The sequence below is a fragment of the Advenella sp. RU8 genome, from assembly GCF_048381675.1.
Taxonomy (GTDB): domain Bacteria; phylum Pseudomonadota; class Gammaproteobacteria; order Burkholderiales; family Burkholderiaceae_B; genus Advenella.
Window position 1 is genome coordinate 1 of record NZ_JBLWIS010000002.1, and the last position, 114,230, is coordinate 114,230.

Below are 114,230 nucleotides of genomic sequence, written 5' to 3' on the forward strand. Positions count from 1 at the left end.
CCGCAGCAACCAGCCAGCAAACACAAACTCGTTCCAGTAGCACGAGCAAACGAGTAAATCGTGTTGAGCAGGCAGATTAAGGCGCCATGGCAATGCTTGTTCCAAGTGTAGGGCAAGCTTGCACATCTTTGATGTATATCGATGCAAATGGTACCCCTTATACAGGACGCACCTTGGAGTTGTCCATGGAGCTACCCTACAAGGTTGCGTATTTCCCAACAGGTACTACTTTTGGATCTAAGGCTGATCAACATCATGTACTGGATTTCACTACCAAGCATGCATTCGTGTCGATTGGAATACCTAACCCTGCCAATGCTCATGAGGTGGTGATTCAGGGGCTTAATGATAAGGGTCTAACATTGGGTTTGCTGTCTTTTCCCAATGCCGATGGTCCGGCCGAAGCAGTAAGTAAAACAACTGCGATATTGGCGGCGATTGATTTGGGTGCCTGGGCCTTATCACAGTTTGATTCTGTTGCCGCAGTCAAGGAAGTATTAAAAAAGCAACCGGTTATGGTGACGGCGCTCTTGCCTAACGACCAATTGAAAACCCCTTTTCATTACACGGTACATGATGCATCCGGCAAGTCGATTGTGATTGAGCAACGGGTATAGTCAATGACTTATTTACGTTTGATATTTGTGAAACGCATTATAAAACTATGGCCGCTTAAGCGGCCATATCAATGTGGATCTTCAGTTTGTTTACTACTGTTTATGAATAGTAGCATTCAGTCGTTGAAGGCTATCCTCGGCATGCTTACGAAGCAAATCACTGGCTTTATCTTCATTACCAGAAGTTATCGCATTGAAAATGGCGATATGCTCTTCAAGTGAAAGTTTGATCGTTTCAGGGCTATGCCGAAAAGTATGGCTTCTGAATAATTTGAGTTGGACAACCAGTTTTCGATAAGTGTCATAAAGTGCAAAATTATTGGTATATTTTGCCAGCATATCGTGGAACTGCTGGTTCAGGGTGGCATAGGTCACAATGTTCTGTTCATTAACGGCAATTTGCATGTGTGCTATTAATCTTTCAATTTGATCTCGTCCTTCCGGTGGCAGGTTTACAGTCACTAATTGGCCTATCAATGCTTCCAATGGAATACGAACCTGATAAATTTGTGCTGCCTGTTCACTATCCAGTTTGCGTACAGAAACACCGCAGTTCTTTTCAAAAAGCACCAGGCCACGCTCTTCGAGTGTTCTGAATGCTTCGCGTACTGGGCCGCGTGAAATACCCATATTGGTAGCAATGGTTGCTTCGCGCAAGGCATCGCCTGGTTGAATCAGGCCTTGTAGAATTTGACGTTCCAGTTCCTCATGTACCAGGGTTGTTAATGATCGGGTGCGTAGCAGGGTGATTGCGTCAGGTGAGCTCATAAATTACAGTGACAGAGATAATCTTGTTTGCGGAAGAGTTTGGATTTTAACACTATCTTCAATATATTGCATATTGTCAACAATATGCAATATACAAAACATAGAATGTGTTTTTATTTAATTCTTCATAAAGGTAATTGGTTATGTTTCGTAAATTTTTCACTAAAGGATTGATTGCATTTTCTGCATTAGGGGCCTCTTTTTCTGTACAGGCTGAGAATATCAAATTGGCCATCACTGATTTAGTCGGACTTGAGGAGCTCCAGCGCGAGTTTGGCCCTTTCAAAAATGAATTGGAGAAGGTAACGGGCATGAGCATAGAGTTCTTGCCAGTGACTAACCGCACAGCAGGCCTTGAAGCATTGCGATTCAAAAAGGTGGATTTTGTACTGGCCGGTCCTGCTGAATATGTAGTGATGCAAAAACGGGCCAAGGCAACAGTAGTCGCCGGTCTTTATCGTCCTAATTATTATTCACAGATTGTAGTAAAGGCCGATAGCCCGTACTTTACGTTAAATGATTTGAAAGGCAAGCAGGTTGGCATGGGATCGGTTGGTTCAACGTCCCGTCACTTGGGGCCAGTCCAGTTGTTTGCGGCAGCATCGATTGATCCCTTGAAGGATTTTAAAGTGACGCATACTAATCTGCGCTTGGCATGGGAAGGACTGAAAAAAGGGGATTTGGATGCGATAGGAATGGGTCGCTCTGACTTGGAGAGCTTTTTGGAAAAAGAACCCGAGGATCAGAAAAATGCTTATCGTGTCCTGGCTCGTGGTGGTGATTTACCCAATGATTTGTTGATGGCTGGTGAGCATGTACCAGTAGAAGTGGTGGAAAAAATGAAAAAGGGCATTGGCGATAATTCTGCCTCTTTGATTGCCAGCATTGCTCAGGGTGCTGATCATGTTAAGCGTTATAACGGCATGCGCTTTCTGACTCAGATTACCGACAAGGACTATGATCCGGTTCGTGCCATGTATCGTACAGCAGGATATCCTGAATATTCCGATTTTATTGGTGAGTAATCATGTCAGCGCAATTAAGCGATCCATCGGCCAGTGTTGCAGTGCGGGTAAAGGGTTTGTCAAAGCGGTTCCAGGGTGGAGAAGCACCGGTGTGGTCCGATGTTTCGTTTGACATTCCTTACGGACAGAGGGTTGCCATTATTGGTGCTAATGGTGCCGGAAAAAGTACTTTGCTAAGAAGTTGCGTGCGTCTGGTTGAGCCTGATGCGGGTGAAATTTATTTGAATAATCGAAAGGTGACAGGTTTGCGCCGAGCCGAATTGTCAAAGGTTAGAGCAAAAGTTGGTTTTGTATTCCAGAAGCATAATCTGGTTAACCGGCTTTCTGTATTGACCAATGTACTGCACGGAGGCATGGCACGTGCTTCTACTCCTCGCATGTGGTTTCAGTCTATTGCGGCAAGCGAAGAACGCGATTACGCCATGCATTGCCTGGAGCGGGTCAGTTTGGGACATTTATGCAAACGCCGTGTAGATGAATTGTCCGGTGGGCAGTCTCAGCGGGTTGCAATTGCGCGGGCTTTAATGCAGAAACCGACTATGATTTTTGCTGATGAACCGGTTGCCAGCCTGGATCCCCATGCAGGTGAAGAGGTCATGCAGGTTTTTTCCGATTTGTCACAGCATGAAAACTTGACTTTGGTATTTGTGACACACCATCTTGATCACGCGCTCCAATACGCGGACCGAGTATTGGGTTTGCAGAATATGCGTCTGACACTTGATGCGAGTAGCCAAAGCCAAAGCCTTGAGCAGTTAAGGGGCATGTATGCGTGAAACCAGTAAACCTTTCCTGCCAGCCCGCTTTGTGGCTCCTGGCATTGGGTCTACCTTGTTATTTGTGCTGTTTATTGTGTTTTTTGCCTGGTCTGTTGCCGCTTCAGGGATTTCGGTTTCCGAATTGCTGACGGGGCTACCCAATATGTTGCAAATCACTTCTGAAATGATTCCGCCCTCAACTGACCGGGTTGAACCGATGATGAAGGCGGTATTGGTGACATTTCAAATGGCATTGGTGGGAACCGTGATCGGTATTTTGATCAGCCTTCCTTTGGCTGTGCTGGCATCAAAAAACCATACCCCACACCCATGGGTGCGCTCGGCGATTCGCAGCATGGTCAGTTTTATCCGTACCATACCAGATTTGGCCTGGGCCCTGTTTTTTGTGGCTTCAGTTGGATTGGGTCCTTTTGCAGGTACCCTGACTTTGATAATGGATACTATCGGCTTTTGTGCACGTTTCTTTGCCGAGACAATTGAAGAAGTTGATGAGGGTTCACCTGAAGCCTTATCGGCTTTGGGGGCCTCAAATACATCCGTGGTTGTTTGTGCTGTTTTGCCAATGGCAATGCCTAGCCTTATCAATACTAGCTTGTTCGCGCTGGAAAAAGCAGTGCGTTCATCGGTGGTACTTGGCCTGGTGGGAGCTGGCGGTATTGGCGCTGAACTGGCAACCTCAATGGAAATGTTTCGTTATGACCAGGCTGCTACGATTGTTTTGATGATTTTTGCGCTGGTGGTTGTTGTTGAAATGTTGTCCTCCCGGGCCCGCATGTCTTTAATACAAAAACGTAAATAACTTTAACTTTAGATTTATAACTGAAATGGAAAATGTAAATAATAAAACTGTCAACGTTAATGGAATTGATTATCGCTGGCCACAAAAACCGGTGGTGGTTGTTTGTATTGATGGTGGAGATCCCGAGTATCTGCAGCAGTTTCTTGTCGATAATCAACTTCCGAATATACAACGTTTCATACAGGAAGGGTTCGCAACAGTGGCGGATGGCTCCATGCCTTCGTTTACTTGCCCGAACAATATGTCGATTATTACTGGTACGCCTACCTCTCGTCACGGCATTTCGGGTAACTACTACCTGGATACCCAAACATGGGAGCCTGTAGTTATGACGGGGCCGGAACTGTTGCGTGGTGACACGATACTGGCCAGGTTTGCCGATGCTGGCGCTAAAGTGGTTTCCATTACTGCCAAGGATAAGTTGCGTCGTCAATTGGGTAAGGGATTGGACGTTAGCCAGGGGCATGTGTCGTTTTCCACCGAGTTTGCCGATCGTTGCACGATAGAGGAAAATGGCATTGAAAATGTGCTTGAGTATGTGGGTATGCACAAGCCTGACATGTATTCCATGGCTTTATCACTATTTGTGTTGGAAGCAGGCATTAAACTGTTGAAAGAGCGCAGGCCTCATTTAATGTATTTGTCCTTAACTGATTTTGTCCAGCACAAATGGGCACCTGATGAAGCTGAGGCCTTGCAGTTTTACCAGCAACTGGATGATGCTTTTGGACGCTTGGCTGAGCAAGATATTGTACTTGCGCTTACTGCAGATCATGGCATGAGTGATAAGAGCAATGATCACGGAGAGCCTAATGTGATTTGGCTGCAAGACGTTCTGGATGCTCAATTTGGTAAAGGTGAGACGACGGTTGTTTGCCCAATTACTGATGCATTTGTGGCACACCACGGTGCCTTGGGCGGTTTTGTGCGAGTCTGGAGTAAAGGCAAGGTTAGTGCACAGGATATTATTCGTCATATTTGTATCATTGAAGGTATCGATTTTGCGCTGGACAAGCAAACCGCATGCCGTATGTTTGATTTGCCTGAAGATCGTGAGGCTGATGTGGTGGTGGTTTCTAAAAAAGATGTATGTGTAGGCAGTTCTGCCCGTCTGCATGATCTGGCCGGTTTACAAGGACACCGCTTGCGTACCCATGGTGGTCTTACTGAGGCAAGGGTGCCGATGATTTTGAACCGTCCCCTGAATGCAGATTACAGGGCACGAGTGGCATGGGATGATATCAAGAGTTATCAGGTTTTTGATTTTGCTATCAATGGTACGCAATAAAAATCCTGGATAAGCCGGTACATTCAATGTATTGATTTGATCTTATACAGACTTGCATGACCTTGGTGTGATACAGGTCTGTATTTATTTGGTTTTCCTCCAATAGCTTGATTCTGGGGGAATAGGGAAATCAGAAAGTAAGGGCGTTTTTTTGTTTGTGAAAATAGTTGTTAAATTGCATTTATATTTAATTAAATTATTAGAAAAAGCTGTTAAATTTCGCTTATCTTTTTATTTTTTTGTGAATAAAAATTATTTATAAGAATATGGGCTATAGTGACCGATGTGTATATTGAATTGCAAAGGGCTATGCTTAAATCAATACCTTATAAAACCAAATTACGTACCATTCATATTCCAGGGCAAGCACCATTGGAAATTTTTACGCTCTTGGACAAACAACAATTCTATGATCCCAAGGGCGCAGCAGAGCGTTTGGGGATTTGCTCGGCCGCCTGGCCATTGTTTGGCATGTTGTGGCCTTCGGGGTTGCAAAGTCCAGATCATGTCGCACAGTATATTCATGCACATGCGCAAGCCTGCTCAGAGGTTTGGGTCATGGACCCAAACCGGGGCTACAGAAACCGTTTTACCCGAAAAATGTCAGAATATGGCTTCCGGCTTGCGGAAGATAAAAAAATTCATCGGCCTTATGCCTTTAATAACAATGACGTGCCCGAGTCCTATTCGGGCCGGTTCCTGCACTACCAGCGGGACATCAATCCTTCATTGCTATAAATTGCGTTGGCGGGCAGGCGTTTGGTCAAAATAATAAATTGAAAATTGCTATTCGCCACCGTTTTCGTTGGTGTCTTCATCAATGTTTATTTTCCCGATCTCTTGCCATAGCAGGCCCATATCTGAAAAGTGGTGTTCTACATCAAAGATTTCCAGATTGTTACTGTGGTATTCACCGCCCAGTACCGGTGGGGTCTTGAAACTGTAGACGGTATTGGGTGGTAATTGATGATGTAGCAATGGGGCAATCAGTTCGCAGGAAAAATAATCAATCACGAACGCTTCGTCTTGCAGTAACTGCTGGAAGGATTCAAGGGAGTCGGCCAGCACTTCCAGTTCGCCGTCCAGTGTATCCAGGAAAAGGATGGAGCCGTTATCTTTTTCTATCAGGAAGGCATCGCCAGTTTGGGTAATCATGACGATTTCGGTTTCAAAAGGAATAAGCCAGTCCCAGGCTTTGAGCAGTTTTTCACTGTCAATGGCGGAAGTGTCAATGACCAGGTCTTTGATATTTAATTGCATGGTGTAAAAAACCGGGCCTGAGCCCGGTTGTAATTATGGATTAAGGATAGATAAGATTATGCCTTAATATTTGCCTTGAATTCCTCATCATTCATGAAAATATACCTGACAGCATCAACAAGACCAAGGAATACAGATAGCGGGAGCCAAATAAAGCTGATAAACAGGTATAGTAAGCCCATGCCGATATGGCCGGCATAAAAGCGGTGGGCACCTAGCCAACCCAGGAAGATAGCCAGGAATATGCCTATCTTGCGTGAGTTAGCCTGATTGTTCATTTCTTCACCCTTGTTTTTGTAGATCCATATACAAACAATGGCGGTAATTACGATGGCAACCACTATTTTTACCGGATGCCTTGCGACGTAAAGAGAGATCGTCCAGTAAAGATCCTGGAAATTGTAAATAACGATACCGGTGATTTGGCTTATCCATTGCGCCAAGGCACTAAATACGCCTTCACCAAAGGTCAGGCCAATAAGGACGATGATAAAAACAATTACGGGTAGCAAAAGTTTTTGCAACATTAAAATTTTCTCCGTGTGGGCATGCCAGATGCAATAGGGCTTGACCTTCCCATAGTGTGAGGGTTGATAATAAACTGTTAAATATGGATTATCCTTTATTTTTTTGATTATCATGGCAAATTCAAAGTCGTTAGATGTTTCTCCCCATTACGAATTCGCGGTTCGAGGCATGACTTGCGCCTCCTGTGTGAGACGTGTTGAAAGATCTATTGCCAAAATCGAGGGTGTTGGTAAAGTGACGGTCAACCTGGCGTCAGAAACCGCTCATGTTGAATTAAGCAACCGTAACTTGCCGGCCGAACAGATTATTGCCGTTATCGACAAGGCGGGTTATGAAGCCGCACTTATCGAGCGGGCTGACAAGCAAACCCAAGCGCAAATAGAACACCGTAACCGGGAAATTGCCGGGCTAAAGCGTGATTTGCTGATTGCCGCCATCTTTACGGCTCCTGTTTTCATTCTGGAAATGGGGGGCCACCTGATACCCGGTTTTCATCACTGGTTGCATGCTTTCTTGCCTGTGCAAACCAGCTGGATTATCCAGTGGATTCTTACCACGATTGTGCTAGCTTTCCCTGGACGACGTTTTTTTACGCTTGGGGTAAAAAGCTTCATGCAAAAATCGCCTGACATGAATGCCCTGGTGGCCATTGGTGCGGGTAGCGCTTATATCTATTCGGCCATTGTGACGGCAATGCCCGCACTGATTCCTGAAAATTCCCGTTTCGTGTACTTTGAGGCGGCAGCAGTGGTTAGTACCCTGATATTGCTGGGTCGTTATCTGGAAGCCCGCAGCAAGGGCCAAACCGGACAGGCGATTGCCCGTCTGATCGGGTTGCAAGCCAAAACAGCGCACCTGATTGAAAACGGCCAGGTGCGCGATATCCCTCTGGATGAACTGAAGGTGAATGACCTGGTGCTGGTTAGGCCCGGTGAAACCGTTCCTGCCGATGGTGTCGTGATGAGTGGCCAGGCGCATATTAATGAATCCATGATGACCGGAGAACCCTTGCCTGTGAGCAAAGTACAGGGAGACAAGGTGGTGGGCAGTACTGTTAGTACGAATGGCAGCCTGACGGTTCAAGTAGAACAGGTGGGCGACAATACCGTTCTGGCCAACATCATCAAGATGGTGCAGCAGGCTCAGGCCGATAAACTGCCCATTCAAAACATCCTTGATGTGGTAACCAGCCGTTTTGTGCCGGCCGTACTGGTGGTTGCCGTATTAACGTTTATGGCCTGGATGATTTGGGGCCCGGAACCTTTGTTGCCGCATGCCTTAACCGCTACGGTAGCCGTGTTGATTATTGCCTGCCCATGTGCAATGGGGCTTGCCGTGCCGGTCTCTATTATGGTGGCAACAGGCAGGGCAGCGCAGCTTAATATCCTGTTTCGCAAGGCCAGTGCCTTGCAGGTCCTTAAAGATACCAAAGTGGTGGTTTTTGATAAAACAGGCACCCTGACTCATGGTCATCCTGAACTGACCGATTGGCATGCCACAGATGGTTTTGAACCAGCGCAGTTGTTGGCCAACGTCGCTGCCATTGAGCAGCATTCGGAGCACCCGATTGCCCAGGCAATCGTCAAGGCGGCACAGCAACAGAATATGGTTCTGCCTCATGTGGATACTTTCCGGAATATTTTGGGGGCTGGCATTGAGGCAGAAATTGGCAATGACAGCTATTTGATCGGTTCAGCACAATTTCTGGCAGGTAAAGGAGCGGACTTTGGCACTTTGACTGACAAAGGCATGGAATTTGCCCGAGAAGGGAAGACACCCATTTTTGTTGCGGTTAACGGCCGGCCTGCAGGCCTGTTCGTGATTGCAGATACCGTCAAGGAAGATGCGGCAAGCACCATAGCGCAATTACACGGGATGAATATCAAAACCGTGATGCTGACCGGTGATAATGAACAAACTGCGCAGGCGATTGCCCGTCAATTGAAAATTGACCTGGTATATGCCCAGGCATTGCCTGATGACAAGGTAAAGTATGTCAGACAGATCAAGCAGGAAATGGGGACACTGGTTTTTGTAGGCGACGGGATTAATGATGCACCGGCCCTGGCCAATGCCGATGTGGGTGTGGCCATTGGCACGGGTACGGATATTGCGATTGAGTCGGCTGATGTCGTGTTGATGGGCAAAAATATTCAAAACGTGGCGCATGCCGTTTCTTTGTCCAAGGCTACCTTCAGGAATATTTACCAGAACCTCTTCTGGGCCTTTGCTTATAATGTGGCGCTTATTCCGATTGCCGCCGGTGCGCTTTATCCGGTGTATGGCTTGGGACTCTCTCCGGTTTTTGCCGCTGGAGCCATGGCATTGTCCAGTGTGTTTGTGGTGACCAATGCGTTAAGGTTACGCAGGTTTTCAGTTAAAAAAACAGCGTTAGGGAAACCGTTATGAATATTGGTGAAGCAGCAAAGCAAACCGGCATATCTGCAAAGATGATCCGCTATTATGAAGATACCGGTCTGATCCAGCCGGTCCATCGCAGTGATTCGGGTTACCGGCAATATACTGAAAAGGATCTGCATGCCTTGCGTTTCATCCGGCGTTCACGGGATCTGGGGTTTTCGGTAGCGCAAATCCAAGAGCTGCTGGCCTTATGGAATGATAAGGGCAGGGCCAGTGCTGACGTCAAGCAAATAACCCGGCAGCATATTGAAGAATTACAGCACAAAATCGAGCAGTTGCAGGCGATGGTGGATACCCTGCAGCACCTGAACCGGCATTGTTCTGGTGATCAGCGCCCTGATTGTCCGATATTAGAGGATCTTGGCCAGGCTAGGCATTGCCCAGGCTAAAAAGACCGTCAGGAACAGAGGATTTTTTTCCGCTTATTTTTTCTGCCAGCAATTTGCCAGAGCCGGTAGCCAGCGTAAAGCCTAGCGCACCCTGGCCAATATTCAGCCAAAGATTTTTATATCGGGTGCCATCAATAATAGGCTTGCCCTTGGGGGTGGCGGGACGCAGTCCCGCCCATTGCTCTGCTTGGGCGTAATTACCGACATCAGGAAACACTGCTTTGGCTTCGTTAATCAGGGTTTTGAGGCGGTTGGGATCTATGCTTTTATTCATGCCTACCAGGTCGGCCATGCCGGCAATGCGCAGGCGCTTGCCAATACGGGCATAAACCACTTTGCGTTCAAAGTCGGTAATGCTGACATGTGGTGCCTGGCTATCGTTTTCGATTGGCAAGGTAAGACTGTATCCTTTAAGCGGGCGAACGGGCACATCTATATGTAACGGTTTTAGCAAGGCGGTACTTTCGCAGCCTAGCGCGACCACGATATGATCAGCTGAAAGCGACTGCCGGTCTTTAAGTATTACGCTAACTTGTGATGAACCATTGCTTTTTAGTAAACCGACTTCATGGTTGAATAGAAATTCTACTCCCCGGTCTAACAGAAGGGTTTTCAGGTTTTGGCAGAATTTGAAGCAATCGGCCGCTTCTTCACTGGGGGTATAAATACCGCCGGTTATCTGGTTTTTTAGCGGTGCCAGTGCTGGTTCTTTGGTAATGCATTCATCCGTGTTCAGGGCAAACTGTTCGCATCCGAGCTGGCGCTGGAAATCAAGCAGTTGAACGGCGCTGTTGAAAGAGGCTGTGCTACGGTGCAAAACCATTTTTCCGGAAGCCTGGAAGTCTATATCCAGTTTTTCGGTATCTAGTAAGTGATGGAGCAAGTCGCGGCTAAGGAAAGACAGTTGCAGCAGTTCACGGGTTGTTTTGTCGCTTTGGCTGGCATTGCAGGCTTTCATGAAACGAAGATTCCAGCAGATATCGGCCGGGTCAAGGCTGGGCCGAAAACGCAGGGGAGAATCGGGATCAAGTAGCCACTTGGGTACTTTTCCAATAACGCCAGGACCGGCTAGCGGGGCAACATAACTGTAAGAAAGCTGTGCTCCGTTGGCATAGCTGGTTTCAAGGCCAACATCAGGATTTTTGTCCAGAATACTTACTTTATGACCTTGCTCTGTAAGGTAGTATGCCGTTGTCAGGCCAATTACACCCGCACCTAAAATAAGTATTTCCATTATTGTTCCTGTTTTTATGAAACGATTAAACCGAACTGAGCCATGCCAGCTCTTCGTCAGTAAAGCCTGCCTGTTTTCTGGCCTTGATGTTAAGGGGACCTTTGGGTTTTGCCACACGGTAAGTGTGTACCATGTCGGCATAAGTAGCAATGGGGTCTTTATTCATTTGCTGGCACAAATAAAGATACCATTTGTTGCCTAATTCTACATGACCAACCTCATCATGCAAAATGATGCCGAGGATTCTGACGCCTTCGTGGTCATTAACGCTGGCCAGCTTGTTCTGAATGACCGGGGAAACGTCCAGGCCGCGTGCCTCGAGTGTTCTGGGAACCAGGGCAATCCGGGCAAGAAGGTCGTTGCCGGTTTTTTCACATATTTCCCACAAGCCATTATGGGCTGTGAAATCACCGTATTCATGACCCATACTGTGTAAATGTGCCCGTACCAGAGAGAAATGATAGGCTTCTTCTTTGGCAACACGTAGCCAGTCCCGATAAAAATCTTCAGGCAAATGGGCAAAGCGCCAGATAATGTCAAGGGCCAGATTAATGGCATTAAATTCTATATGCGCAATCGAGTGAATAAGCGCGGCTTTTCCCTGCTCACTGTTAATGGAACGGTAGGTGACTTTTTGTGGGGGGACCAGTTCGGGCAGCAAGGGCCGGCCAGGAATGGTTTGGCTAGGTGGTGTTATTTCCTGCGTATGGATAGGCGCCTCGAAATCGATTTGCTGTACAGCGGCAATCTTTTCATCGGGATCCGAAACGATAAGTGCCTGCAGCGCACTTTCACGAAGGGGAAGGGGGTTTGACATAAAAACAATGATAATTGATAACGGTTAGGGAGGGTAGAAACAGGCCATTACTGACCCATTCCCCCCTAAGAACCGTACGTGCGACTTTCACCGCATACGGCTCAAGCAAAACTAAATATAACACACTGTGTTATACCACTTTGCCCACAAATAAACCTTTGCTATGCACTTGTGCATGGCAATTAGGGTGTAATAACACCAGATTATCCATCGTGTCCGCACCGCCTGCGACCCGTTGAATAATATGGTGCATATGCCAGCCGGATTCCTCCGTCAGTGGCAATCGGCACAGGGCACATAACCCGTCCTGTTCATGCCATAGATTGACCTGCTTTCTGATGTGTTTGATGTTGTTCATCAAACGCATATTCCTGCGTTTCTCTCCATAGCTTTCCCATTCAGGATCAAAAGGGTTATATTCCCCCTTGATTTTTACATGCCTTTTAATGACCGTATCCGCTAATTTGTACAAGGACAAATAACTGGTTTTGCCGTCAGCTTGTTCGACTGGGGCTGAAAACATCTCCCGATCATTAAGTCTGTGCCAATACTTCGCACGAACCCATATTTTCGGTTTATTAGGATGTCTTCGTTTTGCCCACCGCCATAAACAATACCATAACAGGTTATCCAGCCGTGAATACGTCTGTTTGGCGACCACAGGACTATGATAATTAGCCCAGCCTTTCAAGATAGGGTTTAGCAGGTAAATTAAGACTTCCTGCTTGACCGCCATATTGGATTTGACCACTTCTTTGAGCTTTTTATAAAATGCCTGTGCATTTTTCTTACTTGGCTTGATGAACATTTTTCCGGCATATTTACGGAAATTCCATCCTAGAAAGTCAAATCCATCGTCAATGTGCGTGATGCGTGTCTTTTCCATGGATAGCTCAAGTCCTCTTTGTGAGAGAAATTGCACGATCCACGGCAAAACTGTGGTTTCCAGTAAGTCTTTCGATTCACTGGTGATCACAAAGTCATCCGCATATCTGACAATATTTACTTTTAGCTTTAACGATCTGGTTTTGCCGAACAATTCACCGAGGTGATTTTTCAGTCCGGTTTCCAGTCCGTCCAAAGTCAGATTGGCTAGGGTTGGGGATATGATCCCGCCCTGTGGTGTACCGGCTTCTGTGTTAGCAAACCGGCCGTTAAAAACAACACCTGATTTCAGCCATTTCTGAAGAATTGATTTGTTCATGGGAACATTATCAATTAACCAGTCATGCCTGATGTTGTCAAAACAACCTTTGATATCCGCATCCAGTACCCAATTAGCGCTATGCTTATTAGATAAGGAAACGAATAACTGCCCCATCGCATCGGCCGTACTACGGCCTTGCCTGAACCCGTACGAGTCAGGATCAGCCTTGGCTTCAGCGATAGGTTCCAATGCCATCAAGTGCAATGCCTGCATTGCGCGATCCAGCATGGTTGGTATGCCAAGCGGGCGTTTCTTCCCGTTTGACTTCGGAATATAGACCCTCCGCAAGGGTTTAGGTCTGTATCCATGTTGCTTTAACCTTGAAATGGCAAGCCATTTCAATTCAGGTGTTTTCCAAAGTTCGCCATCGACTCCCGCCGTGTTTTTACCCTGGTTCTCTGTGACTCGTCGAACAGCAAGACATCTGCCACTAAACGAGCGGGTTAGTGATCGTTGCATGGCTTTCACTGTGCGCCAATCACCTTCCCGACAAAATTTCACCAATTTGATCTGCATTTCCTTGACATTCCGGTTGACTCGAACCCAGTTGATGCTGTGCCAGTCCTCCGGTTTGCTGGAGAATGCAGATTCAAGATTACTGGAAGCTTGAATTAATTCCATGCTTTTCTCCTAAGTAAATAAATACCCAAAGAGAAAAACAGGTGTCCCATTGGGATTTGTTTTTCCCAGTGGGTGATTAATTAAAGATTAACAGAACGTTGGTGATGTTTCACCATCTCGAAGTAGGCCCCGTTTCCGGTGGGTTACGTGTTTCCCCTATGTATCTCATTACAAGATGCCGTTTGCTTTTTCGAGAATCCCATACCCGCAGTTTCAACAACTCAGCTTGCGCCTTGCCTGCCATCCTCAAACCGCAAGGATGGCGAAACTACGGGCTTACCACGTTCCTTTTTCACCATAATAATAGTGCTTTAGCGCTCACTTCTTCCCCGGTAGATTTCCGACAACGTGTTCTCATCAATAACGAGAACAACCGTCTACATACCATTTTGGTTATGGCCCATAGTGTCTTCAGCCATTCAATAGTAACGAGGTTTAACAGCGATTCACATGAGTTGCGCGTGGCACCTTGCCTAGCCCCTCATCCTCATTGACACTTGAAGACTCCATCAGAAGACGTCACCGTCTCTGATGCCAAAATTGGGGGTACATTGTCACCATGGCTTCACACACATTCGTTACCAAATGTGCATGCATGGATAGGCTGATTATCTGTTGTAAGATAAGTTTTACATTCTCTCACTTGGCTTTTGGCCATCGAGAACGTAAAACATTGATGAAAAAGGCTACTCGCCTTTATATGCTAAATAAGGATAACTCTTAGCCGTATGTTTGAGACGGTCGAGTTCATCGCTACCGTGTCAGATCTAAAAAGACTGACTGGTATACAAGAGTAAGCATCGATTAATATACTTAATCGAGACTAATTGACCGATAAATAAATATTATTTATCGACATTATCCCCAAGGGGATATTTTGTATCAAATAAACAACAAAAAACAGGTTTTTGGCCTGAAGTTGCCCATTATTTTGATCAAAATAGATCGCAATAACGTTATCAAAAATCGGCATACGCCTAATATTAAGTACTTCTTTAAATGCTTCTTGTTCTAGGCTAGCTACCTAAGTCTTTGATTTAAAAGGAGACAACCCTTTGCACGTAGCGAGTGACGTGTCGCACTATTGACCCTATTTTAGCCAATTAAGGTGGGTGATATAGTGAACGTTTTTACCGTTGCGGATTATTCTCATGAGCCATGTTCCTCATATTGTTTTTTTGGATCGCGCCACCATTCCGGCATTCATCCAGTTAAAGCCTTTTACCTTTGATTGCACGGTAGAGATGCATGACAATACGCCGGTGCATCTGGTGGCTGAACGCATTGAAACCGCCGATATCGTGATCACTAACAAGGTCCTTATTGATGATAAAAGCCTGGCTGGTGCAACCTCGCTTAAACTGATCGCCATTTCAGCAACCGGCACGAATGTGGTTGATCTGAAAGCTTGTGAAACCAAGGGGTGTGTGGTTAGCAATATCCGTAATTATGCGGTGAATAGCGTACCGGAACATGTGCTGGCCCTTATTTTTGCCCTGCGCAGAAGCATTATTCCTTATCATGCTTCCGTTAAGGCAGGGCGATGGCAGCAAAGCGGGCAGTTTTGCTATTTTGATTATCCGATCAAAGACTTGGCCAATAGCACCTTGGGTATTTTTGGTTCAGGGGCCTTGGGATCATCATTGGCCAATCTTGCCAGGGGCCTGGGCATGAAAACCATTTTTGCCTCGCGTAAAGGACAGGTTCCGCGCGATGAAAATTATCGCCCGTTTGATGAAGTACTTGAAACAGCAGACATTTTGAGCTTGCACCTGCCATTGACTGCAGAGACCCGGAATATGATATCCGACCCTGAGTTCAATAAAATGAAATCCTCGGCTTTGCTGGTGAATACGGCAAGAGGAGGTCTGGTAGATGAGGAGGCGTTGGTACGAGCCATTAAAGGCAAAAAAATTGGTGGTGCGGCATTTGATGTGGTAACGACAGAACCCATGCCGGATTCACATCCGTTTATGGCACTGATGGATTATCCCAATTTTATTTTGACGCCACATGTGGCATGGGCCAGTGAAGAGGCGATCCAGGCATTGGCTGACCAATTGATAAATAACATTAATTCGTTTGTACGGGGTGAAATCCGCAATCAGGTTTTTTCATCGTAAACTTTCTGCTCTGTCCTGATAGGTGTTTGCCCTGCTTGTGTCAAAAAATGCAAACTTCTATGCTGATTATGCTTCCTTGGAGGAACAAATTCAGTGTTTAAGAGGCGGATATGCAAGACCAGAAACCGGTTTTATTAGGAGAGTTCGATTACATCATTGTGGGCGCCGGATCGGCCGGCTGCCTGCTTGCGAACCGCTTGTCAGCAAATCCGGATAACAGGGTTTTGTTAATTGAAGCCGGTGGGCCTGATTCTTGGCATTGGCTGCATATTCCGGTGGGATATTTGTATTGTATCGGCAATCCACGGGCCGACTGGTGCTTTAGTACAAGGGCAGATGCCGGATTGCATGACCGTAGCATTGCCTACCCAAGGGGTAAGGTGCTGGGTGGCAGTTCCGCCATTAATGGCATGATTTACATGCGTGGACAAAAACAGGATTACGATCACTGGGCCAGTTTGGGTAACACTGGTTGGGCCTGGGATGATGTTCTACCCTTGTTCAGGAATTTTGAAAACCATCATTTAGGTAATAATGACTGGCATGGTGCCAATGGGGAATTGCGGGTGGAGAACCAGCGCCTGCGTTGGGATATTCTGGATGCATTCAGGGCTGCAGCGGCACAAGCCGGAATTCCACCCCTTGATGATTTCAACCGTGGTGATAATGAAGGAAGTGCTTATTTTGAGGTGACCCAAAAAAAGGGCTTGCGTTTCAGTGCGGCAAAGGCTTTTCTGCATCCGGTCAAGTCGCGGAAAAACCTGACGGTTCTTACGCATGCCATCTGTGATCGTATCGTCTTTGAGGGTAAGCGGGCACGGGGTATTCAGTATTATATTAATGGCAAACTGTATCAGGCCAACGCAGCGGCAGAACTGGTCTTGTCAGCCGGTGCCATTGGTTCAGTGCAAATATTGCAACGCTCGGGGGTTGGCCCTGCTTCTTACCTGAATAAACTGCAGATTCCGGTCGTGCATCATGCTCCGGGGGTTGGTAAAAACCTTCAGGACCATTTGCAATTGCGCATGATTTATAAAGTGTCTGGGGTAAAGACGCTGAATAAAATGATGCAATCCCCCCTGCAAAAGGCCTGGATGGGCCTGCAATATGCTTTGTTCCGCAAGGGGCCTTTAACCATGGCGCCTTCCCAATTGGGGGTTTTTGCCCGCTCCTCTGATGAGCTGGGCAGTGCCAATCTTGAATACCATGTGCAACCCCTGTCCCTGGAAAAGTTTGGCGAGCCTTTGCATACTTTTTCTGCCTTTACGGCTTCGGTGTGCAATTTAAGGCCTACCAGCCGGGGTGAGGTGAATATCGTTTCGCCTGCCTGTCACGACAAGCCCGATATCATATGCAACTACTTAAGTACCGATGAAGATATACGGATCGCCGTGCATAGTCTGAAACTGACCCGAAGAATAGTGTTTCAGGATGCTCTGGCAAAATATGATCCCATCGAATATAAACCGGGCACCATCTATCAAACAGAAGAAGATCTGGTCAGGGCTGCCAGTGAAATTGGCACCACCATTTTTCATCCGGTAGGAACATGTCGTATGGGGGTCGATGATAAAGCCGTGGTGGATCCGGAACTCAGGGTTAAGGGTCTGAGCGGATTGAGGGTGATTGATGCCTCTATCATGCCCCGGATTACATCGGGCAATACCAATGCACCTGTCATGATGATTGCCGAAAAAGGAGCCAGAATGATCCTGGCATCACGTTAGTCTATTCTTTTATTTGATTTTGGCCTGATTATTTCAGGCTTCATGAAAATGCCATGGATATAGCCTGTTTGAATATGCAAAGAAGTATTAGTTAGTTTGCGTTCGAGCGCTAACTCTATATTATAAAAACCTGATTTGTTATACCGAACCAGAATATAAATTGCAATATGCAAGAGGTTTGGTTTTTAAATTTAGGTTAACCATGTCTTTACAAACAGTCAGTGATTTTGCAGGAGGGTTTGAGCAGCCCCTGTTATGGTCACCCCCCAAAGGTCGTGTCAGCGCTACATTATTACAGGATAAAAGGGCGGTGCTGACAGAGCGGCTTCGTTTCATTGCCGGCAGTCATTCCCGCGTGAGGTTGGCTTCCAGTTTATCGGCAGAAGACCAAGTGTTGGCCGATATTATTTTGACAGACCTGAAAAATACCGTGAATCAGGGCATTGATATTTTTACGCTGGAAACCGGACGTCTGCACCAGGAAACCCTGGCTTTGCTTGAGCAGGTAAAACAGCGTTATGGCTATGAAATCAAACTGTACCGTCCTGAAACCGGGGCGCTGGCCGAATATGTGAATACTTATGGCCTTAACGGGTTTTACGATAGTCTTGAAGCCCGTAAAAAATGCTGTCAGATAAGAAAAATCGTTCCGCTTGACCAGGCACTGGCACAGGCTGATGCCTGGATTACGGGACAACGCCGTGAGCAATCGGTAACTCGCACTGAGCTTGCTTTGCAAGAGCAGGATACGGCCAGAAATATCCTTAAATATAACCCCTTGTTTGACTGGACAGAGGCAGAGCTTTGGGCTTATGTCGATTTTTACGATTTGCCGGTTAATGTGTTGCACGACAAGGGTTACCCGAGTATTGGCTGTGAACCCTGTACCAAGGCGGTTCGTGCCGGTGAAGACCCTCGTGCCGGACGCTGGTGGTGGGAATCGCGGGACAGCAAGGAATGTGGCCTGCACGTCAGCCCGGCCCCCACAGCGTAAGCAGTAACCATGGAAATTTTAAGAACACCAGGATGAGTAATGAATAGCATAACTGAGACCGTGCATTTTGAGAAAGCACAATTGCATACCGAACATCTGAAACGGCTGGAAACCGAATCGATTTATATTATTCGTGAGGTGGTGGCCGAGTGCCGTTCACCGGCTTTGCTGTTTTCGGGCGGTAAGGATTCCGTGGTCTTGTTGCATCTGGCCATGAAGGCATTCCGGCTGGGAAATCGCAAGCTGAACCTGCCATTCCCGCTGGTGCATATTGATACCGGACATAATTACCCTGAAGTGATCGCCTTTCGCGATGAGCTGGTTAAAAAATATGGTTTGAACCTGGTGGTGGGGCATGTGGAAGACTCCATTCGCAAGGGTACCGTACGCTTGCGCCGTGAGAATGATTCGCGTAATGCCGCACAGGCCGTGACCTTGCTGGAAACCGTGGAGGAAAACGGCTTTGATGCCTTGATGGGGGGTGCCCGCCGCGATGAAGAAAAAGCGCGTGCCAAAGAGCGTATTTTTTCTTTCCGTGACGAGTTTGGTCAGTGGGATCCGAAGAACCAGCGCCCTGAGTTGTGGGACTTGTATAACGCCCGGATTCATCCCGGTGAGCAAATCCGCGTTTTCCCGATTTCAAACTGGACCGAGCTGGATATCTGGCAATACATTGAACAGGAAAACTTGAGCCTGCCTTCCATTTACTATGCCCATGAGCGTGAAGTGGTGCGTCGTAATAATTTGCTGGTGCCGGTAACGTCCTTAACGCCTAAAAAAGACGATGAGCAAAGCGAAGTGCTGACCGTACGCTTCCGTACCGTGGGCGATATCAGTTGCACCTGCCCGGTCTTAAGTACAGCGGCTTCACCGCAAGCCATTATCGAGGAAACCGCGATTACGGAAATTACCGAGCGCGGTGCCACTCGCATGGATGACCAGACCAGTGAAGCGTCAATGGAAAAACGCAAAAAAGAAGGCTACTTCTGATAAAGATTGGATAGTGAGAAAGATATGACAGAAAGAACAAATACCCGGGGCTTGTTGCGTTTTATTACCGCTGGCTCGGTGGATGATGGTAAAAGCACACTGATTGGCCGTTTGTTATATGACAGCAAATCGGTACTGACAGACCAGTTGCAAGCGATCCAGAAAGCGCGGCATAAAAGAACCAGTGGTGAGCAGATTGATTTTTCTTTGCTGACTGACGGACTGGAAGCGGAGCGCGAGCAGGGCATTACGATTGACGTGGCTTACCGTTATTTTTCAACCGCTAATCGCAAGTTCATTATTGCGGATACCCCGGGGCATGAACAGTACACCCGCAATATGGTGACAGGGGCGTCTACCGCTGATGCCGCGATTGTGCTGGTTGATATTGTGCGTGCCATTAAAGAAAATGGTGAGTTTGAATTGCTGGCGCAAACCAAACGGCATACGGCCTTGATCAAATTGCTGGGTATCCGTCATGTATTGGTGGCGGTCAATAAAATGGATTTGGTGGGTTTTGATGAGGTGCGCTTCAATCAGGTAAAAACCGCTTACCTGGCACTGGTCCGGCAGCTTGGGTTGGATGCAAGCCAGACTCACTTTATTCCCGTATCGGCCTTGGGGGGCGATAATATCGTTTACAAGAGCGAACAAACCCCCTGGTATGATGGCAAGCCATTGTTATCAATTTTGGAATCACTGGATAATGGGGAGGAAGACGAGCTGAGTACGCCTGAGGCCCTGCGCCTGCCGGTGCAGCTGGTGATTCGCCAGGATGGTTCACAGGCGGATGATTTCAGGGGGTATATGGGCAAGGTCGCCCAGGGCAGCGTGTATGTCGGCCAGCAAATCAGGGTACTGCCCGCCAACCAGACGGCAACCGTCATGGAAATTATCACTCCTGATGGTAACGTGCAACAGGCGCTCAAAGACGGTACGGTTACCATCCGTCTTGATGCGGATATTGATATTTCCCGTGGCGATATGCTGGTGGATGCACAGGCTGTCGTTGAATCAAGCAAGACGCTGTCTGCCAATATCTGCTGGTTTGATGAATTTCCCTTGAACCTGAAAAGAAAGTATCTGTTGAAACATACCTCAGCCACCGTGCCGGTGCGTGTCAACCAGATCCATCATGTGCTGGATGTACAAACCCTGCTGGACACGGCAGATAAAGACCAGCTGGCATTGAATGATATTGGCAAGGTGGGTTTGTCTTTGCAAAAACCGCTGGTGGTGGATGCTTACGCACAAAACCAGATAACGGGTTCGTTCATTTTGATTGATGAAGCCAGCAATAATACGGTGGCGGCGGGTATTATTAATTGATTGAGGGTGTTCCCGGGTTAGTAGCCTGGGAATGCATATGTCTACCTGGTTTTTTCTATAGAAGCGGAATCATTATTCAGCTTTGCTCCGACGCCCCTGCGGGCCGAAGTCGCTGCACCTGAATAATGATTCCGCATTTTTTCTGCTCGTTTACTGGTTCCCATGCTCTAGCGTGGGAACCGGAATCGTTCAAACTCTTCGCTCCGGTGAAGTGGCTCCAAAATGTTGGACAGTTAAAAATTAGGCAGCTAAAACCTGAACCACTCAAACACTGGCAGGATCAAACACGGCCACTTTTCTGGCTTTCACATACACATTATCGCCTGGCATGAGGCCCAGTGTGCGGAAGCGTTCTTTGGTTAGCACCACTTCAATATTCTCATCCTGGCCGTCGCGGGCGATTTCAACCCGGACAATCGGTCCAATGGAATGGATATGTTCTATTTGGCCGTGGCCCAGGGCATTGGCAGCATCAAGGCTGATTTCAATGTCATGAGGGCGGATGTAGGCAATGGCTTCGGTACCGGTAAAGTGTGCGCTGTGCTGGCTGATTTCATGGCGGAAGTCTCCGCTGGTGAAATGCTTGTCGTGGATTCTGCCATGGAAAAGGTTGACATCGCCCAGGAACTGGGTCACAAACGGGCTGGCCGGGGTGTCATAGATTTCATCGGGGCTGCCAACCTGTTCAATTTTGCCGTGGTTCATCACCACCACACGGTCAGATACCTCCAGGGCTTCTTCCTGGTCATGGGTCACGAAAATACTGGTTAGGTTGATATCATCATGAAGCTGGCGCAGCCAGCGGCGCAGGTCTTTGCGTACCTTGGCATCCAGGGCACCAAAGGGCTCATCCAGCAATAGTACCTGTGGTTCCACCGCCAAAGAACGGGCCAGGGCAATCCGCTGGCGCTGGCCGCCAGACAATTGTGACGGGTAGGCATTGGCCAGCCAGTCCAGTTGTACCATTTTCAGTAAAGCCATGACTTTTTCCCGGATGGCTTCCTGGGAAGGACGATCTTTGCGTGGTTTGACATTCAGGCCAAAGGCGATGTTGTCGAACACGGTCATGTGCCGGAACAGGGCATAATGCTGGAAAACAAAACCGATCTGGCGTTTGGATACATGGGTATCGGTGCTGTCTTGCCCGTTAAAAATGATTTTGCCCGAATCGGCCTTTTCAAGACCGGCAATAATACGCAGCAAGGTGGTTTTGCCGCAGCCTGAAGGGCCCAGCAGGGCAAGCAATTCTCCGCTGTGGATGTCCAGGTTGATGTTGTCAAGCGCCGTAAACCCGGCAAACTTCTTTGAGATGTTTTGAACTTCTATACTCACGATAATTCCTGTTTATGATGCGGTTGCAACCTGCCGGGCAGGCATGGCAAATGCGGTTTTGGCAGACTTTGTGCGTGCCAGGGAGCGCGCGACCAGTGTGTTTTGTCGCCACTCGATAATTGTTTTGGTGACCAAGGTGGCAATAGCCAGCAATGCCAGCACGGAAGCACATACAAATGCCCCGGCAATATTGAACTCATTATAAAGAATCTCGACATGAAGTGGGATGGTATTGGTGGCACCGCGAATATGACCGGAAATAACACTGACGGCACCAAATTCACCCATGGCACGGGCATTGGTCAAAATAACGCCATACAGCAGTCCCCACTTGATCTTGGGAAGGGTGACTTTCAGAAAAGCCTGTAAACCGTTGGCGCCCAATACCATGGCCGCATGTTCCTCGTCCGAGCCCTGTGCCTGCATTAAGGGAATCAGTTCACGGGCCACAAAGGGAAAGGTCACAAATGTGGTGGCAATCACAATACCGGGGACGGCAAAAATTATTTTAAAATCATGCTCAATCAGCCAGGTACCCAGGGTGGATTGGCTGCCAAACAGTAACAGGTACATGAGACCGGCCACGACCGGTGAGACCGAGAAAGGCAAGTCGATGAGGGTAATTAAAAAGCTTTTGCCACGGAAGTTGAAGTGGGCAATCGCCCATGCCGCACAGGCCCCAAAAACCACATTCAGGGGGACGGCAATGGCGGCAGTGAGCAATGTTAATGAGATGGCGGCCATCGCATCACTATGCTGGATCGTCGTCAGGTAAAATTCAAATCCTTTGGAAATGGCTTCGCTGAAAATCAGGAAAAGGGGCAGTGCAATAAATATGAAGACAAAAGCCAGCGCGATGGTGGTTAATATCCATCGCGTCAAGGGCTGTTCTGTCCGGAAATCGGGCGTAGAGGAGTGGCTCATGGTTTTCTTTAATTCATGCCATAACGGCGGTTGCTCCAGCGCTGGATGAGGTTAATCAGAAGCAGGACAAGAAAGGAAATAAGAAGCATGGTAACGGCAATCGCGGTTGCCCCGTTGTAGTCAAACTGTTCAAGTTTGGCGGTAATCAGTAAAGGGGCAATTTCAGATACCATGGGAATATTGCCGGCAATAAAAATCACCGAACCGTATTCACCTGCTGCTCGGGCAAATGCCATGGCAGCCCCGGTCAGCAGGGCAGGTGTAATGGCCGGAAAAATTACTTTGCTGAAAATCTGCCAGCGGCTGGCCCCCAGGCAGGTCGCGGCATCCTCCAGTTCAACCTCAAGGTCTTCCAGCACGGGTTGTACGGTACGCACAATAAAAGGCAGGCTGATAAAAATAAGCGCTACCGTAATACCAGCGGGCGTAAAGGCTACTTTGATATCCAATTTTTGCAAAACCTGGCCAATCAGACCATTGGGGGCGTAAAGGGTGGTAAGCGCAATACCGGCAACCGCCGTGGGCAGGGCAAATGGCAGGTCAATAAAGGCATCCACAATTTTTTTGCCCGGGAATGTGTAACGAACCAGTACCCAGGCGGTAATCAGTCCAAATACCAGATTAACCAGTACGGCGGCCAGTGAGGTGCCAAAAGTGATTTTCAGGGCATGAAGCACCCGTTCGGAACCCACGACTTCCAGAAAATTGCCCAAGCCAAGTTGCCCGGCCTGCCCGAAAAGAACCGCGAAGGGAATCAGAACAATCAGGCATAACCATAATAAAGAAATGCCAAACGTCAGACCAAAACCGGGCAGGACCGAATATTGTTTTTGTAAAATATTCATCTAAACTCAATATAAGCGGTGCTTATTTTTTGATGTAAATCTGGTCAAATATGGCGTTATCGGCAAAATGCTTGTTATTGACCGCATCCCAGCCACCCAGCTCCTTGATGGATACGGTTTCCAGTTTTGGAAACTGTTTGGCGGCTTCTTCTTCCAGGGATTTATCGGTTGGACGATAAAAATGTTTAATTCCCACTTTTTGAGCCTCTGGGGTATAAAGGAAGTTCAGGTAAGCGGTTGCCACTTCACGGGTGCCCCGTTTGTCCACCACGGAATCCACCAGGGCTACGGGTGGTTCAGCCAAAATGGACAGGCTGGGCACCACAATATCAAACTGGCCGGTGCCCAGTTCTTTCTGGGCCAGAAACGCTTCGTTTTCCCAGGCCAGTAAAACATCTCCAATCTGGCGCTGTACAAATGTCAGGGTTGAACCCCGTGCACCGGAATCAAGAACGGGTACATTTGAATACAGTTTGTTCAGATAGTCTTTGGCGGTTTCTTCTGTGGCACCAGGCTGGCGCAAAGCCCATGACCAGGCTGCCAGGTAGTTCCAGCGTGCACCTCCTGATGTTTTGGGATTGGGCGTAATGACCTGCACGCCGGGCTGGGCCAGATCACCCCAGTCCTTAATGTTTTTCGGGTTGCCTTTGCGAACCAGGAAAACAATGGTAGAGGTAAAGGGGGTGCTGTTATGGGCAAAGTTCTTTTCCCAGTTGGGATTAAGACGATTGCCGGTTTTGGCAATCGCATCGATATCAATTGCCAGGGCAAGGGTCACCACGTCTGCGTCCAGTCCGTTGGCAACAGAACGGGCCTGTGAACCTGAACCGCCATGGGATTGCTTGATCGTCAGGGTATCACCGGTTTTTTCTGTCCATTGTTTGGCAAAAATATTATCCAGTTCCTGATATAACTCACGGGTTGGGTCATAAGAGACATTAAGCAGCGTTATATCTTTCGCGCACGCATAAGCAGAACTTAGTCCCAACATAATGGCAAGGGCGGTCAATTTCGTTTTTTTTAATCCGTAGGTCATATCAATCCTTCTGTTTTATGCAGTGTGAGGCATGGCTTAATGTCGTGTTAATGCAAGTGTAGAGACAGCGGCATAAAATCAGAACGAAAAAAAAATTGATATTTATATGCTTAACGGCTATAAGCGAAACAGAAGCTGGCGCCGATTAAAATAGTTGGCGTTTGAATAGGCGTTATTTTTTTAACTACTATTTAATGCCTACTTCAGGTAAAGTGATGAACTTTATTGCCGATGGCAGACTCTATTTGCCCATGATAAAAAATGATAAGGAGTATCAATGAATTGGGGCCAAGAATTACAAGACAGCGCGCTTTGGATCTTGCAGGCTTTGGTAATTTCATCAGTCATGCTGGGACTGGTGGGTTTTATTCTGGTTAAAACAACCAAATGGGCGGGACAGTTCTGGCTGTTGGCCGGTGATTACTTCAATCCCAGAAACAGCCTGCGTCCTTTACTGACATTTGGGGTGATCCTGTTTTTAAGCCTGTTCGGCGTGCGGGTCAGCGTGCTGTTCTCGAACTGGTACAACACGATGTATACCGCGTTGCAAGAACTGAATGAAGACGGATTCTGGATCCAGATGGGGGTGTTTGCCATACTGGCTGCGATCCATATCTCCCGGGTGCTGGTGTCTTATTATTTGCAACAGAGCTTCACTATCAGGTGGCGTGAGTCCCTGAATGAATCCCTGCTTTCGCAATGGCTGGAAAAAAGCAGCTATTATCGCTCTCACTATCTTGAAACTCCAGCCGATAACCCCGATCAGCGTATCCAGCAGGACGTGTCCAGTTTTGTGACGACGTCCCTGACGCTTCTGCTGGGTCTGGTCAGCTCCCTGGTTTCAGCCGTTGCCTTTACCATTATTCTTTGGGGGCTGTCCGGCGATTTAACCGTTTTGGGATTCACCCTGTCAAAAGGGATGGTCTTTGCCCTGTTTATTTATATCCTGATTGCCACGGTCTTTGCCTTCAAGATCGGGCGTCCGCTTATTCGCCTGAGCTTTCTTGATGAGCGTTTTAATGCGGATTACCGGTATTCACTGGTGCGTGTGCGTGAATATGCCGAAAGCATTGCTTTTTATAAGGGTGAAGCGATTGAAGGGCAGAAACTGCGCAACCGTTTTGCCCGGGTGATTGGTAATGTATGGGCCATTGTTTTTCGTTCAGTCAAACTCCAGGGGTTCAACTTGCTGGTTTCTCAAACCGCGGTTATTTTCCCTTTCATTATTCAGGCAAAAAGGTTCTTTTCCCAGCAAATTACGCTGGGTGCGATGATCCAAACGGCGCAAGCCTTCGGTACTTTGCACGACAACCTGTCATTCTTCCGGGACGCCTATGATACGTTTGCCGGTTACCGGGCGGTTCTAGATCGTTTAAGCGGTTTTGTGCAAAATTCTCGTGCCGCTGATAAATTACCGGTCCCTGAAGTCAAGTCAGAGCAGGATACGGTTGCGCTGCGTAATGTCAGCATTACCACACCGGCGGGCAAATGCCTGGTAAAGGATTTGTCTTTTGCGGTGGAGCCTGGTCACTCTTTGTTGCTGCAAGGTCCCTCGGGGTCGGGTAAAACCACCATTCTGCGAACGATTGCCGGTTTGTGGCCTTATTCAAAAGGGCAGGTGGTGCGGCCAGATAATAAGGTATTGTTTTTGTCGCAAAAACCTTATTTGCCAGAAGGTTCATTGCTGGATGTGCTGTATTATCCCAACGAAGTACCTGAGGATGGCCATGAGCAGGCCCGCAAAGTCTTGCAGGATGTGAATCTGGGGCATCTGCTCAATCGTTTGGATGAAGTGGTGAGCTGGACCAATATTCTTTCCTTGGGCGAGCAGCAAAGAATTGCGTTTGGCCGTTTGCTGCTGGCCAAACCGGTTGCCGCATTCATAGACGAAGCCACCTCGGCGATGGATGAGGGCCTTGAAGATGCCATGTACCGGCTGATTGCCGAACGACTGCCTGAATTGCGTCTGATTAGTGTGGGGCATCGCAGCACCCTGTACGCACATCATACGCATTTGCTGTATTTGCGTGGAGAGGGCATTTGGGACTTCAAGCCTTTGCAGGTTGAGGCAACGGCTTAAGGCCCAATGCGCTGTTTTCCGGGTTGGGCAGTCTCTTTTAGCGTTCTTGTGCCTGCTCTGGAAAAAAAACTGAAAAATAAACCGTTTTCGCCGCAAACTGGATAATATCCAAATGCGGCGAAGACGGTTTTGTTGTAATGGTGGCAGACCTTCCGTTTAAACGAACCAGGACAGGGCGCTTTTGTTAATCGCGGCACCAATGATATACAGGAAAATCAGGCCGGCAATAACGGTGGCGATTATTTTTTGCGCAGGTGTCTTTCCTCGCTTGATGGCTATCGTACCCACACCAATATAAGCAATCAGGGCCACAATTTTTGCAAGAATGAAGGGTTGGTTAGGCCCGATCATGGCTGCCAGGATAAAACCGCATATGAGCAAGACGGAATCAATCACATGCGGGGTGACCTTGACAAAACCTATTTGCAGCATGCGTGAACCCGTAATCGACCAAAATGCACGAATCAGGAAAAAAGTGATGCTCAGGTAGGCACAGGTCATGTGCAGGTGCTTGATGGGTAGATAATAATCAGCCATAATCTCGATTTCAAAAAGTCAAATACTGGAAGTTGAATATTTTAACTGATGGATATTGTTTTTGATTTTTTACCCTACGGTTTATCGGCTTAATGCGTTCGGATCGGCGTTTTTCTGATATTCAAGTCTTTTTTATCCGGATGCGGCATGGATTTTGTTGTTGGGCCTGATGTTTTACTGATTCTTTTCCTGGTTGCCATGCTGGCCGGTTTTGTTGATACCATCGCCGGTGGCGGTGGCTTGATTACCATTCCGGTGCTATTGCTGGCTCAGGTTCCCCCGATTAATGCCCTGGCAACCAATAAGTTGCAAGGCAGTTTCGGTACCCTGACTTCTTCCTTAACCATGCTCAGAAAAAGAATTGTGCGTTTTGAAGAAGTATGGAAACCTGCTTTGATGGCTTTTGCGGGGGCGGCACTGGGTACCATTTTGATTCAGTTGATTGATGTTTCGGTGCTGGATATCGTGATTCCCGTGGTCTTGATCATGATTGGGCTGTATTTTTTATTTACCCCATCTGCAGGCAAGGTAGAGCGCGTTCCGCGGGTGAGTGCCAAGGTTTTTAATTGCACCGTCGTGCCGGTCATTGCGTTTTACGATGGCGTTTTTGGTCCGGGCACCGGATCTTTCTTTTCACTGGCTAACGTGGCGTTGCGAGGGCAGCAAATCATCAAGGCAACCGCTAATGCCAAGGTATTTAATTTTGCCAGTAATGTTGCTTCAGTACTGCTTTTTGTATTGGGTGGCAAAGTCTTGTGGCTGATCGGTGGTATTATGATTGTTGGGCAAATAATTGGTGCTTATGCCGGTTCTTTAATGGTAATCAGCCATGGCAGCAAGTTTATTCGTCCGCTTATCGTGCTGGTCTGTTTTGTTATGGTTACCCGTTATCTGCTCGCAAAATTCTAGAAAATGGCAGGTATTGGCAAGCGTTTCTTTAAATGAACAGCTCAGTCATAGAAGTCTCATAAAGCCAGAATAATATAGTATGGCTTTATAAGCAAAAATTGCATCATAAATTGAAATAATCAGGAAGTATTGTATTGGCAAATCGCACCACCACTAAAAACCCGGCAAACAGGCCTGCCCAGGCAAATAGTTCCCTTACGGATAGCACGCCTGATTTTGATCCCGATGTTCCAAGCCGTGAAGATATTCTTCAGGTGTTCCGGGATTCCAGGCCTCCCCTGGACGTGAATGCCCTGATCAGTGCATTCGGGTTGAGCCGGGACGCCAGTATAGTGGGTCTTGAACGACGGATGGGGGCCATGCAAAGGGATGGCCAGCTTGAGCATACCCCAGGCGGTTGGCAACTGTCCCAGCAGAAAAATTTTGTGATTGGCAAAGTCCAGGGCCATCGTGACGGGTTCGGTTTTTTAATTCCTGAAGATGGATCCCAGGATTTATTCCTCTCGCCTCGGGAAATGCTCAAGGTACTGCATGGCGACCGGGTCCAGGTCAAACCCACTGGGGAATATAAGGGCAAGCTCGAAGGCACGATTGTAGAGGTCCTTGAACGCGGTACCGCCCGTCTGGTTGGACGCTTGTTGCATGAGCAAGGCCTTTATGTCGTGGTCCCCGAAGACCAACGAATCAAGCACGATATCATCGTACAGAATGCTGATCTCGGAGGCGCCAGGCACGGGCAAGTGGTGACGGTTGAAATTATCCAGCAGCCCACCCGTCATACCCAGCCGCTAGGCAAAATCATAGAAGTGCTAGGAGAAATTGATGATCCCGGCATGGAAATCGAGATTGCCGTGCGCAAATTTGATGTCCCGGTTGGGTTTTCCGATGCAACCCATATACAGTCGGAAAGTATGCCCGATGAAGTGCAAGCATCTGATCTTAAAGGCCGTATAGATTTACGGGATGTGCCGTTTATCACCATTGACGGGGAAGATGCCCGTGATTTTGATGATGCCGTGTATGCCGAGGTTGTTGATATTGGCACTGAAAAACGTAGCAAAATGGCCTGGCGCCTGTTGGTGGCCATTGCCGACGTTTCTTACTATGTCAAGCCGGGCGATGCCATTGACCGGGATGCCATCGAGCGCGGAACCAGTGTGTATTTCCCGCGCCGGGTTATTCCCATGTTGCCCGAAAAACTCTCCAATGGCCTGTGTTCCCTGAATCCTGATGTTGATCGTCTGGTGCTGGTGTGTGATATGGTCATTCCCATGACGGGTACCAAGGCGGGAACGGTGACGGCATACCAGTTTTACAATGCCGTTATCAATTCGCATGCGCGTACCACGTATACGCAAATCTGGAATGCCTTGCAGCAGCCAACCGGCCCGGCCGGAACCGAATTGGGCGATTTGCTGCCACATGTCAAAGATTTATATGCTTTATATGAGGCACTTGAAAATAAACGCGAACAGCGCGGTGCGATGGATTTCGACACCATTGAAACCCGCATTCTATGCAATGAAATGGGCAAGATAGAGCAGATCGTTCCATTTATCAGGAATAATGCGCATAAGTTGATTGAAGAATGCATGTTGGCGGCCAACACCTGTGCCGCCGATTTCGTCTTAAGAAACAAACGTCAGGGACTGTATCGTATTCATGAAGGCCCAACGCCTGAAAAACTTGAGACCCTGCGTGAGTTCTTGCGTACCATTGGGTTGACGCTGGGCGGTGGCGATGATCCCTCTGGCAAGGATTATGCCGCTTTGCTTGATGCCGGACGCTCACGTCCCGACTTCCAGATTCTTCAGACCATGTGCTTAAGATCCATGCAGCAGGCCATGTACAGTCCCGACAACGTGGGGCACTTTGGTCTGGCGTATGAGCAGTATACGCACTTCACCTCTCCCATCCGGCGTTACCCCGACCTGCTTACGCATCGGGTTATCAAGTCCATCCTTGCCCAAAGGCACTATACGCCTGAATTGGCTGGCGTACCCAAAGTGCAGGGTGAAACCCATAAAGAGCATGAGCATGCCGTCTGGGATAACCTCGGAATGCTGTTGTCGGCCTACGAACGCCGGGCCGATGATGCCTCACGTGATGTCGAGGCCTGGCTTAAATGCTGGTATGTTCGTGAGCATGTGGGCGAGGTTTTCAGTGGTCGGGTAAGTGGTGTCGCGCCTTTTGGATTGTTTGTGACACTGGAAACCCTGTTTGTTGAGGGTTTGGTGCATGTTTCGGAATTGGGTACCGACTATTTCCAATACAATGAAGGTTCGCACGAATTGCGCGGAGAGCGGACCGGCATGCGTTATCGCTTGACGGATCCGGTTCAGGTGCAGGTGACACGGGTAGACCTGGAGGCCCGGCGAATCGAGTTTTCGCTGGTCAAGGGTACTACCTTTGAATCATTGCGTAAAGATGCCCAGCGTAGCGAAACTGCGCCGCGACAGGTGAAGCGCCCGGCCAAACCCAAGCCGGAAGCCCTGAGGGGGCAAACCGCACATCAAAGACGGGCCGAGTTGAAAAAGTCAACGCAACCCGTCGGCGTGCAAAAGAACAAAAAATCGACGCGTAAGCGAAGGTAAATACAAAGGTAATCAATTTATATGTCAAGCAGTCAAATTCTGGCAGGATTTCATGCGGTAACCGCCCGCATGCGCCATGCACCTGATTCAATTCGGGAAATTTATATCGAAGCATCACGCAAAGACGGGCGTATGCAAAGCCTGGTCGATCAGGCTGAAAAAAACAAAATCCGTATCCATCCGGTTCCAGTGGGACGGCTTGATGGACTGGCCAAAGGCGTTCGTCATCAAGGGGTGGTTGCCCTGGCAGACCAAAAGCAGCTTGCGGTTAACATAGATGATGTCCTTGACGTGATTGAGGGGCCTGCCCATTTCCTCATTCTGGATGGCGTGACCGACCCCCATAATCTGGGCGCGTGCCTGCGTACGGCAGACGCTGCCGGTGTACATGCCGTTATTGCACCCAAAGACAAGGCGGTAGGCATTAATGCCACCGTTCAGCGTGTGGCCTGTGGTGCTGCAGATACCGTTCCGTACCTCATGGTGACCAATCTGGCCCGTACCATGCGCCAGCTCAAAGAGCGCGATGTCTGGCTGATTGGCACCGATGACGAAGCAAGCGGTACTTTTCATGATGTTGATGCCACCCGCTCCATTGCCTGGGTCATGGGCGCCGAAGGCGAGGGTATGCGTCGCCTGACGCGGGAAACCTGCGATGAGCTGGTGCGTATTCCCATGTTGGGGTCGGTTGAAAGTCTTAACGTTAGTGTGGCGAGTGCGGTTTGCCTGTTTGAAACGGTCCGTCAACGTCAGGTTAAATAAATAAAAAATCATTCTTTAACAGTCATATCATGTCAAAAAACGAACATAACGGGTTTACCACCACCATTCTTCACGCAGACCGTCGCAAAACGGTAGAGCACGGTGCCATTCACAAGCCATTGCATACGTCAACCGAGTACGCTTTTGCCGACGCCAGGGAACTGGCCGCCGTTTTTCAGGGTAAATCGGGTTATACCTATGCCCGTCAGGGAACCCCGACAACGGCCGCTCTTGAAGATAAAGTCACCTTGATGGAAGGGGGGGCGGGCACCGTTACGTTTGCCACTGGCATGGCGGCCTTGTCTTCCATTTTCATGACATTGTTAAAACAGGGTGACCATCTGGTTTCCAGCCAGTTTGTTTTTGGTAATACCAACAGTTTGCTGGGCACCCTGGATCGTCTTGGGGTAACGGTAACCTTTGTTGACCCGACCAATGCACAACAGGTTGAAGATGCCATTCGCCCTGAAACAAAAATGGTGTTTACCGAAACCATTGCCAATCCTGGCACGCAAATTGCCGACTTGTCGGCCATTGGGGATATTTGTGAAGCGCACAACCTGGTGTATGTGATAGACAATACCTTAACCTCACCATGGCTGCTTCAGGGTAAAAGCGTCAAGGCTTCACTGGTCATGAATGCCTTGTCCAAGTATATCTGTGGTCATGGCAATGCATTGGGCGGTGCTGTTACTGCTACAGGCTTATATGACTGGTCTGGCTATGCCAACATTTATGATAACTACAAAACCGGCCCTGCAAATACCTGGGGCCTAACCCAAATCAAGAAAAAAGGCTTGCGCGACATGGGTGCAACGCTTTCCTCTGATGCCGCCCATCGTATTGCCGTAGGTGCCGAAACACTTGCTTTAAGATTAAGGCAATCTTGCTCAAACGCATTGGCACTTGCCCGTTTTCTTGAAACCCATCCAGGGATCGCCAGTGTGCGTTATCCTGGTTTAAGCCAGCATCCGCAGCATGAACGTGCCGCCAAGCTGTTTAACAACCGTTTCGGCGCCTTGTTGGGTGTGGAATTGGTTGATGGTATCGATTGTTTCGAGTTTTTGAATAAACTGAAAGTAGTGGTGCTGGCTACGCATTTGGGCGACTCCAGAACGCTGGCTTTACCAGTGGCCCATACCATTTATTACGAGATGGGGCCTGCCCGAAGGGCTGAAATGGGTATTGGCGATAATTTGCTTCGCGTATCTGTAGGTATTGAAGATGAGCAAGACCTGATCAATGATTTCCAGCAGGCACTTGAGCAGTGCATGCCTGTTGCGTCATAGCAGCCAGGGCAGGGGTTAAACCTGCCTTGTGCAGATGTATAAAAAATCATACAAATTAATTGCTTTCCATTGATAATGGCCGCAAGACTAGTAAATATGCGGGCTTCGCAGTGTTTTTTTCTTGACAGCCAATAAGATTAAAGGGAAGATACGCGTGATGATTTACATCAGAGTTAATTTATAAAAGGGGTTTTCCTGAATGAATAAGACAGAATTGGTTGAATACATTGCATCTAAGGCCGATATTTCCAAAGCAGCTGCTGGCCGCTCTTTGGATGCGATGATCGCTGCAGTGAAAGCAACACTGAAAAAAGGCGAGACGGTAACCTTGGTTGGTTTTGGTACATTTGCCGTTTCTACCCGTGCAGCCCGTACTGGTCGTAATCCACGCACAGGCGAAGCCATCAAAATCAAAAAAGCCAAAGTACCTAAATTCCGTCCAGGTAAAGCACTGAAAGACGCGGTAAACTAAACTTTGGTTTGGAGTGCCTGGTAAAGTGGTTTTAATTAAATAACCGCCCAGTCTAAAGCTAAACCTCGCCAAGCGCGAAGCACCCACTGCTTGACAGATGTCTGACAGTGAGGTGCTTTTTTTATGGTAGACTGCATGTGATTGAATAATGCAATGGGTAATTTCAAGATGCTGATTGACAGGTATGGTAGAAGTATTGAATATTTACGTATATCACTGATTGATAAGTGTGATCTGCGTTGTTCCTATTGTATTCCCAAGGGTTTCAAAGAATTTGAGCGCCCTGCGAATTGGCTGTCTTTTGATGAGATAGTGCGCGTGGTTGCCGCTTTTGCCCGTATGGGTACCAGCCGTTTCAGGCTAACGGGCGGAGAGCCGTTGTTACGCAAAGATCTTCCCGAGCTGGTTGCCCGGCTCTCGGCATTGGAAGGGGTTGAAGACCTGTCCATGTCCACCAATGGCACACAGCTGGAAAAATACGCGCAGCCCTTGCGCGATGCCGGCTTGCATCGGCTTAATGTCAGTCTGGATTCCCTGCGTCGAGAGTGTGTGCAGGAGATTTCGGGAAGCGATAGTCTGCCTAAGGTCATGGCCGGACTGGAAGCGGCACGACAGGCGGGTTTCAATAAAATTAAAATCAATATGGTTCCTTTGCCAGGCGTGAATATGCCCGATATCGAGGATATGGTCGCGTTTTGTATCCAGAACCAGTTTGTGCTTCGCCTGATAGAAGTAATGCCCATGGGAGTTACCGGGCAAAAGCAGGATTATGTCGACTTGCAAAATACCATTGAGCAATTAAAGGATAAATTCAATTTGCAGGAATCTTCCCGGGTTTTTGGGGGAGGACCGGCACGCTATTGGGAAACGCCCAATAGCGATTTTACGCTGGGTTTCATTACGCCACGTTCCCAACATTTCTGCGAGACCTGTAACCGGGTTCGTCTGGCTGTGGATGGCACTTTGTACTTATGCCTGGGTCAAGATCATCAGTTAAACCTGAAGCCTTATTTAAGCGATAATTGTACCGATGAAGAGCTGGACAATGCCATTCTAAAAGCCATAGACCTGAAACCCGAGCGGCATGAATTCAATGCAAGCCCGGAAAAAATCATTCGTCTTATGTCGATGACAGGTGGTTAAGCGATTTTAGATAAAACAAAGCGGCCTGCGGGCCGCTTTGCTTATGCTGTCGACAATGTTATTTTGGGCGTACCGATTTGCATACATCAGGGTTGGTTTCAACCAGTGGGCCGCCCACCGCGTCAATACAGATGGGTACTGAGGCAAAAATACCGTGAATAACCTGCTTGCCTTGTTCATCCTTGACGCCACCCAGCGTTTCGGCAATTGCATTGGGGCGGCCTGGCAGGTTTAAAATAAGGCTGTTGCCGCGGATGACACCCACTTGACGCGATAAAATAGCGGTAGGGATGAAGTGCAGGCTGATTTGTCGCATTTGCTCGCCAAACCCGGGAATGACCCGCTGGGCAACAGCAAGGGTGGCTTCCGGGGTCACATCACGTAAATAGGGGCCAGTGCCGCCCGTGGTTAAAATCAATGGGCACTTTTGATTGTCAGAAAGCTCAATCAGGGTTTGTTCAATTATTGGCTGTTCATCGGGAATTAAATGCTCAACAAATTCCAGCGGGTTTAAAACTGCTGAGCTTAACCAGGTTTTCAGGGCGGGCAAGCCCTGGTCTTCATAGGTTTTATTGAAGGCCCGATCGCTGACTGAGACGATGCCAATACGTAGTGTTTCCATACTGATTCCTTTGATTGCACTTGCTTTTACACTGCTGAATAGCGGGTGTTGTTTATTAAAGGCGTGCTTGTGCCAAGCACTGGGTTAATTTATGCCAGAATAAGGGGCTTAAATTTTTACTATAAAAAGAATTGTATTCTACTCGATTAAAATTATCTGATGACCCCTGCTTTTAACAGTATTAAGGATATAAAACGTGACAGATCAACAGTTAACGCATTTTGACAGCCAAGGCCAGGCTCATATGGTTGATATTTCAGAGAAAAAAGAAACCAAACGGGTTGCCCGTGCCAGTGGCAAAATAAGCATGAACGAGGTGGCTTATCAATTGCTGGTTTCGGGGCAAAGTAAAAAGGGTGATGTGCTGGGAATAGCGCGCATTGCCGCAATTCAGGGTTCCAAACATACCAGCCTGCTCATTCCCTTGTGCCATCCCTTAAGCCTTACGCATGTCAGTATTGAATTCAAGCTGGATGAGGGGCAGCAATCTGTTGAAGTGGTGGCAACAACCGAAACCACCGGAAAAACCGGTGTTGAAATGGAAGCCTTGACGGCGGTTTCAACCGGTTTGCTGACCATTTACGATATGTTGAAGGCGGTCGATAAGGGAATGCAAATAGGGCATATCCATTTGCTTGAAAAAAAGGGTGGCAAGTCGGGTGACTGGCGCGCTGGTTAAGCAATTGCCTTGAGGGTGGGTAGCGAAGTTGTTGAGGAGCCAACAAATGAGCTAGATCAATGACTGCCGTAATATCGGCTTTTGAAACGGGCAGGGTGTTATACTTTTTCCTGTTATTTATAAAGGCGTTTGGCCCTATACATACAAAAGGAACAAGGTCATGATTAAGCGGACATTACTGATTTTGGCATGCACCAGCTTTGGGGGTGTTTCAGCAGCAACTATCACGGTTTCGGCGGCAGCCAGCCTGAAAGATGTTTTTCAGGAAATCGGCCAGAAATTTGAACAGGAACACAAGGGTCACAATATTGATTTCAATTTTGGCGGTTCAGGCAGCCTGCTTCAGCAAATCCGTAACGGTGCGCCCGTGGATGTTTTTGCCAGTGCCGATCTTAAAAACATGGACAGTGCCAATGAGGGTGGTTTCTTGCAAAATAATGAGCAAACCAATTTTGTAAAAAATGAATTGGTGCTTATTGTTCCTGCCGGCAGTACTTTACAACTGGAAAACCTGAATGATCTGCAAAAGGGTGAAGTAAAACGCATTGCGATTGGCAATCCATCCAGTGTGCCAGCAGGCCGCTATACTGAAACAGCACTTAAAAAGGCCGGTCTTGATGAAGTCCTGAAAGATAAAGCGGTTTTTACGCAGAATGTTCGCCAGGCACTTGAATATGTGGCCAATGCAAACGTAGAGGCTGGTTTTGTTTATGGCACCGATGCCAAAATCCTGGCTGACAAGGTCAAGGTTGCTTTTAATGTAGACTTGGAAAAACCGGTTATTTATCCGATTGCCGTTTTAAAAGACAGTAAAGAGCCGGAGCTTGCTAACCAGTTTGTGGATTATGTGCTGTCAGAAGATAGCCGGGTCATTTTTGACAAATACGGGTTTGCCCGTCCTTAAGATCCAGGGAAGCAGCTAATGCAGTCGGTCATGGTGCCTTTGTTCCTGTCTGTCAAAGTGGCTGTTTGGGCCACTTTGATCAATCTTGTCCTGGGGATTGCGTTTGGCTGGTACCTGTCTCAAAAGCGCAGTTTTTTCAGGCAGGTGCTTGATGTCCTGGCCACCTTGCCAATGGTGTTGCCACCAACGGTATTGGGGTATTATTTGCTGGTTTTGTTTGGCAATAAAACCGGCTTAAGCAGGTGGCTCGAGGCCAATTTTGGTTTTGGGCTTATTTTTTCTCTTAACGGTGCCATTATTGCCGCGGTCATCGTCACTTTTCCGCTCGTTTTCAAACCGGCGCGCGCCGCTTTCGAGTCGGTCGATGAGCAATTGCAGCAGGTTGGTTGGGTCTTGGGTGTTTCCAAGGTAGCCGTTTTTTTTCGGGTTTTTCTGCCCTTGGCCTGGCGAGGAATTCTTGCCGGTATATTACTGGGTTTTGTCCGGGCCTTGGGTGAGTTTGGTGCAACTTTAATGGTGGCCGGAAGTATTCCGGGTAAAACCCAAACGCTGTCAATTGCCATTTATGATGCGGTTCAGGCGGGACACGATAGTGAAGTCAATCAATTGGTGTTGCTGATTTCTGTCGTGTGTATTGTTGTTTTATCGTTGGCTTATTATCTTTCTCCAAAGCGTGCCTGAGATGATTTTTGATATAAACATTCAGAAAAAACTGGTTTCTGCTTCTAGAACGTTTATGCTGGATACCCAGGTCTGCAGTCACCAGGAACAGGTTATTTTATTTGGCCCTTCGGGGGTTGGTAAATCTCTCACGATAAAATGCATCGCAGGCTTATTGACCCCTGATAGCGGTCTTATAAAAATTAAAAACAGAATATTGTTTGATAAAGAAAAAAACATCAATATCGCGCCACAGGAACGAAATGTCGGTTATATCCTGCAAAACTATGCCCTGTTCCCTCATTTGACCATAGCGCAAAATGTGGGCTTCGGGCTAAACCGTAAAGGCTGGTTCAACAGGATTTCACCTGAAAACCTTGAAAAAATCCATCACTGGTTGAGTCGGTTTCAGATCGCCGATCTGGCACGGCAGTATCCGGGCCAGTTGTCAGGTGGCCAGCAACAGCGGGTGGCCCTTGCCAGGGCGCTTATCATAGAGCCTGAATTGCTGTTGCTTGATGAGCCGTTTTCCGCATTGGATAAAAAATTGCGTATACATATGCGTGAAGAGGTAAAAGAGTTGCTGGAAGAACTGAAGATTCCTCTCATGCTGATTACTCATGATGAGGAAGATATCAAAGCGTTTTCGGCAGAGTTGATTGAATTCAAACCCTGAAAGTATTAAATAAAAAACATACGCGCAAGTCATTTTTCCTTTCTAAAACAATTTGAAAGTAGTCAGTTGGCGGGCTTTCTTGTATTCTTGAAATAACCGGTTTGAATTGTTGCTGAAATTAGTATGTGATTTTTATGTGCATGTTTGTAAATTTGTAAATATTGAAAGTAATAATTTTTTAACCAAATTGTTACTTGTAATAGTTCCCATTGATCATGGGGTCTTAAATACATACACGATAGGAGCATCATCGCAATGAAGATGACCAGACGACAGTTTTTTAAAGTTACGGCAGGCGGTGTTGGTGCAACAAGTCTTGCGGTAATGGGGGCTGCGCCAACCAACGCGTGGGCAGAAGTTCGCCAGTACAAATTGTTAAGGGCGGTTGAAACACGAAATAACTGTACTTATTGTTCGGTTGGCTGTGGAACCTTGCTGTATAGTTTGGGAGATGGTGCCAAGAACGTCACCAAGAAAATATTTCATATAGAAGGTGATCCCGACCATCCGGTAAGCAGGGGCAGTCTTTGCCCGAAAGGGGCTGGCCTGATTGATTACATTAACAGCCCCAAGCGTTTGCACTACCCAGAAGTCCGTGAAGCCGGTACCAATGAATGGAAGCGAATCTCATGGGATGATGCTTTTGATCGTATTGCTCGCCTGATTAAAGATGAGCGTGATGAACATTTGGTTGTAAAAAACGACAAAGGCGTCACGGTTAACCGTCTTGAAGCGGTAGGCATGGCCTGTACGTCCGCCGGCTCTAGCGAAGCCGGCATCCTGACCCAAAAATTTATCCGGTCTTTGGGTATCGTGGCGGCAGACTCGCAGGCACGTGTTTGCCATGCGCCCACTGTGTCCGCACTGGCCTCTACCTTTGGCCGAGGGGCAATGACCAATACTTTCTGCGATATGCAGAATGCTGATTTTATTCTGGTCATGGGCGGCAACCCGGCGGAAGCGCACCCGGTTGGTTTCAAATGGGTCATTGAGGCGAAGAAGAAAAAGGGTACTAAACTCATTGTCTGTGATCCGCGTTTTAACCGAACCGCTGCGGTGGCAGACCATTACCTGCCGATTCGTTCAGGAAGTGATATTGCCTTTTTGGGGGCGGTCATTAACTGGCTGGTTGAAAACGATAAGATTCAGTGGGAATATGTAAAAGCTTATACCAATGCCAGTTTCATTGTTGATGAAAGATATGGCTTCCATGAGGGCCTGTTTTCAGGTCACCCTGATTACGCCGAGACCAGCGATGCCACGGCAGTCAATGCAGATCCGTTAGCTGATACGCATGCGCCCAAAAACACCACTTACGACACGAACTCATGGACTTACGAGCTTGATGAAAACGGTTATGCCAAGGTTGACCCAACACTGACACATCCGCGCTGTGTGTGGAATTTAATGAAAGAACATTATTCCCGCTACACGCCCGAGATGATGACAAAAATCACGGGCACACCGATTGAAGACTTCCTGCTAGTGTGCCAGGCTTTGGGTGAAACCAGTGCGCCCAATAAAACAGGAACGATTCTGTACGCCCTGGGTTGGACGCAGCATACTTATGGAACCCAGAATATCCGTACCATGGCCATGATCCAGCTTATGCTGGGTAATATCGGCATGGCCGGCGGTGGTGTCAACGCTTTGCGGGGGCATTCCAATATTCAGGGTTTATCTGATTTAGGCGTACTGTCCACGAGCTTGCCAGGCTACCTGGTGCTGCCCAATGAAAATCAGCATCCCACTTTTGATGATTACCTGCAAAAGCAAACACCACAATCCTTCCGGCCAGGTCAGCTGAATTACTGGAGCAATACACCCAAGTTCATGGTTAGCCTGCTTAAATGGTTCTTTGGTGAAAAGGCAACCAAAGATAATGACTGGGGTTATGACTGGTTGCCTAAATGGGACAAGATGTACGATAGCCTGCAAATGACCGACATGATTTATCAGGGACAAATGCATGGCCTGTTGGTGCAGGGTTTCAATATTACCAGCTCATTCCCCGATTCAAAACGGGTCACCGAGGCTTTCTCGAAACTGAAGTTTCTGGTGGTGATGGATCCTTTGGATACTGAAACAGCGACTTTCTGGGAAAATCATGGTGAGCATCACGATGTGGATCCCGCCAGTATCCAGACAACGGTTTTCCGTTTGCCGACGCCCTGTTTTGCAGAAGAAGAAGGTTCCATCGTCAACTCCTCACGCTGGTTGCAATGGCACTGGGCCGGGGCGCATCCTCCTGGCGATGCCAAACCTGACCTGGAAATTCTGGCTGAAATCCATCAGCGTCTTAAAAAGCTTTACCTGGAAGAGGGGGGTACTGTCCCCGAGCCAATTGTTAACCTGGATTGGCAATATCAGAATCCCCTTAGTCCCTTGCCGCATGAAATGGCCAAAGAGTTTAATGGTCGCGCCCTGGAAGATATCAAAGACGAAATGGGTAATATCGTCATACCCAAAGGCCAGTTGCTGGATGGTTTCCATCAGCTGCGCGATGACGGAAGCACTGCGTGTGCCTGCTGGGTATTTTCGGGTAGCTGGACAAAAAATGGCAACCAGATGGCCCGTCGCGACAATACCGACTCCGGTTTGGGTAATACGCCCGGATGGGCCTGGGCCTGGCCGGCAAACCGCCGCATTCTGTATAACCGTGCATCGTGCGACCCCAGTGGCAAGCCATGGGATAAAAACCGTACGCTGATCGAGTGGGATGGACGCAAGTGGGTAGGCGCCGATATACCCGACTTCAAGGCGGATGAGGCCCCCGGTACTGATATGAACCCGTTTATCATGACCGAAGAGGGTGTGGGCCGTTTGTTCTGTGCCAAAAAATTGGTGGATGGTCCTTTCCCCGAGTCTTATGAACCCATGGAAACGCCATTGGGCACCAATCTGTTGCACCCCAGCGTGGTGCATTCACCAGCCGTGCGCATGTTTGACAGTGCCAGAGACCGTTTTGGCAAGAAAGACAAGTATCCCTATGTGGGCACTACTTATCGCCTGACCGAACACTTCCAGTTCTGGACCAAGTCGGTCAAGCTGCTGATGATTGCCCAACCGGAACAATTTGTTGAAATTAGCGAAGAGCTGGCCAAAGAGAAGGGAATTGAAAAAGGGGATTGGGTAACGGTCAGCACGATCCGTGGCTCTATTAAGGCCAAGGCGGTTGTCACGAAACGGATCAGGCCTTTGCTGGTTAATGGAGAAACCCTGCACCAGGTAGGGATTCCCTTGCATGGTGGCTGGGTTAACGTATCGGACAGAAAACAGTATTTAGTAAATACCTTGACGCCTTTTGTTGGTGACAGTAATGCACAGACACCCGAATACAAAACATTTTTAGTGAACGTGGAAAAGGCTTAAGGAGTTAGAATATGGCATTGCAATCGTTAGATATCCGTCGCCGTTCCGCGACAGCTGAAATGACACCTCCTCCCGGCGTTCGTCAACCCGAAGAAGTGGCAAAATTAATTGACGTGACAACCTGTATTGGCTGCAAGGCCTGTCAGGTGGCTTGTTCCGAATGGAACGATTTGCGCGATGATATCGGTATCAATCATGGTGTTTATGACAACCCGATAGATTTGACAGCAGACAGCTGGACTGTCATGCGTTTTGCTGAAACCGAGGAAAACGGCAAGCTGGAATGGCTGATCCGCAAGGATGGCTGCATGCACTGTACCGATCCTGGCTGCCTGAAAGCCTGTCCTTCACCGGGTGCCATTATTCAGTATGAAAATGGTATTGTTGATTTTCATCAGGAAAACTGTATAGGTTGCGGTTACTGTATCGCGGGCTGTCCATTCAATATTCCACGGATTTCCAAAAAGGATAATCGTGCTTATAAATGCAGTTTGTGTTCAGACCGCGTGGCGGTTGGACAAGAACCGGCTTGTGTAAAAACCTGTCCTACCGGCGCCATCCAGTTTGGCACCAAAAATGACATGAAATTGGTGGCCGAAAAAAGGATTGAGGATTTGCAAAACCGTGGCTATCAAAATGCCGGTTTATATGATCCCGAAGGGGTTGGTGGTACTCACGTCATGTATGTTCTGCATCATGCCGACAAACCCCAGCTCTATAATGATCTTCCCAAAGATCCTGAAATCAGTACAACAGTCAGTTTATGGAAGGGTATTCTCAAACCATTGGCTACGGTGGGCATTGCCCTGGCGGGTATCGTAGGCTGGTTGCACTACATTACCATCGGCCCAAACCGGACCGTAGAGGAAAAGCCTGAAATCATTGGCAAAGATGGGGATACGCTTAAAAACGAGGGGGATGCATGATGAAAGAGAAGCTGATTCAGCGTTATAACAAAGCCGAACGGGTCAATCACTGGATTGTGGCCGGTTGCTTTGTGTTACTGGCGATTTCCGGCCTGGCTTTTTTCTATCCGGCTTTTTTCTGGCTGACAGGCGTGTTTGGCACGCCGCAGCTGGCCCGCATTATTCACCCTTTTGTTGGGGTGGTTATGTTTGTTGGCTTTTTTATCCAGTTTTTCCGCTATTGGAAATACAACTTCATGGAAAAGGAAGATGTTAAATGGCTGACATCCGTCGGTCAAATCCTGAAAGGCGAAGAAGTGGGTGATACTGGCAAGTATAATGCTGGCCAGAAAATCATGTTCTGGCTAATGACTATTTGCATGTTGACATTGCTTGCAAGCGGATTTATTGCCTGGCGCCCTTATTTTGCCGACATGTTTCCGATTCCCGTCATCCGTATTGCCTTATTGCTGCATGCCGTGTCAGCCCTGGTGCTGATTACGGGTATTATCGTGCATGTCTATGCTGCAATCTGGATTAAAGGCACCATTCGCGCAATGGTGGAAGGGGTGGTTACGCAGGCATGGGCCAAGGCCCACCACCCTCGCTGGTATCGTGAAATCATGGCTAAGAAGAAAGCCAAGGATGAAGCGTCCGGTCGTTTATAGTACCGCATGGCATTAAGGGCAAATACCGGGCTGGCGTTTAACAATCCCAGTCTGGGCATTTGCTCTTGATGTGAGCATGATGGGGCCAGCCAGTATTACTTTCAAAAGCACAACATGACAGCCACTCCACTGATAACCTTACCCGTCAGGCGCCTTAAACAAGGCCGTATTTACGAGACGGATGATTGCCTGAGCAATGAAGTACCGGTAGCCCTTGTTTATAACGGCATTTCACATGTGGTTTTAATGGCAACCCCACAGGACTTGCCGGAGCTCGCTCTGGGGTTCAGCCTGACTGAAGGTATTTTATCCTCGGCAGCCCAGCTTTATGATATAGAGGTGTTGCAAACTTCGGCAGGCATGCTGGTTAATATGGAAATTGCCTCAGCAGCGTTTTTGCAGCTGAAGGGAAGACGGCGTAATTTAAGCGGTCGTACCGGGTGTGGCTTATGTGGCATAGAAAGCCTGGACGTTGTCAAACCGGTTATCACACCTGTTGCGGTAAGGCCCAATGTGTCTGCAGCGCATATTTCAGATGCGCTTGATGCGTTTGCATCATTGCAGCCATTACGTGCGCAAACCGGATCCGTGCACGGGGTGGCCTGGGTAAATGGCAGCGGCCATATAGAAGCCCTGTTTGAGGATGTGGGGAGACACAATGCCCTGGATAAACTGCTGGGGTTTGGTGCCAGGGCTGGCTGGAACTTGTCTGAGGGTTTTGTCCTGGTCTCCAGTCGTGCCAGCTACGAAATGGTGGTCAAGTCTGCCGTTTTGGGGGTTGGATGCCTGGTTGCCGTTTCGGCCCCCACTGCACTGGCGGTGCAATTGGCGCAAGAGGCTAATATGACGTTGATAGGTTTTGCCAGGTCAGGTCAGCAGGTGATTTACACCGGTCATGAATACATTACTTTGGCAGATTAAAGGGTTTAAATGGATCACATTAAATTAAAATCAAAAGAAGAAATCGAAAAATCTTTTTTTCATATTCCATTTTGGATCGCACCAGACAAAAACCTGTTTTTGTCCCGCAGTGAACGTTTCACAAAATTGGCCAAACTGGATAAATCCGACTGGAAATTGTATTTGCAGCTGCTAGCTGGCTTGTCCCGGGTTCAGCATGGGTTGCTGGCTGACGCCGATGCGGTTGTGCCGCAACTCAAGCGCAATGAGACGGCTTCCATGTTAAATGTTCACAGTACCCCGATTCCGTCCTGCTTTACGCCCCTGTTGCAGGCCTTGTACGAGCGCATCAAGCGAGAACTGTCTGATCATATGGAACAAACCTGGCAACGCCTGCTGGCCATGCCGGTGCCCGAGCAGGAAGCGCTGGCCTGGCGCCTGCTGCAACACGAAACCAACGCAACTGATCAGGAATACAGTATTTGGGTGCATGCCGTTTTGCAAGTGATCTGGACTTACTGGGCGATGCAATTGCAGGAAACCGATGTGCCTTCACGTGATGAGCGTGTGCAGTGTCCCTGCTGTGGCAGTGATGCGGTTGCCAGTATTATTTTGAAAAGCGGTGAGCAGGAAAACCTGCGTTACCTGCATTGCAATTTATGCAACAGTCGCTGGAATGCCTTAAGGGCAAAATGTACTTTCTGTGGCAATACCAAAGACATGACCTTGCAGTCGGTGGAAGGTGTTACCGAAGGCGCTTTGCATGGTGCCAGTGGTGAAACCTGTGATGTTTGCCAGGGGTATCGTAAAATGTTCAGCCTGAGCAAAGAGCAGCATGCCGATCCGGTTGCCGATGACCTGGGGTCGTTGGCCCTGGATATGATGCTGGGTGAAAAAGGCTATTCCAGGGGGGGCGCCAACCCTTTCCTGATGATGGAAAAAGAAGTGCCGCATTAATCTTGCCGAAGCCGATGCGTGCGCTTGCTGTTACAGGCGGGCGCTTGCCGCACCAGACGGCAATGGCACCACTCCGTGATTCATGTTTTTTGGTTGCCCGGTAACGGTTGTGTTAGCGGGCTTTTTGTTGAAATGGGCCGGGCTTAAAATGAGTGTGATAACGGATAAACATCAAGCCACTGGCCGCGTTCCACATTGGTGTGTCCCGGAATCTCTATTAATGCTTCTGCCTTTACGCAACCGGAAAGCATATGCGAGTCCTGGCCTTTGACGGGTGCTGCCCAGATACCGTTTTCTGTTAGGGTAACAGCACCGCGCAAGAAATCACGGCGACCTTGCTTATTATTTGGAATTGAGAAATCTGCCTGGGCTTTCCATTTTTTGGGGCGGGCTTTTTCAAGTGAAAGGCCGGCCAGGTATTTAATCGCGGGAAGTGTCATCAGCAGGGTGGTGGCATAACTGGCGACCGGATTGCCGGGTAACAGGAATACTTTGCAGCGATTGTTGATATTGCCCCAGGCAAAGGGTTTGCCCGGTTTGATAGCCAGTTTCCAGTGTTCAAGGGTGCCGAGTTCATCAAGCACCTGTTTGACGTAATCTTTGTCACCCACCGAAGCACCACCCGAGCAAATGATGATGTCTGAGGTGCCGGCGGCTTGCTGCAAGGCCTGTTTGATGGTGTCGTAGTCATCAGGTAAAACACCCCCGTTGACAACATTCAGGTAGGCATAGTGTTTAAGCCAGCTTAACAGCATGGGGCGGTTGGAATCGTAGATTTTACCAGGGGCCAGCGGTTCAGTCAGGGCAAGCAGCTCGTCGCCGGTAGAGAACAGGGTAAGGGTGAGTGGCCTGAAGCAGTTGATACTGGCATAGCCCTGGCTGGCCAACAGTCCGATAGCTGCGGGTGAAATGACGGTATGGGATGAAACCAGAATATCCCCTTTCTTCAGTTCCTCACCCTGGCGGCGGATATTGGCGCCGGGTTTTAGGGGTTGATTGACCGAGACGTTATGGTTGGCAACGGTGGTATTCTCTTGTGGAACAACACTATCGGTATTGGCCGGTATGCCGGCTCCGGTAAAAATACGTACGGCCTGTCCAGGCTCAAGGCTGATGGCGGTTACGTCATCGCCCGCGGCAACCACGCCAATAATTTTCCATTCGGTCCGGTTCAGGTCGCAAATCGCGTAACCGTCCATGGCACTGTTATCAAACATGGGCGCATCATAATTAACGGTCAATTCCTCAGCCAGAATATAGCCTTCAGCCTCTTCAAGGGGGCGGGTTTCGGTTTGGGTGGTTGTTTGGGTTTTGGAAAGCAGTTCTTCAAGTGCTTCGTAGTAATCACGCATTATGCTGAACCTTGTAATGAATCCCAGAGCTTGAGTGATTCTGGATTGTTGAAGTTGATAAAAAAATCTTCCTGCTCAAAATTGACCAGTGTATGGGCGTTGTCCAGAACAAAGGAGCGAAGGCGTAATTTGTCCACTTTTTGATCAAGCCGCCGTTTCAGGTCGCTTAGCAGTGAGCGCCTGAATTGGAGAACGCTGGGGTGTTGGTTGCTGCCACTGATTGCCATGGCAATATCGGTATTGGTTTCCAGCAGGGCGTTATGCAGGCGCTCGGTCAGGGTGTCGGGCAGGAAAGGGGTGTCGCAGGGAACGACCTGGATGAATTCAATGTTTTCAGGTAGTTGCATGCAGGCGCTGTAAATGCCACCCAGCGGACCCAGTTTCGTGTATTGGGGCAGATCCGGGATGACGGGGTAACCATAAGTGGCATATGTATCCAGATTCCGGTTTGCACTAATCACGATGCAATCCAGTGTTTTTTGTAAAAGGGCCAGGGGGTATTCAACCAGTGGTTGATGTTTGAAATGAACCATGCCTTTGTCCTGGTAATTCATCCTGCTGCCAAGGCCACCGGCAAGTATGAGTCCGGCTGTATTTGATTTCATGCGGGCTTCCATTGTTGCGTGTGCTCGAGATCGGATTTTTTCATGTCTACCCAATGGGCGTCTCCATTGGCAAAGCATTCCTTTTTCCAGAAAGGGGCTTCTGTTTTCAGGTAATCCATAATGAATTCATTGGCTTGATAGGCATCTTTGCGGTGCTCGCACGCAGTCAAGACCAGAACAATTTTTTCGCCGGTTTTGATTTTACCAATACGGTGAATGACTTTTACGTACTGTAAAGGCCATTTTTGCCGGGCCGCGAGAATGATTTTTTCTATTTCCTGCTCGGTCACGCCAGGGAAATGCTCAAGATACAAATGGCTTAGCAGTTTCACATGATCTTTTCCGCGAACCTTTCCGACGAAACTTACTAAAGCGCCACAATTGTTTGTGGATTGTTCAGCCAGTTGTTCTTCGGTTTCCAGATTGAAATCGGTGGTTTGGATGCTAATGGCATGCATGGGGCTTAGCCTCCGGTAACAGGAGGAAGCAGGGCTACTTCAGCATTTTCCGGAATGTGGGCATTTTGATGGACAATGCTATTGTTAATGGCAATTTTGTAAACGTTTTCGGGTGCCAGGGTGTTGTGCCACAGTTCGTTGCGGCTGCGTAATAGCTGGATCAGTTCATCGCAGGTGCCACCGGGCCATTCGATAGTTTCTTCAGTCATGGATAATTGTTCTTTTAGTTTTGCCATATAGATGATTTTTAACATAACAAGTAGTGCCATAGTGATAGTGGATAGGCCATTATAACCAAAGTTTGCAGGTATGCCGCTTTCACCCATTCGAGGAAAATGGGTGAATTTCTCAAGGATAATTTCTCAAGGATAAGAATGGATTTTTCAGGTTTGTTGTAAATTCGTCATGTTTTTATTGGATTTTAACGATATATCCGATAAGACCTTGCCAATCTTCAAAAGGGTATATATAATTTAATTCTTCAGTTAAGCAATGGGTGCTTAGCTCAGTTGGTAGAGCGGCGCCCTTACAAGGCGTAGGTCACAGGTTCGACCCCTGTAGCACCCACCATTGCAAAATTGGCAAATTAAGCACTTACATTGGTAAGTGCTTTTTTTATGCCTGTTTAAATGGTGCTTTTTCTGTAAAGTGATCGGCTTAACAGAATGCAAAAACGGTTCAAAAAATCCGGGTGTTGCTTTCCGGTTAAACAATTTAGCCGGAAAGCAATTGTTGGGTTATGAGTGGTCAAACCAGCTTTTGAATAACTGGATTACTTCGGGGTTGCCCGATTGGGTCTGACTGGGATCAAGCTCCAGTATGGCATCCTGATCAACTGGAAAATATTCGTTGGCAATACGGGTGGCCACCTCATAAATGGGTTCCAGTTCAAAACCTGGCTTGGCAATGGCATCCAGAAAGGTTTCCAGTGCATATCTGCCCTTTTCATTTAACTTGTACATATAGTTCTCCTGTAAAGCAGAATGTATTGATGGCAAGTGGCTGGATATAGCTTACATCTTATTGTCATGGTGATGTCGCAAAGGCATATCATAATTCTATTGTTTTCTGCAGGAGGGAGCAATGAGAATATTTGCCGAGCGTATCTATAGCTGGTTAGCCTTTTGTGTCAATGTGATTGGTGTGTGTGCGGTTGATGTGGTCACATCCGATGTTTCGGCACAAGATGAATAATTGATTGGGGGGGAAATTGCCCCGGTGCCGGTTTTGATGGTTTTGCCATAAGCGGTTGCCAATGAGCAAAGCTTTAAGGCAATGGCTTCGGTATATTCGTTTTTTTCTTCAAGTACCAGCATGATGCTTTGGCTTGATTTAAGCAGGCGGCAATAATTCTTGATTATTTCTATATTAAAAATAAAGTCTTTTGCCGGCCGCTTATCGGCAGGGACTATGGTGTCCTGGGTATGCAAATGATATTCATATTTGCCAGGCGAAAACCGGGTTTGGCGTGAGCCAATAAATATGGTTGCAATAGAACCGTTCCTGGTGTTTTCGGATGTGCCTGAAGAGCGGGAGATAGTTGGAGCAGAGGGTTGAAGCGTTGAAATTACATTGATTTCATTAAGTGCAAGCGTATCCATGACGTTTCCTGTTTAGCTGATTTAACCGGCGGTTAGGGCAGCAAGTTGGACTAAATTCCCTAATCTGATTTTTTCTTAAGCTAAAATGTTACTGCGATCATTGGTGATCATCAACGCAAATATAAAAAAATTACGATTGTTACATGAAATTCATTCATACCTCTGACTGGCATCTTGGCCGTCAGTTTGCCAGCCGTTTACTGATTGAAGATCAGGAGTATGTGCTGGACCAGATTATTGGCTACCTGGAACAGCATCAGGTGCAGGCTTTGCTGATTAGCGGAGACATCTATGACCGTTCGGTGCCGCCGGTGTCGGCGGTTGATTTGCTGGACAAGACTTTACACCGGATAGGGCAGTTGGGCATTCCGGTGATCATGATTCCGGGCAATCATGACAGTGCGCGTCGCCTGGGGTTTGCCGCCCGGCAGTTAAGCACTTCGGGGGTTCATATCATTGCCGATTTTGAACAGATGCTTAAACCGGTTGTGATCAATGCCAATGGTGAGCGGGTTTCGTTTTATGGAATGCCCTTTAATGATCCTGAGCTGGTTCGCCATCATTTTCAGGAACCGGTCAATTCCTACGAGGCGGCGCATTGCCTGCTGACAGAAAAAATCAGGCAGGTGATGGATGAGCAAAGCGTCAATGTCTTGCTGGCGCACTGTTTTCTTGAGGGAGCGGTCAATTCCGAATCCGAACGGCCTTTATCAATCGGCGGGTCCGATGTGGTACCGCATACGGTTTTTGAGGGCTTTGATTATGTTGCACTGGGCCATTTGCATGCGCCGCAATTCAAAGGGGCAGCGCATATCCGTTATTCTGGCTCTATTCTTAAATACAGTTTTTCAGAACAGTTTCACAAGAAGGGCGTTACCTTGGTAGAGCTGGATGCTGAAGGCCAGTCAAGTATCCAGAACTTACCCCTGACGCCCTTGCGCGATGTCAGGACCATAGAGGGCACATTGGCCGGGATTATTGAAATGGGCAGACAAGATCCCAATGCGCAGGATTATGTCCTGGTAAAGCTTACGGATACGCATGCGGTACTGGATCCGATGGGCAAAATTCGCGAAGTCTACCCCCATGTATTGCAGCTGGAAAAACCCGGATTGTATCGTGCCGAGGGTGAGGTGGTGGCACCGGGGCAGGCCCTGAAGCGTGATGAGTACGATCTGTTTTGTGATTTTTTTGAACAGGTGGCCGGACAGCCCCTGAGTGATCCCCAGAAGCAGGCGGTCAAGGAAGTGATTCTTGAAGTGCGCAAAGAGGAGCAGGCATGAAACCCGTTTATTTAAGCATGCAGGCGTTTGGTCCTTTTGCGGGAAAAGAAGCGGTGGATTTTACTCGCCTGGGTGAAAACCCCCTGTTTCTGATTAATGGGCCAACCGGTGCCGGTAAAAGCACTTTGCTGGATGCCATCTGTTTTGCCCTGTATGGCCAGGCGGCCGATGATGACCGGGAGCCGGTCGCCCTGCGTTCGGATATGGCAGACCCTCAATTGTTAACCGAGGTTGAATTCCAGTTTGCGTTGGGTGAAAAGCAATACCGGATTGCCAGGATGCCTGCCCAGGACAGGCCCAAGCAGCGTGGCGAAGGTTTTACCACGCAAGCGACCGATGCCAAACTGTGGGAAATACAGGCGGATGGCAATGAGACCTTGCTGGTTCCTAAAAAAGCGACAGAGGTAACGGATAGGGTGGTTGAGCTGACCGGGCTTACCGCTGAGCAGTTCAGGCAGGTCATGGTCTTGCCGCAGGGCAAGTTCAGGGAGTTGTTATTGGCCAATTCCCAGCAAAGGGAAAGCATTTTCAGCCAACTGTTTCAAACCTCCATTTATCGCAAAATAGAAGAAAAACTCAAGCAACGGGCAGCGGATATTGAAGAAAGCAAAAAAAAGCATGACCAGAAAATTGCCGGTTTGCTGGAGTCGGCCGATTGCAGCTCGGAAGCGGCCCTGAAAGAAAAAACCAGTCAACTTGTGCCTCTGGTTGAGGAACTTGAAACGAAAAAAAACCTCGCCTTTGAGCAATTCATGTTGTTTGAAAAAGAGCGTTCCGCTGCAACGGCTTTGCAGGAATTGTTCAGGCAGAAAGAAAGTTGCCAGCATTCGCTGGCCACACTTGAGCAATCACGCGGGCAATTGCAGCAAACCGAACATAAACTTGTGCGTTCCGGCCAGGCAGCTTTGCTAGTGCCCTTTATCCAGACACGTGAAGAAGCGGAAAAATACAGCGAAAGTCTGCAGCAGGCATTGCAGGCGCTGGCGCTGCAAATGGTCAGTGCCGGGAAAAAGCTTGAGCAAACCCGCCAGCACTTTGAGCTAGCCACAACCCGGTACCAGCAAAAAGATGACTTGAATGTTCAAATCCATGAGCTTGAGCGTTACCGTGAAAAAATGGTCCTGCTTCAGGAAAGGCAAGAGGAGAATGAGCGCCTGCAGGCAGTGTGGCGTCAAATTAACCAGACGCATGAAGAGCAGTTGCTTGCCCGGCAATATAAACAGCAACAACTGGAGCAGGCCAGGGAAAAAATTGTCGAGTTGCAAGTTTTTGTTGAGGGGCTGCCTGAGGCTGTGCAGCAACTGGATCAGGCGGAACATGTTCTTCAATTAAAAAAACAGTACGATGCCCTGCTGGATAAAAGCCAGGCCTTGCAAGCGCGGGCGATGGCTGGCATCTCCTCTGTGGAGAAAACGCGACAAACCTGGCAGGCATTGCACGAAGAAGATACCCGACTGCAAATCCAATGGCATCAGGAGCAGGCGGCACAGTTGGCCAGCCGTTTGCGGTTGAATGCGCCTTGCCCGGTTTGTGGCAGCACCACGCATCCGCAACCAGCACAGGCACAACAGGCCTTACTGGAGAAGGCAGATCTTGAGCAGTCTGCACAAAGACTTGAAAAAGCACGTCAGCAGCTGCAAAACATGGAAAACGCCCTGGTTCAGGTTCGTACCTTGCAAGAGGCATTGGCGGGGCAAATCAATGAGCAGCTGGTAGCGCTGGGTGACAGTGCCAGCGTACCCGCTCCCACTTTGCTGGACGTGTGTGAGCAGGCCCGCGAGCGGGTTAAGCAATGCACCCAGGCCAGACAGTCGCAGTCTTTGTTGCAAGAGCAGCTGGCTGAATTTGAAAAGGCGCTGTCGCAGTTGGATGAAACCTTGCTGCAGACCCGGGAAAAGCAACAAACCATCAGGCTTTCCCTGGCTTCCCTGGAAAATGAGCTCAAGCTTCGGCTGGCCGAATTGCCCGAGTCGTTTCGTGATGCCAACGTGCTGGCGCAAACGTTGCTCGCTGCCAGGCAGCGTCTGGCTTTACTGCAAAAAGAATATGAAATGTCCCGGCAGGCGTTTGAGTTGGCCAGCCAGGAACATATTCAGCTGCAGGAACGCAAGGCTGGCCTGGAAAGCCGGAAGGAACAGGCAATCGTTGCCTTGCAACAGGCGCGGCAGGCCTGTCAGGAGCAGCTTGCGCACCATGCTTTTGACACTGATCAGGCATGCAGGCAGGCGGTGCTGGCCACTCATGAAAGGCAGGCGCTAGAGCAGTATGTGAAGCAATTTAACCGTCAACAGTATGAGCTTGAAGGGCAGTATAAAAATATTTGTGAACAGCTTGAGGGTAAAACCCCGCCTGATTTGACGCAAATGGAAAGCCGGCATGAGCAGATGAAGCAGTTGCGTGATCAGGCTCAATCTGCCTGGCAGCAGCATAACGAGACATTGAATCAATTGAAATCGGTGGCGGCAAAAATTGACCGCATGCATGAGCAAAATGCCGGGCTTGAACGGGAGTATGCCATTTATGGCACGCTCAGCCATGTTGCCAATGGGCGCGCAGACAGTCGGATCAGCCTGCAGCGGTTTGTGCTAAGCGTTTTGCTGGATGATGTTCTGGCTGATGCCACGGTGCGCCTGCGCCTTATGAGCAAGGGGCGTTATCAATTGATCCGGAAAGAGGACCGGGCCAAGGGTAATAGCAGGTCGGGGCTGGACCTGGAGGTGATGGACGAATACACGGGTATTGCCCGGCCGGTTGCCACTTTGTCGGGGGGTGAGTCGTTCATGGCAGCGCTGTCGCTGGCACTGGGCCTGTCGGATGTGGTCCAGGCCTATGCCGGTGGTATCAGGCTGGATACCCTGTTTATTGATGAAGGGTTTGGCAGCCTGGATATGGATTCTTTGGACTTGGCCATTCGCACCTTGCTGGATTTACAGGCCAGCGGCCGTACTATCGGGATTATTTCCCATGTGACCGAACTGAAAGAGCAAATGGCCTTGCGGATTGATGTGCTGCCCTCTGTGAGGGGCAGCAGCATTAAAGTGCAAGGCGTTCAATAAGGTTTTTTCCGGCACGGCCGCGTTTACATCAGGGTATTAGAGCAGGCTGTTGGGACTCATGGTGTAATAACCATAGCTTGCGTTCAAGGCCGCCACCATAGCCCGTCATGCTGCCGTTTTTGCCAATAACCCGGTGGCAGGGGATGACAATGGAAATGGGGTTGGCACCATTGGCTAGCCCAACGGCACGGGATGCTTTCGGGTTGCCGACTTTGGCGGCCAGTTCGCCATAGCTCATGGTTTGTCCATAAGGAATTTTTTGCAAGGCCTGCCATACGGTACGCTGGAATTTGGTGCCACCTGTTGCTACCGGGATGTTGTCGAGTGCGGCAAGATGGCCATTGAAATAGTCTTGCAGGTTTTTTTCGTAGGGGCAGGGGGTGTCGGCAGAAATGATTTGCGTCTGCCCATACTGACGTTGCAGTAAGTCGTGCATGCGTTCGTCATAATCAGCAAAATCAAGAACCCTGAGATTTTGCCTGTCATCGGTCATTAGAATAATTTCTCCCAGTGGAGAGTTCATTCTGGACATATAGAGTTTTATCATAGCTTGACCAAAGAGTAAATTTTGCACAAATTGAGATACCATTTAATATTCTAAAGCGATTGATTCAACAAAAAAGCTCAAAATGAGAATATTGGTAATTGAAGATGACACTATCCTTGGTTCTGCCCTGCAGGAATTCCTGAGGGGGCAAGGGTATGCCGTAGATTGGGTAAACAATGGCGGTCAGGCGTTGGGAGCGGTATCGGCACAAACGTATGATTTGTTGGTGTTGGACCTGAATTTGCCCGACATCAGCGGGCTGGATGTGCTTAGGCAATTAAGGGCGCAGGGGCAACAAGCCCCCACCTTGATTTTAACCGCCCGGGATGGGGTGGAAGATCGAGTGGCCGGCCTGGATGCGGGCGCCGATGATTACGTGACCAAGCCCTTTGAACTGGCAGAGCTTGCTGCCCGGGTTCGCGCTTTTGCCCGCAGGCAGGCGGGCCAGCCCAGTCCGATTCTGGAGGTGGGGTCCCTCGCATTTGATATGGTGGGCAGAGAGATCAGGGCAAATGGCGAGCGTTTGAATTTATCGGTTCGTGAATTATCGGTGCTGGAAATGCTCATGGTTAGGGCGGGAAGGGTAGTGACCAAACGCCAGATCGTAAACTCCCTGTCAGCCTGGGATGCCGATTTTAGTGAGAACGCCGTTGAAGTATATGTGTACCGTTTACGCAAGCGGCTTGAAGGGCTGGGGATGTCGATTCAGACGGTACGGGGGTTTGGTTATCTGCTGGAAATTGATGCAGAGGACTGAGGCCGGTTGCAGGCGGACCACGGGCGGTGGCTGGTGGTTCGTTGTCGTGTTTTGTTTTATGAAAGGTTCCCCATGCATAATTTCAATTCCCTGCAATTGCTGAAAAAGAACACCCAGCTTTTGTCAAAAGGCTCACTGTCGCGATACCTGATTATTCGCCTGATGCCTGCCTTGCTGGTGTTGTTCCTGCTGGATTTCAGCGTAACGTGGTTTATTACTCATGAATTTTCGGTGGCCTACTGGGATTTGCAGAATATTCTTCTGTTGATCCTGGCTGGACAGGTCATTCTGGTTATTTTGTTTGCCTGGCTGGTGGTGTACGGAATCCGTTCCGGATTGCGGTCGGTGAATCTTATTTCCACCCAGATTGCCCAGCGTAACGAAGAAGATTTGCAGGCCATTGATATGACCCATGTGCCTACCGAACTTGCCCCGCTGGTATCGCGGATCAATGAGTTGTTCCGAAGGCTGGATGAATCCATGGCTGCGCAAAGACGCTTTATCGGCCATGCCGCACACCAGTTAAGGACCCCTTTGGCTGGTTTGCGGCTTGAGTCCGAGCTCATGCTGGCGCAGTCTTTGCCTGAAGATGTCAGAAAAAGGGCTGAGAGGATCAAATCCATCAGTAACCGGATGATTCATTTGGGACAGCAATTGCTGGTGTTGGCACGTGCCGACCCCGGGATAAGGCCACAAAACAGTTTTACCCGGATAGATTTGTGTGAATGGGTGCAAACCAGCGGTTCTGAATGGGTTCCTAAAACCCGTCAGCAGCATATTGATCTCTTGCTCGAGGCGCCTTCCTCTGCGGTGTGGATTGATGGCGACCCGTTATTGCTGGAGGAGTTGCTCGGCAACCTGATTGACAATGCCCTGAAATATGCCAAAGGTGCAAAAAACATTGTGCTTACGGTAGGCCAGAATCCACCTTCCTTGTCGGTGGAAGATGATGGTTGTGGCATAGAGCCGGAAGACAGGCAGCATGTTTTTGAGGCGTTTTATCGTGCCTCAGGGGTGGAAGCCAGTGGTTCGGGTCTTGGGCTTCAGGTGGTACAGGAAATTGCCCGGGCTCATGGGGCCGGCTGGAGTCTGGTTAGCAAGCCGGTCATACAGGGTGCGCGGATTACGGTGGTTTTTCCTGGCCCCAGGATTGGGACACAACTGTCACGCCAGGAAAAGAGTGTTTCAAAACCTGCCTGACGGGGAAGCGCTGCGCTTGCAATGTCTGGGCAGCGCCATCCCCGAGGGGTGTATCAGTCTTCTTTGTTATGGCCGATGAAGGGGGTGACTTCACCTTCTTTATTGGTGCTGAGCAAGCCAATATTGCTATAAATCTGAAGCTTGTCACGGGTGTCACGGATATCCATGTTGCGCATGGTTAGCTGGCCAATCCTGTCGAGGGGGGTGAATGAACCTTCGCCTTCTTTTTCCATGGTCAGACGTTCTGGATGGTAAGTCAGGTTGGGGCTGGTCATGTCCAGCAGGGAGTAGTCATTGCCGCGACGTAATTCAAGCGCAACTTCTCCGGTAATTGCACTGGCAACCCAGCGCTGGGTGGTATCACGCAGCATCATGGATTGGGTGTCAAACCAGCGGCCTTCATACAGTAGGCGGCCAAGGCGGCGACCATTGGTGCGGTATTGTTCAATCGTGCCTTCGTTATGAATGCCGGTTAACAGGCGCTCGTAAGCAATGTGCAGCAATGCCATTCCGGGGGCTTCGTAGATGCCGCGGCTTTTGGCTTCGATGATGCGGTTTTCAATTTGATCGGACATGCCCAGGCCATGGCGTCCACCGACTTCGTTGGCATAATAGAAAAGGTCTACGATGTTGTCGAATTCTTTGCCATTGATGGCAACAGGACGGCCTGCCTCGAAACGGATGGTAACTTCTTCTGCAGCAACCTTGACATCGTCTTTCCAGAAGGCAACGCCCATGATGGGCTCAACAATGCGAATGCCCTTGTTCAGGAATTCAAGGTCTTTGGCTTCGTGAGTGGCGCCAAGGATATTGGAGTCTGTAGAGTAGGCTTTTTCGACGTTCATTTTGTAGCTGAAGCCGTTGGCGTTCAGGTATTCGGACATTTCCTTGCGGCCGCCCAATTCGTCGATGAAAGTCTGGTCTAGCCAGGGTTTGTAAATTTGCAGGCTTGGATTGGCTAACAGGCCGTAGCGATAGAAACGCTCGATATCGTTGCCCTTGTAGGTACTGCCATCGCCCCAGATGTTAACGTCGTCTTCACGCATGGCGGTTACCAGCATGGTGCCAGTAACGGCGCGTCCAAGGGGGGTGGTGTTGAAGTAAGTGGCACCAGCGGTAGTGATGTGGAAAGCACCGCACTGGATGGCGGCAATGCCTTCTTCAACCAGTTGTTGGCGGCAATCGATCAGGCGTGCTTTTTCGGCGCCATATTCCAGTGCTTTGCGAGGAATATCGTCGTAGTTGTCTTCGTCCGGCTGGCCCAGGTTGGCTGTGTAAGCGCACGGAAATGCACCTTTTGCCTTCATCCAGTGAACGGCAACGCTGGTGTCCAAACCACCGGAAAACGCAATACCCACACGCTGCCCGACAGGCAGGTGTTGCAAAATTGTACTCATATTATTTAGTGCTCCAAGAAAGATGCAAAATTTTAACCCATTTGCGTATTGTTTACTTACTGTTTGGGGTCTTTGCCCAGTAACAGGAATTCCATCAAGGCTTTTTGGGCGTGCAGCCGATTTTCTGCCTCATCCCATACTACGCTTTGTGGGCCGTCAATGACTTCTGCGGTTACTTCTTCGCCACGGTGTGCAGGCAGACAGTGCATGAAAATGGCGTCTTCAGCAGCGACTTTCATCATGTCTTCGTCTACGCACCAATCGGCAAAGGCAATGCGGCGTTTTTCGTTTTCATCTTCAAAGCCCATGCTGGTCCAGACATCGGTGGTAATCAGGTGGGCACCTTTGCAGGCTTCGATGGGGTCATCAAATTCTTTAAGGGTGGCTTCACTGATATTGCCAATTCGTTTGTGATCCAGCTGATAGCCTTTTGGAGCGGAAACGTGCAGGGTGAAATTAAGCATTTTGGCAGCCTGTATCCAGGTGTAAGCCATATTGTTGGCATCGCCGATCCAGGCAACGGTTTTGCCTTCGATAGGCCCGCGATGCTCGAGGAAGGTAAGTAAATCGGCCAGGATCTGGCAAGGGTGGAATTCATTGGTAAGACCGTTGATGACCGGCACCCGGGAGTGGGCGGCAAAACGTTCAAGACGCGTTTGCTCGAAGGTGCGGATCATGACGATGTCCACCATGCGGGAAATGACCCTTGCGGTGTCTTCAATGGGTTCTGAACGGCCCAATTGGGAATCGCCGGAGGTAAGGTTGATCACAGAGCCACCAAGCTGGTACATGCCGGCCTCAAAGGAGACCCGGGTCCGGGTGCTGGCTTTTTCAAATACCATGGCAAGCGTTCGGTCATGCAAAGGCATATGAGGCTCATAACGCTTGAATTTTTCTTTAATAAGCAGTGCGCGTTTGAGAACATACAGGATTTCTTCAGCGGTGAAATCCTGGAATTGCAGAAAGTGCCGCATGGGGCCGGTGATATAAGAGCTTGTCATGGGTACAAAGTGAGAAAGAAAATTGAATATGGTTTAAAATAGAAAGATAGATATATTTGTATAATTCTTTATCATATACAATTCTGCGTTTAGTATGTCCATCTTCCTGTATTTGTTTTTAAAAAAGTGCAGGTTTCTCGTAAAGTCTGATTAAGTGCAACAATTAATTATTCATGGTGTAACACAAGATGGCCGTCGTTTTCGTCCCAGTGATTGGGCTGAGCGTCTGGCTGGTGTAATGTCACAATTTCGTCCTGCCGGATTCGCTGGCAGTCACCTTACTTATTCACCTTATGTCGTGCCTAATACGCTAAATGGTGTTAAGTGTGTGATTGTAGATACGCGTTTGCGCGAACTGGAGCCCAAGGCTTGGAAATTTGTCGTGGATTTTGCAAACGACAATCACTTGACTACTTCAATGAAGGGTATTGAGGGGGATGAGTCCAAACAAAATAAAAGGACGCAGTAGCGTCCTTTTATTTTTGCTGAAAAACTCGACAGCTTGTAAAAGCTGTCGGAGTGAAGCAAACTTAAGCGATTGCTTTAATGGCAGCTGCCAAACGGCTTTTTTGACGTGCTGCTTTGTTTTTGTGGATGATGTTTTTATCAGCCACGCGATCAATTACGCTGGTTGCCTTGACAAAAATTTCATTTGCTTTAGCTTGGTCACCGGCTTCGATAGCTTTACGAACGTGCTTGATGTTTGTGCGAAGCAAAGAACGCAGGCTAGAGTTGTGTTTATTGCGTGCTACAGATTGACGTGCACGTTTACGGGCTTGGGCAGTATTGGCCATATCAGATTCTTCTATTAAGTTAATTCAGCAAAGTTCGATATTTTATCATAAACTTCACTTTTTGCAAGATTTCTTTTTAATTACACGAATTTACGCGAGGTCTGCAATAATTGCGTTTGCCTGGAGCAACATTTGATTTTATTTGCGACGGGTGAAATCATGCATTCTGAAACCACAGGCCAGCAGCACACCAAAATAAACAATGCCACATCCAACCAGTACCAGGAAAAGGGTGATAAGTCTTGAGACTGGAAATATAAAAGCAGACTCTCCAATAATACCAGAAATTAAGCCGCCAATCGCATGGATTAGCGTATTTGGGTGGGCTTCTGTCCAATTTATGTATTGTTGGATGAATAATAGCCAGCCTGTCATGCAGGCCAAGGCAGGTGCAAGGCGAATGAAAAAAACAAGCCATTTGCTTTGTGGGGTGTAGATTTTCTTTCTGCGTAGCCCAATATACAGTAAAAGGGCATTAATGCTGGCACCCAGGCCGATGGATAGCGCAAGGCCGGCATGATCCAGAAGCGGAACAAACACGATATTCAATAGTTGGGTGCTGATTAAGACAAAAATCGCTATTTTGACGGGGGTGCGAATATCCTGTTTAGCATAAAAGCCTGGTGCCAGGATCTTAACGCTAAGGATGCCAATCAGGCCAACTGCGTAGGCCATGACAGCGCTACGGGTAAAAAAGACATCATCACTGCCGAAGGCGCCATAATTAAACAGCGTGGCTACCAGGCCATCGGCGAGGAAAGCCATGCCTAATGCGGCAGGCATGCCAAGCAGGAAAACCAGTTTCAGGCCCCAGTCCATTAACTGGCTGTAAGCCAGGGTGTCTTCTTTGGCGTGAGCCGCAGACAGGCTGGGCAATAATACGGTTCCCAAGGCAACACCAAGCAAGGCGGTGGGAAACTCCATTAAGCGGTCGGCAAAAGAAAGCCACGTAACACTGCCGGCTGCCAGCCAGGTGGCAATATTAGTATTGATGAGGATGGATATTTGGGCTACGGAAACGCCTAGTGTTGCCGGACCCATTTGTTTGATAATCCGCCTGACAACCGGATCTTGCCAGGCTTGGCCCACTTTAAGTGACAGGCGGGGCACCAGGCCCAGCTTGGCCAAGGCTAGCCATTGTATGGTTAATTGGGCGATGCCGCCGGCCATGACACCAATGGCAAGGGCATAAATGGGGGTTGAGAAATAAGCGGTTAAAAACAGGCTTGCCAGTATCATGGCGATGTTCAGCAGAACAGGTGTAAAGGCCGGGATGGCAAATTTACGCCAGGTATTAAGGACGCCCGAGGCAAAGGCCACCAGTGACATGCACAAAATGTAGGGGAACATGACGCGGGTCATCCAGGTTGCCGCTTCAAAGGCGGTCTGGTTTTCAGGGCGTGTCATGCCCGAAGCCATGATTGAAACAATCCATGGGGTGGCGGCAATACCCAGCAAGGTGACCAGCATAAGAGCAACTGTCAATAGGGTGGCGACATGGTCCAGGAGTGTTTTTACTTGTTCTTCAGAATGATTGTTGCGTGCTTCGCCAAGTATGGGAACAAAAGCCTGGGCGAAGGCGCCTTCGGCAAACAAGCGGCGTAGCAGGTTGGGTATGCGGAACGCAACCCAGAAAGCATCGGTCAGGGGGCTTGCTCCAAATGTTCTTGCAATCAGGATGTCTCTGGCCAGCCCGGTAATGCGGGATAAAAGGGTAAGGCCACTGATGGTTGCGGCAGAACGGAGTAAGCTCATGATGGAATAAATGGAAAATTAAAAAAATTAGCGCCCGTAAGTCCAATGATCAGTCATTGTTATGGGCGCTAATTGTTATGGATTGAACGTGATTATTTTGGCTGCAGGCGGATAGCCCCGTCAAGGCGAATGGTTTCGCCGTTAATCATTTCGTTGGTAATGATGCTGTATACCAGTTTTGAATAGTCTTCCGGGGTGCCAAGGCGTGAAGGGAACGGAATGTTCGCGGCCAGGGAATCCTGGACTTCTTGTGGCATGCCAAACATCATGGGGGTACCGAAAATACCGGGGGCAATCGTATTGCAGCGAATGCCTGAGCGGGCCAAATCACGGGCGATGGGCAATGTCATGCCAACTACACCACCCTTAGAGGCGGAGTAGGCGGCCTGGCCAATTTGACCTTCGTAAGCGGCGACCGATGCCGTGTTGATAATCACACCTCGTTCGCCAGTGGCTTCGGGGGTGTTTTTCTCCATGGCAGCGGCAGCCAGACGCAACATATTGAATGAACCAATCAGGTTGATGCTGATGACTTTCTGGAATAATTCAAGAGAATGGGCACCTTGTTTGCCAACGGTACGGGCGGCAGGTGCAATACCGGCGCAATTAACCAGCCCAAACAATGGGCCTAGTTCGGTAGCGGCAGCAATGACAGCCTGGGCGTCGGTTTCGTTGGTGACATCGCAATGAACGTATTTTTGGTTCAGTTCGGCTGCGATTTGCTGGCCTGCTTCATCTTGCAGGTCGGCAATGACAACTTTGGCACCATTTTTAACCAGCATTCTGGCGGTACCGGCACCTAGGCCAGAAGCCCCGCCGGTAACCACGAAAACTTTTCCTTGAATATCCATATGTCTTCTCCTGATTGATTATTTAGATAAAGCGTCTTGTATGCGTTTTGTGATTTCCTCTACTTTGCCCAAGCCCGATACTTTTACGTATTTAGGTGCTTTAGGGTCATTCTGGGCAGCCCAGCTTGAGTAATAGTCAACCAGAGGACGTGTTTGGTTCCGGTAGACTTCGAGGCGTTTTTTAACGGTATCTTCCTGGTCATCATCACGCTGGACCAGAGGCTCACCGGTAATGTCATCTTTACCTTCCACTTTGGGTGGATTGAACTTGGTATGGTATGAACGGCCGCTGGCAGGGTGAATGCGTCGACCGCTCATGCGCTCGATGATGTCCTCTTCGGGAACGTCAATTTCAATCACGTAGTCAAGATCGATATTGGCTGATTTCAGGGCATCTGCCTGCGGAATGGTGCGTGGAAAACCATCAAATAGATAGCCGTTTTCGCAGTCATTGGCCTGTAAACGGTCTTTAACCAGCCGAATGATAATGTCATCGGAAACCAGGCCGCCATTATCCATGACTTGTTTGGCTTCCAGGCCAACGGGGGTTTGTGCCTTGACTGCAGCACGAAGCATATCACCGGTGGAAATTTGTGGAATGGAATATTCTTGGGTGATAAAGCTGGCTTGTGTGCCTTTGCCGGCACCAGGTGGCCCTAACAATATTAAACGCATGAATCCCTCCTGGGTAAAATAAATATCTTAGTCTATAAATAAATGGGTTTATTTTATATGATGCATTGCAAAAAGTTACCGGTTTTCCAGAAAATACCTAACTCTTTCCAGATCTTCCTGTGTATCAACGCCCGCTAAAGGCGCCTGCGGGGTTTGCAATACATAAATTTTGTGTCCGTGCTCTAGTGCTCTTAGCTGTTCCAGTGCTTCGGTCGTTTCAAGCGTACCTTGCGCCAGCAACGGGAATTGCTTCAGGAAAAATGAGCGATAGGCATACATGCCAATATGGTGCAGTGCGGAAAAAGAGGGGGGCAGTTGTGAGCGGTCCAGATTGAAGGCGTCACGTGCCCAGGGAATGGGGGCCCTTGAAAAGTAGATTGCAAAGCCCTTGGTATCTCGCACTACCTTGACCACATTCGGATTGAAGAACTGTTCGCTGCTGCTGATGGAATAGGCACAAGTGGCAATTGAGGCTTCAGGGTGGCAGGCAAGGGCATGAGCGGTCTGATTGATCAGTTCAGGGTCAATCAGGGGTTCGTCTCCCTGTACATTAACCACGATTTGCGTGTCGGCAAAGCCCAGCTTATTGGCCACTTCAGCCAGCCGGTCGGTGCCGGATGGGTGATCTTCACGTGTAAGCAGGGTTTCAAAGCCGTGTTGGCGGGCACAATCTTCTATGTGCCGGTCATCGGTGGCAATAATGACACGGCTGGCTTCGGAAGCACGGGCACGTTCTGCGGTATGGATGACTAGCGGTTTGCCGGCAAGATCGGCAAGCATCTTGCCCGGCAAACGGGTGGAAGCTGCACGAGCAGGTATGACAGCGATAAAGTCTGTCATTATGACGCTGGCTGTTCTGGTTCTGAAAGGGAGCGGGCCTCACCTGGCAGCATGATGGGGATACCATCGCGAATCGGGTACGCCTGTTTATCATTTTCGCAGATCAGTTCCTGCGTTTTGGGGTCGTGTTTCAATGGCCCTTTGCAAACGGGGCATACCAGTTTATCTAATGGAGATGTTTTCATTTTATTGCATGAATTATTGGTTAATTCGAAGAGTATAACGGTAACTGACGGATTTTTTCTTCAATTAGATCAAAAAAATGCGGATTTGAAAAACGCGGCTCTACGTTAACGAACCATAAACGACTATCTGTCAGGGTGCTGCACTTGCTGGCATCTTTGCTGGTCATCAGGATGATGTCCGCGTTGATTTCCTTGATATCATTGGCCTTATAGGCGTAGTGATCGGGAAAAGGGATTTGTTGCGATAACGTTAGCTGGAGCTGTGCAAGGGTGGCAAAAAAACGATCAGGCTGGCCAATTCCTGCAATTGCAGCAATATGTTGGTTTTTATATTTGCTGATGAATTCCCGGGGGGAGAGGGTTTGGCCTGAGGCAATATGCGTTAGGGAGACCGGCTCCAGGGTCATGGCGATCTCATGTTTAAACTCTGCCTGAAAACGGTTCAGGGGCGTTGATTTCAGGTTGGTAATAATGAAATCAACCTGTTTTAGCCGGTATGCGGGTTCACGCAGGGGGCCTGCTGGCAATAATTTGCCATTGCCGGTCCGGCGGTTGTCCTGTACGACGATTTCGATATCCCTTTGCAGTTTTAGGTGTTGCAGGCCGTCATCGGAAATAATGACATCGGTTGCGGGCCACGTAGCCAGCAGTTTTTCAATCGCCAGTTGCCTTTTGGGATGCACGCTGACAGGGGCATGTTTTGCTATCAGGCTTGGTTCGTCACCAATCTGGCTGGCGCTGCTGCCCTCGCCATAGGCCGTGCGTGCTTCGGGGCCAATCTCAACGCCATAACCCCGACTGATGACGCCGGGTGTAAAGCCTTTTTTTCTTAAGGCCTGGACCAGTGCGATGACGAGAGGGGTTTTTCCGGTGCCGCCTACATAAATATTGCCTACAATAATGACCGGACAGGGGGCACGGTAGGCGGTTTTCAGCTTTTTGCGGTACAAGCATGATTTGGTTGCAACCACCAAATAGACCAGCCATGAAACCGGGGTAAGCAAGGTCGATAGCAAACCGCCTTGGTGCCATTGTTGTTGCAAGTTCCGGGCAAATGCACCGGTGTGGGATTTTTTCATTTTGGGTTTGTCTGGCTGGGACTGGTTTGTATAAAGGTATTATATAGGGTACTTGAAACAAGCTGCTGATGGGCCAATGTTGTTATCAGGAGAAGATGACAGTTTATAATTCCTTTTTCTTGAAGGCAATTGTAACTACCCACAAAATCTGTGGATAATTCTGTTGATAACATAAGGAAGTGCGTGTTTATACGTGTTGTACGTTGCTTTGCTTAATCATTGTGCAATTTAACTGAAATATTTAAATCTATTTAATATCAATAACTTATGGTGTTTTCCTTATAATTTACTTTATATTTCGATGCTAAAAGGCAGGAAAATGGGCTAAGTTATTGATTTCCAAATTTTGTGGAAAGATTGCATCTGAACCACGCGAGAAATATGAGTTTTTCTGAAAATTTAACAAAATCCATTACCGAAATCCTGAGTGTTTCCCAATTAAATCGTATGATTGGCACGCTTTTTGAACAGGAATTGTCGGTAATGTGGATTCGGGGTGAAGTATCCAATTTTGTGCAGGCAGCATCCGGGCATTGGTACTTTACTTTAAAAGATGATCGTGCTTCGGTTAAAGGTGTCATGTTCAGGGGTAAGGCGGCATCAACAGGCTTCATGCCACGTAGCGGAGACAAGGTAGAGGTACGGGCCAGGGTTTCCTTATATGAGCCACGTGGGGATTTTCAGCTGCAAGTGGACATGATGCGCAGGGCTGGCCAGGGTGATTTGCATGAAGCCTTTTTGCGTATCAAGCAAAAGCTGGAATCAGAGGGGCTGTTTGATCCGGCGCGGAAAAAAAACATTCCCATGTTTCCCAAGGCGATTGGGGTGGTTACCTCATTGTCGGCGGCCGCTTTGCAGGATGTGTTAACAGCACTGGCCCGCAGGGCGCCTTATGTCCCTGTTATTATCTATCCCAGCCTGGTGCAGGGGCAGGAAGCGGTGGCTTCCCTGATAGCCGCGCTTGAGCAGGCCGAGCAGCGCCAGGAGGTGGATGTGCTCTTGCTGGTTCGCGGAGGCGGCAGCATTGAAGATTTGTGGAGCTTTAATGATGAAGGGCTAGCCCGGCTTGTGGCCCGTTGCACTATACCCGTCATTAGTGGCGTAGGGCATGAAACCGACTTTACCATTGCCGATTTTGTGGCTGATTTGCGTGCGCCCACGCCAACCGCAGCGGCAGAACTGGCTTGTGTTTCCGGGCAAGACCTGTCACGACGGATTGATCATGCCATCAATGTGCTAAACCGGATCCAGCAACGTCAAATCGAGATGGCCTGCATGCGGCTGGACAAGGCTGCCGCCCGGCTGGTTTCTCCGGCACAGTTGCTGCTTCGCTATGGGCAGAAAAACAGTTATCTGCTGCAATCACTGGAAAAATCCTTGCGCAGGAAAAAGGACGCTTTGCAAGCCCGTGTCACACTGCTGAACAATACCTTGCAATACAATAAGCCTGATATTGCCAGGGAACGGGTCAGGGTCAATCAATCTTTAAGCCGGCTCCAGCAGCTTTGGTCGTTTCAGATGCGCCAACGGCTTGCCGTGCTTGAAAGGATGGACAGCTATTTACGCAATATGAACCCGCGCGCCATTTTGGGTCGCGGATTCTCGATTACCTATGATGAATTTGGTAATATAGTAAGAGACCCTGCCAAGCTTGGCGCCAATCAGAGATTGCGCCTGGAACTGGAAAAAGGTATTCAAAATGTTGTGGTCATTAAAGACAATCCTGAAGAATTGCTTTAAGATCATATGTTTTTTACAAAAGGAAGGAAGAAGAAATGGCACATACATTACCCGCTTTGCCGTACGCCTTAGATGCGCTGGCTCCCCATATTTCCCAGGAAACACTTGAGTTTCACTACGGCAAGCACCATCAGACATACGTTACCAACCTGAACAATTTAATCGCTGGTACCGAGTTTGAAAACGCAAGCCTGGAAGAAATCATCAAGAAATCTTCAGGTGGTGTATTTAATAATGCCGCCCAGGTATGGAATCACACTTTCTACTGGAACAGCCTGTCTCCTAATGGCGGTGGCGAGCCTACCGGTGCGCTGCTTGAAGCCATCAATGCAAAATGGGGCAGTGTTGCCGCATTCAAGGAAGCTTTCAATAAATCAGCAGCAGGCAACTTCGGTTCAGGCTGGACATGGCTGGTTAAAAAAGAAGACGGTACCCTGGATATCGTTAACACCAGTAATGCAGCAACGCCCTTAACCGGCACAGACAAGCCCTTGCTGACCTGTGACGTATGGGAGCATGCCTACTATATCGACTACCGTAATGCACGTCCTAAATATCTGGAAACATTCTGGAATATCGTAAACTGGGAATTTGCAGCCGCCAATCTGGCTTAAATTCCGTATAGCAGTAAAAAACCGGCCTTAAAAGCCGGTTATGAGCCCCCAATCGTTAGCTTTGCTTGTGTTATTGGGGGTTTTATTTGCCTAAAGACAATCTTTGACCATTTGCGTTATTTGTGGATTGGCATCGGGCCTGGCAAGAAGCTTGACTTGCGCGGTAAACATGGCCCCCGGTTCTATTTGCGCTTGGGCGATATCAGCGTCGGGGCCAGGAATGGTAATAAGGTAGTAATCAACCGTTTGTCTTTGGATTTTTGCCGCAGGGTAAATGGATTTCCAGTTTTCGTGAATGCAGTTTGCCGCCTTTACTGGCGTCTTGCCAGAACTGTTGTTAATTTCGGTGGGTTGAAGGGCATCAGGGCTGCTGGAAGTGGTGCAGGCACTTAGAAAAATGCCGGTAAATAGAGCTGCGTAAACCATTTTCATGGGAAGATCCTTAATTCTGGCTAAAACGGATATTAATGAGGCAAGAACCGTATGATATCCTTTTCCTTGACATTGTGGTTTGTGAACCAGTGCCGGTTCATTTCCAATGCGTATTTTGCCGGACCAGCCGAGCAGTGATTGTCATCGCGCAGTGGCAGCATTTCATGAATATTCAGGATTTTTCCCTGTGCATCCAAAAAGGCAATGGATAGCGGAATATAGGTGTTGCGCATCCAGAAACACAGCGGTTGGCTTTCTTCAAATACAAACAGCATGCCGTGATCAGCAGCCAGATGTTTACGATACATCAGGCCTGTAGTACGCGTTTCAGGCGTATCGGCTATTTCAGCGGTAATGCCAATGTTGTTGATGGAAAGGCCATGTGTTTTCAGGGGTGTTGTGTTTTCAGCGCGACTGGAGGAAGTGCACAGAATAAAAACGCAGAGCACTAGGATAATGTAAAAAGAAGACTTAATGGGACATTGCTGTCCCATTAGTTTGATGCGTTGCATTATGTGTATCCGCTTAGGCTTCAGTAATGCTTAAGGCTTGTTTACCTTTTGGACCTTGGGCGATTTCAAAAGAAACTTTTTGGCCTTCTTTAAGGGTCTTGAAGCCGTTCATTTGAATGGATGAGAAATGCGCGAAGAGATCTTCTCCTCCGCCGTCAGGGGTAATGAACCCGAAACCTTTGGCATCGTTGAACCATTTGACGGTTCCTGTTTGTTTTTGTCCGTCCCCTTGAACGATTGATTCAGTTGTTTCTGACATATGCACTGCCTTTGAATGAAAATGATACATATTCGGATAAAAATAACCTTATCCTTTCTACACTTAAGCCTGGTTTAAGGATTCACATGCGTTAAAGTGTATCTGAATGATGCTGTCAAAGCGAAAACCAGTCAATAGTGGAAATTACCGATTAGGCCCATTATTTGTATATAAACCAAATAACAGGCAGAATCATGATTACAATATTATTTTATTTGTGCATGTTTTTTCAAGAGTAGATAATGGGGCAACAATCTGGACTTGTGACCGAGAAGCAAAAGGCAAAACTGGCGCCACCGCCTTTTTACCAGGTGCTCTTGCTTAATGATGATTACACGCCAATGGATTTTGTCGTTGTGGTTTTACAAAAGTTTTTTGCAAAAACCGAAGAAGATGCTACTTTAATTATGTTGAAAGTGCATCATGAAGGTAAAGCGGTTTGTGGCGTTTATCCCAAAGATGTTGCGGCAACCAAAGTGGCCATGGTGGCCCAGTATGCCCGTTCCAACCAGCACCCTTTACAGTGTGTAATGGAACCTCTCGCGACATAATGGGTCTACAGCTTGTAATGTTTGGCAGTTTAAGGAAGTATCGGAGGATGATGTGATTTCTCAAGAATTGGAAGTAAGCTTACATATGGCTTTTGTTGATGCCAGATCATCACGTCACGAGTTCATCACGGTTGAGCATTTGTTGCTTAGCCTGCTGGACAATGCCGCAGCACTAGAGGTGCTGAAGGCTTGTGATGCCGATATTGAATCCTTGCGTGGCAAGTTGCGCAAATTCATCAACGAAAATACGCCTGTCGTGCCTGGTGAGGAAGAGGTGGATACCCAGCCCACATTGGGTTTCCAGCGGGTGATACAGCGTGCAATCATGCATGTGTCCTCAAACGGGAATAACAAAAATGCGGCTACCGGTGCCAATGTGCTGGTTGCCATATTCAGCGAAAAAGATTCCCATGCGGTTTTTTTCCTGCAAGAGGAAAACATTACCCGCCTGGATGTGGTCAATTACATTTCGCATGGCATCTCCAAATTACCGCCACCCAAGGAAGAACGCCAGGAAGAGTCGGTGGCAAGTCCGCGTGAGGCGAGTGATTTTGACAAGTCACCGTTGGCCTTGTATGCACAAGACCTAAATGCCAATGCGCAGGAAGGCAAAATAGATCCGCTTATCGGACGTGACCAGGAAGTTGAGCGGGTCATCCAGATTTTGTGCCGTCGCCGTAAAAACAATCCCTTGCTGGTGGGGGAGGCAGGTGTTGGCAAAACGGCCATTGCCGAAGGCCTGGCCTTAAGGATTGAAAATGGTGAAGTGCCTGATATCCTTGCTTCAGCACGGGTTTACGCCCTTGATATGGGGGCATTGCTGGCCGGTACCAAATACCGGGGCGATTTCGAGCAACGCCTGAAAGCGGTGCTCAAGCAACTTGAAGAACACGAAAATGCCGTGCTCTTCATTGATGAAATTCATACGCTGATTGGTGCCGGTTCGGCGTCTGGTGGCACTATGGACGCATCCAATCTGCTTAAGCCTGCGTTGTCTTCCGGCAAGTTGCGTTGCATGGGCGCTACAACTTATAAAGAATATCGGGGTATTTTTGAAAAAGACCATGCTTTGTCACGTCGTTTCCAGAAAGTGGATGTCGTTGAGCCTAGCGTAGATCAAACGATCCAGATTCTGCGTGGCCTGAAATCCAAATTTGAAGAACACCATGGTGTGCGTTATTCATCTGCTGCCCTGGTGGCCGCAGCGGAATTGTCTGCCCGTCATATCAATGACCGTCATTTGCCCGACAAGGCTATTGATGTCATTGATGAAGCGGGGGCGGCACAAAGGTTATTACCTAAATCACGCCAGAAAAAAGTGATTGGGAAGGCTGAGGTGGAGGCGATTGTTGCCAAAATGGCGCGAATTCCGCCACAAAGCGTCTCTAGTGATGACCGGAACAAACTGGCCACGCTTGAGCGTGACCTGAAAACGGTGGTGTTTGGGCAAAACGATGCCATTACCGCATTGGCTGCGGCCATTAAAATGTCGCGCTCCGGTTTGGGTAAGCCTGATAAACCCATCGGTTCATTCCTGTTTTCCGGTCCTACCGGTGTAGGTAAAACCGAAGTGGCTAGGCAGCTGGCCTTTACTCTGGGGGTTGAACTGGTTCGTTTCGATATGTCCGAATACATGGAGCGACATGCGGTTTCCCGCCTGATTGGCGCGCCTCCCGGATATGTTGGCTTTGACCAGGGCGGCTTGTTAACCGAAGCGATTACCAAACAGCCTCATTGTGTATTGTTGCTTGATGAAATAGAAAAAGCGCATCCGGATATTTTCAATATCCTGCTGCAGGTCATGGACCACGGTACCCTGACAGACAATAATGGTCGCAAGGCCGATTTCAGGAATGTCATTCTGATCATGACCACCAATGCGGGTGCTGAAGTGCTGAATAAACCCACCATCGGGTTCGCCACCTCTCGGCAAGCCGGTGATGAAATGGCGGAAATCAAGCGGGTCTTTACGCCAGAATTCCGTAATCGATTGGATGCCATTATTCCTTTCGCCGCTCTCAATAAAGACATCATCCTGCGTGTAGTGGACAAATTCCTGATTGAGCTTGAAGAGCAGCTGCACGCAAAACGGGTAGAGGTTACCTTTACCGATGAGTTGCGAGCCTACCTTGCTGCTAAAGGTTTTGATCCGCTGATGGGGGCAAGGCCAATGCAGCGGCTTATCCAGGATGTCATTCGTCGTGCCTTGGCTGACGAGTTGCTGTTTGGCAAACTGGCTAACGGGGGGGCTGTCCGGGTTGATATCAAGGATGAGCAGGTTTCCCTGTTTTTTGAGGAGCCCGGCTCAAATACCAATGATCCCGAGCACAAGGAAGAGGTGCTTGTTTCCTGATGCAGGATTCGGCAATCAGGCTGGCTTGCCATCATTGTGGACAGCTTCATGTAAAACCGCAGCTGCATGAGCGTGAACGCGTTTCATGTGTACGCTGCGGTACGGTTTTGCTACAAAAGGGTAAGTTTAATGTCAGTGCCTGGCTAGCCTTGTCAGTGGCGGCATTATGGGTTTTCCTGATTGCCAATCTTATGCCGGTTGCCACGCTTTCCTCTGCTGGCATGTCCCGCAGTGCCACCTTTCTTCAATCCATCATGGTTACCTGGGAACTGGGTTCTCCGCTGGTTGCCATCATGTGCCTGATGGTGGGCTTTGTGGTGCCGTTGCTTCAATTAAGCCTGTTAACCTGGATCCTGTTTTTTTTATACAGGAAAAAATACCCGCCGGGCTTGCGAACTTTTTCCCGCCTGACATGGCTGTGCAAGCCTTGGTCCATGATTCCGGTTTTCATGCTGGGTGTGCTGGTGGCGGTGGTCAAGCTGGCTGGCATGGCCTCCCTGGATCCAGACGAGGGGTTATGGGCATTTGCCGTACTTACCTTCTTGCTGACTTTTCTAAATAAACTGAATTCCCGAAAAATCTGGCAACTGGCTCAAGAGCAAGGGGTGGCCAATGATTTACCCGTTAACCCGCAGGCAGGTCCATATGTGCTTGCTTGCGAGGTTTGTGCACAGGTTGCCATCAGCAATCAGTCCAAGGGGTGTTGCAGCCGCTGCAATGCCACCGTGCATTATCGCAAGCCCAAACATAAATCCCGCACGCTTGCGTTGTTGGCTGCAGCAATTGTTTTTTATGTGCCGGCCAATTTCTACCCGATTATGATTATTGATGGCTTGCTGGGCTCCAGCGGGCATACAATTCTGGGCGGCGTGCTTCAGCTTTGGGCGTTAGACTCATGGGACCTGGCATTGATTGTATTTGTGGCCAGTGTAGTCGTGCCGATTACCAAAATTGTCATCATGCTGGTTTTATACTTTAATGATAAATCGGGCAATCATGCCATTCAGCAGCAGCACACCCGTCTTTACCAGGTGGTTGAATATATCGGGCAATGGTCCATGCTGGATGTTTTTGTGGTGATATTGCTGGCTGCATTGGCCAGTTTCGGCAGCCTGATGAGCGTTATTCCTGGACCGGGCGCGACTGCCTTTGGCTTGGTGGTTGTTTTCACCATGCTGGCGGCCCAAAGTTTTGATATCCGGGAAGGGTGGGACTGCGTTGATGACGGAATTGAAAAAGAAGATTTCGAACCGGTAGAAACCGCACCCACATTTCAATGAAGCAGTTTTTATAAAGTTAATGGTTTATTCAGGGCGTTATTTTATGTGGAAAACAAAAAATGTCTGAGTCGGAAGACAAGCAATCACATCCTCAAGTGGCGAATGACGCATCTGTGGCAGATAATCCTTCGGCGCTAAATGGGGGCAAGTCTCCTGTTGTCAAAGAACCGCTAGTCAGTCAAAAAAAAGGAAAAAACATTTCCTGGATCTGGCTGGTTCCCTTTATTGCAGCTATCGTGGGCATATCCTTGCTGGTTCGTGATTACATTGAGCAGGGCCCTGAGGCCACCATTATATTCAATACGGCCGAAGGGCTTGAAGTAGGTAAAACACAGGTTCGCTATAAAGATGTGGTCATTGGGCATGTGAGTAGAGTTGGCCTTACACCGGACAGAAACGATGTGGAGGTAGATGTCAATCTTTCCAAGGAAAGCGAGTTTCTGATGCAAAAGGGAACCCGCTTCTGGGTGGTCAAGCCTCGCCTTAGCCTTAGTGGGGTTTCAGGTTTGGGTACGCTGGTTTCCGGTTCATATATAGGCGTAGATACGCCTGATGACACGGTAGAGCATCCGGTTTATACCGATGAATTTATTGGGCTGGAGCACCCCCCGGAAATCTCAAGTAATCGACCAGGTAAAAAATTTGTCTTGAATGCCACCAATCTCGGTTCGCTGGATATCGGCTCACCGGTGTATTATCGACGTATTCCAGTGGGGCAGGTCATCAATTATCAGCTAGCCAAAGATGGCAAGGCCGTTAATATTCTTATTTTTATCGATTCTCCTTATGACCAGTTCGTGACGGAAAACAGCCGGTTCTGGAATGCCAGTGGACTGGATTTTTCACTGGGTGCCAGTGGCCTGAATTTCAGAACCCAATCCCTGGTTTCATTAATGAGTGGTGGCGTGGCTTTTGCCGAACCACCCGGCAGACACGGCCAGGAAACCAGATTGGCCGAGGCAAACTCTGTTTTTTTGCTGGCCACTACCGAGGAACGTGCCATGTCTGATCCGCATGGCCAAGCCTATCCGGTGCGCATGAAATTCAGTAATTCGGTTCGGGGACTGCAGGCAGGAGCTCCACTTGACTTCAAAGGCATTAATCTGGGTGAGGTGCGTGCCGTTAGTCTTGAGTATGATCCGAAAACCAAGGAAAGTTTTGCAGTGGTGGACGCCATTGTTTATGAAAACCGAATGGGTGTGGTGTTAAACAGCAAAGGATCGTCAGGTGGCAGTGTCAAAGAGATTGGACTTGAAGAAATAAAAGGATTTTTTTCCAGCGGCTTAAGGGGGCAATTGCGGTATGCCAATATTTTGACTGGCCAATTGTATGTGGCGCTTGATTACTTTCCAAATGAAGCGCCTTTGCCCGAGCCGGACCTGTCGCAAGATCCGTTTATCATTCCTACGGTTGGTGGTAGTTTTGATCAAATCCAGGATAACCTGACGCAGCTTATCCGCAAACTCAAGGACCTTCCACTGGACTCAATTGGTCAATCGCTGGATAGCGCCTTGCAAGGGGTGGCCAAGCTGGTAGAGAATCTGGATACCAAGACCATGCCTGAAGTGAATAAAACCCTGCGCCAGGCAAGCCGTTCGCTGAACGGGGCAGATAAATTGGTGAGCAGTATGGATGACACCATTCAGCAAAATGGTCCTTTAATGTCTGAAATTCACACTACCCTAAGGGAACTGACACGTACCATGCGGTCGTTTCGTGCAATCAGCGATTTCCTGCAAGCAGAGCCTTCTTCCGTGATCAGGGGCCGGCAGAAAGATCAAATACCGTTTATGGAATAGGTCATCATAAAAATTATGCAACAACATCTCGTTATTTTGAAAAGAATTGCCTTTTTCTTGGGGGGCGGAGCCGTTTTCGCTTTAATTGCTGGTTGTGCTTCGGCTCCGCCAGTCAAATATTATTCGCTGCAGCCGCAAACGCAGTCAGCCACCGTGATGGGTAATGCCGCAATCGGGTTGCAAATTGCATCTCCGCAAATTCCCGAATCAGTCGACAGGCCACAGTTGATGGTACGCAATCCGGCCGAACCACAGGTTATTTATGCCCTGAATGCCTCACGTTGGGCCAGTTCCCTTTCTGATGAAATCGCTCAGTCGCTGTCATTTTATCTGGCAGGTCAGCTGGGCGCCATTAATGTGCAGAACTTGCCTGTAGTTACTGGCTCTTTGCCGGTCTGGACGGTACAAACCAATGTGCAGCAGTTTGACTTGTTGCCGGGTAACAGCGCAATTCTTGATGTAGTATGGACGCTTAAGTCGCCCTCACGCACCATTGCCTCATGGATTTGCCAAACGCGAATCAGTGTTCCGGTTAGCCAGAATGATGCCGTTTCGGTGGTTGATGGGCAGCAACAGGCAATTCGTTTGCTGGCCAATGAGATGGCCAAAAAAATAAATCCTGGCGTGATGGCGGCCGACAATGCGGCACAGGCTTTGGTGCAAACCCGTGCTTGTCGCCAATCATAAGCAAGGGGCTTAGTAGCCCCTTAAACCAGCAATTTGTAAAACTTAGGATAATCTTTGTAATGAAGAAGAAAATTTTGTTCTCTGGAATAATGGCTACATTTGCCTTTACCTCTGCCAGCCAGGCTGAAGTGGTGGTCGGCGTCAATGTCTCGGCTACCGGTCCTGCTGCCGCCATTGGCATACAGTCTCAAAACGCCATGACTTTATGGCCAAAGACACTGGGCGGGGAAAAGGCCAAATATATTATTCTTGATGATGGTACGGATGTTAGCAAGGCGGTGCGTAATGTTCGCAAGCTTACCGCTGAAGACAAGGTTGATCTTATCATTGGCCCCAATACGACCGCGGCCACCCTGGCTTTGCTGGATGTATTGAAAGAAACCCAAACACCGCTCATCGCCCTGGCAGCCTCCAGTTCGATTGTTGAGCCGGCAAATGATCCTGGTCGTCGCTGGGTTTACAAAATGCCCCAGAATGATGGCCTGATGGCCGATGTCCTGATTGATGAAATGGTCAAGCGAGGCCACAAAACCGTTGGTTTTATCGGTTTTGCCGATTCTTATGGTGAAAACTGGTGGAAAGAGTTTACGTCACGGCTTGACGGTAGGCTTGAAGTCGTTGCGCGTGAATCCTTTCAGCGTACAGACTCATCAGTGGTTGGTCAGGCCTTGAAGCTGATCTCAGCCAATCCGGATGCCATTTTGGTGGCCGGTGCCGGTACACCAGCCGTATTGCCTGAAAAAACGCTGAAAGAGCGTGGTTACAAGAATCCGATTTATCAAACCCACGGTATTGGTACGCTGGAATTCCTGCAGGTAGGTGGCAAGTCGGTTGAGGGAACACTGTTTCCAACCGGACCGGGTGTGGTTGCACGAGGCTTGCCAGACAATAATCCTGTTAAGCCCGTAGCCATGGATTTTACCGAACGCTATGAAGCCAAATATGGCCCTAATACTGCAACCCAGTTTGCCGGTGATGCATGGGGAGCCTGGATTGTGGCTGATAAGGCAGTCTCACGCGTGATTAAAAAGGGTATCAAGCCGGGAACAATCGAGTTTCGTAACGCCTTGCGTGATGAAATTGAAAATACAAAAGACCTGATTGTTCCCAATGGCGTGCTGAATATTACGCCCACCGATCACCAGGGGTTTGACAACCGTGCCGCTGTGATGGGTACCATCAAAGATGGTAAATTTGTTTATGCCGGTGAACAATAAGCGCCGGTTGTACGTGCGATTATTGATATAGTCGCTTGTTTCCGGCAATAAAAACCTTTGTCAAGCTACTGAAACTTACCGGAATTTGGAAAAAAATCCTTTTTTTGGGCAAGTTGCAAAGGCGAAAACAGAGGTTTTTTATTGATTTGGGCTTTTAGTTAATGGTTGCGCCCGAGATTTCTACAATTTCCTTGTATTTCTCATGTTCGGATTTGACGAAATCGGCAAATTCTTGTGCGGTACCCGGTTTGGTATCGGACCCCATGGTTTTTAGCTGCTTTTGTATGGCAGGATCATTCATGGCGTTGCCGTAAGCTTTATTCAGCTTGTTGATAATGGGTTCAGGCGTGCCACCGGTGGCAAATACGCCAAACCATGTGCCAATATCAAAGTCCTTGATGCCAGCCGCTTCCATGGTGGGGGTATCTGGCAAAAAGGGCGAGGCGTCTGTGGTGGTAACGGCCAGCGCTTTAACCTGTCCTTCATTGATAAGGGGCAATGAAGAGGCCAGGTTATCAAACATGAACTGGGTCTGGTTGGACAATAAAGAAAGCTTGGCCGGGTTGGCGCCACCATAAGGAACGTGTACCGCATCAATGCCAGTACGTGCTTTCATCAGTTCACCGGCCAGATGACCTGCACTACCGCTGCCACCCGATGCATAATTAAGTTTGCCGACATTTTTTTTGGCATATTCAATCAGATCTTGCAGGCTATTGATATTGTTGGTTTGGGCAAAGTCTTTGTTCACGATTAACACATTAGGAACAGAAGAGACCATGATGACCGGTTCGAAATCTTTGATGGGATCAAACGTGATGTTTTTGTATAACCAGGGGTTAATCGCCTGGATCGCAACGGCACCCATGACCAGGGTATAGCCATCGGGCTTGGCCTTGGCGACCGAAGCCGCACCAATATTGCCACCGGCACCTGCTTTGTTTTCAACAATGACAGTTTGCTTGAGTTCTTCTTGTACCTTTTCTCCCAGAAGACGGGCAATGGTATCAAGTGGGCCACCGGCAGCATAAGGAACAACAAAGTTAATGGGTTTTTCGGGCCAGGATGCCGTTGTATCCTGTGCCACTGCCATTGAAGAGCCCAGGATGCCGGTTGAAGCCAGCAGGGCGCCAGCGCTTTTCAAGATCATTCTGCGAGTCAGTGTCATTGTTGTGTCCTTATAAAAAATCAATGGCGACCGGTGCTGCCAAAGCCATCGGCACCGCGATCACTGTTTTCGAATTCATCGACAATATTGAATTCTACTTGCTGTACGGGAACGATGACCAGTTGGGCAATACGTTCCATGGGGGAAATAACAAAATCGGCTTGGCCACGATTCCAGGTAGAGACCATGAGCTGTCCCTGATAGTCGGAGTCAATAAGCCCAACCAGATTGCCAAGCACGATGCCATGTTTATGGCCAAGCCCGGAGCGAGGCAGAATAACGGCTGCGTAGTTTGGGTTATTGATATGGATGGATAAACCAGTGGGAATCAAGGTGGTCTGGCCTGGTTTTAGTGTGATGGCTTCATCAATGCATGCACGCAGGTCAAGTCCGGCAGAACCGCCTGTGGCGTAAGCCGGTAATTGTGAGCGCATACGTTCATCGAGAATCTTCAGGTCTATTTTCATTTTTTCCTATTTGAATTGGTGGAAGTGGAAATTGACGCAAGGAACCGGAACAGGGCAATGGCAACTATTATAAACAATACAATCGCCCCGTGCCCATCAGACTCGGTAAGAATGGAGCCTAGAAAAATGATCAGAAAAATCAGGAAGACAAGTCTTTTGATGTTTTTGTTCAAGGTAGGGGCATTACTGGCCGAGGGTTTACTGGTTTCTGCTGGTTTTTCCTGGGGAGGCAAGGTGTAAGAGCTTGGCTTTGCGGTTACTTCAGAGGGGAAAGCTTCATGACTGGCAAAGTCATCAGTAGGGTCCTGGAAAACGTCATCATCTTTGTTTTGCACGGGAGAAGACAAGGATGATTGCTTTAACAGCTCATCAATATAAGCAGCATAGTCCCCATTTTTGGGGCTCTCGTAGCTTTTTAGCATGATACATCCTTTATCTTGTTAATGATGGCTTGCGGATTTATTCCTTTTTTTGTTTTTCTTTTTTGTTTTCAGGTGGTTTTTTCATAAGTGAATAGACCAGCCACACGCCGGCAACCACTGACAATATGGTACCAATTAATAGGGTGCTTCCGCCAGCAGCACCGTGGGAGTCGGAAATGGCACCAGCACCTTTTGCACCCAGATACCCGGGCATGAGCATGATTGGCATCCAGATAATGGCAGAAGTCACATTAGCAATTTGAAACCGGATGTGCGACATGTTCATGATGCCAGCAACAGCTGGAATGGTTGATCGTATGGGGCCCATGAAGCGGCCCAGAAAAACCGACAACACACCATACTTGTAAAAGAACAGCCTGGTGCGTGCAATCATTTTCCGGTGCTGGTTCAGGGGCCACTTACGTGTGATATCCATCCCAAACCATCGCCCGATCCAGTAGGAAAGGGCATCCCCTAAAATGGCGCCTATGATGCCCCAGAGAATGATGGGCCAGGGCGAGAGCACCCCTGAGCCGATTAGGGTACCGGCTGCCAGCAAAATGGCCGTTGCCGGAATAGCCAGGCCAATAATCAGCATAGATTCGCCAAAGGCAAGCAATGCAATAATCGGGCCTGCCCATACTTGGTTGTCCTGGATGAAAGTAATGATCTGGTTAAGCAGCTGGTCCATGAAATATATACCGGTTGACCCTGAAACAAGGCGCTTAGGCCGGCAGTTTCAGGGCAATATGTTTAATCAATTGGCGTGACGCGGCCAATTTGGGAAGCGTGGGCAGTTGCTGATGACCATTTTCCTCAAAAAGAACCATCGTGGTGGAATCGGCATCCATGACATCCTGTGCCAGATTGCCTACCAGTAAAGGAATGTTTTTACGTTGACGTTTGCTTTCCGCATACGCTAGCAGGTTTTCTGTTTCGGCGGCAAAACCCACACACCAGGGGCCATTTTCAAGTGCGGCAACCGAGGCAAGAATATCCGGGTTGGGTGCAAATTTCAGATCAAGGCCGCTATTTTCGGTTTTCTTGATTTTATTTTCCTGAAAATTGCTGACATGCCAGTCGGCAACGGCCGCTACCGATATGAAAATGTCGGCCTCATGGGCATGTTGCATGACCTGTTCGTGCATTTGTCGGGCAGTGGTAACGCTAATACGTTGCACATCATAGGGCGCCTCAAGGGCGGTTGGTCCGGACACCAGGATCACTTCGGCGCCGGCTTCACGCGCTGCCCGGGCAATGGCATAGCCCATTTTGCCGGATGAGCGGTTAGTAATCATCCGAATCGGATCAATCGGTTCAGCAGTAGGGCCGGCGGTAATTAACACCCGTTTGCCGATTAGCAGTTTTTCCTGAAAAAACGCAATGGTTTCATTCACAATCTCATGGGGTTCAAGCATACGCCCGCTGCCGGTTTCGCCGCAGGCCTGGGAGCCGGAACCCGGGCCCCAGATGGTGGTGTTGTCATGTACCAGCTGCTGTATATTACGCTGGGTGGCCGGGTGTGCCCACATTTCCCGGTTCATGGCCGGTACAACAATCAGGGGACAGGCACCTTTGGCCAGGCACAGGGTGGAAAGCAGGTCATCAGCCAGTCCATGGCTGAGTTTGGCAATGAAGTCGGCAGTGGCTGGCACAATAATGATGGCATCAGCCTGGCGGCTTAGGTTGATGTGCGCCATGCTGTTGGCCATGCGTGCATCCAGCGTTTCTGTATAGACCGGGTTTCCAGACAGGGCCTGAAACGTGGTGGGCGTTACAAATTGCGTAGCCGCATCAGTCATGACTACGGTAATGCTGGCACCGTGATCCATGAGCCGACGGGTAAGCTCTGCTGCTTTGTAGCAGGCAATGCCACCTGTAATGCCTAATACGATGCGTTTGCCGGAAAGGTCTGGATTCATGCTTGCTCTTGTTTGGTACGACGAATACGAAAGATCTCATCGAGAATGAGAAATATAGCCCCCATGGTAATACAAATGTCCGCGACATTGAAGGCGGGAAAATAGGCGTTACCCCAGTAAAATAAAAGAAAATCAATCACATGGCCATAAGCCATGCGATCGATCACATTACCCAGGGCACCCGCCATGATAAGTGTCAGGGAAAAACAAAAAAACGTTTGTGCCTTGTGTTTTTTTAGCAAGTACAGGATGAAGCCGGTAGCGCCCAATCCAAGAACCAGAAAAAACCAGCGTTGCCAGCCATTGCCATCGGCAAACAGGCTAAAGGCAGCGCCCTGATTGTAAACCAGGATGAAATCAAAGAAAGGCAGGATATTCAGCCTTTCGAGATACTCAAAATTGTATTCAAAATACAGCTTGCTGGCCTGGTCTAGGGCAATCAGGAAAAGGGCACAGGCAATCCATATGCCATAGGCAATGGGCTGCCTGTTGTTATGCTGATCAGGCATATTCACGGGCCTCGCCATCGCCATGCAGGTTGTCAACGCAGCGTGAGCAAATGCCGGGGTGCTCGGGGTGGCTGCCTACATCTTCACGATAATGCCAGCAACGCTCACATTTTTCATGTCCGGAGGGTGCAATTTCAAAACGGAGGTCTCCGCTCGTTGCATGCACGGTTGCCCTGGATACAATGAAAATGAAGCGCAAGTCATCTTTCAGGCTTTGCAGCCAGGCCAGATCCTGTTCGCTGGCGTAAATATCTACCTCTGCCTGCAAGGCTGAGCCAATCTGGCCGGCACTGCGCAAGTCTTCAAGCTGTTTATTCAGCTCTGCCCTGATTTCCAGCAGGCGCGACCATTTGCTACTTAATGAATCGCTATCCTGGGGAACTGGAATGTCGTGGTAAACCTCGGTGAAAATGGTAATGCCATTGGCCAGTTCGGTGTTTTTCAGGGTGGATTCTCGCAGGACTGCCCAGGCTTCTTCAGCCGTGAATGACAGGATAGGCGCCAGCAATTTAAGCAGGCTGAAAGTGATATGCAGCAGGGCGGTTTGTGCTGAGCGGCGTGCCAGGCTGTCTTTGCCACTGGTGTATAAACGGTCTTTCAGGGTATCCAGGTAGAACGCACCCAGGTCTTCCGAGCAGAAAATTTGCAGTCTTGCCACGGCGGGGTGAAAGTTCAGCTCTTCATAATTGGCCAGTACCTCGTCTTGCATGGACTTGGTAAACGCCAGCGCGTAGCGGTCTACTTCAAACATTTGCTCAAGGCTGACCTGGTCTTTGGAGGCGTCAAAGTCATTCAGGTTGCCCAGCAGGAAGCACAGCGTGTTGCGAATACGGCGATAGCTTTCAACCACGCGTTTGAGAATCTGGTCGGAAATGGACAGTTCACCGGAGTAGTCGGTGGCGGCCGTCCACAAGCGGATGATTTCAGCGCCCAGAGAGTCGGAGACTTTTTGGGGAGCAATCACGTTACCGACGGATTTACTCATTTTCCGTCCTTGGCCATCAACCACAAAACCATGGGTTAGCAAGCCTTTGTAGGGTGGCTGGCCAAACATCATGGAAGAGGTGAGCAGGGAAGAGTGGAACCAGCCGCGGTGTTGGTCTGATCCTTCTAGATACAGGTCTGCGGGCCAGTGCAGGGTGTCTGCATGAGAACCATTGCAAACGTGATCTTTGCCGCCTATGACGGTAAAATGCGTGGTGCCTGAATCGAACCAGACATCAAGGGTGTCACGGTTTTTTTCGTATTGGTCGGCTTCTTCACCCAGCAGCTCTTTAGGATCCAGGGATTGCCAGGCTTCAATGCCTTCTTTTTCAACCCGTTGGGCAACCAGTTCCAGCAATTCAACGCTACGTGGATGGAGTTCTCCGGTTTCCTTGTGTACGAAGAAAGCCATGGGAACACCCCATTGACGCTGGCGCGACAAGGTCCAGTCGGGGCGGTTGGCAATCATGGCATGCAGGCGGGCACGACCCCAGGCTGGATAAAAACTGGTGGCATCAACGCCGGCCAGGGCTTTCTCACGCAGGGTGGCCGAGCCGTCGTTGGGCTGGCGGTCCATGCCGGCAAACCATTGGCTGGTGGCGCGGTAAATAACCGGGGTTTTGTGGCGCCAGCAATGCATATAGCTGTGTTTCAGGGATTCTACCTTGATGAGGGTGCCGGCCTCTTTCATGGTTTCAACGATTTTGGGATTGGCATCCCAAATGGACAAACCACCAAACAATGGCAAGGTGCTGGCATATTTGCCATCTGCCATCACGGGGCTGATGATGTCATCGTCCTTGACGCCATTGCTTTTGCATGAATTGAAGTCGTCAATACCGTAAGCGGGAGCCGAGTGCACAATGCCGGTACCTGCATCAACGGTGACATAATCGCCCAGATAAACGGGAGACAGGCGGTCATAACCGGCATCTGTCTGGTACAGGGGGTGGTGGAAGGCGATGTGATCAAGCGCCGCACCCATGCAGCTGGCTTCAATGGAGCCTTCCAGTTCCCAGGCTTCAAGACAGGCTTTTACCCGGTCTGTGGCAAGCAGCAACAAGGGCCCGGTGGGCAGGGAGGGCGTCACGCGTACCAGCGAGTATTCAAGTTCAGGGTGGATGTTAAGCGCCATGTTGGACGGGATGGTCCAGGGGGTGGTGGTCCAGATGACCACGGCACCATCGTCAATGCTGTCCAGTTTGAAGGCTTTGGCCAGTTTGTCTTTTTCGGCAAACGGGAAAGCGACATCAATGGCGGGGTCTTTGCGGTCCTGGTACTCTACCTCTGCTTCGGCCAGGGCGGATCCACAGTCAAAACACCAGTTGACCGGCTTGAGCCCACGGAAAATATAACCTTTGTCCAGAATGTCGGCCAAGGCGCGGATTTCATTGGCCTCGTTGGCAAAATTCATGGTCAGGTAGGGGTTGTCCCATTCACCCAATACGCCCAGACGCTTGAAGTCTTTGCGCTGGCGTTCTATTTGTTCATAAGCATAGGCGCGGGCTTTGGCCTGCACTTCAGACACGGGCAGATGTTTGCCGAATTTTTTCTCGATCTGGATTTCGATGGGCATGCCATGACAGTCCCAGCCAGGTACGTAAGGCGCATCAAAGCCGGCCATGTTGCGGCTTTTTAGAATGATGTCCTTGAGTATTTTGTTCACCGCGTGGCCAATATGGATGTCGCCGTTTGCATACGGGGGGCCATCATGCAGGATAAATGTTGGACGGCCTTTGCTGGCCTTGCGAATGGCTTCGTAAACTTTATTTTCTTCCCATTGTTTAACCCATTCAGGTTCGCGTTTAGGCAAGTTCCCACGCATAGGGAAAAGTGTTTCGGGCAAATTTAAAGTGTTTTTATAGTCCATGGACAGCAAAATAGTTACGAGCGATGCGTTCATCGTTGCGGATGGCATCGATCATTGTGGGTAAATTGGGAAATTTTTCTTCATCCCGCACATGGTGCAGGAATGCGACAGTAATAAGTTTACCGTATGCAGATACGGTTTTATCCAGAATGTGCACTTCAAGCAATACTTTGCCATCGGATTCGACCGTAGGCCGTACGCCCAGGCTGGCAATCCCGGGCAGTATTTGCCCGTCAAGACCCTTGACTGAAACGACATAAATACCTGAACGCAAGGCACAGCGTGGCATGGCGCGGATATTCAGGGTTGGGTAACCGATGGTGCGGCCCAGTTTTTTGCCGTGAATTACATGGCCGCTGATTTCATAAGGCCGCCCCAAATAGCTTTTTGCCCGGTCAAGGTCGCCAAAGGCCAGGGCATTACGCAACTCGGTGCTTGAATAGCGCTGGTTTTGTGCATCCAGGACATCTTCTAGCGTTTCAACTTCAAAGCCGAAGTGGGAGGAAGCATCACGCAAAAGCGCAATGTTACCACTGCGTTTGTTGCCAAAACGGAAGTCAACACCCACATACAGCCATTTGGTGTTCAGGCGGCGGACCAGAATGTCCTCAATGAATTGTTCGGCACTCAGGGAGGCGAATTTATTATTGAAGCGATTCAGAAAAACCTGTTCTATGCCGGCATTGGCCAGGGCCGTGACCTTATCGCGCAGGGATGAAATCCGTGTGGGAACCAGTTCGGGACGTTGTTCGCGTAAGGCAAAATATTCCCTGGGGTGTGGCAAAAATGTCATGACTGAAGGAGCCAGGTTTTTTTGGCTGGCTACCTTGACGACGCGCTCAAGCAGCTGCTGGTGCCCCAGATGGACACCATCGAAGTTGCCAATAGTTAATGCGCTAGCCCGTTGTTGGGAAGCAGGGAAAGCATTACGATAAAGATTAATAGTATTTTTCACGAATAACAGTTTACAATTTTACGCTTCATTAAGAAGGAAGTTATGCTGTGACTGTTGTAAATCAATCACCCAAACGTTTTGTTCTGCTGATTTCGGGCCGGGGTTCGAATATGCAGGCTATTGTCAATATGGCCAAAAACCGGCCTGATATCCATGTCGCGGCTGTTATTTCCCACTCAAGGAACAGCAAGGGCCTTGAGTGGGCCAAAGAGCAGGGTATTAATGTACACGAAATCCTGAACAAGGATTATGATTCGCGCGAATCATTCGATCAAGCCCTGCAGGAAATTATTGATACCCATCAGCCAGATTATGTATTGCTGGCCGGTTTTATGCGCATTCTTACCGAAAAATTCGTGCGCCATTATCATGGTCGGTTGATTAATATTCATCCTTCCCTGCTGCCATCTTTCCCTGGCCTGGACACGCACCAGCAAGCGCTGGATGCAGGTGTGCTGTTGCATGGCTGCACCATTCACTTTGTGACGCCCGTGCTGGATCATGGTCCCATTATTGCGCAGTCGGCCGTGCCTGTGCGTAAAACCGATACGGCAGACGATCTGGCGCAACGGGTGCTTGGCATGGAACACATAATGTTTCCTGCGGTAGTCGGTTATTTGGCAGAAGATATTATAGAACTGGGCGATAATGGCAAGGTTGTTTATAAACGTGAAGTGCCTTCACTGTTCATGTTTTCAGAAAAAGGATAATTAAAATGAGTTCAAGCGCCACCTCACGCAACCGGAAGGTTTCTGCTGGCAGAAAAAAAGGGTTTGAAAAACCGCTAGTTAAAACACCGGTTTATGCCATCCGCATAGAACAGGTTAAAAGTGTTTTTGCCGAAATCCAAAAATGGAAATATCCGGCGGACTCTGTTTTGTCTACCTGGTTTCGACAAAATAAAGAGTTGGGTAGCCGTGATCGGGCTGAAGTAGCCGAGGCGGTCTTCGATATTCTTCGGAACCTGCGCCGTTACCGGCAGTTTGCAGAAAGCGGGGTGGGTTCATCGTTGCAGCGTTTGGCTATCCTTGGGCTGTCATCAACCCTGGGGCACGATACAATCCGTGCCGTTCTTACCGATGATGAAAATGCCTGGCTTGAGCATTTGCAAACCATCGATCTGAATGCCTTGTCACCTGCCGTTCGCGGAAGCCTGCCGGATTGGTTGTATGAATATTTCAGCAAGCTTGACAATGCAGAGTCCCTGATTGCCGCTCTTAACGAAAAAGCGCCACTTGATTTGCGTGTCAACAGTTTCAAAACCGATCGCGACACCGTGCTGGCCGCTTTCAAGGATTCACCCGCAGAACCGTTCGAGCCGCAGCCTACACCGTATTCCCCGTGGGGCATACGCCTGAAGGGCAAGCCGGCTATTAACCGTTGGCCCCTGTTTGAAAACGGCTCACTTGAAGTGCAGGACGAAGGCAGCCAGATATTGGGTATGCTGGTCAGCCCACGGCGCGGTGAGATGGTTATTGATTTTTGTGCCGGGGCGGGAGGTAAAACCCTGCTGTTGGGTGCCTTGATGCGCTCAACTGGCCGTCTTTATGCTTTTGATGTATCTGCAGCCCGTCTGGCAAAAGCCAAGCCACGCGTTGCCCGCAGTGGTTTGTCCAACGTGACGCCTGTGGTTATTGCCAATGAAAATGATGCCCGTGTAAAGCGTCTGGCTGGCAAGGCGAACAGGGTTCTGGTTGATGCGCCTTGTACTGGAATGGGTACTTTGCGCCGCAATCCTGACCTTAAATGGCGTCAAATGCCTAAAGATGTGGCTGAGTTGACAGCCTTGCAGGCCAGTATTTTAGCCAGCGCCTCGCGTTGTGTGGCGCCAGGCGGGCGTTTAGTCTATTCAACCTGCAGCGTGCTTCCCGAGGAAAATGAGCAGCAGATTGAGCGTTTCCTGCAAAACCACCCCGACTTTACGTTGCTGCATGTTAACCAGGTCTTGGGCGACCGTTGTCCTAATCTAGTCATGGAAAATGAATATCTCCACCTGCGTCCTGATGTGCATGGGACGGACGGTTTTTTTGCTGCAGTGCTTGAGCGCCGTAAAAAGGACGAAGTAGCGGCAAAAAAAGAGGTGGCTGATGAAGCGCCAAAGACTGCAGAAGTGGCTGCGTCTGAAGAGGTTGCGGCAAACAATGCGGTTTCCGTCATTGAAACTGATGTATCGGAAGACTCCGGCGCAAGTGAAGACAAGTCTGTAAAAGAACAACTGTCGTCGTAAACAAGTCAAAATGGCCGCTACTTCATTTTCCAAGTGAAGAAGCCGCCATTTATTTTGCGTTGCATATATAAACATGTAATAATGATTCTTTAATCAAATCAATCTGTTATTAAGTTATTTAATGCTTTTGATAGATTTATTAGATTTATAATGTTTTCAGCAAGATGGTAATCTGTTGAAGCAAGTAAGCAGGGCTGGAACAGAACTTTTTCTTCTGCTGTCATTCCAATCCTGAGTACAGAAACAAACGTTTTTAGGAGACCTGATAAGGTTTATGGATAGCATTCTTAATTTTCTGGCTGGTGGTTTGTTGCAATTGTCCTGGTGGCAACTTATTCTCGTAACACTGGTTCTTACGCATATCACCATTGTTGCAGTAACTATTTTCCTGCATCGCAGCCAGACTCACCGCGGTTTGGATTTGCACCCTGTTGTATCCCATTTTTTTCGTTTATGGCTGTGGCTTACTACGGGCATGGTTACCAAGGAATGGGTTGCCATTCACCGTAAACACCATGCAAAATGTGAAAAAGAAGGTGATCCGCACTCACCGATTGTGTATGGCATAGAAAAGGTCATGTGGAAAGGGGCAGAGCTGTATCGCGAAGAGTCCGCCAACGAGGAAACGCTTAAGCGCTATGGTCACGGAACCCCCGATGACTGGCTGGAGCGTAACGTTTACACCCGTCATTCCGGTTTGGGAATTATTTTGACCTTGGTGGTCGACGTGTTGCTGTTTGGTGCCGCCGGCCTTACGGTTTGGGCAATTCAAATGGCCTGGATCCCGTTTTGGGCCGCGGGTGTGGTGAACGGTTTGGGTCATTATATTGGTTACCGTAATTTTTCCAGCCCGGACAGCAGTACAAACCTGTTCCCGATTGGCATTATTATCGGTGGCGAAGAATTGCACAATAACCACCATGCTTATGGCACATCAGCCAAGTTTTCCAGTAAGTGGTACGAGTTTGATATTGGCTGGCTGTACATAAAGCTAATGGGTTATGTTGGTTTGGCTAAAGTGCGTAAAGTCGCACCCAAATTAAAACTGGAACATAATTCCGGCCAGGTGACTGAAAAAACCCTGCAAGGTGTAATTACCCATCGTTATGAAATCATGACCCGTTATGCCGATTTGCTCAAGCAGGCGGCGCAAGCAGAAATCGATCGCCTCAAAAGCGTCAAGGACAGCTTCAGCATCCAGCAGGCTGCATTATTGAAAACGGTGGCTGATCGTATTACCCAGGCAGAACAGTCACTGAAGCCAACTGAAAAAGAAGAGCTTGAGCAGGCATTGTCGCAAAACAAAGTGTTGGCAACCCTGGTCAATATGCGTGATGAGCTTACCCGTGTCTGGGCAAGTTCTACGGCTAGCAGCGAACAGCTGTTACAGGATTTGCAGGCTTGGTGCCAGCAGGCCCAACAAAGTGGCATCCAGGGACTTGAGCAATTTGCATTGCGCCTGCGACGTTACGCGGCATGATCGATCAGCTCAACCCCGAACAGCGTACTGCGGTTACTTCTTCTGCGCAGTACGCGCTGGTTCTGGCAGGCGCCGGAAGTGGCAAAACCAAGGTTCTTACTACCCGCATGGCCTGGCTCATACAAACGGGCCAGGTTTCACCTTATGGCTTGCTGGCGGTTACTTTTACCAATAAAGCCGCCAAGGAAATGCTGGGCCGTTTAACGGGTATGCTGCCAATTGATGCCCGTGGCATGTGGATAGGTACTTTTCACGGCCTGTGCAACCGCTTGCTGCGTGCCCATTACCGCGACGCCGGCTTGCCCCAGGGGTTTCAAATCCTTGATACGGCAGACCAGTTGTCGGCCATCAAACGCCTGCTAAAAACCGCCAATATCGATGATGAAAAGTTTCCTGCCAAAGACGTGCAGCGTTTCATCAATGCGGCCAAGGACAAGGGTGAGCGTCCTGAAAACATGGAAATCTGGGATGCGCATCGCCAGCGGATGGTAGATATTTACCAGCTATACCAGGAACAATGCCAACGTGAAGGTGTGGTTGATTTTGCTGAACTGCTGTTGCGTGCCTATGAATTATTAGCCAGGAATGCCCTGGTGCGAGAGCATTACCAGCGTCGTTTCCGGCATATCCTGGTTGACGAGTTTCAGGATACCAATGATTTGCAGTACAAATGGTTGTGCCTGCTTGCCGGTCAAGAGGCTTCATTGTTTGCCGTGGGTGATGATGACCAGTCCATTTATGCGTTCCGTGGGGCCAATGTAGGCAATATGGCTGCTTTCGAGCGTGATTATGCCAAAGGCAATATTATCCGGCTTGAACAAAATTACCGTTCTTTTGGTAATATTCTGGATGCGGCCAATGCGCTTATAGAGCATAACAATGACCGCATGGGTAAAAATCTCTGGACTGATCGCGGTGCCGGTGAGCCTTTGCGTATCATAGAGCAGCCCACTGATTTGCAAGAGTCGCAATGGCTGGTGGAGGAAATCAAGGCCCTGCTTAATGAAGGACGGGCAAGAAGTGACATTGCCATTTTGTACCGCAGTAACGCCCAGTCCCGCACAATTGAACACGCGCTGTTTTCTTCCCGGATTCCTTACAAGGTTTATGGTGGCCTGCGCTTTTTTGAGCGTCAGGAAATCAAGCATGTGCTGGCCTATTTGCGGCTCGTGGCCAATTTGGGTGATGACACCTCTTTCATGCGGGTGGTGAATTTTCCCACTCGGGGTATTGGTGCCCGAACCCTTGAAAACCTGACCGATGCATCGCGTCAAATTGGCTGCAGCATGGCACATGCCATTGGTGCCGTATCTGGCAAAGGGGGAAGCAATCTTGCCTCATTTGTACAACTTATCAAGCAAATGGCTGAAGTGGCACAAACGGTTACCTTGCCCGAATTGGTGCAGCACGTTATCGAATTCTCTGGTTTAAAACAGTATTACGAACAGGAACGCGAGGGGGCAGAGCGTCTTGAAAACTTAAGTGAACTGGTCAATGCGGCGACCGTGTTTTCTCTGGAGGAAAATTACGAGGGTATGCCCGCTGGCAAGGCGGTCGAGCCTTCCGCTCCGGTTGATCCGGACATCATGTTCCAGGAAGCGATTTCTCCCTTGGCTGCATTTTTATCCCATGCCTCATTAGAGGCGGGTGATAATCAGGCCAAGGCTGGAGAGGATGCAATCCAGCTCATGACCATTCATGCCGCCAAAGGCCTTGAGTTTGATGTGGTGTTTATTACGGGAGTTGAAGAAGGCTTGTTTCCTCATGAAAACAGCCTAATGGCCGATGGGGGGCTTGAAGAGGAACGCCGCCTGATGTATGTGGCCATTACCCGTGCCCGTGAGCGCTTGTATATCAGTATGGCACAAAGCCGTATGTTGCATGGCCAAACGCGTTATTCCATTCGTTCGCGTTTCCTGGATGAAATTCCTGAAACCTGTATCAAATGGCTAACGCCCAAGGTTTCTACTTACGGTGCTGCTCAAAACGGCTGGGGGGCAAGGTCATCTCACCAACGTGATGCCTTTGGGCGCCCTGAAAGTGGAATCATGGCACCACGCGCGCCCCGCACGGTTAGTAGTGGCGTGCAGGTTGGTCAGCAGCAATTCAGAATCGGGCAGGGCGTGCGTCATGCCAAGTTTGGTGATGGAACGATTATTAATTTAAGCGGTCAAGGTAACGATGCCCAGGCACAAATCATTTTCCAGAATGCCGGTGCAAAAACACTGGCTTTGGGAATTGCCAAGCTTGAAATTATTGCCTGATTTCTGTGCCCATAACGGGTGCCACAATTAAGCCGGATAACGAGGTGCTAAATGAAGAGAATGTTGCTGATATCGTGTTGTTTTTTGGGGTTCTTGTCCGGTTGTGCGTCCAACTCGGGCAAGGCCCCTCTAAGCGGTTCAAAAGTAGAGGTATACGGGATTATGGATGTTGGTGTAGGCTATTCTAGCCAAAAAACAACATTCTCTAAATAAATTCGCTGGCTTTTTGTTGTTTTTGCTTGGGTTGTTGACAGAATCATAATAGGTGCATATAATTATATTCTTTCCTGAAGGCGGTTAGCTCAGTTGGTTAGAGCGCTACGTTGACATCGTAGAGGTCGCTGGTTCGACTCCAGTACCGCCTACCAGTAAAACACCAAATAGGTGCCAAAAATATCACAAAACCCGCATGAATAAAATGTTCTGCGGGTTTTTTGTTATCTAAAAAATCAGCTTTGCCAGAATCAGGCCACTGCCCTGGCTAATAAAAATTAATGTGTTTAAAGTTCTAGGCTGACGTAATTATTATAGAATGGTTAACTAGATTCATTTTATAAAGCAAGGTTTATCTCTATGCGGTTTTTTTATCGAATTGCTTTGGTTTTTATGTTTTCCGCACTGCTTGCCGGCTGTTTCTCAACAAGTCCTGCGTCTTCGCGTCGGGTCAGTGAATGTGGATGGTGGGGTAATTGCTCATATGAAGGATCCTATGAGGCTGGAGAGGAAGCATTTGCCGAACAGGAGGCGGCACGACTGAACCGGAATCAATCTTTAAGGATGAAGGGTGGTTTTTGGTGATGGTCATGATATCTGGATAAACAAAATGAAAAGGACTTGTAAGCAATTTACAAGTCCTTTTTTCATATATATCTCTTATGAAGATTTTTCTATTTTTAGTTTACTGGCCTTAATTGGATACACCAACCAGCTTGTTTAGCAAATTGCCAGGTGCCGCGCAGGTCTTGCGTGATTCGGCGAACTTTGCGGCTTGAAGCCAGCGCTCTTCTGGAAATGTGTTGGCAACCTTTGCGCTGCTGAAGCCGCAAGTAATCATTGAGGCAAACTGGTCTGGTAAAACATGCCCACCAGCGCGTATATCTCCTTCAAAACGATAGCGTTCACGAATGAGTTTAGCTTGTGTAAAACCCCGGCCATCCCGGAACTTCGGAAAATCGATCAGGACAAGCGCTGCTGCGGGTAAAAACTCGGCAATATCGCTAACAGGGTTATCAGGATTTAACCATATTCCTTTCTGTATCGGCAGGTTTTCAATTTCAGCCCATCGGGCAAGTGGAATCACAATATTGCCGTTGGCGGGGATAGGGTCTTCAGCACCCACATATTGCCATTGATCATTGATGAATTGTCCAAATTTATTTACCAGCAGCATTGAGTGCCTCCTTGAATGGTGCAGCGCCAATACGACGATAGGTCTGCAGGAAAGTTTCATCGCTTGTGCGTTCACGAAGATAAATGTTCATGATTTCCTCAATCACTACAGGAACGTCTTCAAAAGTAACCGAGGACCCCAGGATTTTGCCTACTACAGCATTTTCATCGGCAGACCCGCCAAGCGTGATTTGATAGAACTCCTCGCCGTTTTTATCTACACCCAAAATGCCGATATTCGCGATGTGGTGGTGGGCACAGGCATTGATGCAACCTGAAATATTAAGCGTGAGCTTGCCTAAGTCATGCTCGATGTTCTTTTTATGAATCATCACGGCAACCTCTTGGGCGACAGGAATCGAGCGCGCGTTGGCCAGGCTGCAGTAATCCATGCCTGGGCAGGCAATCATGTCGGTGATCAGGCCTATATTGTCTGTAGCCAGATTAGCCTGGGTTAATGCCTGCCAAACTTCAAAAAGATGTTCTTTTTTTACATGAGGCAGTACCAGATTTTGTTCATGGGTGACCCTGATTTCATTCAGTGAGAACTGTTCGGCCAATTTTGCAACCAGATCCATTTCATCGGCACTGAGATCGCCAGGAATCCCCCCTTGCGGTTTCAGGGAAATAACTGCGCTGATATAAGCGGCTTGCTTGTGTTGGTAAGTGTTTTGTTTGACCCAGCGCGCAAAGGCCGCGTTGTTTTTGAGTGCCGCTTCAAACACCGGAAACGGGCCGCTATCAGTGTCAAAAACAGGGCTCACAAATCGGGCATTGAAATGTGCAACCAATTCATTGTGTACCAGTGGGCGATCATCAGGCAGGGAATTAAATTCTTCCTCAATCATGCGGATGAAATTTTCCGGTTTAAGTTCCCGGACCAAAATCTTGATGCGTGCCTTGTATAGATTGTCACGACGGCCAAGGGCGTTGTATACGCGTACGATTGCTTCAACATATTTAAGCAGGTCCTGTTGCGGCAACCATGCCCTGACCTTGGTGGCCACAATGGGTGTTCGACCCAGGCCACCTCCTGCATGCACTTCAAAGCCTGTTTCGCCCGCTTCGTTTTTCAGGACCCTTAAGCCAATATCATGAAAGCGGATGGCTGCCCTGTCGTTGGCGCTACCGGTAATGGCAATCTTGAATTTGCGGGGCAAATAAGTGAACTCAGGGTGGTCAGTAGACCACTGGCGCAGGATTTCCGCATAAACGCGAGGATCCAGGTCCTCATCAAATGCGGCACCGGCAAATTGGTCGGTAGTTACGTTGCGTATGCAATTGCCGCTGGTCTGGATGGCATGCAAGTCTACATCGGCCAAGGCGGACAAGACGTCAGCGGCCTGGTCTAGCCGAATCCAGTTGAATTGGATGTTCTGGCGCGTTGTAAAATGACCGTATCCTTTGTCATAAGTACGGGCAATATAGGCAAGCTGTTTTAACTGTTCGGCACTTAAGGCGCCATAAGGAATAGCGACCCTGAGCATATAGGCATGCAGCTGTAAATACAGGCCATTCATGAGGCGATAGGTCTTGAATTCGTCTTCGGTCAGCTCTCCGCTTAAGCGGCGTTGAACCTGCTCGCCAAAAAAACGGGCACGGTTTTTCAGGAATGCATGCTCATCGTCATCATATTGGTAAATACCTGCTTTGCTATTGGCTTGACGAGGTTGCAGTGTCTTGCTGTAAGCGGGGCTGCCATTATTGGCATCCCCGGATTGCTTGCCCAGATCAGGACGAACCGAAGGACCTTTGCTACGGATACGTTCTTTATAGTCACAGGGGACGGGAATATTGTTTTCCCGGGTTGCCGGTAACTCCTGAACGCCGACGACGAAATTTTGGTTGCTGGCCTGCTGTGCCGTGTTACGGGCTGCTTCCAGGCTTTCTTTGTCGAATAATGAGGCTAGTTGTAGCTCTTGTACCCATTCATTATTTTCTCCCAGCCAAACAACAATCCCGTCATGTAGACGGTTTGCCGAGAAAAGTGTCAGTTCAGCTGTATTGCCCATTAATTAAACTCCTTAGGTACTGCCAATCATTGCAGTACCCATATTCATCATGAAAACCACTGGACGATGTTGATTTTCATTTTTATTCAATGAGTTAAAAAAAGTTTTAGACATTGATCCAGTGGTTGAAAATTGTTACGAGCCTTTTTTATAAGTATTGGTTATATAAAAATAACTGTGATATATCAAAAAAACTCATATAAATTCGAAAAAAACAAAGATTTACTTATACTTTATACAATTTTCAGGCCATTCTCTACTCACTTGATATAAAAGAAAGTCATAAAAAAAGATTTTTTGGATATATATAAGCATTAATGGGCTTGTCCGCCAGGCCAATTATTCAGGCCGCGAGAGGGAGCTTATGCTTTGTGCTTATGAATTGTTGTTTTTATATGGAAAATAAGCGGCTGATTTGCTTTGAAAGGGCATCATGGCGTTTAAGCCTGTTGAGTGAGCTGATTTTCTGTAAAGAGAAATTAATAATGGCAATCCAAAATGATTGCCATTATTAACAGTGCACTTACACCAGAATGTGTACGCGCAAGTAGAGTGGGGCTGATTGCCTTAATTAATAACCAGCTTGACCGTTGAGGGTGCAATGTTGACGTTATTCAGGGCGGCATCTAGCAGCTCTTCGGGGGTTTTTGGCGATTCCGGGGTTTGGTCGGTCGAATCAATATCCAGTTTTTTCACCAGAAGCTTTTTGATTTCAGTAATATTTTGTGGGATTGGGTCGTATTGGTCTAGCGCAAGCTTTTCAGTGATGCCGTCCATGTTTTCGTAAGAAATGTAGCGTGACATAAAGTGCCTTTTTTTAAGATTGAGACCTATCTTGATGATCGTCGGTCAATGAGTATTGATTGTGTTGCCATCTTAACATCGAAAGTTAATTGGCCTATTACAGTTTAGGAGCTTTGGTAACTTGGTAATGTTGACGGTAAAATTCCCATTCTTCAATTTCTTTTCCATTTGGAAATTGGCAAACTCCATATTGGCCATTTGTCCCTTCTTTGATGATTATTTTTCCCCCTTTTTGATTGCAAAAAATTGAAGCCGGATTGGCCATATTAAGAGGTGGGGTGGAAGAACATGCCGAAAGCATCAATACACCAAAAACAAGATACCGTGTGATTTTCATCATGAATTCCTTTGACAGGCTAGGTGGGTGTACGATTAAATATCAGACTTTCTGAATGATCCTGAAGATTAAAAGGTGGATGGCTCAGGAAAGAAAAATGATATTGGTAAATAATATGGAAATTTTAACCGCAAGTAAAGATGACGGGTAAAAGGATAAAGCAGGGTAAAGCAAGATAAAAAACGGACACAGGAAAAACCATGGTCCGTTTAAAATCGGTGTTAGCCGACTACGAAAGGGGAAAAATAAAGTTGACTAAAACAGGTATGATGAATGCCGGAAAAATGCACGTTAAAGTTCACGCAGTGACTTGTGCTAACGATAAATTATTCAGTATTAGGGAGTCTGAAGATGATTGATGGATTGATTGCCGGAAAAATTTTCGGTCAGCCCAAGCAAGGTCAGGGTAAAAATGGTTCTTATGTAACGGCCAAGGTACGTGCGGCAACCGAGCAAGATACTATTTTTGTCAATATTATTTGCTTTAACCAGCCGGCTTGCTCGCAGTTGCTTGCCTTGCAGGATGGAGACAGCGTGTCGGTGGCGGGTTCACTTACTCCCAGGGTATGGGATTCTCAAGATGGCCCCAGGCCTGTGCTGGATATGGTTGCCCATGCAGTCCTATCGGCTTATCACGTCAGGAGAAAGCGTGATGAAGTTCAAGGTGCCAGAAACCATGGCAGACAGGATGATTTTAATGATGATTTTGAGGAAGCGTGATTCAGCATAATGATATTTTTCTTCAAGATAAAGAAAGATGTCATGTTACATGGGTAAGATACGTGCTTTAATGAATAAGTCTTTGCTGTTTGAGAGGCTCTTTTAGATAAATGAAGAAGGAGAAATCAATGGCAGTAACCTTTTTTTTGGCGTTCGACCTGAGTAGTGGTAATGCGGAAAAACATTTGGCCCTGTATGATGAATTGGATCGCCTGGGGGCCCAGCGGGCTTTAAAATCTTTTTGGTGGGTGAGGCTGGACGATTTTACAAGTTCGACTTTTCGTACTTATATCAAGCAGTTTCTGGATGAACAGGATCGCGTTTTTATTATCAAGAATGGTGGTTGGGCGGCATTCCGCCCTGAAACGAATCCCTTGGACAATTAATAATTATCAAATTTATTGTGTCCTTGTATGGCATGCGTGACAGCAATCAGGCAATTTTCATCAAACTGTCTTCAGGTGCGATATGAGGGGATTCAACAACACCTATTTCAAGGAATTCCATAAGCTGGTTGGTTAGCAGGTTGGGTACCCAGGATGTTGTGGCTTTGTTCCACGTTGGTTCATTGAGATAAGCATACAAGGTCCCATTATTATCTATGGCCAGATATTTATAGCCTTCAGGGACATTTATTTTTAAATTAAAGTATTTAATCTTATGTTCTTTGGGGATGAAATTCATCTTTGTCTCATGAAAATATAGATTTATGAATGAAAGACGAGGTCTTGCATTGCTATGCAGTATCCTCAAATATTGATCTTTTGTTTAAAACGTTGAATATAAACCAAATTTTTGAATTAGTACTATTAATGATATAAAGTTAATAATATTTAACACTTTTTATAAAAAATCGTTGTCCCGTCTTGAGTATTTGCTTAAATCTGAACTAAATAAAGCAGAAGATTGATCTATCTTATGTTTTTCTAATAACGGGATTTACGCAGCTAAAGGCAAGGCCTACACTAAGGGCTCAGTGATTCGTATCATTGTTAGCGCAATTTATGCCAGGGCTTGTCTAGCCCTGGTTTTTTTTGCCCAATAGTTTCCTGATGATCAAATATAAGGTACAGTCAATGCCAATAGATAAAAACAGGAGATGGAGACATGGCGTCAAAAGAAGAAATCATTGCCTTCCTGAAAAAGGATTTTCCCCAGAATAAATGTATTGTGGAAGGTGTGGGTGAAAAATTTTCCCGGATAAGATGGCCGGTCAGTCATGAGGACTTGCGACCAGGTGGAACGGTATCGGGACCATCGTTAATGACAGCAGCTGATGTTGCTTTATATGTGGCCATCCTGGGTGAAATCGGAATTGTACCTTTGGCCGTTACCACCAATCTTAATATTTCTTTTTTAAGAAAGCCCTCACCTGACAGGGATCTTATTGCAGAGTGCCGGTTGATCAAGCTGGGGCGGACCCTTGCGATGGGCGATGTCTTTATCTACTCCGATGGAAGCGCACAGGCGGTGGCGCATGCAGTGGGTACTTATGCCATTCCCGGACATGATAAACAGAGTCAGGAAAATACAATTTGATATCGGCTGGCAGAGCCTGGTGAGTCTTGTCCACTAGGCAATAGGGCGGGTGCCTCAATCAAGATTCATGCTGGTTGCTAGTTTGATTGGCTTCGAGCAGTGCTTTGATGGCAGTTTGGGTTTTGATGGCCAGACCCAGGATATGGGTGTAATAATCGCAAACGGCCTGATAGCTTAAATAGCTAATGTCTTGCTGGTTGCTTATTTCTTGCGGTAATGCCATTAGTTGGTCATGTATTTCACGGGCTTGCTCAATTGAGCATGCAGAATGAAGGAAGGGATATTCGTCCTGCTCCCAATGCCAGAAATCCGAAATTTGTTCGATGCCGGTTAATTGTTGGAAATAATGTTCCAGTTGTCTGGTACCTGGCGGGTAAGTATTGAATATTTTGTGGGATTGTTCGTCATTGAAGTAGGTGGCAACACGGTCACGCCATTGTTCGCCAGCCAGTGACCAGGCTGCCAGTTCGTCTTGGCTGTTGTTTATATCAATGGCAATGGTTTTTCTGATGGACAGGGGTAATTGTGTGGCAGATGATGCCGTCTCCAGATTGCGGTAAAAAGCCTCTTGCCCAAGGTTAAAACAATAGGTTTGCCAATAACTGCAAAGTAATACAGTGATGGATTTAAGCAAAGGGCTGGCAGTGGCATTCGGCTCATTGGAAGCCAGTTCCAGTAAAGGATAAATATCATCACTAATATTTTTTATAAAGGTAGTGGTGGTTACCGGACAAAATAACGCGTCGCTTTCCATATCGTCGATTTCTGTGATGGTTTGGTTCATCAGTATCCTTTCTGTTAGTGCGGCAATTATACAAGCATGTCGGTGATGGGGAAGCCGGTTTCAGGATTCTTTCGGGCAATTGCGTTTTTTGCCAGGCAAGGCTTAATCATTGCATTTATTGATTGGTGAGCGCAAAAGATAATACCGCCCACAGGCGGTACTATCTTTATAAATGGATTTTGAGTTGCTTTTATTATTTATATAAAACCTCGGGAAGCCATAAACCTATCTGCGGGAAAACATAAAGCAAGAACAAGGCCAGTATCTGGATGCCCATAAACGGCAGCATCCCCAGGAATATTTGGTTCAGGGTGACGTGTGGTGGTGCTACCCCTTTTAAATAGAAAGCGGACATGGCTACGGGAGGTGAAAGGAAGGCGGTTTGCAGGTTTAGGGCCACCAGAATGCCAAAAAAGAGCGGGTCTATATTATAGTGGGCCAGCAAAGGCAGGAAAATGGGCATGAAGATGACAATGATTTCGGTCCACTCAAGGGGCCAGCCCAGCAGGAAAATAACAATTTGTGCCATGATCATGAATTCAACAGGTGTTAAATCCATGGATAAAACCCAGGCATTAATAATTTCCTGGCCCCCCAACAGGGCAAAGGCTGCGGAGAAAATGCTGGAGCCTACAAACAGCCAGCATACCATGGCGCTGGTTTTTGCCGTCAAGTAAACCGATTCTTTCAGCATGGGCATATTCAAGCGGCGATAGGCAACTGCCAGCAGCAGTCCGCCTAGTGCACCCATGGCAGCGGCTTCAGATGGCGTGGCAAAACCAAATACAATACTGCCCAGCACGGCCAGAATCAGAATAGCCAGCGGAAAGAAGGAGGCCAGGAGCATTTTGAAAATTTCCAGCCGGGCAAAGGTAAAAAAAACATAAAAAACAATTAACAGGAGCAGGCCGGCAAGAAAAATAACCCAGAACATCATGGGAGCACTGGTTCTTTCTGGCTTGGTAACGGCTTCGGCTTGGGAGGTTAAGGCTTCTGGCGCTGGTGTTTGTGCCATGGGTTCAGCCCCGGGTGGTTCACTTAACGCACCAGGAGGCTCTGCCAGTCCACCGGCACCGGGTGGCTCTGCGAGACCGCTACTGTAATTGTCTAGCGATGTATTAAATGAGCCGAATCCCATTTCCTGAAGCTCATAGGTTTGTTGGGTTGCTGGGGCTGTAATAATCCCATAGGTAATACCCATGGCACCAAAGAAAACGATGGCAGGCAATAAGGTAATGAAAAGTTGATAAAGCAATGATTTTGCCGTTATGCCGTCATTTCGCTTGCCTTTGAGGGCAGTTAACAGGCCAGGTAGGGCTTTATTGGTGATTGAGTTTTTTATTTTTTCTGCGAACTCGGGCAGTGTAATGCGTCTTTCTTCTTCCGACAGAGGGGGAGCCATCTTTGGATTGAGCTTTGCCATGATGATTACGTATACAACATAAAGCACGGCCAGCATAAGCCCCGGGAAAAAAGCAGCGGCATACAGTTTGACCACAGATACACCGGCCACTGCCCCGTATACAATTAACAATACCGATGGCGGAATCATGATACCCAGGCAACCACCAGCGGTGATGGCACCGGCCGACAACTTGACGTCATAACCCGCCTTTAGCATGGCGGGCAGAGCAAGCAGGCCCATTAGTGTTACTACGGCACCTACAATACCGGTTGCCGTAGCAAATACGGCGCAGGTAATAATGGTGGCAACAGCCAGCGAGCCAGGTATGCGGGCCATGACCAGGTGCATGCTTATGAACAGTTTTTCAATCAGGTTGGCCCGTTCAACCAGATAGCCCATAAAAATGAACAGGGGTACCGCAATCAGGACATCGTTGGTCATGACGGCGTAGGTGCGTAAAACCATCAGGTCAAGGGTTTGTTCAATGGCCAGTTGGGTACCCATATCGCGGTAGGCATATAAGGTAAAGCCAACACCCATGCCCATTAAGGTAAATGCGGTAGGAAATCCCAACATGATGGCGACCACAATCAGGGCCAGCATCAGCAGTCCCATGTGCCCGTTAGTGATGTCAGCGGGAGCAGGCATGAAAATAACCAGAGTTAAAATAATGCCGAATAAAATGGTTAGTCCGAACCAGGCTTCTTTTTTCATGTTTTTTTTCCGTTTTGTTCTGTTGTAAAGGCATCTGCTTTGTTGATGTCTTCCGTTGAAACATGAACCATGTCTTTCAGTTTATCTACATCAACTTCTTCAACATCAATATCCCTTGAAGGCCATTCACCGTTTTTCAGGCAACCTACGCATCTGACAACTTCGACAAATCCTTGTAGTAGCAGGGCAAAGCCGGCAATCGGAATAATGGCCTTGAATGGGTAAATTGGCGGGCCGTTGGCGGTAATGGTTGAGTGTTCGTTAATGATCCAGGATTCGGCGGCATAGTTGTAGCCTGCCCAAACCAGGGCAATAATGCCAGGAAAGAAAAAAATGATATACAGGAGCAGATCCAGGCTGGCTTGCAGGCGTGGTGGAAAAAAACCATACAATACATCCCCGCGGACGTGCCCGTTTTTACCCAGGGTATAGGCCCCCGCCATCATGAAAAGTGCACCATACAGCATGTTCATGACATCAAACGCCCAGGCATGGGGTTGATGCAGGGCATAACGGGAAAATACTTCATAGGAAATAAACAGGGTAAGAATAAGTGCGCACCAACTGAATGTTTGCCCTATAAAGGTGTTGAATTTATCAATAAAGCGCAATATTTTTCGCATAAGAATCGCCAGGCAGTATTGATTGGTGAAAGCAGCCTTCGTGCCGGACAGGCATGGAGGCTGCGGGAAAATGCGATGTTAATTAACCGTGTTACGGTAATTGACGAGAGGGGGTTTTATGATTTAGGGGCGGCGGGCTTGCCAAAATAATGGTTGTAAGCCATGCGACGGTTATTGTTGGTATCCATTTCCCAATTCAGGGCACGTTCGGCAAAAGCGCGTTGCGATGCTTCGATTTCCTTGAACATGGGATTACTCTCGCCTTTTTTGGCAACAATGTCATCCCAGGTGGTTAGTTGCTGCTGCAAAATGGCATCGGGAGTTTTGTAGAATTTGACGTTATCTTCGGTTTTGAGCTTGACGTAGTCTTGTGAGTAGCGATCAATTGCTTTCCAGGACATGTCAGCTGAGGCTGCTTCAACGGCATTTTCGATAATCGCTTTCATTTTGTCCGGAAGCGCATTGTATTTGTCTTTGTTGAAGGTGATTTCAAAGGTTTCGGAAGCCTGGTGAAAACTTTGCAACATGCATACTTTGGATACATCTGGGAAACCAAGCAGACGGTCGGAAGAGGCGTTGTTGAACTCTGCGCCATCTAGCAGCCCACGGTCCAGGGCGGGTACAATTTCACCACCAGGCAGTGCATTAACGGCGGCTCCCATGGCAGTGAACAGGTCAATCGCCAGGCCGTTGGTGCGGAATTTCAGTCCTTTAAGGTCTTCGGCACGGGCAATCGGTTTTTTGAACCAACCCAGTGGTTGGGTTGGCATTGGTCCGCTCAGGAACGAAACCACATTGCCACCGATGGAATCATACAGTTTGACCAGCAATTCCTTGCCGCCGCCATATTTAAACCAGGCAAGCAACATGTTGGCATCCATGCCATAGGCTGGGCCAGAAGAAAACAGGGCAAGGGCATTTTGTTTTCCGTAGCTATAACCCAGTACGCCATGGCCGCCATCAAGGGTTCCCTTGGAAACGGCATCCAATAATGCAAAGGCGGGTACAACGGCGCCAGCGGGAAGGACCTCTATTTTAAGCTCTCCGCCGGTCATGTCGTTGACTTTCTTGGCAAAATCCAGGGCGTACTCATGAAAAATGTCGACGGTTGGCCAGGTGCTTTGAAATCGGAAACTGATTGGTGTTTGAGCGCTTACAATTGCCGGGAAGCCCATGCCGACCGCAGCAGCTGTGCCGGCCGCAGCGGTGCTGAGGAATTTGCGGCGTGATTCGGTTTGGGGTGGGGGGGCGGATGTTTTTTTAGCAGGACTGTTATTTGCCATGGTTTGTCTCCTGTGTGGCTTATACAACTGGTGATCACTAATAATGATTTAGTTTGTTGTGCTACAGACTGCGACTCCAATTAAATTTATACGCACTCTAATATTCATTGTCAAGAACTATGGTCTAAGTATAAGTGCCTATATTTAAATGGAATTTTTTATATGAAAACTCATTTGGCTATTTTGATAATTGATACACATATGAAATGCAGATCAAAATTCTGTTACTGATATGAATTTTTCAACTTGATAAAAAACTGTCTTTTAGGTAGTATTTTATTTACATTTTTTTGCTTTGATCTATATCAAATAAATGCAATTTTGTATGGCATTGAAATATTTTGTAGCAATTGTGGTATTCACAATATATCAAGCCAATTTGGGTGAAGAATTATTGCTTTTATAGCTTGCTGAAATATAAAAACATACATTCTTTATTAAAAATTCTTTTGCTTGTAGAAGTTTTAATAAAGGAAAGTTATTTTTAAAACAACAAATTAGCGCTCAAAGTTGTAACTTTATATTTCAGATAAATATTAAGAAGTGTTAATTTGAATATTTTCATTTGCATCAAAAATATTTTGATAATTAGCAAATATTTATTTGTTCATTTACAAAATTGTAAAAAAAACGAGGTATCCAACGATCCTGTGTTTTTATTTTTAGAATAATTATTATTAATAACCACTATTTTTTTGCTGGTTGGGAGGGGGTTAGGGGTTTACACAGATTGATTTGTATAAGTCAATTCTTGTTTTTTTGTTTTGAGTTGGCATAATTATGGTTTGTAAACGCTTAATAAAGCATAAATTAATTGCTTTGTCATTAAGGGTTTACCACAGGATTCATAAGAATGTAGTAAATTTTTTTTATGATTTTAACTTTGTTGGCAAATTTTAATGGTAATCAGGTTTGTTGGCTAAAAGTTCAGAAGCGTGAGGAAGATTTATTGTTTGGCAAAGCGTGGATCGATGGTGTGAGTCTAATGCTCAATTAAATTGTCGCAATATTGCTAGTTTTGCCGCCTTAACATTTGCTTGTGTTTCCAGATAAATTTTAAAAGTGATCAAGAATGATGAGTATTAGTCAATCTCCCTTTATGCAGGACAACAATCTGGTGAATGAGTTAAGAGAAGTCAACTTGTCTTATTTGCTCTTGGCGCAGCGCATGTTAAGAGATGATTTCTCTAAAGGAATGTATCGTTTGGGGCTTGGCAAGGATGTTGCCGAGTTGCTGGTGGAGTTAAGTACCTCTCAGGTGTTGTCACTGGCTTCTTCAAACTCCCTGATTTGCGGGTTTCGTCTAAACGATATTGCATTGCTGAGCGCCCTAACTAAAGATGGTATGAATGGTACCCTGAAGCAGGTTCATGCTTCCATGATGCTTGCCCAGCAAGAGCCAGATAGGGTTATGCAGGAGGCTTTGTAGTGAGCGAAAAGGCGAAGGCCAAGGTAAAGCAAAAAAGTGTCCTGAAGGATGGCATGGATATTTCGCTGGCCAGCCAGATGATACAGCTGGGGGCGCGCTTGCAGGTTCTTGAGGCGGAAACCGATTTAAGCAGTGACCGTCTTTCCCGGCTGTATCATGAAATACATCATCGCTCACCCCCCAAGGGCATGTTGCCTTATTCCACTGACTGGTTCATGTCGTTTTACCAGAATATTCATGCGACCTTGTTTTACAGCATTTACCTGAATCTGGTCAGTCACACAGAGACTCAAGGGATTCAGGCTGTTATTGATGCCTATACGCTTTACCTTGAGCATGATGAGGTAAAACGTGCCTGGGACAAGCAAAGCAATGAGCCGGTGTTGAGTTTTACCCGCGCCTGGATGCTGGTTAGGTTTTTTAACAGTGATTTAATGCAGATGTCCACTTGTACACAATGCAACACTGCATTTGTAACCCATAAGCACGAGCTCGAAAATGGCTTTGTTTGTGTCATGTGCAAGCCGCCGGCCAGGATTGTTGGCATGCTTAACAAGCAAGCGACAACTTCTTATTACGGCAAATTTTAACGGTTGTCCTGGCCTGGCAGCCAATGCCCAAATGCCTTTCTGCCATATTGGTTGGTGTCGGCAAGCGTTCATGAGCTTTAGTGATTTTGTCTTGCCAGGCCTTGATTGCCTGCAATACACGGTTATTAGTCATGCAGGCAAACAAGTGGCAATCAAGTCCTATGTGCCTGCGCATCAAAGTGACATTTTCCGGTTGGATAGTGGCCGGTCTTGTGTCTAAAAAATTAAATAAATATTATTTGTTGACGTTAACAAACAGTACAGCACTGAAAATTATTAACAATTGTTGGCTGACTTAAACAGCCTGGATGGATTGCTTGAATCATGCGTAAGAATTTGCCTGTTAACGATATTGAAACATTGGTCCAGGAAGACCAGTATCTCATCTCCAAAACCGATCTCAAGGGACGTATTACTTACTGCAATCCGGCTTTTGTTGAGATAAGCGGCTTCACTCGGGAGGAGTTGATAGGCAAGCCGCATAATATTATTCGTCACCCTGATATGCCTGAACTGGCATTCCAGGATTTGTGGGAAAGCGTACAAAATAGAAAACCCTGGACGGGTCTGGTTAAAAACCGTCGCAAAGATGGCGGCTTTTACTGGGTGCTGGCCAACGTGACGCCTATCTTTCAGGGTAATGAAGTGACGGGCTATGCTTCGGTCAGGGTTAAAGCCGATTCCGATAGCATTGCCAAAGCCGAAGCCCTGTACAGGCAGGTCAACAATGGCGAGAAAATACCTTATACGATTAAACAGGGACGTAAAGTGCCGGTAGGGATTCGCCGGATGTTTGCCGGGGCAGGCCGTATTTTTCAGAAAGGATTTGCGCCTGGCCTGATGCGGGCGGCCTTGTTGTCTGTGGCGGGCATGTTGTTCCCGGCGTGGCTGGCTGCCACCCAAACCCAATTGCCCGGTGGTAACCCGACCCTCTTCGGAATCATGGCTTTGTTCATTCTTGGTATTGTGTTGCTGTCTCTGAAAATGGCCAGGGATATCAGGCAACCCATTCACGGTGCGGCTGACATTATTCGCCAGATTTCTGCAGGTAACCTGAGCAATAACGTTCATTCCATTCCTAAAAACGAGATGGGAGAGTTGTATTACTACCTGGACATGATGCGCAAGGCACTGATTGGTATTAGTGGTGAAGTCATGGTTGGTGCGGATGCGAACTCCAGGATTGTGACTGCCTTGCAGAAAAACAGCCAGACACTGGCCATGCAAACGGATGATCAGGCGGCGTCATTGCAGGAAACAGCGGCCAGCCTTGAGGAATTGACGGTTACTGTTAAACAGAACGCCGAGAATGCACGTTCGGCCAACTCGATTGCCCTGGAGGGATTGCGGGTGGCGGAAAATGGTAGTGACAAAGTCAACCAGGTCGTGCGTTCAATGGAAGAAATGAATGACAGCTCAAGAAAAATTGAAAGCATAGTCAAGATTATTGAGGATATTGCATTTCAGACCAATCTCCTGGCGATTAATGCCAGTGTGGAATCTGCGCGTGCCGGTGAGGCAGGACGCGGATTTGGGGTGGTGGCTGCCGAGGTGCGCAATTTATCGCAAAAAAGTTCTGATGCCGCTAAGGAAATCAAGGCGCTGGTTCATGCTTCGGTGGAAGATGTCACGCAAAGTTCACGTCTGGCAGAAGAGGCGGGCAGTGTGATGAAGGAAATCATGGATTCGGTGCAAGGTATGGTCAATATCATGGCTGAAATTTCCACGGCCTCGGTTGAGCAATCCAGTGGGCTGCAGCAAATCAATCTGGCGGTCAATCAGATGGATCATGCCGTGCACCAGAATTCGGCCATGGTGCAAAACCTGTCACAGACCTCTGTTGAATTGGGTCAGCAGGCACAGGAGCTTAAGCAATCCATCGGTGTGCTCAATAATATGCAGGGTTAAGCCCTGGCTAAATGCTGAAGTAAGCCGGTTTTTGCGGGCTGTTCTATTCAATAGGCGCGGCTCCTTGTCGCTACAATGATATTTTGGTCAGTTTTGGTGCCTTTGGGTACGGGTAAGGGGCTAGCGTGTTAGTCGTCATTGGATACGGTATTGTATTGGTTTGTGTTTTTGGGGCCTATATTGGTATGGGCGGGCACCTTAGTGCCCTTTTTCAGCCCCTTGAACTGCTGCTGATTGGCGGTGCCGCATTGGGTGCCTATGTGGCGGCCAACAATATGCGTTCCATCAAACAGCTGGGTAACAGCTTGATGCGGCTTTTCAGAAAAAACAAATATGACAAGGCGCTGTATCTGGAAATTCTTTCATGCCTTTTTGTCATCACTCGAAAAGCCAAAAGCGAGGGCAAGAATGTGATTGAATCGCATATCGAAGCTCCGGAAGAAAGTGATATTTTCAGCCAGTTTCCCATGGTGCTTGAGGATAAAAGGGTGCTGAATTTCATCTGTGATTATTTTCGGATGATTATTAGCAGCAACATGAGTGCTTTTGAGCTTGAGCAGCTCATGGATGAAGAAATTGACACCTGTCGCCACGAAATGAATGTGCCGGTAAAAGGGCTCAAGGCGGTGGGCGATGGTCTTCCGGCATTTGGTATTGTGGCTGCCGTGTTGGGTGTTGTTAAGGCACTCGCAGCCATTGATCAGCCCCCCGCCATTCTGGGAGACCTGATTTCCAAGGCGATGGTGGGTACCTTCCTGGGTATCTTGATGGCGTATGGTTTTGTGTATCCGGTGAGTGATGCGATCGATCGCCGTAACAACGAAAGCGTCAAGACCCTGGAGTGCATCAAAGTCACCTTGCTGGCCTATATGCACGGCTATTTGCCGGCTGTTGCGGTCGAATTTGGTCGTAAAGTCCTGTTTTCCTCGGTTCGTCCCTCATTCGCGGAGCTAGATGAGCAGGTTCAATTGTCCAAGTCAGCCAAGTAATCGTAAAGTATGTCAGGTAATGCACCTCGTATAGTTGTCCGGAAAAAACGCGCTTCACATGATGAGGGCCATTCGGGCGGTTCATGGAAGATTGCTTATGCAGACTTCATGACTGCCATGATGGCTTTTTTTCTGGTGATGTGGATTTTGTCGCTGGTGCCCAAAAGCGAACTTAAAGATCTGGCCGATTATTTCAGACGGCCGCTTATTTCAGCCGTGACCGGCGATCCTCATACGCCAGCCACCAGAAACGTGATTCCTGGCGGGGGTACGCCATCTCCGATTCCCACCAAAAGCGCCTTGCAGGAAATTACCGCCCTGATTCCGCAGGTTAGCCGTAGCGAACAGAGTGAAGATAACGAGCGTCTGGAAAACCTGAAACGCAATGTTGATTTGCAAATTGAAAACAATCCGACCCTGAAAAACTTCAAGCCACAAATGGTCATGGATATGACGCCAGAAGGTTTGCGCATTCAGATTCTGGATAATCAGCAACAGCCCATGTTTGCCACCGGCAGTGCACGGCTTAATCCGGAAATGATTTACATCCTTAAAGAGCTGGCGCCATTGCTCAATGACATGCCTAATGGGATATCCATTAGTGGCCATACCGATGCCACCCAATATGTTACCGGTGAACATGCCTATAGCAATTGGGAGCTGTCAGCGGATCGGGCAAACTCTGCCCGGCAGGCGCTGGTGAATAATGGCCTGTCTGAAAGCAAGGTAAGAAGGATACTGGGCTTGTCTTCCACGATTAACCTGGTCAAGGATGATCCGTATTCGCCCATTAACCGGCGCATCAGCATTGTGGTGCTGAATCATAAAACAGAGCAAATGCTTGAGAAAATGAATGCGTCTCCTGGTCTGAAGCAGGAAGACCTGGATGCCAGGCTGAGACAGGAAAAAGACAAGCAGGAGGGTTCTGCCACCTCATCTTTAAGCAGCATGCAAAGTCTTTCGCCTTCGATTAATTCCGCTACCCTGGCGGCACCGCCTGAAAATACCCCTGAATTGTTTGCCCGGCAGGAGCCTGTGCGGCCACAGGGCGCGGTATCAGTGGCTCAGGATGCGATTGCCGCTCCAGTGCTTGCCGGCCAGGCAATGGCTGGTCAGGTTGCCAGTGATAAGGCGGTTCAGCTGGTTCAGGGCCTGGGTGACAGCGGTTATGATATTGAGCAGATCATGCCTTCACCTGTCAGCAGGCAGGAAAGTATCCTGTGGCAGACTGCCGATACGGTTGTAGGTTCGCTGGTGGGTACCGCCACGGCAGCCATTGCTCCCTCATTGCCGCCAGAGCAGGTTTCAACCACATCGCTGGTGTCACAAAATAAAAATCAGAATTTGCCCCGGGAAACCAAGGAAATTGAAAATCCTGCCGTTAATGTAAACAGGGCGTTTGAAAATTCGCCAGCTTCAGATAAACCAGTAGTGCCAGCGAAGAAAACAACTTCAGACAAGAACAATGCTTCCGGGAAGAAGCCTGTTTCAGCCAAGGGTAATATTTCGGAGAAGAAAGCGCCTTCAACCAAACAAGCGGCTTCAACCAGGCAAGCGGCTTCAGGGAAGAAGTCGGCCTCAACACAGAAAGCGGCCCCGGTAAAGAAAGCTGCGCCGGCAAAGAAAGCGGCCCCAGCCAAAAGCGTCAATCCGGAAGTGAAGGGCGACGCCGGGAAGAAGGGAATCATCGCAAAGCAGGGAATGCCTCTGCAAAAGGCAAACCCGGATAACAAGGTTTCGTCTGTGAGTAAAAGCGGCTCCAGGAGTACCTCCGGCCCGGCCAAGCCAGGCCCTTCGACCAGAGCGGTCGAGACGGAAATTGATCTCAGGAGTATTCTTCACAACAATTTTTATCAGTGACAGACAAGGTATATGAGCAGCCCAGATTTAAGTGAGTTTCATGATACGTTTTTTGACGAGGCCCAAGAACTTCTTCAGGGTATGGAACAGACCCTGTTGTCCCTGGATCCTGAATCGCCCGATCACGAATCACTGAATGCGATTTTTCGTTGTGCCCATTCCATCAAGGGTGGAGCGGCTGCTTTTGGGGTTTTTGATGATCTGGTCAGCACAACGCATAAACTGGAAAATATTCTTGACCTGGTTCGTAATGGGAAAATGCCCCTGACGCATGAGGCGATCAGTGTTTTTCTAAAAGCCAAAGATGTGTTGTGGGACCTTGTGCAGGCTTATCGGGAGCAAAAGGAGCCTGGCAGTGAAAGCGCACGCGAATTGCTGGCCATGTTGCAACAACTAAGCGAAGCAAAACCAGCTGAAGCAAAAACAGCTACACAAAGTGTATCAGGGCAAGCCGTCCAACCTATTGAGACCGCCGTTGCCCAGGAAGAAACGCCGCCGGAAAAACCGGCAACAACACCGGATGTAGTGATTCCCGAAGGTGAAAAACTGCTTAAGGTTACCCTGTTTGATGTGTCGGAAAAAGACCGTTTGTCTTTGCATAATGAAATGGGCATTATGGGGACCCATATCCGTCAATCAAGTTCAGGCAATGAGCATTATTACTGGCTAAGTTCTGCCTTGCCCCCCGAAGACATTATTGCCGTGTGTTGCTTTGTGATTGATGAGTCACAAATTAAAGTGGAAGAAGACAAGCCTGTCGCACAACTGCCTTCTACAGAGGTCCCGGAACAGATAGCGGTAACCCCTGAACCGGTACCAACACCAGTACCAGCGACGTTGTCGTCTTCGCCTGTCGTGGAGCCCACGCCTGGTCCGACACCTGCACCCGCTTCGGCCCCCGTCCTGACGGCAAAAACCGTTAGCGCGGCACCGGTAAAACAGGCCTTGCCCAAAACAGCGGCCGCCAGTAAAGAAAGCGGCACGATTCGTGTGCCCATCCAGAAAGTCGATCAACTGGTCAATCAGGTGGGTGAGATGGTAATTAACCAGTCCATTCTGATGCAAGCCAACCAGTCACTGGACCCGATTGCACACGCCTCGTTGATCCAGGATATTGAGCATATGGGCAGTGCCTTGCGGACCCTGCAGGAAGCGATCATGGCTTTGCGCATGATGCCCATGGATTATGCCTTCGGACGGTTCCCACGGCTGGTGCGGGAAACGGCGGGCAAACTGGGCAAGCAAATTGAACTGATTACCAAGGGCGGTGGTACCGAGCTGGACAAAGGCCTGATAGAGCGCATGATAGATCCCTTGACTCACTTGATTCGCAACAGTCTCGACCATGGCATTGAAATGCCTGAAAAGCGCATTGCGTCCGATAAGGACCCGGTGGGAAAAATCACCATCAGCGCGCAGCACCAGGGCGGTCGGATCATTATTGAGGTGATTGATGATGGCGCTGGCATGGATCGAGAAAAATTAATTAACAAAGCCATTGAAAAAGGCCTGCCCGCCTCGCACAACATGACGGATGACCAGGCATTCATGCTTATTTTTGAAGCCGGATTTTCTACTGCGGAAAAAGTGACTGATGTCTCAGGTCGTGGCGTAGGCATGGATGTTGTCAAGCGTAATATCCAGGAACTGGGTGGTTTGACGCAGATCGAATCGGAAAAGGGCAAGGGCACGACAATCCGGATCTCACTGCCGCTAACGCTGGCTATTATGGATGGCATGACCGTGCAGTCGGGTAAAGAGCGGTTTGTGCTTCCCCTGAGCCATATTGTTGAATGCCTGCAACCAAGCAGTGATCAGATCCGTATTCTTGAGGAAAACAAGGCCTTGCTGTTATTGCGAGGCGAGCACTTGCCCATTATTAATTTGTGGGAAATTTTTTCTATTCCCAATACCGAGCGTGACCTGGAAAAGTCTATTATTGCCGTTTTACAGGTTGGCAAAAGCCGGTATGCGCTGGCGGTTGACCAGCTGTTGGGACAGCATCAAATCGTGGTTAAAAACCTTGAAACACATTTCAAACGGGTGCCAGGTGTTTCCGGGGCCACCATTTTGGGTGATGGCAGTGTTGCCCTGATTCTGGACGCGGCGGCCATTCTTGAGCAAAACAGGCTCGGATTGGTGCCTTATGGCTCGGGATTCAATAGCCCTGTATTACAACAAGAGAGAGTTTAAGCATGAGTCAGGAAAAAAAAGATGAGCTGAATTATCACTGTCTGGTGTTTTGTGTCGATGGGCAGGAATTTGCCATTGATATCCTGAAAGTCCAGGAAATCAGGGAATATCAGCCGGTAAACGTGACGCGCGTGGCACATATGCCTTCGTATATACAGGGGTTGATCAACCTGCGTGGGCAAATTATTCCCATTATTGACCTTCGCATCAAACTGAAAGTGAGTGAAGTGGAGTACACCCCGCAAACCGTGGTGATTATTCTGGGTTTATCAGACCGTATTGTGGGCATTGTGGTGGATAGCGTGTCAAATGTAGAGTTAATAGCCAAAAACACCATTGAACCGCCTCCCAATGTGAATAATCCTGCACCGTATTTAATTGGACTGACCACTTATAAAGACGAATTATTGCAAATAGTAGATGTTGAAAAACTGATTGATCACGAGCACTGGACGTTAAGTGACATCAACCAGGAGGCGTGATGGATGCCCTGACAAGATCGGCATGGACGGATGCCAGCTATAAGCATGCCCTGAAAATGCTCCACGATAGAAGCGGTATTATCGTGGGCGAGCATAAAATGAAATCAAGTGAGAGATTGCTTGAGGGCTTGCGTAAAGAGTTCGGTTTTGTAACCATTGACGATTTTCTGATGGCGCTGGACAAAGACAGGGATCACACCGGGTGGCCTGCGTTTATCAACAGTTTTACCATTAACCACACCGCGTTTTTCAGGGAGCCGCATCACTTTGAAATTCTGGCGCAGCATATAGAAAAGCTCCGGACCAATTGTGCCATATGGTGTGCTTCCTGTTCTACCGGGGAAGAACCCTATTCGATTGCGATGGTGCTGAATGAAATCGTGGGTGAACAGGCGGCTTGCCCCAGGATTGTGGCCACAGACATAGACAGCCAGGCGCTTAAAAGAGCCAAGGCGGGTGTTTACAGTCTTGACAGATTGACGGGTATTTCCGAAGAGCGCCTGCGCAGGCATTTTCTGAAAGGCAATAATCAATTTGATGGCAAGGCCAAAGTCAAACCGGCCTTAAGCGCCAGGGTAGAATTTTCCGAATTGAACCTGATGTCGTTTTCATGGCCAAAGCCCGCCATGTTTGACGTGATTTTCTGTCGCAATACCATGATTTATTTTGACCACGATACGCAGGTGCGTCTGGTGGCAAACTTTGCGCGTTCGATGAAGCCGGGTGGCTTATTGTTTATTGGCCACTCTGAAACCCTGGCATCTACTACAGACCAGTTTACCCTGTTGGGACAAACTGTATACAAGCGCAATAATCGTTAGTTTTAAAGCAAGAAGAAATATGACTGAGTTGAAAAAGGGATTGATCCGGGTGTTATGTGTTGATGATTCGGCACTGATGCGGAGGATTATGACTGAAGTGATTAATGCCGAGCCGGATATGGAAGTGGTGGGAACCGCCCCTGATCCGCTGGTGGCACGGGACATGATCAAGCAGCTGAATCCCGATGTGATTACGCTGGACGTGGAAATGCCCAAAATGGACGGACTGGATTTTCTTGAGCGCCTGATGCGTTTGCGTCCGATGCCGGTGGTCATGGTTTCTTCCTTAACCCAAAAACATTCAGCCATTTCCTTGCGGGCGCTTGAATTGGGTGCAGTTGAAATCGTTTCCAAACCGAATGCGCAGTCTAGCCAGTCACTTGAGGCCTATCAGCAAGAAGTGGCCGAGAAAATCCGTGCAGCCAGCCGAGCCCGTTTGAAGAAGTATATGGCGCCCGGCCAGGAGGTGCCCGTTATAAAAACACCGGGAACGGCAAGCAGTACCAGGAATGACTGGGTAGTGGCGATTGGTTCTTCTACCGGTGGTACCGAGGCCTTGTCCCGGGTGTTAACCGGTTTGCCGCGCGAGTGTCCTCCTATTGTGATTACCCAGCACATGCCGGCAGGATTTACTGCGTCATTCGTGCAAAGGCTTGACCGTACCTGCGCCCTGACCGTTCATGAAGCAAAAGGGGATGAAGTGTTGCAAAGCGGTCATGTGTACCTGGCACCCGGCAGTGTGGCGCACTTGGCCATTCGCAAGGCGGGGGGTGTTTACCGTACGGTGTTGATTGAATCCGACCCCGTCAACCGTCATCGCCCGTCGGTGGATGTCCTCTTCTCAAGTGTGGCAAGGGAAGCCGGAAAAAATGCCACCGGCATCATCTTGACAGGGATGGGTAAGGATGGAGCCCAGGGCTTGCTGGAAATGCGCAAAGCGGGGGCTGATACTTTTGTGCAAAATGAAGCAACTTGCGTGGTTTATGGTATGCCCGGTGAGGCCATGAACATTGGTGCCACTGATGAGGCGGTTGCACTTGACCAGATCGGAGAGCGTCTTTTCAAGGGTCTTTCCAGGGCGCAGTCACCGCTTAAGAGATAATAAGCAATTTTGAATATTTAAAATTAGGATAAATGCAGTATGAATAAAGATATCAGGATTCTGATTGTTGATGACTTTCCGACAATGCGCCGTATCGTGAAAAACCTGCTGAAAGATTTGGGTTTTGAAAGTGTCGATGAAGCCGAGGATGGTGCGCAGGCGTTGGGCAAATTGCGTAATGGTGTATCTGGCTATGATTTGGTGGTTTCCGACTGGAACATGCCAGTCATGGACGGGCTGACCATGCTCAAGGAAATTCGTGCGGATGAAAAACTCAAACAGATCGCTGTCCTGATGGTTACTGCAGAAGCCAAGAGTGAAAATATTGTCAGCGCCGCTAAGGCAGGCGCCGACGGCTATGTGGTCAAGCCATTTACGGCTGCTACATTGGAAGAAAACTTGCATAAGGTGTTTGAGAAAGCAAAACGCCGCATGGGCACTTGAAAATGCCAAACCCGGGATGAGCCGTAAGGCATTCTGAAAAGGAATAAAAACAATGACGAATCAAACACAATTATTAGTGGAAGATGGAGCGGATAACACCGATGCACCGGTGTATGACCGTATTGCCCATGTTACCCGTTTGTTGCGGGACAGCTTGCGTGAACTGGGTCTTGAACCCAGCGTGCAGGCTGCTGCCAAGGCCATGCCGGATGCCCAGTCACGGCTTCGTTACATTACGTCCCTGACCGAAAAAGCCGCCAATGATGTGCTGAACAGTGCAGAACTGGCCCAGACAGAACTGGGCTGCCTGAAAGCAAACGCAGGCAGGCTGGCTGAGGATTTGGGTGAAATCCTGTTGCCGGTTACCAGTGAACAGGTTGTGCTTCCTGTATCGCTGGCCAATAATGTCCAGGCTTTCCTGGCAGGTGTCAAGGATGATCTCCGGCCGGTTGATGCCGCCTTAATTGACATC

General features: G+C 48.3%; 109 protein-coding genes and 2 tRNA genes (1 of these 111 running past the window's edge). 63 read left to right on the forward strand and 48 right to left on the reverse strand.

The annotated features are described in order from the left end of the window. Positions 1-92 precede the first annotated feature (92 nt). Positions 93-617 carry a linear amide C-N hydrolase gene (locus tag ACM5Q9_RS02490; RefSeq protein ID WP_418143156.1) on the forward strand — a complete coding sequence of 175 codons (525 nt, stop codon included), beginning with the start codon at positions 93-95 and terminating at the stop codon, positions 615-617. 93 nt (positions 618-710) lie between these two features. Here ACM5Q9_RS02490 and ACM5Q9_RS02495 read toward each other — a convergent pair whose 3' ends face one another. Further along, on the reverse strand, positions 711-1,385 hold the full coding sequence (locus ACM5Q9_RS02495) for an FCD domain-containing protein (protein WP_418143157.1): 675 nt from the start codon (positions 1,383-1,385) through the stop codon (positions 711-713). A 143-nt stretch (positions 1,386-1,528) separates the two neighbouring features. Between ACM5Q9_RS02495 and ACM5Q9_RS02500 the strand changes: the two genes are divergently transcribed. From ACM5Q9_RS02500 to ACM5Q9_RS02520, 5 genes are all read left to right on the forward strand, one after another. Further along, a complete protein-coding gene (locus ACM5Q9_RS02500) occupies positions 1,529-2,410 on the forward strand; it encodes a phosphate/phosphite/phosphonate ABC transporter substrate-binding protein (RefSeq protein ID WP_418143158.1) in 882 nt (293 codons plus the stop codon). Between the two features lie 2 nt (positions 2,411-2,412). Continuing rightward, entirely contained in the window at positions 2,413-3,186 is a 774-nt protein-coding gene (locus tag ACM5Q9_RS02505; RefSeq protein ID WP_418143159.1) for a phosphonate ABC transporter ATP-binding protein, read from the forward strand. After that, positions 3,179-3,988, forward strand: a complete 810-nt coding sequence (gene phnE / locus ACM5Q9_RS02510) for a phosphonate ABC transporter, permease protein PhnE (RefSeq protein ID WP_418143160.1) — start codon at positions 3,179-3,181, stop codon at positions 3,986-3,988. Before ACM5Q9_RS02505 ends, phnE begins: the two co-directional genes overlap by 8 nt. 25 nt (positions 3,989-4,013) lie before the next feature. Then, the gene (phnA, locus tag ACM5Q9_RS02515; protein WP_418143161.1) at positions 4,014-5,276 is read left to right on the forward strand and encodes a phosphonoacetate hydrolase; all 1,263 of its coding nucleotides are present in this window, start codon (positions 4,014-4,016) and stop codon (positions 5,274-5,276) included. Positions 5,277-5,585: 309 nt separating this feature from the next. Then, positions 5,586-6,014, forward strand: a complete 429-nt coding sequence (locus ACM5Q9_RS02520; protein WP_418143162.1) for a hypothetical protein — start codon at positions 5,586-5,588, stop codon at positions 6,012-6,014. A gap of 48 nt (positions 6,015-6,062) precedes the next feature. On the opposite strand, the gene ACM5Q9_RS02525 is transcribed toward ACM5Q9_RS02520, so the two are convergent. Continuing rightward, complete coding sequence (locus ACM5Q9_RS02525; RefSeq protein ID WP_418143163.1) at positions 6,063-6,536, reverse strand: T6SS immunity protein Tdi1 domain-containing protein; 474 nt, start codon at positions 6,534-6,536, stop codon at positions 6,063-6,065. Between the two features lie 56 nt (positions 6,537-6,592). After that, positions 6,593-7,063: a TM2 domain-containing protein gene (locus ACM5Q9_RS02530; RefSeq protein WP_418143164.1), complete on the reverse strand. Its 471-nt coding sequence runs from the start codon at positions 7,061-7,063 to the stop codon at positions 6,593-6,595. A gap of 112 nt (positions 7,064-7,175) precedes the next feature. On the opposite strand from ACM5Q9_RS02530, the gene ACM5Q9_RS02535 reads away from it, so the two are divergent. Together ACM5Q9_RS02535 and cueR are read left to right on the forward strand one after the other, a co-directional pair. Continuing rightward, on the forward strand, positions 7,176-9,473 hold the full coding sequence (locus tag ACM5Q9_RS02535; RefSeq protein ID WP_418143165.1) for a heavy metal translocating P-type ATPase: 2,298 nt from the start codon (positions 7,176-7,178) through the stop codon (positions 9,471-9,473). Then, the gene (gene cueR / locus ACM5Q9_RS02540; RefSeq protein ID WP_418143166.1) at positions 9,470-9,874 is read left to right on the forward strand and encodes a Cu(I)-responsive transcriptional regulator; all 405 of its coding nucleotides are present in this window, start codon (positions 9,470-9,472) and stop codon (positions 9,872-9,874) included. The genes ACM5Q9_RS02535 and cueR overlap by 4 nt, the downstream gene beginning before the upstream one ends. Here cueR and ACM5Q9_RS02545 read toward each other — a convergent pair. The 3 genes from ACM5Q9_RS02545 to ltrA all read right to left on the reverse strand — a co-directional run bounded on the left by ACM5Q9_RS02545 (position 9,855) and on the right by ltrA (position 13,753). Continuing rightward, positions 9,855-11,108: a D-amino acid dehydrogenase gene (locus ACM5Q9_RS02545; RefSeq protein WP_418143167.1), complete on the reverse strand. Its 1,254-nt coding sequence runs from the start codon at positions 11,106-11,108 to the stop codon at positions 9,855-9,857. The genes cueR and ACM5Q9_RS02545 overlap by 20 nt on opposite strands. 25 nt (positions 11,109-11,133) lie before the next feature. Continuing rightward, a complete protein-coding gene (locus ACM5Q9_RS02550) occupies positions 11,134-11,925 on the reverse strand; it encodes a ferritin-like domain-containing protein (RefSeq protein ID WP_418143168.1) in 792 nt (263 codons plus the stop codon). A gap of 130 nt (positions 11,926-12,055) precedes the next feature. Further along, a complete protein-coding gene (gene ltrA / locus ACM5Q9_RS02555) occupies positions 12,056-13,753 on the reverse strand; it encodes a group II intron reverse transcriptase/maturase (protein WP_418143169.1) in 1,698 nt (565 codons plus the stop codon). A gap of 1,151 nt (positions 13,754-14,904) precedes the next feature. On the opposite strand from ltrA, the gene ACM5Q9_RS02560 reads away from it, so the two are divergent. The 5 genes from ACM5Q9_RS02560 to ACM5Q9_RS02580 all read left to right on the forward strand — a co-directional run bounded on the left by ACM5Q9_RS02560 (position 14,905) and on the right by ACM5Q9_RS02580 (position 20,916). Continuing rightward, on the forward strand, positions 14,905-15,876 hold the full coding sequence (locus ACM5Q9_RS02560; RefSeq protein ID WP_418143170.1) for a D-2-hydroxyacid dehydrogenase: 972 nt from the start codon (positions 14,905-14,907) through the stop codon (positions 15,874-15,876). 110 nt (positions 15,877-15,986) lie between these two features. Continuing rightward, entirely contained in the window at positions 15,987-17,603 is a 1,617-nt protein-coding gene (locus ACM5Q9_RS02565; RefSeq protein WP_418143171.1) for a GMC family oxidoreductase, read from the forward strand. A gap of 202 nt (positions 17,604-17,805) precedes the next feature. Further along, positions 17,806-18,597 (forward strand): phosphoadenylyl-sulfate reductase, encoded by a 792-nt coding sequence (locus ACM5Q9_RS02570; RefSeq protein ID WP_169294994.1) that lies wholly within the window; start codon positions 17,806-17,808, stop codon positions 18,595-18,597. Positions 18,598-18,636: 39 nt separating this feature from the next. Further along, positions 18,637-19,587, forward strand: a complete 951-nt coding sequence (gene cysD / locus ACM5Q9_RS02575) for a sulfate adenylyltransferase subunit CysD (protein ID WP_169294993.1) — start codon at positions 18,637-18,639, stop codon at positions 19,585-19,587. Positions 19,588-19,611: 24 nt separating this feature from the next. Beyond that, a complete protein-coding gene (locus ACM5Q9_RS02580; RefSeq protein ID WP_418143172.1) occupies positions 19,612-20,916 on the forward strand; it encodes a sulfate adenylyltransferase subunit 1 in 1,305 nt (434 codons plus the stop codon). A 264-nt stretch (positions 20,917-21,180) separates the two neighbouring features. On the opposite strand, the gene ACM5Q9_RS02585 is transcribed toward ACM5Q9_RS02580, so the two are convergent. From ACM5Q9_RS02585 to ACM5Q9_RS02600, 4 genes are read right to left on the reverse strand one after another with little or no spacing between them, the layout of a single operon-like run. Continuing rightward, positions 21,181-22,248: a sulfate/molybdate ABC transporter ATP-binding protein gene (locus tag ACM5Q9_RS02585; protein WP_418143173.1), complete on the reverse strand. Its 1,068-nt coding sequence runs from the start codon at positions 22,246-22,248 to the stop codon at positions 21,181-21,183. A gap of 12 nt (positions 22,249-22,260) precedes the next feature. Next, positions 22,261-23,172 (reverse strand): sulfate ABC transporter permease subunit CysW, encoded by a 912-nt coding sequence (gene cysW / locus ACM5Q9_RS02590; RefSeq protein WP_418143174.1) that lies wholly within the window; start codon positions 23,170-23,172, stop codon positions 22,261-22,263. An 8-nt stretch (positions 23,173-23,180) separates the two neighbouring features. Further along, a complete protein-coding gene (cysT, locus tag ACM5Q9_RS02595; RefSeq protein ID WP_169294989.1) occupies positions 23,181-24,017 on the reverse strand; it encodes a sulfate ABC transporter permease subunit CysT in 837 nt (278 codons plus the stop codon). A gap of 22 nt (positions 24,018-24,039) precedes the next feature. Next, positions 24,040-25,053 carry a sulfate ABC transporter substrate-binding protein gene (locus ACM5Q9_RS02600; protein WP_418143175.1) on the reverse strand — a complete coding sequence of 338 codons (1,014 nt, stop codon included), beginning with the start codon at positions 25,051-25,053 and terminating at the stop codon, positions 24,040-24,042. Positions 25,054-25,330: 277 nt separating this feature from the next. On the opposite strand from ACM5Q9_RS02600, the gene ACM5Q9_RS02605 reads away from it, so the two are divergent. Then, on the forward strand, positions 25,331-27,133 hold the full coding sequence (locus ACM5Q9_RS02605) for an ABC transporter ATP-binding protein/permease (RefSeq protein WP_418143176.1): 1,803 nt from the start codon (positions 25,331-25,333) through the stop codon (positions 27,131-27,133). A gap of 156 nt (positions 27,134-27,289) precedes the next feature. Here the strand turns inward: ACM5Q9_RS02605 and ACM5Q9_RS02610 are convergent, their stop codons facing one another. Continuing rightward, complete coding sequence (locus tag ACM5Q9_RS02610; protein ID WP_418143177.1) at positions 27,290-27,670, reverse strand: SirB2 family protein; 381 nt, start codon at positions 27,668-27,670, stop codon at positions 27,290-27,292. Between the two features lie 147 nt (positions 27,671-27,817). Here ACM5Q9_RS02610 and ACM5Q9_RS02615 point away from each other — a divergent pair, with 147 nt between their 5' ends. From ACM5Q9_RS02615 to moaA, 6 genes are all read left to right on the forward strand, one after another. Continuing rightward, positions 27,818-28,579, forward strand: a complete 762-nt coding sequence (locus ACM5Q9_RS02615; RefSeq protein ID WP_418143178.1) for a TSUP family transporter — start codon at positions 27,818-27,820, stop codon at positions 28,577-28,579. Positions 28,580-28,713: 134 nt separating this feature from the next. Then, the gene (gene rnr / locus ACM5Q9_RS02620; protein ID WP_418143179.1) at positions 28,714-31,173 is read left to right on the forward strand and encodes a ribonuclease R; all 2,460 of its coding nucleotides are present in this window, start codon (positions 28,714-28,716) and stop codon (positions 31,171-31,173) included. 21 nt (positions 31,174-31,194) lie between these two features. Further along, the gene (rlmB, locus tag ACM5Q9_RS02625) at positions 31,195-31,935 is read left to right on the forward strand and encodes a 23S rRNA (guanosine(2251)-2'-O)-methyltransferase RlmB (protein WP_418143180.1); all 741 of its coding nucleotides are present in this window, start codon (positions 31,195-31,197) and stop codon (positions 31,933-31,935) included. 29 nt (positions 31,936-31,964) lie between these two features. Continuing rightward, entirely contained in the window at positions 31,965-33,224 is a 1,260-nt protein-coding gene (locus tag ACM5Q9_RS02630) for a cystathionine gamma-synthase family protein (RefSeq protein WP_418143181.1), read from the forward strand. Positions 33,225-33,423: 199 nt separating this feature from the next. Further along, positions 33,424-33,696 carry an HU family DNA-binding protein gene (locus ACM5Q9_RS02635; RefSeq protein WP_169294981.1) on the forward strand — a complete coding sequence of 91 codons (273 nt, stop codon included), beginning with the start codon at positions 33,424-33,426 and terminating at the stop codon, positions 33,694-33,696. 153 nt (positions 33,697-33,849) lie between these two features. Continuing rightward, positions 33,850-34,839 (forward strand): GTP 3',8-cyclase MoaA, encoded by a 990-nt coding sequence (gene moaA, locus ACM5Q9_RS02640; RefSeq protein ID WP_418143182.1) that lies wholly within the window; start codon positions 33,850-33,852, stop codon positions 34,837-34,839. A gap of 58 nt (positions 34,840-34,897) precedes the next feature. Here moaA and mog read toward each other — a convergent pair whose 3' ends face one another. Continuing rightward, on the reverse strand, positions 34,898-35,461 hold the full coding sequence (mog, locus tag ACM5Q9_RS02645) for a molybdopterin adenylyltransferase (protein WP_418143183.1): 564 nt from the start codon (positions 35,459-35,461) through the stop codon (positions 34,898-34,900). Positions 35,462-35,657: 196 nt separating this feature from the next. On the opposite strand from mog, the gene moaC reads away from it, so the two are divergent. The 9 genes from moaC to fdhE all read left to right on the forward strand — a co-directional run bounded on the left by moaC (position 35,658) and on the right by fdhE (position 45,182). Continuing rightward, positions 35,658-36,140 carry a cyclic pyranopterin monophosphate synthase MoaC gene (moaC, locus tag ACM5Q9_RS02650; RefSeq protein WP_418143184.1) on the forward strand — a complete coding sequence of 161 codons (483 nt, stop codon included), beginning with the start codon at positions 35,658-35,660 and terminating at the stop codon, positions 36,138-36,140. Between the two features lie 160 nt (positions 36,141-36,300). Further along, positions 36,301-37,044, forward strand: a complete 744-nt coding sequence (modA, locus tag ACM5Q9_RS02655) for a molybdate ABC transporter substrate-binding protein (protein ID WP_418143185.1) — start codon at positions 36,301-36,303, stop codon at positions 37,042-37,044. A gap of 18 nt (positions 37,045-37,062) precedes the next feature. After that, positions 37,063-37,725, forward strand: coding sequence for a molybdate ABC transporter permease subunit (gene modB / locus ACM5Q9_RS02660; protein ID WP_418143186.1), 663 nt, complete (start codon positions 37,063-37,065; stop codon positions 37,723-37,725). A 55-nt stretch (positions 37,726-37,780) separates the two neighbouring features. Continuing rightward, positions 37,781-38,380 (forward strand): ATP-binding cassette domain-containing protein, encoded by a 600-nt coding sequence (locus ACM5Q9_RS02665; RefSeq protein WP_418143624.1) that lies wholly within the window; start codon positions 37,781-37,783, stop codon positions 38,378-38,380. 255 nt (positions 38,381-38,635) lie between these two features. Further along, positions 38,636-41,752, forward strand: coding sequence for a formate dehydrogenase-N subunit alpha (gene fdnG, locus ACM5Q9_RS02670; RefSeq protein WP_418143187.1), 3,117 nt, complete (start codon positions 38,636-38,638; stop codon positions 41,750-41,752). 11 nt (positions 41,753-41,763) lie between these two features. After that, positions 41,764-42,678, forward strand: a complete 915-nt coding sequence (fdxH, locus tag ACM5Q9_RS02675) for a formate dehydrogenase subunit beta (protein WP_418143188.1) — start codon at positions 41,764-41,766, stop codon at positions 42,676-42,678. Continuing rightward, complete coding sequence (locus tag ACM5Q9_RS02680; RefSeq protein WP_418143625.1) at positions 42,678-43,325, forward strand: formate dehydrogenase subunit gamma; 648 nt, start codon at positions 42,678-42,680, stop codon at positions 43,323-43,325. Before fdxH ends, ACM5Q9_RS02680 begins: the two co-directional genes overlap by 1 nt. 114 nt (positions 43,326-43,439) lie before the next feature. After that, positions 43,440-44,246, forward strand: a complete 807-nt coding sequence (gene fdhD, locus ACM5Q9_RS02685; protein ID WP_418143189.1) for a formate dehydrogenase accessory sulfurtransferase FdhD — start codon at positions 43,440-43,442, stop codon at positions 44,244-44,246. A 9-nt stretch (positions 44,247-44,255) separates the two neighbouring features. Further along, positions 44,256-45,182 (forward strand): formate dehydrogenase accessory protein FdhE, encoded by a 927-nt coding sequence (gene fdhE, locus ACM5Q9_RS02690; protein ID WP_418143190.1) that lies wholly within the window; start codon positions 44,256-44,258, stop codon positions 45,180-45,182. 143 nt (positions 45,183-45,325) lie between these two features. Here fdhE and glp read toward each other — a convergent pair whose 3' ends face one another. Genes glp through ACM5Q9_RS02710 form a run of 4 tightly spaced genes read right to left on the reverse strand, consistent with a single transcriptional unit; the run spans position 45,326 to position 47,866 of the window. Beyond that, complete coding sequence (gene glp, locus ACM5Q9_RS02695; protein ID WP_418143191.1) at positions 45,326-46,534, reverse strand: gephyrin-like molybdotransferase Glp; 1,209 nt, start codon at positions 46,532-46,534, stop codon at positions 45,326-45,328. Then, entirely contained in the window at positions 46,534-47,139 is a 606-nt protein-coding gene (gene mobA, locus ACM5Q9_RS02700) for a molybdenum cofactor guanylyltransferase (protein WP_418143192.1), read from the reverse strand. Before mobA ends, glp begins: the two co-directional genes overlap by 1 nt. Then, entirely contained in the window at positions 47,136-47,597 is a 462-nt protein-coding gene (locus ACM5Q9_RS02705) for a molybdenum cofactor biosynthesis protein MoaE (RefSeq protein ID WP_418143193.1), read from the reverse strand. The genes mobA and ACM5Q9_RS02705 overlap by 4 nt, the downstream gene beginning before the upstream one ends. A gap of 5 nt (positions 47,598-47,602) precedes the next feature. Beyond that, positions 47,603-47,866 carry a MoaD/ThiS family protein gene (locus tag ACM5Q9_RS02710; RefSeq protein ID WP_418143194.1) on the reverse strand — a complete coding sequence of 88 codons (264 nt, stop codon included), beginning with the start codon at positions 47,864-47,866 and terminating at the stop codon, positions 47,603-47,605. Positions 47,867-48,091: 225 nt separating this feature from the next. Between ACM5Q9_RS02710 and ACM5Q9_RS02715 the strand changes: the two genes are divergently transcribed. Next, a tRNA-Val gene (locus tag ACM5Q9_RS02715) sits at positions 48,092-48,167 on the forward strand. Positions 48,168-48,334: 167 nt separating this feature from the next. Here the strand turns inward: ACM5Q9_RS02715 and ACM5Q9_RS02720 are convergent. Both ACM5Q9_RS02720 and ACM5Q9_RS02725 read right to left on the reverse strand, forming a co-directional pair. Continuing rightward, positions 48,335-48,559, reverse strand: coding sequence for a hypothetical protein (locus ACM5Q9_RS02720; RefSeq protein ID WP_418143195.1), 225 nt, complete (start codon positions 48,557-48,559; stop codon positions 48,335-48,337). A 144-nt stretch (positions 48,560-48,703) separates the two neighbouring features. Beyond that, a complete protein-coding gene (locus ACM5Q9_RS02725; RefSeq protein ID WP_418143196.1) occupies positions 48,704-49,198 on the reverse strand; it encodes a hypothetical protein in 495 nt (164 codons plus the stop codon). A gap of 143 nt (positions 49,199-49,341) precedes the next feature. Between ACM5Q9_RS02725 and ACM5Q9_RS02730 the strand changes: the two genes are divergently transcribed. Next, positions 49,342-50,481: an exonuclease SbcCD subunit D gene (locus ACM5Q9_RS02730; RefSeq protein WP_418143197.1), complete on the forward strand. Its 1,140-nt coding sequence runs from the start codon at positions 49,342-49,344 to the stop codon at positions 50,479-50,481. After that, the gene (locus tag ACM5Q9_RS02735) at positions 50,478-53,537 is read left to right on the forward strand and encodes an AAA family ATPase (RefSeq protein WP_418143198.1); all 3,060 of its coding nucleotides are present in this window, start codon (positions 50,478-50,480) and stop codon (positions 53,535-53,537) included. The genes ACM5Q9_RS02730 and ACM5Q9_RS02735 overlap by 4 nt, the downstream gene beginning before the upstream one ends. Positions 53,538-53,565: 28 nt before the next feature. On the opposite strand, the gene ogt is transcribed toward ACM5Q9_RS02735, so the two are convergent. Beyond that, positions 53,566-54,126, reverse strand: a complete 561-nt coding sequence (ogt, locus tag ACM5Q9_RS02740; RefSeq protein ID WP_418143199.1) for a methylated-DNA--[protein]-cysteine S-methyltransferase — start codon at positions 54,124-54,126, stop codon at positions 53,566-53,568. Between the two features lie 40 nt (positions 54,127-54,166). Here ogt and ACM5Q9_RS02745 point away from each other — a divergent pair, with 40 nt between their 5' ends. Both ACM5Q9_RS02745 and ACM5Q9_RS02750 read left to right on the forward strand, forming a co-directional pair. Then, positions 54,167-54,841: a response regulator gene (locus ACM5Q9_RS02745; protein WP_418143200.1), complete on the forward strand. Its 675-nt coding sequence runs from the start codon at positions 54,167-54,169 to the stop codon at positions 54,839-54,841. A gap of 72 nt (positions 54,842-54,913) precedes the next feature. Continuing rightward, positions 54,914-56,041: a sensor histidine kinase gene (locus ACM5Q9_RS02750; protein ID WP_418143201.1), complete on the forward strand. Its 1,128-nt coding sequence runs from the start codon at positions 54,914-54,916 to the stop codon at positions 56,039-56,041. A 53-nt stretch (positions 56,042-56,094) separates the two neighbouring features. On the opposite strand, the gene argG is transcribed toward ACM5Q9_RS02750, so the two are convergent. Together argG and argF are read right to left on the reverse strand one after the other, a co-directional pair. Then, positions 56,095-57,438 carry an argininosuccinate synthase gene (gene argG, locus ACM5Q9_RS02755; protein WP_418143202.1) on the reverse strand — a complete coding sequence of 448 codons (1,344 nt, stop codon included), beginning with the start codon at positions 57,436-57,438 and terminating at the stop codon, positions 56,095-56,097. 56 nt (positions 57,439-57,494) lie between these two features. Beyond that, entirely contained in the window at positions 57,495-58,439 is a 945-nt protein-coding gene (gene argF / locus ACM5Q9_RS02760; RefSeq protein ID WP_418143203.1) for an ornithine carbamoyltransferase, read from the reverse strand. Positions 58,440-58,593: 154 nt separating this feature from the next. Here argF and ACM5Q9_RS02765 point away from each other — a divergent pair, with 154 nt between their 5' ends. Next, positions 58,594-58,908 (forward strand): DUF3579 domain-containing protein, encoded by a 315-nt coding sequence (locus tag ACM5Q9_RS02765; RefSeq protein WP_418143204.1) that lies wholly within the window; start codon positions 58,594-58,596, stop codon positions 58,906-58,908. A gap of 61 nt (positions 58,909-58,969) precedes the next feature. On the opposite strand, the gene rpsT is transcribed toward ACM5Q9_RS02765, so the two are convergent. The 7 genes from rpsT to lpxK all read right to left on the reverse strand — a co-directional run bounded on the left by rpsT (position 58,970) and on the right by lpxK (position 64,618). Then, on the reverse strand, positions 58,970-59,233 hold the full coding sequence (gene rpsT / locus ACM5Q9_RS02770; protein ID WP_169294957.1) for a 30S ribosomal protein S20: 264 nt from the start codon (positions 59,231-59,233) through the stop codon (positions 58,970-58,972). Positions 59,234-59,371: 138 nt separating this feature from the next. Further along, the gene (gene murJ / locus ACM5Q9_RS02775) at positions 59,372-60,988 is read right to left on the reverse strand and encodes a murein biosynthesis integral membrane protein MurJ (RefSeq protein WP_418143205.1); all 1,617 of its coding nucleotides are present in this window, start codon (positions 60,986-60,988) and stop codon (positions 59,372-59,374) included. A gap of 92 nt (positions 60,989-61,080) precedes the next feature. After that, entirely contained in the window at positions 61,081-61,839 is a 759-nt protein-coding gene (locus ACM5Q9_RS02780; RefSeq protein ID WP_418143206.1) for a 3-hydroxyacyl-CoA dehydrogenase, read from the reverse strand. An 18-nt stretch (positions 61,840-61,857) separates the two neighbouring features. Then, a complete protein-coding gene (gene adk, locus ACM5Q9_RS02785; RefSeq protein WP_418143207.1) occupies positions 61,858-62,514 on the reverse strand; it encodes an adenylate kinase in 657 nt (218 codons plus the stop codon). A gap of 75 nt (positions 62,515-62,589) precedes the next feature. After that, a complete protein-coding gene (gene kdsB / locus ACM5Q9_RS02790; protein WP_418143208.1) occupies positions 62,590-63,354 on the reverse strand; it encodes a 3-deoxy-manno-octulosonate cytidylyltransferase in 765 nt (254 codons plus the stop codon). Beyond that, a complete protein-coding gene (locus tag ACM5Q9_RS02795; protein ID WP_418143209.1) occupies positions 63,354-63,539 on the reverse strand; it encodes a Trm112 family protein in 186 nt (61 codons plus the stop codon). Before ACM5Q9_RS02795 ends, kdsB begins: the two co-directional genes overlap by 1 nt. Before the next feature lie 20 nt (positions 63,540-63,559). Further along, positions 63,560-64,618 carry a tetraacyldisaccharide 4'-kinase gene (gene lpxK, locus ACM5Q9_RS02800; protein WP_418143210.1) on the reverse strand — a complete coding sequence of 353 codons (1,059 nt, stop codon included), beginning with the start codon at positions 64,616-64,618 and terminating at the stop codon, positions 63,560-63,562. A gap of 381 nt (positions 64,619-64,999) precedes the next feature. Between lpxK and xseA the strand changes: the two genes are divergently transcribed. Then, positions 65,000-66,358, forward strand: a complete 1,359-nt coding sequence (xseA, locus tag ACM5Q9_RS02805; protein WP_418143211.1) for an exodeoxyribonuclease VII large subunit — start codon at positions 65,000-65,002, stop codon at positions 66,356-66,358. A gap of 35 nt (positions 66,359-66,393) precedes the next feature. Next, positions 66,394-66,972: a superoxide dismutase [Fe] gene (gene sodB, locus ACM5Q9_RS02810; protein ID WP_418143212.1), complete on the forward strand. Its 579-nt coding sequence runs from the start codon at positions 66,394-66,396 to the stop codon at positions 66,970-66,972. A gap of 90 nt (positions 66,973-67,062) precedes the next feature. On the opposite strand, the gene ACM5Q9_RS02815 is transcribed toward sodB, so the two are convergent. From ACM5Q9_RS02815 to ACM5Q9_RS02825, 3 genes are read right to left on the reverse strand one after another with little or no spacing between them, the layout of a single operon-like run. Beyond that, positions 67,063-67,404, reverse strand: coding sequence for a hypothetical protein (locus ACM5Q9_RS02815; RefSeq protein ID WP_418143213.1), 342 nt, complete (start codon positions 67,402-67,404; stop codon positions 67,063-67,065). Between the two features lie 32 nt (positions 67,405-67,436). Continuing rightward, on the reverse strand, positions 67,437-67,916 hold the full coding sequence (locus ACM5Q9_RS02820) for a DUF192 domain-containing protein (protein WP_418143214.1): 480 nt from the start codon (positions 67,914-67,916) through the stop codon (positions 67,437-67,439). 13 nt (positions 67,917-67,929) lie between these two features. Beyond that, positions 67,930-68,175, reverse strand: a complete 246-nt coding sequence (locus ACM5Q9_RS02825) for a cold-shock protein (RefSeq protein WP_418143215.1) — start codon at positions 68,173-68,175, stop codon at positions 67,930-67,932. A 242-nt stretch (positions 68,176-68,417) separates the two neighbouring features. On the opposite strand from ACM5Q9_RS02825, the gene clpS reads away from it, so the two are divergent. Genes clpS through ACM5Q9_RS02855 form a run of 6 tightly spaced genes read left to right on the forward strand, consistent with a single transcriptional unit; the run spans position 68,418 to position 76,062 of the window. After that, entirely contained in the window at positions 68,418-68,726 is a 309-nt protein-coding gene (gene clpS / locus ACM5Q9_RS02830; RefSeq protein WP_418143216.1) for an ATP-dependent Clp protease adapter ClpS, read from the forward strand. A gap of 52 nt (positions 68,727-68,778) precedes the next feature. Continuing rightward, positions 68,779-71,079 carry an ATP-dependent Clp protease ATP-binding subunit ClpA gene (clpA, locus tag ACM5Q9_RS02835; RefSeq protein ID WP_418143217.1) on the forward strand — a complete coding sequence of 767 codons (2,301 nt, stop codon included), beginning with the start codon at positions 68,779-68,781 and terminating at the stop codon, positions 71,077-71,079. Then, positions 71,079-72,359 (forward strand): paraquat-inducible protein A, encoded by a 1,281-nt coding sequence (locus ACM5Q9_RS02840; RefSeq protein WP_418143218.1) that lies wholly within the window; start codon positions 71,079-71,081, stop codon positions 72,357-72,359. The genes clpA and ACM5Q9_RS02840 overlap by 1 nt, the downstream gene beginning before the upstream one ends. A gap of 59 nt (positions 72,360-72,418) precedes the next feature. Beyond that, positions 72,419-74,158, forward strand: coding sequence for an intermembrane transport protein PqiB (locus ACM5Q9_RS02845; RefSeq protein WP_418143219.1), 1,740 nt, complete (start codon positions 72,419-72,421; stop codon positions 74,156-74,158). A gap of 15 nt (positions 74,159-74,173) precedes the next feature. After that, positions 74,174-74,845: a PqiC family protein gene (locus ACM5Q9_RS02850; RefSeq protein ID WP_418143220.1), complete on the forward strand. Its 672-nt coding sequence runs from the start codon at positions 74,174-74,176 to the stop codon at positions 74,843-74,845. A gap of 59 nt (positions 74,846-74,904) precedes the next feature. Then, positions 74,905-76,062: an ABC transporter substrate-binding protein gene (locus ACM5Q9_RS02855; RefSeq protein WP_418143221.1), complete on the forward strand. Its 1,158-nt coding sequence runs from the start codon at positions 74,905-74,907 to the stop codon at positions 76,060-76,062. Positions 76,063-76,216: 154 nt separating this feature from the next. Here the strand turns inward: ACM5Q9_RS02855 and ACM5Q9_RS02860 are convergent, their stop codons facing one another. From ACM5Q9_RS02860 to ACM5Q9_RS02895, 8 genes are read right to left on the reverse strand one after another with little or no spacing between them, the layout of a single operon-like run. Beyond that, positions 76,217-77,230, reverse strand: coding sequence for a Bug family tripartite tricarboxylate transporter substrate binding protein (locus ACM5Q9_RS02860; RefSeq protein WP_418143222.1), 1,014 nt, complete (start codon positions 77,228-77,230; stop codon positions 76,217-76,219). Between the two features lie 20 nt (positions 77,231-77,250). Then, positions 77,251-77,697: a dUTP diphosphatase gene (dut, locus tag ACM5Q9_RS02865; RefSeq protein WP_418143223.1), complete on the reverse strand. Its 447-nt coding sequence runs from the start codon at positions 77,695-77,697 to the stop codon at positions 77,251-77,253. Next, positions 77,694-78,119, reverse strand: a complete 426-nt coding sequence (locus ACM5Q9_RS02870; RefSeq protein WP_418143224.1) for a hypothetical protein — start codon at positions 78,117-78,119, stop codon at positions 77,694-77,696. The genes dut and ACM5Q9_RS02870 overlap by 4 nt, the downstream gene beginning before the upstream one ends. 37 nt (positions 78,120-78,156) lie before the next feature. Next, the gene (locus ACM5Q9_RS02875; RefSeq protein WP_418143225.1) at positions 78,157-78,810 is read right to left on the reverse strand and encodes a DedA family protein; all 654 of its coding nucleotides are present in this window, start codon (positions 78,808-78,810) and stop codon (positions 78,157-78,159) included. 34 nt (positions 78,811-78,844) lie between these two features. After that, positions 78,845-80,041 carry a bifunctional phosphopantothenoylcysteine decarboxylase/phosphopantothenate--cysteine ligase CoaBC gene (gene coaBC / locus ACM5Q9_RS02880; protein WP_418143226.1) on the reverse strand — a complete coding sequence of 399 codons (1,197 nt, stop codon included), beginning with the start codon at positions 80,039-80,041 and terminating at the stop codon, positions 78,845-78,847. Continuing rightward, positions 80,038-80,550, reverse strand: coding sequence for a signal peptidase II (gene lspA, locus ACM5Q9_RS02885; RefSeq protein WP_418143626.1), 513 nt, complete (start codon positions 80,548-80,550; stop codon positions 80,038-80,040). Before lspA ends, coaBC begins: the two co-directional genes overlap by 4 nt. Further along, a complete protein-coding gene (gene ileS / locus ACM5Q9_RS02890) occupies positions 80,543-83,404 on the reverse strand; it encodes an isoleucine--tRNA ligase (protein WP_418143627.1) in 2,862 nt (953 codons plus the stop codon). The genes lspA and ileS overlap by 8 nt, the downstream gene beginning before the upstream one ends. Further along, positions 83,394-84,359 (reverse strand): bifunctional riboflavin kinase/FAD synthetase, encoded by a 966-nt coding sequence (locus ACM5Q9_RS02895; protein WP_418143227.1) that lies wholly within the window; start codon positions 84,357-84,359, stop codon positions 83,394-83,396. Before ACM5Q9_RS02895 ends, ileS begins: the two co-directional genes overlap by 11 nt. 47 nt (positions 84,360-84,406) lie before the next feature. On the opposite strand from ACM5Q9_RS02895, the gene purN reads away from it, so the two are divergent. The 5 genes from purN to ACM5Q9_RS02920 all read left to right on the forward strand — a co-directional run bounded on the left by purN (position 84,407) and on the right by ACM5Q9_RS02920 (position 90,698). Further along, on the forward strand, positions 84,407-85,069 hold the full coding sequence (purN, locus tag ACM5Q9_RS02900; protein WP_418143228.1) for a phosphoribosylglycinamide formyltransferase: 663 nt from the start codon (positions 84,407-84,409) through the stop codon (positions 85,067-85,069). Between the two features lie 5 nt (positions 85,070-85,074). After that, complete coding sequence (locus ACM5Q9_RS02905; RefSeq protein ID WP_418143229.1) at positions 85,075-86,586, forward strand: RsmB/NOP family class I SAM-dependent RNA methyltransferase; 1,512 nt, start codon at positions 85,075-85,077, stop codon at positions 86,584-86,586. Positions 86,587-86,860: 274 nt separating this feature from the next. Beyond that, positions 86,861-88,066 (forward strand): fatty acid desaturase, encoded by a 1,206-nt coding sequence (locus ACM5Q9_RS02910; RefSeq protein WP_418143230.1) that lies wholly within the window; start codon positions 86,861-86,863, stop codon positions 88,064-88,066. Beyond that, positions 88,063-90,330: a UvrD-helicase domain-containing protein gene (locus ACM5Q9_RS02915; protein ID WP_418143231.1), complete on the forward strand. Its 2,268-nt coding sequence runs from the start codon at positions 88,063-88,065 to the stop codon at positions 90,328-90,330. Before ACM5Q9_RS02910 ends, ACM5Q9_RS02915 begins: the two co-directional genes overlap by 4 nt. Before the next feature lie 291 nt (positions 90,331-90,621). After that, a tRNA-Val gene (locus tag ACM5Q9_RS02920) sits at positions 90,622-90,698 on the forward strand. 539 nt (positions 90,699-91,237) lie between these two features. Here the strand turns inward: ACM5Q9_RS02920 and ACM5Q9_RS02925 are convergent. From ACM5Q9_RS02925 to ACM5Q9_RS02940, 4 genes are all read right to left on the reverse strand, one after another. After that, on the reverse strand, positions 91,238-91,720 hold the full coding sequence (locus ACM5Q9_RS02925; protein WP_418143232.1) for a DUF934 domain-containing protein: 483 nt from the start codon (positions 91,718-91,720) through the stop codon (positions 91,238-91,240). Continuing rightward, the gene (locus tag ACM5Q9_RS02930) at positions 91,704-93,731 is read right to left on the reverse strand and encodes a DUF2849 domain-containing protein (RefSeq protein WP_418143233.1); all 2,028 of its coding nucleotides are present in this window, start codon (positions 93,729-93,731) and stop codon (positions 91,704-91,706) included. The genes ACM5Q9_RS02925 and ACM5Q9_RS02930 overlap by 17 nt, the downstream gene beginning before the upstream one ends. 567 nt (positions 93,732-94,298) lie before the next feature. Then, positions 94,299-94,535, reverse strand: a complete 237-nt coding sequence (locus ACM5Q9_RS02935; protein WP_418143234.1) for a hypothetical protein — start codon at positions 94,533-94,535, stop codon at positions 94,299-94,301. A gap of 97 nt (positions 94,536-94,632) precedes the next feature. Then, entirely contained in the window at positions 94,633-94,872 is a 240-nt protein-coding gene (locus tag ACM5Q9_RS02940; RefSeq protein ID WP_418143235.1) for a DUF333 domain-containing protein, read from the reverse strand. A gap of 351 nt (positions 94,873-95,223) precedes the next feature. Between ACM5Q9_RS02940 and ACM5Q9_RS02945 the strand changes: the two genes are divergently transcribed. Then, positions 95,224-95,592 (forward strand): single-stranded DNA-binding protein, encoded by a 369-nt coding sequence (locus ACM5Q9_RS02945; protein WP_418143236.1) that lies wholly within the window; start codon positions 95,224-95,226, stop codon positions 95,590-95,592. A 128-nt stretch (positions 95,593-95,720) separates the two neighbouring features. After that, complete coding sequence (locus tag ACM5Q9_RS02950; RefSeq protein ID WP_418143237.1) at positions 95,721-95,978, forward strand: hypothetical protein; 258 nt, start codon at positions 95,721-95,723, stop codon at positions 95,976-95,978. A 46-nt stretch (positions 95,979-96,024) separates the two neighbouring features. Here the strand turns inward: ACM5Q9_RS02950 and ACM5Q9_RS02955 are convergent, their stop codons facing one another. Next, the gene (locus ACM5Q9_RS02955; protein ID WP_418143238.1) at positions 96,025-96,276 is read right to left on the reverse strand and encodes a hypothetical protein; all 252 of its coding nucleotides are present in this window, start codon (positions 96,274-96,276) and stop codon (positions 96,025-96,027) included. Positions 96,277-96,699: 423 nt separating this feature from the next. On the opposite strand from ACM5Q9_RS02955, the gene ACM5Q9_RS02960 reads away from it, so the two are divergent. Further along, positions 96,700-97,131: a PaaI family thioesterase gene (locus tag ACM5Q9_RS02960; RefSeq protein ID WP_418143239.1), complete on the forward strand. Its 432-nt coding sequence runs from the start codon at positions 96,700-96,702 to the stop codon at positions 97,129-97,131. Positions 97,132-97,189: 58 nt separating this feature from the next. Here ACM5Q9_RS02960 and ACM5Q9_RS02965 read toward each other — a convergent pair whose 3' ends face one another. The 4 genes from ACM5Q9_RS02965 to ACM5Q9_RS02980 form a co-directional block, all read right to left on the reverse strand. Continuing rightward, complete coding sequence (locus tag ACM5Q9_RS02965) at positions 97,190-97,915, reverse strand: hypothetical protein (protein ID WP_418143240.1); 726 nt, start codon at positions 97,913-97,915, stop codon at positions 97,190-97,192. Between the two features lie 193 nt (positions 97,916-98,108). After that, the gene (locus tag ACM5Q9_RS02970; protein ID WP_418143241.1) at positions 98,109-100,034 is read right to left on the reverse strand and encodes a TRAP transporter large permease; all 1,926 of its coding nucleotides are present in this window, start codon (positions 100,032-100,034) and stop codon (positions 98,109-98,111) included. Then, positions 100,031-100,657, reverse strand: a complete 627-nt coding sequence (locus ACM5Q9_RS02975; protein ID WP_418143242.1) for a TRAP transporter small permease subunit — start codon at positions 100,655-100,657, stop codon at positions 100,031-100,033. The genes ACM5Q9_RS02970 and ACM5Q9_RS02975 overlap by 4 nt, the downstream gene beginning before the upstream one ends. A 116-nt stretch (positions 100,658-100,773) precedes the next feature. Beyond that, positions 100,774-101,940 carry a TRAP transporter substrate-binding protein gene (locus tag ACM5Q9_RS02980; protein WP_418143243.1) on the reverse strand — a complete coding sequence of 389 codons (1,167 nt, stop codon included), beginning with the start codon at positions 101,938-101,940 and terminating at the stop codon, positions 100,774-100,776. Positions 101,941-103,015: 1,075 nt separating this feature from the next. Between ACM5Q9_RS02980 and flhD the strand changes: the two genes are divergently transcribed. The 12 genes from flhD to ACM5Q9_RS03040 form a co-directional block, all read left to right on the forward strand. Continuing rightward, positions 103,016-103,369 (forward strand): flagellar transcriptional regulator FlhD, encoded by a 354-nt coding sequence (gene flhD, locus ACM5Q9_RS02985; RefSeq protein WP_418143244.1) that lies wholly within the window; start codon positions 103,016-103,018, stop codon positions 103,367-103,369. Continuing rightward, entirely contained in the window at positions 103,369-103,959 is a 591-nt protein-coding gene (gene flhC / locus ACM5Q9_RS02990; RefSeq protein ID WP_418143245.1) for a flagellar transcriptional regulator FlhC, read from the forward strand. The genes flhD and flhC overlap by 1 nt, the downstream gene beginning before the upstream one ends. Positions 103,960-104,029: 70 nt before the next feature. Continuing rightward, positions 104,030-104,179 carry a hypothetical protein gene (locus tag ACM5Q9_RS02995; protein WP_418143246.1) on the forward strand — a complete coding sequence of 50 codons (150 nt, stop codon included), beginning with the start codon at positions 104,030-104,032 and terminating at the stop codon, positions 104,177-104,179. Positions 104,180-104,283: 104 nt separating this feature from the next. Next, positions 104,284-105,867, forward strand: coding sequence for a methyl-accepting chemotaxis protein (locus ACM5Q9_RS03000; RefSeq protein ID WP_418143247.1), 1,584 nt, complete (start codon positions 104,284-104,286; stop codon positions 105,865-105,867). A gap of 125 nt (positions 105,868-105,992) precedes the next feature. After that, complete coding sequence (gene motA, locus ACM5Q9_RS03005; protein ID WP_418143248.1) at positions 105,993-106,856, forward strand: flagellar motor stator protein MotA; 864 nt, start codon at positions 105,993-105,995, stop codon at positions 106,854-106,856. Between the two features lie 9 nt (positions 106,857-106,865). Further along, on the forward strand, positions 106,866-108,716 hold the full coding sequence (motB, locus tag ACM5Q9_RS03010) for a flagellar motor protein MotB (RefSeq protein WP_418143249.1): 1,851 nt from the start codon (positions 106,866-106,868) through the stop codon (positions 108,714-108,716). A 12-nt stretch (positions 108,717-108,728) separates the two neighbouring features. Continuing rightward, a complete protein-coding gene (locus ACM5Q9_RS03015; RefSeq protein ID WP_418143250.1) occupies positions 108,729-110,909 on the forward strand; it encodes a chemotaxis protein CheW in 2,181 nt (726 codons plus the stop codon). A 2-nt stretch (positions 110,910-110,911) separates the two neighbouring features. Further along, complete coding sequence (locus tag ACM5Q9_RS03020) at positions 110,912-111,391, forward strand: chemotaxis protein CheW (RefSeq protein ID WP_189385804.1); 480 nt, start codon at positions 110,912-110,914, stop codon at positions 111,389-111,391. Further along, on the forward strand, positions 111,391-112,212 hold the full coding sequence (locus tag ACM5Q9_RS03025) for a CheR family methyltransferase (protein WP_418143251.1): 822 nt from the start codon (positions 111,391-111,393) through the stop codon (positions 112,210-112,212). The genes ACM5Q9_RS03020 and ACM5Q9_RS03025 overlap by 1 nt, the downstream gene beginning before the upstream one ends. 28 nt (positions 112,213-112,240) lie before the next feature. After that, on the forward strand, positions 112,241-113,314 hold the full coding sequence (locus ACM5Q9_RS03030) for a protein-glutamate methylesterase/protein-glutamine glutaminase (RefSeq protein WP_418143628.1): 1,074 nt from the start codon (positions 112,241-112,243) through the stop codon (positions 113,312-113,314). 39 nt (positions 113,315-113,353) lie between these two features. After that, the gene (gene cheY, locus ACM5Q9_RS03035) at positions 113,354-113,758 is read left to right on the forward strand and encodes a chemotaxis response regulator CheY (protein ID WP_418143252.1); all 405 of its coding nucleotides are present in this window, start codon (positions 113,354-113,356) and stop codon (positions 113,756-113,758) included. Between the two features lie 52 nt (positions 113,759-113,810). After that, positions 113,811-114,230 carry the 5' portion of a protein phosphatase CheZ gene (locus tag ACM5Q9_RS03040; RefSeq protein WP_418143253.1) on the forward strand. The gene runs 255 nt beyond the window's last position, so 420 of the gene's 675 nt are visible here — the first part of the coding sequence; its start codon is at positions 113,811-113,813; its stop codon lies off the right edge, out of view.

Excerpts from the sequence above, each read along its gene's own strand:
- ACM5Q9_RS02490 (WP_418143156.1), top strand. The coding sequence starts at position 93 with ATGCTTGTTCCAAGTGTAGGGCAAGCTTGCACATCTTTGATGTATATC.
- ACM5Q9_RS02495 (WP_418143157.1), bottom strand. The coding sequence starts at position 1,385 with ATGAGCTCACCTGACGCAATCACCCTGCTACGCACCCGATCATTAACA.
- ACM5Q9_RS02500 (WP_418143158.1), top strand. The coding sequence starts at position 1,529 with ATGTTTCGTAAATTTTTCACTAAAGGATTGATTGCATTTTCTGCATTA.
- ACM5Q9_RS02505 (WP_418143159.1), top strand. The coding sequence starts at position 2,413 with ATGTCAGCGCAATTAAGCGATCCATCGGCCAGTGTTGCAGTGCGGGTA.
- phnE (WP_418143160.1), top strand. The coding sequence starts at position 3,179 with ATGCGTGAAACCAGTAAACCTTTCCTGCCAGCCCGCTTTGTGGCTCCT.
- phnA (WP_418143161.1), top strand. The coding sequence starts at position 4,014 with ATGGAAAATGTAAATAATAAAACTGTCAACGTTAATGGAATTGATTAT.
- ACM5Q9_RS02520 (WP_418143162.1), top strand. The coding sequence starts at position 5,586 with ATGCTTAAATCAATACCTTATAAAACCAAATTACGTACCATTCATATT.
- ACM5Q9_RS02525 (WP_418143163.1), bottom strand. The coding sequence starts at position 6,536 with ATGCAATTAAATATCAAAGACCTGGTCATTGACACTTCCGCCATTGAC.
- ACM5Q9_RS02530 (WP_418143164.1), bottom strand. The coding sequence starts at position 7,063 with ATGTTGCAAAAACTTTTGCTACCCGTAATTGTTTTTATCATCGTCCTT.
- ACM5Q9_RS02535 (WP_418143165.1), top strand. The coding sequence starts at position 7,176 with ATGGCAAATTCAAAGTCGTTAGATGTTTCTCCCCATTACGAATTCGCG.
- cueR (WP_418143166.1), top strand. The coding sequence starts at position 9,470 with ATGAATATTGGTGAAGCAGCAAAGCAAACCGGCATATCTGCAAAGATG.
- ACM5Q9_RS02545 (WP_418143167.1), bottom strand. The coding sequence starts at position 11,108 with ATGGAAATACTTATTTTAGGTGCGGGTGTAATTGGCCTGACAACGGCA.
- ACM5Q9_RS02550 (WP_418143168.1), bottom strand. The coding sequence starts at position 11,925 with ATGTCAAACCCCCTTCCCCTTCGTGAAAGTGCGCTGCAGGCACTTATC.
- ltrA (WP_418143169.1), bottom strand. The coding sequence starts at position 13,753 with ATGGAATTAATTCAAGCTTCCAGTAATCTTGAATCTGCATTCTCCAGC.
- ACM5Q9_RS02560 (WP_418143170.1), top strand. The coding sequence starts at position 14,905 with ATGAGCCATGTTCCTCATATTGTTTTTTTGGATCGCGCCACCATTCCG.
- ACM5Q9_RS02565 (WP_418143171.1), top strand. The coding sequence starts at position 15,987 with ATGCAAGACCAGAAACCGGTTTTATTAGGAGAGTTCGATTACATCATT.
- ACM5Q9_RS02570 (WP_169294994.1), top strand. The coding sequence starts at position 17,806 with ATGTCTTTACAAACAGTCAGTGATTTTGCAGGAGGGTTTGAGCAGCCC.
- cysD (WP_169294993.1), top strand. The coding sequence starts at position 18,637 with ATGAATAGCATAACTGAGACCGTGCATTTTGAGAAAGCACAATTGCAT.
- ACM5Q9_RS02580 (WP_418143172.1), top strand. The coding sequence starts at position 19,612 with ATGACAGAAAGAACAAATACCCGGGGCTTGTTGCGTTTTATTACCGCT.
- cysW (WP_418143174.1), bottom strand. The coding sequence starts at position 23,172 with ATGAGCCACTCCTCTACGCCCGATTTCCGGACAGAACAGCCCTTGACG.
- cysT (WP_169294989.1), bottom strand. The coding sequence starts at position 24,017 with ATGAATATTTTACAAAAACAATATTCGGTCCTGCCCGGTTTTGGTCTG.
- ACM5Q9_RS02600 (WP_418143175.1), bottom strand. The coding sequence starts at position 25,053 with ATGACCTACGGATTAAAAAAAACGAAATTGACCGCCCTTGCCATTATG.
- ACM5Q9_RS02605 (WP_418143176.1), top strand. The coding sequence starts at position 25,331 with ATGAATTGGGGCCAAGAATTACAAGACAGCGCGCTTTGGATCTTGCAG.
- ACM5Q9_RS02610 (WP_418143177.1), bottom strand. The coding sequence starts at position 27,670 with ATGGCTGATTATTATCTACCCATCAAGCACCTGCACATGACCTGTGCC.
- ACM5Q9_RS02615 (WP_418143178.1), top strand. The coding sequence starts at position 27,818 with ATGGATTTTGTTGTTGGGCCTGATGTTTTACTGATTCTTTTCCTGGTT.
- rlmB (WP_418143180.1), top strand. The coding sequence starts at position 31,195 with ATGTCAAGCAGTCAAATTCTGGCAGGATTTCATGCGGTAACCGCCCGC.
- ACM5Q9_RS02630 (WP_418143181.1), top strand. The coding sequence starts at position 31,965 with ATGTCAAAAAACGAACATAACGGGTTTACCACCACCATTCTTCACGCA.
- ACM5Q9_RS02635 (WP_169294981.1), top strand. The coding sequence starts at position 33,424 with ATGAATAAGACAGAATTGGTTGAATACATTGCATCTAAGGCCGATATT.
- moaA (WP_418143182.1), top strand. The coding sequence starts at position 33,850 with ATGGGTAATTTCAAGATGCTGATTGACAGGTATGGTAGAAGTATTGAA.
- mog (WP_418143183.1), bottom strand. The coding sequence starts at position 35,461 with ATGGAAACACTACGTATTGGCATCGTCTCAGTCAGCGATCGGGCCTTC.
- modA (WP_418143185.1), top strand. The coding sequence starts at position 36,301 with ATGATTAAGCGGACATTACTGATTTTGGCATGCACCAGCTTTGGGGGT.
- modB (WP_418143186.1), top strand. The coding sequence starts at position 37,063 with ATGCAGTCGGTCATGGTGCCTTTGTTCCTGTCTGTCAAAGTGGCTGTT.
- ACM5Q9_RS02665 (WP_418143624.1), top strand. The coding sequence starts at position 37,781 with ATGCTGGATACCCAGGTCTGCAGTCACCAGGAACAGGTTATTTTATTT.
- fdnG (WP_418143187.1), top strand. The coding sequence starts at position 38,636 with ATGAAGATGACCAGACGACAGTTTTTTAAAGTTACGGCAGGCGGTGTT.
- fdxH (WP_418143188.1), top strand. The coding sequence starts at position 41,764 with ATGGCATTGCAATCGTTAGATATCCGTCGCCGTTCCGCGACAGCTGAA.
- ACM5Q9_RS02680 (WP_418143625.1), top strand. The coding sequence starts at position 42,678 with ATGAAAGAGAAGCTGATTCAGCGTTATAACAAAGCCGAACGGGTCAAT.
- fdhD (WP_418143189.1), top strand. The coding sequence starts at position 43,440 with ATGACAGCCACTCCACTGATAACCTTACCCGTCAGGCGCCTTAAACAA.
- fdhE (WP_418143190.1), top strand. The coding sequence starts at position 44,256 with ATGGATCACATTAAATTAAAATCAAAAGAAGAAATCGAAAAATCTTTT.
- glp (WP_418143191.1), bottom strand. The coding sequence starts at position 46,534 with ATGCGTGATTACTACGAAGCACTTGAAGAACTGCTTTCCAAAACCCAA.
- mobA (WP_418143192.1), bottom strand. The coding sequence starts at position 47,139 with ATGAAATCAAATACAGCCGGACTCATACTTGCCGGTGGCCTTGGCAGC.
- ACM5Q9_RS02705 (WP_418143193.1), bottom strand. The coding sequence starts at position 47,597 with ATGCATGCCATTAGCATCCAAACCACCGATTTCAATCTGGAAACCGAA.
- ACM5Q9_RS02710 (WP_418143194.1), bottom strand. The coding sequence starts at position 47,866 with ATGGCACTACTTGTTATGTTAAAAATCATCTATATGGCAAAACTAAAA.
- ACM5Q9_RS02720 (WP_418143195.1), bottom strand. The coding sequence starts at position 48,559 with ATGTACAAGTTAAATGAAAAGGGCAGATATGCACTGGAAACCTTTCTG.
- ACM5Q9_RS02725 (WP_418143196.1), bottom strand. The coding sequence starts at position 49,198 with ATGGATACGCTTGCACTTAATGAAATCAATGTAATTTCAACGCTTCAA.
- ACM5Q9_RS02730 (WP_418143197.1), top strand. The coding sequence starts at position 49,342 with ATGAAATTCATTCATACCTCTGACTGGCATCTTGGCCGTCAGTTTGCC.
- ACM5Q9_RS02735 (WP_418143198.1), top strand. The coding sequence starts at position 50,478 with ATGAAACCCGTTTATTTAAGCATGCAGGCGTTTGGTCCTTTTGCGGGA.
- ogt (WP_418143199.1), bottom strand. The coding sequence starts at position 54,126 with ATGGTATCTCAATTTGTGCAAAATTTACTCTTTGGTCAAGCTATGATA.
- ACM5Q9_RS02745 (WP_418143200.1), top strand. The coding sequence starts at position 54,167 with ATGAGAATATTGGTAATTGAAGATGACACTATCCTTGGTTCTGCCCTG.
- ACM5Q9_RS02750 (WP_418143201.1), top strand. The coding sequence starts at position 54,914 with ATGCATAATTTCAATTCCCTGCAATTGCTGAAAAAGAACACCCAGCTT.
- argG (WP_418143202.1), bottom strand. The coding sequence starts at position 57,438 with ATGAGTACAATTTTGCAACACCTGCCTGTCGGGCAGCGTGTGGGTATT.
- argF (WP_418143203.1), bottom strand. The coding sequence starts at position 58,439 with ATGACAAGCTCTTATATCACCGGCCCCATGCGGCACTTTCTGCAATTC.
- rpsT (WP_169294957.1), bottom strand. The coding sequence starts at position 59,233 with ATGGCCAATACTGCCCAAGCCCGTAAACGTGCACGTCAATCTGTAGCA.
- murJ (WP_418143205.1), bottom strand. The coding sequence starts at position 60,988 with ATGAGCTTACTCCGTTCTGCCGCAACCATCAGTGGCCTTACCCTTTTA.
- ACM5Q9_RS02780 (WP_418143206.1), bottom strand. The coding sequence starts at position 61,839 with ATGGATATTCAAGGAAAAGTTTTCGTGGTTACCGGCGGGGCTTCTGGC.
- adk (WP_418143207.1), bottom strand. The coding sequence starts at position 62,514 with ATGCGTTTAATATTGTTAGGGCCACCTGGTGCCGGCAAAGGCACACAA.
- kdsB (WP_418143208.1), bottom strand. The coding sequence starts at position 63,354 with ATGACAGACTTTATCGCTGTCATACCTGCTCGTGCAGCTTCCACCCGT.
- ACM5Q9_RS02795 (WP_418143209.1), bottom strand. The coding sequence starts at position 63,539 with ATGAAAACATCTCCATTAGATAAACTGGTATGCCCCGTTTGCAAAGGG.
- lpxK (WP_418143210.1), bottom strand. The coding sequence starts at position 64,618 with ATGAAAAAATCCCACACCGGTGCATTTGCCCGGAACTTGCAACAACAA.
- xseA (WP_418143211.1), top strand. The coding sequence starts at position 65,000 with ATGAGTTTTTCTGAAAATTTAACAAAATCCATTACCGAAATCCTGAGT.
- sodB (WP_418143212.1), top strand. The coding sequence starts at position 66,394 with ATGGCACATACATTACCCGCTTTGCCGTACGCCTTAGATGCGCTGGCT.
- ACM5Q9_RS02815 (WP_418143213.1), bottom strand. The coding sequence starts at position 67,404 with ATGAAAATGGTTTACGCAGCTCTATTTACCGGCATTTTTCTAAGTGCC.
- ACM5Q9_RS02820 (WP_418143214.1), bottom strand. The coding sequence starts at position 67,916 with ATGCAACGCATCAAACTAATGGGACAGCAATGTCCCATTAAGTCTTCT.
- ACM5Q9_RS02825 (WP_418143215.1), bottom strand. The coding sequence starts at position 68,175 with ATGTCAGAAACAACTGAATCAATCGTTCAAGGGGACGGACAAAAACAA.
- clpS (WP_418143216.1), top strand. The coding sequence starts at position 68,418 with ATGGGGCAACAATCTGGACTTGTGACCGAGAAGCAAAAGGCAAAACTG.
- ACM5Q9_RS02840 (WP_418143218.1), top strand. The coding sequence starts at position 71,079 with ATGCAGGATTCGGCAATCAGGCTGGCTTGCCATCATTGTGGACAGCTT.
- ACM5Q9_RS02845 (WP_418143219.1), top strand. The coding sequence starts at position 72,419 with ATGTCTGAGTCGGAAGACAAGCAATCACATCCTCAAGTGGCGAATGAC.
- ACM5Q9_RS02850 (WP_418143220.1), top strand. The coding sequence starts at position 74,174 with ATGCAACAACATCTCGTTATTTTGAAAAGAATTGCCTTTTTCTTGGGG.
- ACM5Q9_RS02855 (WP_418143221.1), top strand. The coding sequence starts at position 74,905 with ATGAAGAAGAAAATTTTGTTCTCTGGAATAATGGCTACATTTGCCTTT.
- ACM5Q9_RS02860 (WP_418143222.1), bottom strand. The coding sequence starts at position 77,230 with ATGACACTGACTCGCAGAATGATCTTGAAAAGCGCTGGCGCCCTGCTG.
- dut (WP_418143223.1), bottom strand. The coding sequence starts at position 77,697 with ATGAAAATAGACCTGAAGATTCTCGATGAACGTATGCGCTCACAATTA.
- ACM5Q9_RS02870 (WP_418143224.1), bottom strand. The coding sequence starts at position 78,119 with ATGCTAAAAAGCTACGAGAGCCCCAAAAATGGGGACTATGCTGCTTAT.
- ACM5Q9_RS02875 (WP_418143225.1), bottom strand. The coding sequence starts at position 78,810 with ATGGACCAGCTGCTTAACCAGATCATTACTTTCATCCAGGACAACCAA.
- coaBC (WP_418143226.1), bottom strand. The coding sequence starts at position 80,041 with ATGAATCCAGACCTTTCCGGCAAACGCATCGTATTAGGCATTACAGGT.
- lspA (WP_418143626.1), bottom strand. The coding sequence starts at position 80,550 with ATGCCTGATCAGCATAACAACAGGCAGCCCATTGCCTATGGCATATGG.
- ileS (WP_418143627.1), bottom strand. The coding sequence starts at position 83,404 with ATGGACTATAAAAACACTTTAAATTTGCCCGAAACACTTTTCCCTATG.
- ACM5Q9_RS02905 (WP_418143229.1), top strand. The coding sequence starts at position 85,075 with ATGAGTTCAAGCGCCACCTCACGCAACCGGAAGGTTTCTGCTGGCAGA.
- ACM5Q9_RS02910 (WP_418143230.1), top strand. The coding sequence starts at position 86,861 with ATGGATAGCATTCTTAATTTTCTGGCTGGTGGTTTGTTGCAATTGTCC.
- ACM5Q9_RS02915 (WP_418143231.1), top strand. The coding sequence starts at position 88,063 with ATGATCGATCAGCTCAACCCCGAACAGCGTACTGCGGTTACTTCTTCT.
- ACM5Q9_RS02925 (WP_418143232.1), bottom strand. The coding sequence starts at position 91,720 with ATGCTGCTGGTAAATAAATTTGGACAATTCATCAATGATCAATGGCAA.
- ACM5Q9_RS02930 (WP_418143233.1), bottom strand. The coding sequence starts at position 93,731 with ATGGGCAATACAGCTGAACTGACACTTTTCTCGGCAAACCGTCTACAT.
- ACM5Q9_RS02935 (WP_418143234.1), bottom strand. The coding sequence starts at position 94,535 with ATGTCACGCTACATTTCTTACGAAAACATGGACGGCATCACTGAAAAG.
- ACM5Q9_RS02940 (WP_418143235.1), bottom strand. The coding sequence starts at position 94,872 with ATGAAAATCACACGGTATCTTGTTTTTGGTGTATTGATGCTTTCGGCA.
- ACM5Q9_RS02945 (WP_418143236.1), top strand. The coding sequence starts at position 95,224 with ATGATTGATGGATTGATTGCCGGAAAAATTTTCGGTCAGCCCAAGCAA.
- ACM5Q9_RS02950 (WP_418143237.1), top strand. The coding sequence starts at position 95,721 with ATGGCAGTAACCTTTTTTTTGGCGTTCGACCTGAGTAGTGGTAATGCG.
- ACM5Q9_RS02955 (WP_418143238.1), bottom strand. The coding sequence starts at position 96,276 with ATGAATTTCATCCCCAAAGAACATAAGATTAAATACTTTAATTTAAAA.
- ACM5Q9_RS02960 (WP_418143239.1), top strand. The coding sequence starts at position 96,700 with ATGGCGTCAAAAGAAGAAATCATTGCCTTCCTGAAAAAGGATTTTCCC.
- ACM5Q9_RS02965 (WP_418143240.1), bottom strand. The coding sequence starts at position 97,915 with ATGAACCAAACCATCACAGAAATCGACGATATGGAAAGCGACGCGTTA.
- ACM5Q9_RS02970 (WP_418143241.1), bottom strand. The coding sequence starts at position 100,034 with ATGAAAAAAGAAGCCTGGTTCGGACTAACCATTTTATTCGGCATTATT.
- ACM5Q9_RS02975 (WP_418143242.1), bottom strand. The coding sequence starts at position 100,657 with ATGCGAAAAATATTGCGCTTTATTGATAAATTCAACACCTTTATAGGG.
- ACM5Q9_RS02980 (WP_418143243.1), bottom strand. The coding sequence starts at position 101,940 with ATGGCAAATAACAGTCCTGCTAAAAAAACATCCGCCCCCCCACCCCAA.
- flhD (WP_418143244.1), top strand. The coding sequence starts at position 103,016 with ATGAGTATTAGTCAATCTCCCTTTATGCAGGACAACAATCTGGTGAAT.
- ACM5Q9_RS02995 (WP_418143246.1), top strand. The coding sequence starts at position 104,030 with ATGAGCTTTAGTGATTTTGTCTTGCCAGGCCTTGATTGCCTGCAATAC.
- ACM5Q9_RS03000 (WP_418143247.1), top strand. The coding sequence starts at position 104,284 with ATGCGTAAGAATTTGCCTGTTAACGATATTGAAACATTGGTCCAGGAA.
- motB (WP_418143249.1), top strand. The coding sequence starts at position 106,866 with ATGTCAGGTAATGCACCTCGTATAGTTGTCCGGAAAAAACGCGCTTCA.
- ACM5Q9_RS03015 (WP_418143250.1), top strand. The coding sequence starts at position 108,729 with ATGAGCAGCCCAGATTTAAGTGAGTTTCATGATACGTTTTTTGACGAG.
- ACM5Q9_RS03020 (WP_189385804.1), top strand. The coding sequence starts at position 110,912 with ATGAGTCAGGAAAAAAAAGATGAGCTGAATTATCACTGTCTGGTGTTT.
- ACM5Q9_RS03025 (WP_418143251.1), top strand. The coding sequence starts at position 111,391 with ATGGATGCCCTGACAAGATCGGCATGGACGGATGCCAGCTATAAGCAT.
- cheY (WP_418143252.1), top strand. The coding sequence starts at position 113,354 with ATGAATAAAGATATCAGGATTCTGATTGTTGATGACTTTCCGACAATG.